General features: G+C 63.5%; 105 protein-coding genes, 2 tRNA genes and 3 rRNA genes (2 of these 110 only partly in view). 49 read left to right on the top strand and 61 right to left on the bottom strand.

The genetic code is table 11. From position 1 onward, the window contains the following. The 5 genes from hpnK to C2L66_RS07435 all read right to left on the bottom strand — a co-directional run. Positions 1-40, bottom strand: the start of a protein-coding gene (gene hpnK / locus C2L66_RS07455) for a hopanoid biosynthesis-associated protein HpnK (protein WP_060601004.1). The gene continues 824 nt to the left of window position 1, outside the view; only the first 40 of its 864 coding nucleotides appear in the window; its start codon is at positions 38-40; its stop codon lies beyond the left edge, outside the window. Beyond that, the gene (gene hpnJ, locus C2L66_RS07450; RefSeq protein WP_060601007.1) at positions 37-1461 is read right to left on the bottom strand and encodes a hopanoid biosynthesis associated radical SAM protein HpnJ; all 1425 of its coding nucleotides are present in this window, start codon (positions 1459-1461) and stop codon (positions 37-39) included. Before hpnJ ends, hpnK begins: the two co-directional genes overlap by 4 nt. A gap of 46 nt (positions 1462-1507) precedes the next feature. Continuing rightward, positions 1508-2752, bottom strand: a complete 1245-nt coding sequence (gene hpnI / locus C2L66_RS07445) for a bacteriohopanetetrol glucosamine biosynthesis glycosyltransferase HpnI (RefSeq protein ID WP_060601010.1) — start codon at positions 2750-2752, stop codon at positions 1508-1510. Positions 2753-2830: 78 nt separating this feature from the next. Continuing rightward, a complete protein-coding gene (locus C2L66_RS07440; RefSeq protein WP_054930545.1) occupies positions 2831-3190 on the bottom strand; it encodes a hypothetical protein in 360 nt (119 codons plus the stop codon). A 202-nt stretch (positions 3191-3392) separates the two neighbouring features. Then, positions 3393-3932, bottom strand: a complete 540-nt coding sequence (locus C2L66_RS07435) for a cytochrome b (protein WP_054930546.1) — start codon at positions 3930-3932, stop codon at positions 3393-3395. A 179-nt stretch (positions 3933-4111) separates the two neighbouring features. Between C2L66_RS07435 and C2L66_RS07430 the strand changes: the two genes are divergently transcribed. Both C2L66_RS07430 and C2L66_RS07425 read left to right on the top strand, forming a co-directional pair. Continuing rightward, on the top strand, positions 4112-4771 hold the full coding sequence (locus C2L66_RS07430) for a response regulator (RefSeq protein WP_054930547.1): 660 nt from the start codon (positions 4112-4114) through the stop codon (positions 4769-4771). Beyond that, positions 4768-6216, top strand: a complete 1449-nt coding sequence (locus tag C2L66_RS07425; RefSeq protein ID WP_060601012.1) for an ATP-binding protein — start codon at positions 4768-4770, stop codon at positions 6214-6216. The genes C2L66_RS07430 and C2L66_RS07425 overlap by 4 nt, the downstream gene beginning before the upstream one ends. 199 nt (positions 6217-6415) lie before the next feature. Here C2L66_RS07425 and C2L66_RS07420 read toward each other — a convergent pair whose 3' ends face one another. The 3 genes from C2L66_RS07420 to C2L66_RS07410 all read right to left on the bottom strand — a co-directional run bounded on the left by C2L66_RS07420 (position 6416) and on the right by C2L66_RS07410 (position 8277). Beyond that, the gene (locus C2L66_RS07420) at positions 6416-6667 is read right to left on the bottom strand and encodes a hypothetical protein (RefSeq protein WP_060601016.1); all 252 of its coding nucleotides are present in this window, start codon (positions 6665-6667) and stop codon (positions 6416-6418) included. Positions 6668-6772: 105 nt separating this feature from the next. Further along, positions 6773-7225 carry an SET domain-containing protein gene (locus C2L66_RS07415; protein WP_054930550.1) on the bottom strand — a complete coding sequence of 151 codons (453 nt, stop codon included), beginning with the start codon at positions 7223-7225 and terminating at the stop codon, positions 6773-6775. 134 nt (positions 7226-7359) lie between these two features. Further along, positions 7360-8277: a nitrilase-related carbon-nitrogen hydrolase gene (locus C2L66_RS07410; RefSeq protein ID WP_060601019.1), complete on the bottom strand. Its 918-nt coding sequence runs from the start codon at positions 8275-8277 to the stop codon at positions 7360-7362. Between the two features lie 96 nt (positions 8278-8373). Here C2L66_RS07410 and C2L66_RS07405 point away from each other — a divergent pair, with 96 nt between their 5' ends. Then, positions 8374-9270: a LysR family transcriptional regulator gene (locus tag C2L66_RS07405; protein ID WP_060601022.1), complete on the top strand. Its 897-nt coding sequence runs from the start codon at positions 8374-8376 to the stop codon at positions 9268-9270. Here the strand turns inward: C2L66_RS07405 and C2L66_RS07400 are convergent. The 5 genes from C2L66_RS07400 to C2L66_RS07380 all read right to left on the bottom strand — a co-directional run bounded on the left by C2L66_RS07400 (position 9260) and on the right by C2L66_RS07380 (position 14863). Next, the gene (locus C2L66_RS07400; RefSeq protein ID WP_060601025.1) at positions 9260-10591 is read right to left on the bottom strand and encodes a sensor histidine kinase; all 1332 of its coding nucleotides are present in this window, start codon (positions 10589-10591) and stop codon (positions 9260-9262) included. The two genes, C2L66_RS07405 and C2L66_RS07400, sit on opposite strands and share 11 nt — an antisense overlap. After that, entirely contained in the window at positions 10588-11334 is a 747-nt protein-coding gene (locus C2L66_RS07395) for a response regulator (RefSeq protein ID WP_036005530.1), read from the bottom strand. Before C2L66_RS07395 ends, C2L66_RS07400 begins: the two co-directional genes overlap by 4 nt. A 56-nt stretch (positions 11335-11390) precedes the next feature. Next, positions 11391-11762 (bottom strand): GFA family protein, encoded by a 372-nt coding sequence (locus tag C2L66_RS07390; RefSeq protein ID WP_054930554.1) that lies wholly within the window; start codon positions 11760-11762, stop codon positions 11391-11393. A gap of 309 nt (positions 11763-12071) precedes the next feature. Further along, complete coding sequence (locus C2L66_RS07385) at positions 12072-13430, bottom strand: TldD/PmbA family protein (protein ID WP_176056934.1); 1359 nt, start codon at positions 13428-13430, stop codon at positions 12072-12074. Further along, entirely contained in the window at positions 13427-14863 is a 1437-nt protein-coding gene (locus C2L66_RS07380; RefSeq protein WP_060601029.1) for a TldD/PmbA family protein, read from the bottom strand. The genes C2L66_RS07385 and C2L66_RS07380 overlap by 4 nt, the downstream gene beginning before the upstream one ends. A 359-nt stretch (positions 14864-15222) precedes the next feature. Between C2L66_RS07380 and C2L66_RS07375 the strand changes: the two genes are divergently transcribed. Then, entirely contained in the window at positions 15223-15435 is a 213-nt protein-coding gene (locus C2L66_RS07375) for a hypothetical protein (RefSeq protein ID WP_233444935.1), read from the top strand. 45 nt (positions 15436-15480) lie between these two features. Here the strand turns inward: C2L66_RS07375 and C2L66_RS07370 are convergent, their stop codons facing one another. Next, the gene (locus tag C2L66_RS07370) at positions 15481-16347 is read right to left on the bottom strand and encodes an EAL domain-containing protein (RefSeq protein WP_060601032.1); all 867 of its coding nucleotides are present in this window, start codon (positions 16345-16347) and stop codon (positions 15481-15483) included. A 392-nt stretch (positions 16348-16739) separates the two neighbouring features. Here C2L66_RS07370 and C2L66_RS07365 point away from each other — a divergent pair, with 392 nt between their 5' ends. Beyond that, positions 16740-17063, top strand: a complete 324-nt coding sequence (locus C2L66_RS07365) for a DUF1330 domain-containing protein (protein ID WP_036005809.1) — start codon at positions 16740-16742, stop codon at positions 17061-17063. A 78-nt stretch (positions 17064-17141) separates the two neighbouring features. Here C2L66_RS07365 and C2L66_RS07360 read toward each other — a convergent pair whose 3' ends face one another. Then, positions 17142-17483 (bottom strand): DUF4148 domain-containing protein, encoded by a 342-nt coding sequence (locus tag C2L66_RS07360; RefSeq protein WP_060601034.1) that lies wholly within the window; start codon positions 17481-17483, stop codon positions 17142-17144. 219 nt (positions 17484-17702) lie between these two features. On the opposite strand from C2L66_RS07360, the gene C2L66_RS07355 reads away from it, so the two are divergent. The 3 genes from C2L66_RS07355 to C2L66_RS07345 are packed head-to-tail and all read left to right on the top strand — an operon-like array spanning position 17703 to position 19952. Then, the gene (locus tag C2L66_RS07355) at positions 17703-18773 is read left to right on the top strand and encodes a catalase family peroxidase (RefSeq protein WP_060601037.1); all 1071 of its coding nucleotides are present in this window, start codon (positions 17703-17705) and stop codon (positions 18771-18773) included. A 12-nt stretch (positions 18774-18785) separates the two neighbouring features. Beyond that, positions 18786-19346: a cytochrome b gene (locus C2L66_RS07350; RefSeq protein ID WP_060601040.1), complete on the top strand. Its 561-nt coding sequence runs from the start codon at positions 18786-18788 to the stop codon at positions 19344-19346. A 30-nt stretch (positions 19347-19376) separates the two neighbouring features. Further along, entirely contained in the window at positions 19377-19952 is a 576-nt protein-coding gene (locus C2L66_RS07345; RefSeq protein ID WP_060601043.1) for a DUF1349 domain-containing protein, read from the top strand. Between the two features lie 76 nt (positions 19953-20028). On the opposite strand, the gene xylB is transcribed toward C2L66_RS07345, so the two are convergent. Beyond that, positions 20029-21495, bottom strand: a complete 1467-nt coding sequence (xylB, locus tag C2L66_RS07340; RefSeq protein WP_060601050.1) for a xylulokinase — start codon at positions 21493-21495, stop codon at positions 20029-20031. 351 nt (positions 21496-21846) lie between these two features. On the opposite strand from xylB, the gene C2L66_RS07335 reads away from it, so the two are divergent. Further along, positions 21847-23166, top strand: coding sequence for an MFS transporter (locus C2L66_RS07335; RefSeq protein WP_060601053.1), 1320 nt, complete (start codon positions 21847-21849; stop codon positions 23164-23166). Between the two features lie 779 nt (positions 23167-23945). On the opposite strand, the gene rrf is transcribed toward C2L66_RS07335, so the two are convergent. The 7 genes from rrf to C2L66_RS40560 form a co-directional block, all read right to left on the bottom strand. Continuing rightward, positions 23946-24059: ribosomal RNA gene (gene rrf / locus C2L66_RS07330) — 5S ribosomal RNA — on the bottom strand. Positions 24060-24202: 143 nt separating this feature from the next. Continuing rightward, positions 24203-27084, bottom strand: a 23S ribosomal RNA gene (locus tag C2L66_RS07325). A gap of 322 nt (positions 27085-27406) precedes the next feature. Then, positions 27407-27482 (bottom strand) — tRNA-Ala (locus C2L66_RS07320). Between the two features lie 51 nt (positions 27483-27533). Beyond that, a tRNA-Ile gene (locus C2L66_RS07315) sits at positions 27534-27610 on the bottom strand. Between the two features lie 67 nt (positions 27611-27677). Next, positions 27678-29208 (bottom strand): 16S ribosomal RNA (locus C2L66_RS07310). The 16S, 23S and 5S rRNA genes sit together here with 2 tRNA genes alongside, the layout of an rRNA operon. Before the next feature lie 551 nt (positions 29209-29759). Next, entirely contained in the window at positions 29760-31679 is a 1920-nt protein-coding gene (locus C2L66_RS07305; protein ID WP_060601056.1) for a hypothetical protein, read from the bottom strand. Between the two features lie 596 nt (positions 31680-32275). After that, positions 32276-32467, bottom strand: a complete 192-nt coding sequence (locus tag C2L66_RS40560) for a hypothetical protein (protein WP_146174481.1) — start codon at positions 32465-32467, stop codon at positions 32276-32278. A 124-nt stretch (positions 32468-32591) separates the two neighbouring features. Between C2L66_RS40560 and C2L66_RS07300 the strand changes: the two genes are divergently transcribed. The 5 genes from C2L66_RS07300 to C2L66_RS07280 all read left to right on the top strand — a co-directional run bounded on the left by C2L66_RS07300 (position 32592) and on the right by C2L66_RS07280 (position 38690). Further along, positions 32592-33641 carry a flagellar biosynthesis protein FlhF gene (locus C2L66_RS07300; RefSeq protein ID WP_054934597.1) on the top strand — a complete coding sequence of 350 codons (1050 nt, stop codon included), beginning with the start codon at positions 32592-32594 and terminating at the stop codon, positions 33639-33641. 187 nt (positions 33642-33828) lie between these two features. Beyond that, positions 33829-35574 (top strand): hypothetical protein, encoded by a 1746-nt coding sequence (locus C2L66_RS07295; protein ID WP_060601059.1) that lies wholly within the window; start codon positions 33829-33831, stop codon positions 35572-35574. Between the two features lie 224 nt (positions 35575-35798). Then, entirely contained in the window at positions 35799-36383 is a 585-nt protein-coding gene (locus C2L66_RS07290; protein ID WP_060601061.1) for a hypothetical protein, read from the top strand. A 232-nt stretch (positions 36384-36615) separates the two neighbouring features. Further along, the gene (gene acuI, locus C2L66_RS07285) at positions 36616-37596 is read left to right on the top strand and encodes an acrylyl-CoA reductase (NADPH) (RefSeq protein WP_054934594.1); all 981 of its coding nucleotides are present in this window, start codon (positions 36616-36618) and stop codon (positions 37594-37596) included. Positions 37597-37718: 122 nt separating this feature from the next. Next, on the top strand, positions 37719-38690 hold the full coding sequence (locus tag C2L66_RS07280; protein WP_060601064.1) for a PDR/VanB family oxidoreductase: 972 nt from the start codon (positions 37719-37721) through the stop codon (positions 38688-38690). Positions 38691-38692: 2 nt separating this feature from the next. Here the strand turns inward: C2L66_RS07280 and C2L66_RS07275 are convergent, their stop codons facing one another. Then, entirely contained in the window at positions 38693-39613 is a 921-nt protein-coding gene (locus C2L66_RS07275) for a LysR family transcriptional regulator (RefSeq protein WP_054934592.1), read from the bottom strand. Between the two features lie 179 nt (positions 39614-39792). On the opposite strand from C2L66_RS07275, the gene C2L66_RS07270 reads away from it, so the two are divergent. From C2L66_RS07270 to C2L66_RS07260, 3 genes are read left to right on the top strand one after another with little or no spacing between them, the layout of a single operon-like run. Beyond that, positions 39793-41076 carry an aromatic ring-hydroxylating oxygenase subunit alpha gene (locus C2L66_RS07270; protein ID WP_054934591.1) on the top strand — a complete coding sequence of 428 codons (1284 nt, stop codon included), beginning with the start codon at positions 39793-39795 and terminating at the stop codon, positions 41074-41076. Then, positions 41073-41573: an aromatic-ring-hydroxylating dioxygenase subunit beta gene (locus C2L66_RS07265; RefSeq protein WP_060601068.1), complete on the top strand. Its 501-nt coding sequence runs from the start codon at positions 41073-41075 to the stop codon at positions 41571-41573. Before C2L66_RS07270 ends, C2L66_RS07265 begins: the two co-directional genes overlap by 4 nt. A gap of 56 nt (positions 41574-41629) precedes the next feature. After that, positions 41630-42016 (top strand): tautomerase family protein, encoded by a 387-nt coding sequence (locus C2L66_RS07260; protein ID WP_054934589.1) that lies wholly within the window; start codon positions 41630-41632, stop codon positions 42014-42016. A gap of 7 nt (positions 42017-42023) precedes the next feature. Here C2L66_RS07260 and C2L66_RS07255 read toward each other — a convergent pair whose 3' ends face one another. Then, positions 42024-43514, bottom strand: coding sequence for a PAS domain-containing sensor histidine kinase (locus tag C2L66_RS07255; protein ID WP_060601071.1), 1491 nt, complete (start codon positions 43512-43514; stop codon positions 42024-42026). Between the two features lie 195 nt (positions 43515-43709). Here C2L66_RS07255 and C2L66_RS07250 point away from each other — a divergent pair, with 195 nt between their 5' ends. From C2L66_RS07250 to C2L66_RS07230, 5 genes are read left to right on the top strand one after another with little or no spacing between them, the layout of a single operon-like run. Continuing rightward, the gene (locus C2L66_RS07250) at positions 43710-44894 is read left to right on the top strand and encodes an acyl-CoA dehydrogenase family protein (RefSeq protein WP_060601074.1); all 1185 of its coding nucleotides are present in this window, start codon (positions 43710-43712) and stop codon (positions 44892-44894) included. Positions 44895-44945: 51 nt separating this feature from the next. Further along, entirely contained in the window at positions 44946-45323 is a 378-nt protein-coding gene (locus C2L66_RS07245) for a hypothetical protein (RefSeq protein ID WP_060601077.1), read from the top strand. 3 nt (positions 45324-45326) lie between these two features. Next, the gene (locus C2L66_RS07240) at positions 45327-45854 is read left to right on the top strand and encodes a nuclear transport factor 2 family protein (RefSeq protein WP_060601080.1); all 528 of its coding nucleotides are present in this window, start codon (positions 45327-45329) and stop codon (positions 45852-45854) included. Then, on the top strand, positions 45851-46990 hold the full coding sequence (locus tag C2L66_RS07235) for an amidase (RefSeq protein ID WP_060601081.1): 1140 nt from the start codon (positions 45851-45853) through the stop codon (positions 46988-46990). Before C2L66_RS07240 ends, C2L66_RS07235 begins: the two co-directional genes overlap by 4 nt. A 51-nt stretch (positions 46991-47041) precedes the next feature. Then, complete coding sequence (locus C2L66_RS07230) at positions 47042-47785, top strand: SDR family NAD(P)-dependent oxidoreductase (protein WP_060601083.1); 744 nt, start codon at positions 47042-47044, stop codon at positions 47783-47785. 50 nt (positions 47786-47835) lie between these two features. Here the strand turns inward: C2L66_RS07230 and C2L66_RS07225 are convergent, their stop codons facing one another. Then, the gene (locus C2L66_RS07225; RefSeq protein ID WP_176056909.1) at positions 47836-48468 is read right to left on the bottom strand and encodes a response regulator transcription factor; all 633 of its coding nucleotides are present in this window, start codon (positions 48466-48468) and stop codon (positions 47836-47838) included. A 375-nt stretch (positions 48469-48843) separates the two neighbouring features. Here C2L66_RS07225 and hpaC point away from each other — a divergent pair, with 375 nt between their 5' ends. Both hpaC and C2L66_RS07215 read left to right on the top strand, forming a co-directional pair. After that, the gene (gene hpaC, locus C2L66_RS07220; protein WP_060602690.1) at positions 48844-49377 is read left to right on the top strand and encodes a 4-hydroxyphenylacetate 3-monooxygenase, reductase component; all 534 of its coding nucleotides are present in this window, start codon (positions 48844-48846) and stop codon (positions 49375-49377) included. 121 nt (positions 49378-49498) lie between these two features. Next, complete coding sequence (locus C2L66_RS07215) at positions 49499-49804, top strand: hypothetical protein (RefSeq protein WP_060601088.1); 306 nt, start codon at positions 49499-49501, stop codon at positions 49802-49804. Positions 49805-49910: 106 nt separating this feature from the next. Here the strand turns inward: C2L66_RS07215 and C2L66_RS07210 are convergent, their stop codons facing one another. Together C2L66_RS07210 and C2L66_RS07205 are read right to left on the bottom strand one after the other, a co-directional pair. After that, positions 49911-50447 (bottom strand): hypothetical protein, encoded by a 537-nt coding sequence (locus C2L66_RS07210; protein ID WP_060601090.1) that lies wholly within the window; start codon positions 50445-50447, stop codon positions 49911-49913. A gap of 73 nt (positions 50448-50520) precedes the next feature. Beyond that, positions 50521-51183, bottom strand: coding sequence for a J domain-containing protein (locus C2L66_RS07205; protein WP_060601094.1), 663 nt, complete (start codon positions 51181-51183; stop codon positions 50521-50523). 180 nt (positions 51184-51363) lie between these two features. Between C2L66_RS07205 and C2L66_RS07200 the strand changes: the two genes are divergently transcribed. The 5 genes from C2L66_RS07200 (at position 51364) to C2L66_RS07180 (ending at position 56537) form a co-directional block, all read left to right on the top strand. Then, a complete protein-coding gene (locus C2L66_RS07200) occupies positions 51364-52272 on the top strand; it encodes a formate/nitrite transporter family protein (RefSeq protein ID WP_060601096.1) in 909 nt (302 codons plus the stop codon). A gap of 263 nt (positions 52273-52535) precedes the next feature. Further along, positions 52536-54053: an esterase-like activity of phytase family protein gene (locus C2L66_RS07195; protein WP_063803357.1), complete on the top strand. Its 1518-nt coding sequence runs from the start codon at positions 52536-52538 to the stop codon at positions 54051-54053. A gap of 209 nt (positions 54054-54262) precedes the next feature. Beyond that, positions 54263-55042, top strand: a complete 780-nt coding sequence (locus C2L66_RS07190) for a Pr6Pr family membrane protein (protein ID WP_060601099.1) — start codon at positions 54263-54265, stop codon at positions 55040-55042. Then, positions 55023-55340 (top strand): high-potential iron-sulfur protein, encoded by a 318-nt coding sequence (locus C2L66_RS07185; protein ID WP_054934572.1) that lies wholly within the window; start codon positions 55023-55025, stop codon positions 55338-55340. Before C2L66_RS07190 ends, C2L66_RS07185 begins: the two co-directional genes overlap by 20 nt. 105 nt (positions 55341-55445) lie before the next feature. Next, on the top strand, positions 55446-56537 hold the full coding sequence (locus C2L66_RS07180) for a porin (RefSeq protein ID WP_167352346.1): 1092 nt from the start codon (positions 55446-55448) through the stop codon (positions 56535-56537). 417 nt (positions 56538-56954) lie between these two features. Here the strand turns inward: C2L66_RS07180 and cls are convergent, their stop codons facing one another. The 4 genes from cls to C2L66_RS07155 all read right to left on the bottom strand — a co-directional run bounded on the left by cls (position 56955) and on the right by C2L66_RS07155 (position 60212). Then, positions 56955-58217: a cardiolipin synthase gene (cls, locus tag C2L66_RS07170; protein ID WP_060601106.1), complete on the bottom strand. Its 1263-nt coding sequence runs from the start codon at positions 58215-58217 to the stop codon at positions 56955-56957. A gap of 63 nt (positions 58218-58280) precedes the next feature. Next, entirely contained in the window at positions 58281-58544 is a 264-nt protein-coding gene (locus C2L66_RS07165) for a hypothetical protein (protein WP_035991044.1), read from the bottom strand. 304 nt (positions 58545-58848) lie between these two features. Then, complete coding sequence (locus tag C2L66_RS07160) at positions 58849-59061, bottom strand: hypothetical protein (protein ID WP_035991042.1); 213 nt, start codon at positions 59059-59061, stop codon at positions 58849-58851. Between the two features lie 281 nt (positions 59062-59342). Then, positions 59343-60212 carry a mechanosensitive ion channel family protein gene (locus C2L66_RS07155; protein WP_060601108.1) on the bottom strand — a complete coding sequence of 290 codons (870 nt, stop codon included), beginning with the start codon at positions 60210-60212 and terminating at the stop codon, positions 59343-59345. A gap of 267 nt (positions 60213-60479) precedes the next feature. Here C2L66_RS07155 and C2L66_RS07150 point away from each other — a divergent pair, with 267 nt between their 5' ends. Beyond that, entirely contained in the window at positions 60480-61811 is a 1332-nt protein-coding gene (locus C2L66_RS07150; protein WP_233444933.1) for an MFS transporter, read from the top strand. A gap of 143 nt (positions 61812-61954) precedes the next feature. Continuing rightward, a complete protein-coding gene (locus tag C2L66_RS07145; RefSeq protein WP_060602696.1) occupies positions 61955-62419 on the top strand; it encodes a hypothetical protein in 465 nt (154 codons plus the stop codon). Positions 62420-62450: 31 nt separating this feature from the next. Here C2L66_RS07145 and C2L66_RS07140 read toward each other — a convergent pair whose 3' ends face one another. Continuing rightward, the gene (locus tag C2L66_RS07140; RefSeq protein WP_035991036.1) at positions 62451-62681 is read right to left on the bottom strand and encodes a hypothetical protein; all 231 of its coding nucleotides are present in this window, start codon (positions 62679-62681) and stop codon (positions 62451-62453) included. A gap of 115 nt (positions 62682-62796) precedes the next feature. Here C2L66_RS07140 and C2L66_RS07135 point away from each other — a divergent pair, with 115 nt between their 5' ends. Beyond that, a complete protein-coding gene (locus C2L66_RS07135) occupies positions 62797-62985 on the top strand; it encodes a hypothetical protein (RefSeq protein WP_054934568.1) in 189 nt (62 codons plus the stop codon). 269 nt (positions 62986-63254) lie between these two features. Next, positions 63255-64235, top strand: a complete 981-nt coding sequence (locus tag C2L66_RS07130) for a glycosyltransferase family 2 protein (protein WP_060601110.1) — start codon at positions 63255-63257, stop codon at positions 64233-64235. Between the two features lie 94 nt (positions 64236-64329). Here C2L66_RS07130 and C2L66_RS07125 read toward each other — a convergent pair whose 3' ends face one another. From C2L66_RS07125 to C2L66_RS07065, 11 genes are all read right to left on the bottom strand, one after another. Next, positions 64330-65625: an MFS family transporter gene (locus C2L66_RS07125; RefSeq protein WP_054934566.1), complete on the bottom strand. Its 1296-nt coding sequence runs from the start codon at positions 65623-65625 to the stop codon at positions 64330-64332. Between the two features lie 966 nt (positions 65626-66591). Then, positions 66592-68328, bottom strand: a complete 1737-nt coding sequence (locus tag C2L66_RS07120; RefSeq protein WP_060601115.1) for a SpoVR family protein — start codon at positions 68326-68328, stop codon at positions 66592-66594. Next, positions 68325-69596 (bottom strand): YeaH/YhbH family protein, encoded by a 1272-nt coding sequence (locus C2L66_RS07115; RefSeq protein ID WP_054934564.1) that lies wholly within the window; start codon positions 69594-69596, stop codon positions 68325-68327. The genes C2L66_RS07120 and C2L66_RS07115 overlap by 4 nt, the downstream gene beginning before the upstream one ends. Positions 69597-69737: 141 nt before the next feature. Then, entirely contained in the window at positions 69738-71660 is a 1923-nt protein-coding gene (locus C2L66_RS07110) for a PrkA family serine protein kinase (protein ID WP_054934563.1), read from the bottom strand. A 926-nt stretch (positions 71661-72586) separates the two neighbouring features. Further along, positions 72587-73348: a 2-keto-4-pentenoate hydratase gene (locus C2L66_RS07095; RefSeq protein WP_054934562.1), complete on the bottom strand. Its 762-nt coding sequence runs from the start codon at positions 73346-73348 to the stop codon at positions 72587-72589. A 376-nt stretch (positions 73349-73724) separates the two neighbouring features. Beyond that, positions 73725-75479, bottom strand: a complete 1755-nt coding sequence (locus tag C2L66_RS07090) for a methyl-accepting chemotaxis protein (RefSeq protein WP_060601120.1) — start codon at positions 75477-75479, stop codon at positions 73725-73727. Between the two features lie 226 nt (positions 75480-75705). Then, entirely contained in the window at positions 75706-76635 is a 930-nt protein-coding gene (gene rbsK / locus C2L66_RS07085) for a ribokinase (protein WP_060601123.1), read from the bottom strand. Positions 76636-76710: 75 nt separating this feature from the next. Further along, positions 76711-77754, bottom strand: coding sequence for a LacI family DNA-binding transcriptional regulator (locus tag C2L66_RS07080; RefSeq protein WP_060601126.1), 1044 nt, complete (start codon positions 77752-77754; stop codon positions 76711-76713). A gap of 117 nt (positions 77755-77871) precedes the next feature. Then, a complete protein-coding gene (locus C2L66_RS07075; RefSeq protein WP_060601129.1) occupies positions 77872-78897 on the bottom strand; it encodes an ABC transporter permease in 1026 nt (341 codons plus the stop codon). After that, positions 78894-80480, bottom strand: coding sequence for a sugar ABC transporter ATP-binding protein (locus C2L66_RS07070; protein ID WP_060601132.1), 1587 nt, complete (start codon positions 80478-80480; stop codon positions 78894-78896). Before C2L66_RS07070 ends, C2L66_RS07075 begins: the two co-directional genes overlap by 4 nt. 329 nt (positions 80481-80809) lie before the next feature. Next, entirely contained in the window at positions 80810-81766 is a 957-nt protein-coding gene (locus C2L66_RS07065; protein WP_054934558.1) for a sugar ABC transporter substrate-binding protein, read from the bottom strand. 550 nt (positions 81767-82316) lie between these two features. Here C2L66_RS07065 and C2L66_RS07060 point away from each other — a divergent pair. Continuing rightward, positions 82317-82955 carry a LysE family translocator gene (locus C2L66_RS07060; RefSeq protein WP_054934557.1) on the top strand — a complete coding sequence of 213 codons (639 nt, stop codon included), beginning with the start codon at positions 82317-82319 and terminating at the stop codon, positions 82953-82955. A 42-nt stretch (positions 82956-82997) separates the two neighbouring features. Here C2L66_RS07060 and corA read toward each other — a convergent pair whose 3' ends face one another. From corA to C2L66_RS07040, 4 genes are all read right to left on the bottom strand, one after another. Then, the gene (corA, locus tag C2L66_RS07055; protein WP_054934556.1) at positions 82998-83975 is read right to left on the bottom strand and encodes a magnesium/cobalt transporter CorA; all 978 of its coding nucleotides are present in this window, start codon (positions 83973-83975) and stop codon (positions 82998-83000) included. A gap of 204 nt (positions 83976-84179) precedes the next feature. Then, positions 84180-84653, bottom strand: coding sequence for a hypothetical protein (locus tag C2L66_RS07050; RefSeq protein ID WP_060601133.1), 474 nt, complete (start codon positions 84651-84653; stop codon positions 84180-84182). A gap of 88 nt (positions 84654-84741) precedes the next feature. Next, positions 84742-85170, bottom strand: coding sequence for a type II toxin-antitoxin system VapC family toxin (locus C2L66_RS07045; RefSeq protein ID WP_082434037.1), 429 nt, complete (start codon positions 85168-85170; stop codon positions 84742-84744). Beyond that, a complete protein-coding gene (locus tag C2L66_RS07040; RefSeq protein WP_060602697.1) occupies positions 85157-85402 on the bottom strand; it encodes a FitA-like ribbon-helix-helix domain-containing protein in 246 nt (81 codons plus the stop codon). Before C2L66_RS07040 ends, C2L66_RS07045 begins: the two co-directional genes overlap by 14 nt. A 169-nt stretch (positions 85403-85571) precedes the next feature. Between C2L66_RS07040 and C2L66_RS07035 the strand changes: the two genes are divergently transcribed. Beyond that, the gene (locus C2L66_RS07035) at positions 85572-86192 is read left to right on the top strand and encodes an AAA family ATPase (protein WP_060601137.1); all 621 of its coding nucleotides are present in this window, start codon (positions 85572-85574) and stop codon (positions 86190-86192) included. Between the two features lie 161 nt (positions 86193-86353). Here C2L66_RS07035 and C2L66_RS07030 read toward each other — a convergent pair whose 3' ends face one another. From C2L66_RS07030 to C2L66_RS07020, 3 genes are all read right to left on the bottom strand, one after another. Next, positions 86354-87451, bottom strand: a complete 1098-nt coding sequence (locus C2L66_RS07030; protein ID WP_035990998.1) for a saccharopine dehydrogenase family protein — start codon at positions 87449-87451, stop codon at positions 86354-86356. A gap of 207 nt (positions 87452-87658) precedes the next feature. Next, the gene (locus tag C2L66_RS07025; RefSeq protein ID WP_035990996.1) at positions 87659-88123 is read right to left on the bottom strand and encodes an Lrp/AsnC family transcriptional regulator; all 465 of its coding nucleotides are present in this window, start codon (positions 88121-88123) and stop codon (positions 87659-87661) included. Between the two features lie 136 nt (positions 88124-88259). Then, positions 88260-89144, bottom strand: a complete 885-nt coding sequence (locus C2L66_RS07020; protein WP_054934550.1) for a LysR family transcriptional regulator — start codon at positions 89142-89144, stop codon at positions 88260-88262. A 152-nt stretch (positions 89145-89296) separates the two neighbouring features. Between C2L66_RS07020 and C2L66_RS07015 the strand changes: the two genes are divergently transcribed. Both C2L66_RS07015 and C2L66_RS07010 read left to right on the top strand, forming a co-directional pair. After that, positions 89297-89809 carry a Spy/CpxP family protein refolding chaperone gene (locus C2L66_RS07015; RefSeq protein WP_060601139.1) on the top strand — a complete coding sequence of 171 codons (513 nt, stop codon included), beginning with the start codon at positions 89297-89299 and terminating at the stop codon, positions 89807-89809. 190 nt (positions 89810-89999) lie between these two features. Further along, complete coding sequence (locus C2L66_RS07010; protein ID WP_054934549.1) at positions 90000-90437, top strand: PGDYG domain-containing protein; 438 nt, start codon at positions 90000-90002, stop codon at positions 90435-90437. Positions 90438-90460: 23 nt separating this feature from the next. Here the strand turns inward: C2L66_RS07010 and C2L66_RS07005 are convergent, their stop codons facing one another. From C2L66_RS07005 to C2L66_RS06970, 8 genes are all read right to left on the bottom strand, one after another. Continuing rightward, complete coding sequence (locus C2L66_RS07005; protein ID WP_035990988.1) at positions 90461-90826, bottom strand: DUF3022 domain-containing protein; 366 nt, start codon at positions 90824-90826, stop codon at positions 90461-90463. Between the two features lie 51 nt (positions 90827-90877). Beyond that, positions 90878-91693: a YhfC family intramembrane metalloprotease gene (locus C2L66_RS07000; RefSeq protein WP_060601141.1), complete on the bottom strand. Its 816-nt coding sequence runs from the start codon at positions 91691-91693 to the stop codon at positions 90878-90880. A gap of 101 nt (positions 91694-91794) precedes the next feature. Further along, positions 91795-92853: a LacI family DNA-binding transcriptional regulator gene (locus C2L66_RS06995; protein ID WP_054934547.1), complete on the bottom strand. Its 1059-nt coding sequence runs from the start codon at positions 92851-92853 to the stop codon at positions 91795-91797. Beyond that, on the bottom strand, positions 92850-93818 hold the full coding sequence (locus C2L66_RS06990; protein ID WP_060601146.1) for a 2-hydroxyacid dehydrogenase: 969 nt from the start codon (positions 93816-93818) through the stop codon (positions 92850-92852). The genes C2L66_RS06995 and C2L66_RS06990 overlap by 4 nt, the downstream gene beginning before the upstream one ends. A gap of 4 nt (positions 93819-93822) precedes the next feature. Then, positions 93823-95103: an MFS transporter gene (locus C2L66_RS06985; protein WP_054934552.1), complete on the bottom strand. Its 1281-nt coding sequence runs from the start codon at positions 95101-95103 to the stop codon at positions 93823-93825. Positions 95104-95225: 122 nt separating this feature from the next. Then, positions 95226-96188, bottom strand: coding sequence for a sugar kinase (locus C2L66_RS06980; protein ID WP_060601149.1), 963 nt, complete (start codon positions 96186-96188; stop codon positions 95226-95228). A 37-nt stretch (positions 96189-96225) separates the two neighbouring features. Next, positions 96226-96990, bottom strand: a complete 765-nt coding sequence (locus C2L66_RS06975) for a sugar phosphate isomerase/epimerase family protein (RefSeq protein ID WP_060602698.1) — start codon at positions 96988-96990, stop codon at positions 96226-96228. 131 nt (positions 96991-97121) lie between these two features. Further along, on the bottom strand, positions 97122-98036 hold the full coding sequence (locus tag C2L66_RS06970) for a LysR family transcriptional regulator (protein WP_060601151.1): 915 nt from the start codon (positions 98034-98036) through the stop codon (positions 97122-97124). 121 nt (positions 98037-98157) lie between these two features. Here C2L66_RS06970 and C2L66_RS06965 point away from each other — a divergent pair, with 121 nt between their 5' ends. From C2L66_RS06965 to C2L66_RS06930, 8 genes are all read left to right on the top strand, one after another. Then, complete coding sequence (locus C2L66_RS06965) at positions 98158-99237, top strand: YeiH family protein (protein ID WP_060601155.1); 1080 nt, start codon at positions 98158-98160, stop codon at positions 99235-99237. 205 nt (positions 99238-99442) lie between these two features. Further along, complete coding sequence (locus C2L66_RS06960; protein ID WP_060601158.1) at positions 99443-100180, top strand: glutathione S-transferase; 738 nt, start codon at positions 99443-99445, stop codon at positions 100178-100180. Positions 100181-100321: 141 nt separating this feature from the next. Then, the gene (locus C2L66_RS06955) at positions 100322-102052 is read left to right on the top strand and encodes a ClcB-like voltage-gated chloride channel protein (protein ID WP_060601161.1); all 1731 of its coding nucleotides are present in this window, start codon (positions 100322-100324) and stop codon (positions 102050-102052) included. Between the two features lie 154 nt (positions 102053-102206). Next, positions 102207-103544, top strand: coding sequence for a C45 family autoproteolytic acyltransferase/hydolase (locus tag C2L66_RS06950; RefSeq protein ID WP_054934540.1), 1338 nt, complete (start codon positions 102207-102209; stop codon positions 103542-103544). 321 nt (positions 103545-103865) lie between these two features. Continuing rightward, complete coding sequence (locus C2L66_RS06945) at positions 103866-104117, top strand: hypothetical protein (protein ID WP_054934539.1); 252 nt, start codon at positions 103866-103868, stop codon at positions 104115-104117. Between the two features lie 88 nt (positions 104118-104205). After that, positions 104206-104436 carry a DUF2795 domain-containing protein gene (locus C2L66_RS06940; protein ID WP_060601164.1) on the top strand — a complete coding sequence of 77 codons (231 nt, stop codon included), beginning with the start codon at positions 104206-104208 and terminating at the stop codon, positions 104434-104436. A gap of 10 nt (positions 104437-104446) precedes the next feature. Then, positions 104447-105310 carry an AraC family transcriptional regulator gene (locus C2L66_RS06935; RefSeq protein ID WP_060601168.1) on the top strand — a complete coding sequence of 288 codons (864 nt, stop codon included), beginning with the start codon at positions 104447-104449 and terminating at the stop codon, positions 105308-105310. Between the two features lie 90 nt (positions 105311-105400). Further along, positions 105401-105772, top strand: a complete 372-nt coding sequence (locus tag C2L66_RS06930; protein ID WP_054934536.1) for a cupin domain-containing protein — start codon at positions 105401-105403, stop codon at positions 105770-105772. A 12-nt stretch (positions 105773-105784) separates the two neighbouring features. On the opposite strand, the gene C2L66_RS06925 is transcribed toward C2L66_RS06930, so the two are convergent. After that, on the bottom strand, positions 105785-106405 hold the full coding sequence (locus C2L66_RS06925) for a TetR/AcrR family transcriptional regulator (protein WP_054934535.1): 621 nt from the start codon (positions 106403-106405) through the stop codon (positions 105785-105787). 256 nt (positions 106406-106661) lie between these two features. On the opposite strand from C2L66_RS06925, the gene C2L66_RS06920 reads away from it, so the two are divergent. The 4 genes from C2L66_RS06920 to C2L66_RS40555 all read left to right on the top strand — a co-directional run bounded on the left by C2L66_RS06920 (position 106662) and on the right by C2L66_RS40555 (position 112605). Beyond that, entirely contained in the window at positions 106662-107771 is a 1110-nt protein-coding gene (locus tag C2L66_RS06920; protein ID WP_176056910.1) for an efflux RND transporter periplasmic adaptor subunit, read from the top strand. Then, positions 107768-110890: an efflux RND transporter permease subunit gene (locus tag C2L66_RS06915; protein WP_060601171.1), complete on the top strand. Its 3123-nt coding sequence runs from the start codon at positions 107768-107770 to the stop codon at positions 110888-110890. The genes C2L66_RS06920 and C2L66_RS06915 overlap by 4 nt, the downstream gene beginning before the upstream one ends. Position 110891: 1 nt before the next feature. Continuing rightward, positions 110892-112361 (top strand): efflux transporter outer membrane subunit, encoded by a 1470-nt coding sequence (locus C2L66_RS06910; protein WP_060601174.1) that lies wholly within the window; start codon positions 110892-110894, stop codon positions 112359-112361. A gap of 70 nt (positions 112362-112431) precedes the next feature. Further along, positions 112432-112605, top strand: coding sequence for a hypothetical protein (locus tag C2L66_RS40555; RefSeq protein ID WP_158512158.1), 174 nt, complete (start codon positions 112432-112434; stop codon positions 112603-112605). Positions 112606-113302: 697 nt separating this feature from the next. Here the strand turns inward: C2L66_RS40555 and C2L66_RS06900 are convergent. After that, a protein-coding gene (locus tag C2L66_RS06900) for a penicillin-binding protein 1A (protein ID WP_060601178.1) crosses the window boundary here: on the bottom strand, positions 113303-114324 show its 3' portion. Its footprint extends 1528 nt past the window's final position; 1022 of the gene's 2550 nt are visible here — the last part of the coding sequence; the start codon falls outside the window, past its right edge; its stop codon occupies positions 113303-113305.

Raw genomic sequence — 114324 nt, 5'->3', positions numbered from 1 at the left:
GCGGTGCGTTTATCGAATGCTGCGTCGACTGTCGCGTCATGCCTCGTGCGCCCGGAGGAAACGGAAGAACTCGACGCCTTCACGCAGGCGCCGCTTCATCATTTCCCAGCTTAGCAGCATCTCGCGCACGATCTCCCAGATCTTCGACGGACGGAAATAGAACTGCCGGTAGAACTGTTCGAGATGGTGATAGATCTCTTCGCGCGACAGATGCGGATAACCGATCGCCGCCAGTTGCACGCCCTCCGCGCTCACGAGATTGATCACCTTGTTCTCTTCGAGCCAGCCGTTTTCGACGGCCTGCTTGTAGAGCGTGGTGCCGGGATACGGCGCGGCGAGCGACACCTGAATGGTGTGCGGATTGATTTCCTTCGCGTACTCGATGGTCTTGTGGATCGTCTCTTTGGTTTCGCCGGGCAAGCCGAGTATGAAGGTGCCGTGAATCTTGATGCCCAGCTTGCGGCAGTCTTCAGAGAAGCGTCGCGCGATGTCGGTGCGCAGGCCCTTCTTGATGTTCAGCAGAATCTGGTCGTCGCCCGATTCGTAGCCGACCAGCAGCAGACGCAGGCCGTTCTCTTTCATGATCTTCAGCGTCGCGTACGGCACGTTCGCCTTCGCATTGCACGACCACGTGACGCCGAGCTTGCCGAGACCGCGCGCGATCTCCTCGACGCGCGGCTTGAAGTCGGTGAACGTGTCGTCGTCGAACATGATCTCCTTCACTTCGGGCATGTTGTCGCGAATCCACTTCACTTCTTCGAGCACGTTCTCGACGGAGCGCGTGCGGTAGCGATGCCCGCCCACCGTCTGCGGCCACAGGCAGAACGTGCAGCGCGAGCGGCAGCCGCGCCCGGTGTAGATCGACACATACGGATGCTTCAGATAGCCGATGAAGTAGTTCTCGATCTTCAGATCGCGCTGATAAACAGGCGCGACGAAGGGCAACTCGTCCATGTTCTCGAGGATCGGGCGCGCTTCGTTGTGCTCGACGGAGCCATCCGCGGCGCGGTAGCTCAGGCCCTTGATCTGCGACAACGGCAGGCCTTCGGCGATCTCCTTGCAGGTGAAATCGAACTCTTCGCGGCAGACGAAATCGATGGCCTCGCTCGCCGTCAGCGAGTTATGCGGATCGACGGCGACCTTGGCGCCGACCATGCCGATCAACACGTTCGGCGCGCGTTCTTTCAGCTGCCCGGCGAATAGCGCGTCGGTCGGAAACGACGGCGTGCTCGTGTGGATGACGACAAGTTCGTATTCCTGCGCGATCGCGAGCGACGCTTCGACGGAAAGACCGTCGGCGGGCGCGTCGAGCACGCGGCTGCCCGGCACGAGCGCGGCCGGCTGCGCGAGCCACGTCGGATACCAGAACGAGCGGATCTCGCGCTTTGCCTGATAACGCGACCCCGCGCCGCCATCGAAACCGTCATACGACGGCGCCTGCAAAAATAACGTCTTCTTCATATTCGCTTTCCACGAGTTGTAGTTGAGCCGGGCGTTCGCGAAACGCTCAGCGTCCGTCGGATACTTCGAGCGCGCTGGCCGGTTCGGTCCGAAAAACTGTCGTTGCGTTGTCAGTGGCGTTGTCCGTGGCTTCGACGGGCACGCGCACGCCGCGCCACACCACCGTCGAGCCGAACGCCCCTGTCATCCATTGCGCCAACAGCAATGCGTCGCGCACGGGCATCAGCGCGAGATCGCGCACGAACAGGCGTCGCTCGCCGCCCATCATCGCATGCAGGATGACGCGCGCCGACACGCCCGTCACGGCCGCGACGACGAGCGCGATCGACATGGCGGGATGCACGCTCGCGCGATGCAACGCGAACGCGAGCCACGCGCCGCAGACCATCCACGGCAGCGTGAAGGTCACGAACAGCAATGCGAAGCCCGCGCGGTTCACCGAGCGGATCGTGCGCAGCCAGCGCGTCTCGCGATCCCACAGCGCGGCGAGCGTGCGTTCCGTCACATCCGTCTCGACGACCACGGGCGACAACACCGTTCGCAGATTCGACTCGCGCACATGACCGGCCAGCCAGTAGTCGTCGGCAAGCGTGTTGCGCAGCCGCTCGAAACCGCCAATGCCCGCCAGCGTCGAGCGCCGCAGTGCGAGCGTCGCGCCGAAGCCGAAGCGCGTCGAGCCGAACGCGTGCGCGATCCGCACCGACGGCACGAACCATTCGTTGATGAATTGCGCGCCCACGCGCGACCAGAATCCGGCAATGCCTTTCGCGCGATACAGGCACGTCACGACGCCGACCAGCGGATCGGCGAGCGGCGCGCAGACGCGCTCCAGATAATCCGCTTCGACGGCGATATCGCTGTCGGCGATCACGAACACGTCATGGGCCGCCCATTGCGCGAGGTTGATCAGGTTGCTCACCTTCAGATTCGTGCCGTGCACGCGCGGATCGACGACGAGCGAAATCCGGCAATGCGGATACGCAGCCTGCAGGCGATGGACGATCGCGATGGCGGAATCGTCCGCGCGCGATACGCCGCAGACCAACTCGAAGCACGGATGCGTCTGCTCACAGAAGGTTGCGAGGTTGTCGAAGAGGCGTGGCTCCGCGCCGCACAGCGGCTTGAGAACGCTGACGGGAACCGGCGCACGCGCGGGGAACGAACGCCGTTCGCGCGCGGCGGCGCGCGACACCGACACGAGCGAGGCCAGCACCGCCGCGACGGCATACAGCGCTGCGCCATACACGAGCATCATCGCCAACCAGTCAATACGTAACAGCGTGCCCTGCATGGTATCGATCGCTCCTGCTGAAATGAATGCGGGCTGGCCGTCGTGTCGACGCGCGCAGCCACGTGGACGCAAACGGCCTCACCATCCCGTCGCCTGAAGCGGAACGTAAGGCATGCCTGTGAAATGCAGATGAAGGATGACGAGTCCACGCGCGGGACAGATTGCCGAAACGCAAACGGCATCGCGCCGTGGTCCGACGAAACGCGCATGACGTCTTTTCACGGCCGCGCGAAATGCCCGGCGCGCCACATGACGTGTAATCAGAACGGCAGCCAGCAACAAGCCGAACGTCAGTTCGCGGAACGCCGCCGTCTCGAAGAGCGTCTGAGGAAACCTGCAGAAGAAAAGCAGGCTCACGACACAGACGTCGATAGCCGTCGCGGCAACCGATGCCGTGACGAGGTGGGCGCGGATCATCTGAACAGTAGTGTGCTTCATGGCGAGCCAGCCCTACGTGGCGCGCACCGGCCCGCTGCTGCTACTTCGCTGATGTGAAGCCTGCGTGACGGTGCGACAGATTCGAGCGCGCCCAGCCATGCTGGACACGTCGCACCGATGGTAGCGAGCGGAGTCTGAAGGGAATATTAAGCACTTGAACCCGGCGCGCGTTTCACGCAGCTTTCATCACATTGCTTGCAGCTTACGGAAGCATCCGCTGCAACACGTTGTCTTTCAGCACGATGCGATGAAACAACGCACCGCCGACATGCAACACGATCAGCGCCAGCAGGACCCATGCGAGCCAGCCATGCACGTCGCCGAGTGCGTGGCCCGTCGGCGAACCGGACGAAGTCAGATCAGGATAGCGAACCATGCCGAACAGCTTCACCGCCCAGCCGCGCGACGACGCGTTGGCCCATCCCGCCAGCGGCACGGCGGCCAGCAGCCCGTATAGCAGCGCATGCGTCGTGGATGAAATCACGCTGAGTGCACGCGACAATTCCGCGGCCTGCGGCATATGGGTCGCGCGCCACGCGATGCGGCACGCCACCGCAGCGACGATCGCCGCGCCCACGCCGAGATGCCACGCGATCAAGCCGTTGGGCAAGGTATCGCGATGCACGTCGGGCATCGTCCAGCCAATCACGAACTGCGCGGCGACGAGCAGCGCGACCAGCCAGTGCAACAGGCGTGCAACGCCGTCATAGGCGGGGCGTTGGGCAAAAGCATTGAGATTCATTGTCGGTCTCTTATGAAGTAGCGCGACGCATGCGTCACGCGGCGATGCTACCGGCGCGAACCTGAAGAAATGCTTAACACCTTCAACCGACGGCAAGCGCACGTATACATGCCGCATCCGCGCTAGACTCGCAGGCAATACGACATGCCCGACACCCGGCCCCGCCGGACAACGACACCATGCGCATTCTTCTCGTGGAAGACGACGACCTGATCGGCAGCGGGCTCGAAGTCGCGCTGCGCAACGCGGCCTTCACCGTCGACTGGGCCCGCGACGGCCAGCATGCGCAGCTCGCGCTCGCGACCACGCCTTATCTGCTCGTGATTCTCGATCTCGGCTTGCCGAAACTTTCCGGCATGGAACTGCTGAAGTCGCTGCGCGCACGCGGCAACCACATCCCCGTGCTCGTGCTCACCGCGAAGGACACCGCCGCCGACAAGGTGCGCGGCCTCGACGCCGGCGCCGACGACTATCTCGGCAAGCCGTTCGATCTCGCGGAGCTCGTCTCGCGCTGCCGCGCGCTGATCCGCCGCTCGCAAGGCCGCGGCAGCGAGGTGATCGCGTGGCGCGACCTGAGCGTCGATCCCGTCGCGCAGACGGTATCGAGAAACGGCGTGCGCGTGCAGCTCACCGCGCGCGAATGGGCCGTGCTGATCCACCTGCTCACCCACTCTGGCGTGCCGCAGCCGCGCGCCCGGATCGAGGAAAGCCTGTATGGCTGGCAGGAGGAAGTCGAAAGCAATGCGATCGAAGTGCACGTGTCGAACCTGCGCAAGAAGCTCGGCGGCGATGTGATCCGCACGGTGCGCGGCTTCGGCTATATCGTGGACAAGACATGACGCGGCTGCGCTCGACATCGATCCGCCGCCGCCTGATGTGGCTGATTCTCGTCAGCGTCGGCGCGGTGTGGACGGTCATGTTCGCCTGGAGCTTCAACAACGCGACGCGCGAAGTCGACGAATGGGACAGGGCGCGCCTGGTCCAGCTCGCGCATCTGCTGGCGCAACTCGACGACCTGAACCTCGCGCGGCTCGCCGTTGCGGGTATCGATGTGCGCAACGAGTACTCGCGCGCGTCGCCCTCTCTCGACGACGACACCGACGCGCGCCCCCGCTATGCGCTTTTCGAGGTGCGGGATGCGGCGGGCCGCGTGATCGTCGCGAGCCCCGGCCTTGCCCCGCTGCATCGCGCCGCCGAGCCCGGGGAAGCCGCGCAAAGCGTGCACGCGATGACCGTCGACGGCCGGCTGTGGCTCGCCTACGCGTTGCAAGACAGCGCAACGGGCCGCACGGTACGGGTGTTCGAACCAGCCAACGTGCGCAGCGACCTGACGTCGGGCGTGGCGAGCCGCATCGCGCGGCCGATGGCGTTTGCGCTGCCCGTGCTCGCGCTGCTCGTCTGGTTCAGCGTGGGCCATAGCTTCAGACCGCTGTCGGCGATCTCGAAGGCCGTGCGCATGCGCGACAGCCGCAATCTCGAGCCGATCTACGTCAATCCGTCGCCCGCCGAAGTCCGGCCGCTCGTCGACGCGATCAACCAGTTACTCGCACGATTACAGCAGTCCATCCTGCGCGAGCGCGCGTTCACGGCCGACGCCGCGCATGAACTGAAGACGCCGCTGGCCGCGATCAAGGTCCAGGCACAGGTGGCGCTCGCCGCGCACGACAGCGCGCAACAACAGCAGGCAATGCGGCGCGTGGTCCAGGGCGTCGACCGCAGCGCGCATCTTGCCGAGCAACTGCTGCTGCTCGCGCGGCTCGACGAGCGCGACACGGTGGTGACGGCGCCCGTCCGTCTGCATGACGTGGCCGGCGAGGCAATCGCGTTCCGCACGCCGCAGGCCGAAGACAAGTCGATGGCCGTGGTGCTGTCGGGCGAGCGCGACGCCGAAGTCCATGCGGACCGCGCGCTGGCCCGCACGCTGATCGACAATCTGCTCGACAACGCCATCAAGTACGGCGAGCCGGGGGGCCGCGTGCACATCACCGTGCTGGCCGACGTGCAGACGGTCTCGCTGACGGTCTCCGACAACGGCCCCGGCGTCTCCGACGAGGAACGCCTGCGTCTCACCGACCGCTTCTTTCGCGGCGCGTCTGCGTCCGCGAGCGGCAACGGCAGCGGGCTCGGCTTGTCGATCGTCGCGCGCATTGCCGCGCATTTCAATGCGCAGATTCATATCGGCTCGGGCATCGGACGGCGCGGGCTGGCCGTGCAGATCGCGTTTCCGCGCGTGCCGGCTTCGCCAGGCTTGCCGGGCGGGCGTGGCGCAACGGGAACGTCCTGACAGCATCCGCGCCCGATGCGCCCGATGCGCCCGATGCGCTCACGTAGCCGGTGCATTTCCAACGCTGGTATCGACGATGACGGCCGTGCACGCGACGAGGCGCGCCTGCGCGTCCCGCTCTGCTCGAACGCCGGTAAGGAAAAGAAAAGAGAGAGGGCGCTACCCGCTCGCCGCGTTGCGGGCGAGATTCACGCGTGCATCAGGGAAAGAGCGGCAACGACATCGGCGTATCGACGCTCGCCGCTTTCACGCGGGCGGGCCGTGCCGCGCGCGGCTTGCGCTGGCGCATCGGCGCGCCGGCGCGGTCGAGGCATCGGCAGACGCGCGCGAGCGCGCTCGACAACGACGCCGGCTGCATCATCAGCGAAGGCAGCGATGCCTCCAGTTCCATCAGCAACATCGGCAAGGTCGGTGCCGGGGAATACAGGGTCTTCCGGGGTCGGTTTGTCATGGACGCCTCTCTGGAACGCTGCGGGCACTGTATCACAGCGCGACGGCAGCCCTCCCCTGACCCGCTGCCCGGCGCGCCGGCGTCCAGAACCGGCGATATCACGTGTCACGCCAGTGCGTCTTCTTCCGTCGCGAGCATCGTGCCGCGGCACGCAGGCGATCCGCACCGGCACACGTACTGGCTGCGGGTTTCCTCGTCGTGCGGATCGTCGACGGCCAGTCCGTACGAGATGAACAGTTCTTCGCCGCGCTGGATATCGACGGCGGCTTCGATGAACACGCGGCCGTCGATCTCGACCGCCTCGCAATTGGCCCGGCACGCGTGGTTCAGCCAGCGCGCGCTGTTACCGCCGACGCTGCCGTCGATCACGCGTCCATCCGACAGACCGAACACGAACGTATGCCCGTAGTCGCCGTTGCGTTCGATGCGTCGCGCGGCACGCCGCCATGACGTCACTTCGCCCTTGTATTCGATGATGCGTTCGCCTGCCGCGAGCATGCAAAGCGCGAACACACCCTTGCCGTGAATCGGCGACCGCCTGACTGATAAACGACGCATGGCCCGCTTTCGAAGAGGATGGATCGCTTCAGTATAGAGCGCGAAAAAAATGCGCTGTTATCGATGTGCGTATGTTCGTCCTCTCACAGGCATCGAAATCGAGACGCAGCGCTCAAGCGCCCATGCGCGAACCGTCAGAAACGCGCTCGCGCCCGCTTCACGACCGCGACGCTCACCGCCACGGCGCCGCGCGCGTTCGCGCTGCGCGGCTCGAAAAGCTGCGCGCCTGAATACGGTTCACGGGCGAGCCGCGCGTACAGGTCCGGGCGCCGCGCTTCGAGCCAGCGGTGCGCGGGACTCGCGCCGATCGACGCGGGATCGAGATCCGCGGCGATCATCTCGTCGCCGGATGCGCGTTGGGCGACGACCCGGCCACAGGGATCGACGATCGCGCCGTCGGCCGCATCGCTGTAGACGACGAACATGCCGTTGTCGAGTGCGCGCGCTGGCAAGGCGCGGCGCATCCATGCGCCCGTCTGCCCGGCTGCGTCCGTCTGCGCATGCGGCGCAACCAGCAGCGCCGCGCCGAGCAGCGCGGCCATGCGCGCGTTCTCCACCAGATAGTTGTCGCCGCCGACCAGCACGGCAAGCCGCCATCCCGCTTGCGCATCGAACACCGTGAAGCAGTCGCCGCGCGCGATGTGCGGCTGACCCTCGCATTGCAGCTTGCGATGCACATGCCGCTTGCCGCCCGGCAGACAGACGACGTAACTGCCATACAGGTCGCCGTTCGCCGCGCGTTCGATCAGTCCGACGCCCGCCGCCACGCCCGTTCGTTCGACGGCATCGGCGACGGCCTGCACGCCCGCGCCATCGACGCTCGCCGCCAGCGCGGCGATCTCCGCGCGACGCATTCTGCGCGCATCCGCCGGCGCGGGCGCTGCCATGCCGCCCGTCAGGCATGCCTCGGGAAACACCGCGAGACCGACTCGTAGGTGCGCCGCCCGCTCGATCCGCGCGACGACTTGCGCAACGTTATGGTCGATCTCGCCGCGCCGCGCGGCGAACGGAATCGACGCGACGCGCAGCGTCGCGGTGGGCAAGGCAGACATGGCGGACCTGGAAAAGATGAACGGGATGCCGTCATTGGACCGCTTGCCATTCAATACGTAAAATGAATAATCCGATCGCTACGATAACTTCAGAGAATGGAAATCCGCCTGCTCCGCGCCTTCCTCACGGTCACGAACCTGCGGCATTTCGGCCGCGCCGCTGAAGCGTTGCATCTGAGCCAGCCCGCACTGAGCAAGCAGATCGTCGCGCTCGAAGCGAGTCTGGGCGGGCGGCTCTTCGAGCGCGGCCGTCACGGCGCGGGGCTGACGGCATTCGGCGAGACGTTCCTGCCCGATGCCGAAGCGCTCGTGCGCGATGCCGACGACGTGCTCGCCCGCGCCCGCGAGGCGAGCAGCGGACAGCGCGGCCACCTGCGCATCGGCCTGTGCCTGTCCACGCTCACGCTCGCGCCGCCGCTGATCGCCGCATACCGCGCGCAGCATCCGCAGATCGGCGTCACGTTGAACGACTTGTCGTCGGCGGAGCAGACGCGGCGCATGTTCGCCGGCAAGCTCGACGTCGGCTTCGTGCGCCTGCCTGCCGCCGCGGGTCTGTCCGCGTTCGCGGTGATCGACGAATCGCTGGCGCTCGCGGTGCCCCGGCACGCGAAGTGGAAACGCCTGCCGGCAAAGCTGGACGAATTCAACGAGTTGGGGTTCATCGCGCTGGCGCGCAGCAAGGGGCCAGGGACGGCGGCCATGATCGACGCGTGGTGCGCCGGGCGCGGCTTCGTGCCGCGCGTCATCCAGCAGGCGGACGATTTCCAGTCGGTGCTCGCCGCCGTCGCCGCGGGTGTCGGCGTCGCCTTCGTGCCGTCGCGCGCGGAACATCTGCTGCGCGACGCCAAGGTGCTGCGCCTGAAGGACGCCTCCGCGCAATGGCGCGTCGGGCTCGCGTGGCAGACGGAACGCGACGATCCCGTCGTGGCGCGCTTCGTCGACTACGTGCGCGCCGCGACGAAGCACGGCGCGGCGGCGCCCGTCACAGCGTGAGGCGCGCTTCCAGCCCGCCGCCTTCGCGGTTGCGCAAGGTGAGCGTCGCGCTCATCGACTGCGCCAGTTGCTTCGCGATGGCGAGCCCGAGTCCCGTGCCGCCCGTCTCGCGGTTGCGCGAGCTTTCGACGCGATAGAACGGCTGGAACACGGCATCGAGCAGTTCTTGCGGAATGCCGGGGCCGCGATCGAGCACGGCGACGGACACTTGCCGTCCGCGCGATGCATCGACGCTCACCTCCACCGTCACCGCTTCGTGTCCCGAGTACTTCAGCGCGTTGTCGATCAGGTTGCCGAGAATGCGGCGCAGCGCTTGCGGGCGGGTCGTCACCGGCTGGCCGATGTGCCCCGTCAGCGAGACGGGATCGCCCGCATCCGTATAGTCGCTGACCATGCTTTCGATCAGCGCATCGGGATCGACGCGACGCGGCGCTTCGTCGGCGCCGTGCAGCGTGCGCGCATAGGCGACGCCTTCGCGCACCAGCACTTCCATTTCCTTCAGATCTTTTTGCAGGCGCGCGCGCTCGGCTTCGTCGTCGAGCAGATCGGCGCGTATCCGCATACGCGTGATGGGCGTTTGCAGATCGTGCGATATCGCTGCGAGGATTTGCAGCCGCTCGCGCATATAAATGCCGATGCGCGCCTGCATCGCGTTGAAGGCTTTCGACGCGCGCGCCACCTCTTCCGGGCCGTCTTCGGGCAGCGCGGCGGGGGCGAGATCGGGGCCGAGCGTGTCGGCGGCGCGCGCGAGACGCTCAAGCGGCCGGGTGGCGAGGCGCACGGCGAGCCATGCGCAGCCCGCGAGCAGCGCCAGTTGCGCGACCAGCACGAGCGGCAGCCACGGCGACAGCGGGATGCCGTGCATCGGATGCATGTCGATGGTGAGCGGCGTGCCGTCGCTCAAGGTCAGATGGACTTCGAGATGCTCTCTCTCGCCGGGGATGGCGTTGGCCGTCACCTTGTAGCGCGAGCCGATGTCCTGGGCAATCGACGCGCCGATTTCCTGCGACAGCTTCGCGTCCGGCGGCATGCCGCTCGAGCCCGGACCGAGCACGAAACGATAGCTGCGCCGCGCCAGCTTCGGCAGCCATTCCGCGCGCTCGGCGGGCGTCAGACGGTCCAGCAGCGCGACGGAACTGGTCACCTCCTGGCCGATGTAGCCCACCATCACATGCATGGTGGCCTCGTTGCGCTCGGTCATCGTCAGCCAGAACGACAGCGTCTGCGCGGCCAGCAGCCCGGCCACGAAAATCAGCGACAGCCGCACGAACAGCGTGCGCGGCGGCCACAGGCCGCGCAGTCGGGGGAGTGCCGCGTTCATCCGCCGTTGTCCTCTGCCGTCACGAGCGACGAGAACACATAACCTTCGTTGCGCAGCGTCTTGATGTAGCGCGGCTCGCGCGCGTCGTCGCCCAGACGCTGGCGCACGCGGCTCACCAGCAGATCGATCGAGCGGTCGAACGGCTCCGTCTGCCGGCCTTGCGTGAGCGTCAGCAACTGGTCGCGCGTCAGCACGCGCTGCGGATGGTCGACGAACACGCGCAGCAGCCGGTATTCGGCGCCGCTCAACGCGACCATCGTGCCGTCGCTGTCGATCAGATTGCGGCCGATCGTATCGAGCCGCCAGTCGCCGAAGCGCAGGAAGTGCGCGGCGTTCGCCGGCTCCTCGCTGCCGCCGGGCGGCATCATGCGGGCGCGCCGCAGGATCGCGCGGATGCGGGCCAGCAGTTCGCGCACCGCGAAAGGTTTCGCCAGATAGTCGTCAGCGCCCATTTCGAGGCCGACCACGCGGTCGGTCTCCTCGCTCAGCGCCGTCAGCATCAGGATCGGGATGGTCTGAAATTCACCCGCGCGCAGTTCGCGGCACAGGTCGAGGCCGCTTTCGCCGGGCAGCATCAGATCGAGCACGATCAGGTCGGGCCGCTCGTCGGCGAGCGCCGCGCGCATTTGCCGGCCACCCGACGCGAGCGTCACGCGCACGCCATTCCTGGTGAGATACGTGCCGACCAGCTCGCGAATGTCGCGGTCGTCATCAACGATCAGAACGTGATCCGTTTTGTCCACACAAGGCTCCTTCGCCTGCCAGAGTTCGCTTATCTTACGCGGCCTTCAGACAGCCTTCAGGCATCTTCCACCACGGACAGGCTCTTGCCGTCCGATACCGACGACTCCAGCGCATACGGATCGACGTCGTCCAGACAGCCGATGTTCACGCGCCACAGGTTCGGGTCCTTGCGTGTCTGATGAAACGGATAGATGCCGCACCGCTTGCAGAAATAGTGCTTCGCGACCTGCGTGTTGAACTGGTACAGCGTCAGGCTGTCCTCGCCGGACTCGATCTTGAGCGCGCTCGCCGCGAAGAACGGCGACATCAGCGCGCCCTTGCGCCGGCACAGGCTGCAGTTGCAGCGGACGGCGGGCGTGACGGGCGTTTCGACGGTGAACTTGACGGCGCCGCAATGGCATGAGCCGTGGTGAGTGTGGGTAGTCATGGCGTGCTCCTCGATGCGATGACGGTTTTATACCCTGGCCCATTCCCGGCTTTGTGTCCCAATGTATCTGGCCGGTGCAGCGATACAAAAAACCTCGAACGACACCGTCACGCAGCCCGTATCGTTCTGCGCGACGCACACGTGCTCCCGCGCCACGACGTGTGGAATTCGTCTGAGGCGAGCGGCGCGCGAAAGATTGCGCGGCCTCGCGCAGCTCGCGTTGGCGATGATGGTTCTTCCTGCCGCTCGGGACGCGGGCGCTGCGCGTGTGCGCAGACGCCGCCTCCCTTCAAGCCGCGGCGCGCGGCGTCATAAGGTCAGATCGAAGGAACGGACGAGCAGACCCGGGAGTTTCATGCCGCCCGTCGCGCGTTCGCCCCATGTCCAGTCGTTCAGGAGCAGTTCCGGCTGTGCACCGATGCGCTCCAGTTCGCTGCCGAGGAGCCGGTACAGGCTGTCGTCGAAGCGCATCGCATCGACAGGTGCGACGATGCGGCCCTGCTCGACCCAGAAGGTCGCGAAGCGCGTCATGCCTGTCATCCGGCAGTTCATCCGGTCGGAGAAGTTCACGTACCAGAGATTGCCGATATAAAGACCCGTGTCGAGCGCGCGAAGCTCATCGGCTTGCGCTAGATCGCCACCTTGCATCGACAGCGCGGACGGTGCTTCACCCGCCGTCGCGCCGTTCGGCACCAGGCCGTATTCGCGGGCCGTGCGGGCGTTAGTCAACTGGGCAACGGCGCGGCCCGCTTCGATGAGCGGCACGCTTTGCCGCTCATAGCCGTCGTCGTTGAAGCGTGGTGTGATGTCGAGAGCGAGGTCTTCCGTCAGCGTGACGCGCGGATCGAGCGCAACCTCGCCGACGTTCAGACGATAGAACTCGTTGCGCGCCGTCGCTTGTGTGCGCGCGGAAAAGGCGCTGAGCGAGGCCGCTTCGACCAGCTCGCGCAACGCAGCAGGTGCGAAGTAGGTGCGGTAGCGGCCCGGCGTCAGCATGCGCGGCGCGCGAGACAACACGGGCAAACGCGCGGCGGCTTCTTCCACCTTGCCGGCGAATACGGCATCGCTCCAGGTGTCGCCGGCATAGTGGCTTCTGATCGCGCGGCCGCTCGCGTCGTACAGCGACCAGCTGATATTGAAGTTCTCGACCTCATACCAGCCACGGCTGCCGAGCGACGAAGCAAAACCACGCGCCATCGTGCCGCCCGCATAGAAGCCGACGAAGTCCAGTCCGAGTGCGCAGCGCGCGACGAGCAGCGGCAACGTATCGGGCGAAGGCAACGTGCCTGCGCGTTGCGTCGTTTCGGACCAGACCGTTGTGTCGAACAGCAGATGCGGATCGTCGGGTGCGTCGCGCAGGCCGTCGCGCAAGGCCGTCAGCGCCTGCGCGATCGTGTCCGTGTCTGCCGCCATGTCGCCGCATAGCGTGAAGGTCGAATAGGCCTGACGTTGTCCATCGATCAGTCGCAGCGTGACGCTGGCTTGCGACACATGGCCCGACTGGCGCACCCTGCCTTCGTTGAAGCGGATGAAGTCGGACTGCTCGGCGGAAAACGACGTCAGCGCGATTTCATTCGCGGTTAGCCGCTGTTCGATCTCGTTGGCGAGCGTCATGAAATACGGGCGAGACACGGATGGAGACACGGATGAACGGTTGTCACGCATCATGCGCCTCCGAATACGTCGACGTTGCTGAACACGCATGCGGGCGACGCATGGCCGACGCGAATGATCTGCATCGGCTCGCCCTTGCCGCACATCGACGTGCCGTACACGCCGCGCGTCGCTTCATTGCCGACGGCCACGAGGCTGCGCCAGAAGCTCGCCGAGATACCGCGGTAGTTCGGTTGACGCACGACCCGCGTGAGCTTGCCGTTCTCGATCAGCTGGCCGTATTCGCAGCCGAACTGAAACTTGTTGCGATGATCGTCGATCGACCATGACGTGTTGGTGCGCATCAGGATGCCGTTTTCGATGTTGCCGATCATGTCTTCCAGCGTGCTGCTTCCCGGTTCGATGTTGAGATTCGCCATGCGGTCGATGGGCGGCCGGTTCCAGCTCGACGCACGCGAATTCGCAACGCCCGCAAGCCGCGCGCGCTGTTGCGACAACGCTCCGCCGAGCGGCCGCATCAGCACGCCGTCGCGGATCAGGTATTCGCGTTTCGCGCGGGTGCCGTCGTCATCGAACGCATAGCTTGCGGCTTCTTCGCGCAGGTCGGGATCGAACGTGACGTTCAGCAGCTCAGAGCCATAGCGATACGAGCCGAAGTGCTCGCGCCTGACGAAGCTCCAGCCCGCGAAGTTGCGCTCGTCGCCGAGAATGCGGTCGAGTTCGAGCGGATGTCCGATCGACTCGTGAATCTGCAACATCATCTGATCGGGCATTAGCAGCAGATCGCGCGGACCAGACGGACAGTTCGGCGCGGCCACCAGTTGCAGTGCCTCGCCCGCGATGCGCGCGCCCCCGCCGTCGAAGCCGAAATGCGCGAGCACGTCCACACCACCTTGCGCGAGCGTGCCGTAGTCGCCGCCGAGCGTGCGCACCTGCGTCACGCCGTTTGCGTGCGCTGTCACGGAAATCTGCGGCAGCATGTAGCGGAAGTGTTGATCGATGCGTATGCCGTCGCTCGTCAAATACGCTTGCTCGCTGTGCGTGATCTGTACGGCGGCAGTGCGCTCGACTATGCGGCCGTCGAGGTTCGCTGCGGCGCATTCGTGCTGCAGACGCTCCAGCCATTCACGCCGGCCCGCCAACGTTTGTGCGATGGCGGGCGATTCGTAGGTGCCGCTTTCGACGGGCCGCGTGATCTGCGTGTGATCGATCAGCGAGACGGACGCGCATGCCCTGGCGCGTTGCGTCGCGATATCGAGCGCGGCTTGCAGGCCGCGCTCCGACAGATCAGCCGTTGCGGCGTAGCCCGCGCCCCTTCCGCACCACGCGACCAGCATCGCACCGCGATCGCTCGCGATACGCAGGGGTTGCGCGACGTCGTTGCGTACGGCGTGATCGTCGGTCCGTTCGTTCACGACGCGCACAGACCAGAAGTCCGCCTCGCTGCGCAACACGCGCGGCAAGCGGTTCAACAAGGATTCCACCATCGGGTTGCCTCACGAATGTCATGCGCCCATGCGAGGATCGACGCACCGCCAGGGCGCATCGGTTCACACGCGAATGTCATATCGTACGCGATGCGCGTCGCGCGAGTGCCCGACGTGCTGCGCCGTGTTGTCTTCATCCTCGTCTGGCATTGTGTCCCGGCGCACACTCATCCCGTTCGATTGTCTGCCACTGCACATTCATGAGCGCCGCCGCATGCAAGCGCAAGCCTGCTGTTCGCGTGCAGCGCGTGCCGTTCACATACATTCTGCTCTCGAGCCCGCGCGCAAAATGATGCATTTATGAACGCGACGAGCGACGCAGGGAACGCGAGATACGCGTGAATGGCCGAGCGGGCGCGATGTTCTTTGACAAACATCAAGGCGCGTCGTCGGCCGGATCAACAGGCGGCGACAACATTCAGGATGCGGCTATCGAGCAGTTCAAGGCGCTGATCGAGCCGTTGCAGGAGAAGCTGTCGGCGGTGCAACAGCAGATGGCCCGCGCGCAGCAGCAGGCGAATACGGATAGCACAAGTGCGGGCGCCGCGATGGTCGCTGCGTTGAGTGCCTAGGCGATGTCGATTTCAGCGGCATCGTCAGCACACAGGCGCGACGCGCTACAGCGCGACATACCGCTCCTGAATGGGCACGTCGGCATAGTCGAAAGTCGGGCGCGCATAGAAAAAGCCCTGCGCGAGCACCTTGGGCCATTGCGCGAGCCAGCGCGCAAGCGCCCTCGTTTCGACGCCCTCCACCACGACCGCGACATTCAGCCTTTCGAGCATCGACAGCACGCCCGATGCGACGGCTGACGCGCGCGGATTGTCCGGCACGCCATCGAGCATTTCGCGTGCGACCTTGACCGTATCGACATCGATCGCGCTCAGAAGCGCGAGCGACGAATAGCCGGTGCCGAAGTCGTCAATGGCGAGACGCATGCCCGCTTCGCGCAACGGCTTCGTCAGAGGCGGCGCAGCCAGCAGGCGAGTCGAGTCTTCCGTCTCGACGAGTTCGAGTTCGAGCAGATCGGGTTCGACGCCATGCAGACGCGCGATCTGCATCACGGTGGCAGGAAAGTGTTCGTCCGCGACGACGCGCGGCGGAACATTGACAGCGATCGGACATACCCGTTGCCCCTGGCGCTGCGCGTGGGCCAGCGCCCGGCATGCGCCGTCGATCACGTGATAGGTCAGTTGCAACGCCACGAGGGGATGATCGAGCGCGACGAGAAACGCATCGGGCAACAGCATGCCGTAGTCCGGATGCATCCAGCGGATCAGCGCCTCGACGCGTGCGAGCTTGCCTGTTTGCACGTCGTAGATGCCCTGGAACGCGAGCCGGAACTCACCGGCGAGAAGGCCCTCGCTCACGCGCTGCTCGAGCTGGTTCATCAGGCGCTGCATGTGCATCGTGTTCTTGTTGCGTGCCGCCGCATGGGCATCATCATCCCCGAGATTGGCAGCGGTAGCGTGGCGAGCATCCATCGTATGGGGAGACCGTATTTATTGATGTGTAGATGGGATTGGCTTTCCCCGATCGATGCACGTTTCATACCATGGCTTCGCCCTTTGCAGACAACCACGCCGGAACCCGCATGGCGCCTCATTCTACGGACGATCGCACGAATTCGCGTTGCGGAAAGGAAGCGTAACAACGTTTCGTGCGCGAAACATCTGTGCCGGGTGTGCCCGGAATACGGCGCGCGGCCGGGCTCGCGCTACAGCGGCTTGCTCGGCGCCGGACCGCGCAGAATGCCGACTGTCAAAAGTGCTTCATGTGCGAATCGCTTTCAGGCGCGACATTACCTCTGACGTAATCGATTCGCTTTGCGACGGCCGATATGCTGATGTCAATCGTCAACGAACGGGAGAGCAGCATGTCAACGTTTGCGGTCGCGCATCTGCATGAAGTGAAGATGGGTGTCGAGATCGTCGAGTACCTGAAGCGCATCGACGCAACGCTTGCGCCCTATTGCGGCCATTTCGTGCTGCATGGCGGCCGTTGCGAACGGCTCGAAGGTGACTGGCGCGGCGATCTGGTTGCCATTGAGTTTCCGAATCGCGACCTCGCGCGCGCATGGTATCGATCGGCTGCCTATCAGGCGATTCTGCCGCTGCGCACGGACAATTCGATTGGCGATGTGATTCTGATCGACGCGGTGCCGGCCTCGCATGTCGCGACGGATGTGTTGTGCGGATGAGCGTATGTGGGCAAGCGCACGTAGGTAAGCGGGGGCGCTTCGCTGTGCGGAAACGCCACCCCTCACCCGGCATGGCGATCAACTGCCGAAGTACACCGAACAATAGCTGACGGGACCGACGCATGTCGACATGCCTGCGTTCGCGCCCGTGACAGGCATCCGCATTCCCGCCGCATGCGTGCCCGCCATGCCGGCGCCTTCGCTTTCCTGCGCAGCCTGCTGGCGAGCGACCTGTTGCTGATAGAGGGGGGCGACATCGGGATACGATGTGTCGGTCACGAACTGCGAGCCGTTTTGCTCGGCCTGGATCAATTCCTGACGGACTTCCGCGCGCGTCTTCTCTTGCGCGAATGCGCTCGATGCGAATGCCGTCGAAGCGAGTGCGGCGATCGAAACAGTCAACAGTGCAAGCTTTTTCATTTCCAGCTCCTTCAGTGTAGGGGTGATGTCGATTCGTCACAGGATGTGTGGCGCTTCACTGTGATGAACAAAGCGATGTCGACATCTATTCCCAACTTTTTTTGCTTTCTCACATCGACCGCTGCAGATAAAAATTCTCGCGTGTGACGGGAATAAACACCGCTCCTCTGTGTTGACGGCCTAAGCGCGTCACCATCAGAAACGAAAGGAGCATTCGTGATGAACTCAAAGTCCCGAGCGTCCACGCTCCGCTGCATGCCATGCCGATTTGCCGCGATTGGCGCAGCGGTATGCGCGCTCGCCGGTACCTTTGCGTATGCAGCCGGCTGGCTCACGCCCTCACGCCTCACGACCTATCGCATCATCGACCAGTTCCAGGCGGACAATGGCCCGCACCCGGGCTTTCGCCGCAATCACGCAAAAGGGCTTTGCGTAGAGGGGTATTTCGACAGCAACGGCAATGCGGCGTCGATATCGCGCGCGCAGGTTTTCGCGCCGGGCCGTACGCCCGTCATCGGCCGCTTTGCGATTCCCGGCGGTAATCCATCAGCGCCCGACGCCAGCGTGCCGGTGCGCAGCTTCGCACTACTCTTCACCCAACGCGATGGCGAGCAGTGGCGCACGGCCATGAATTCGACGCCCGTGTTCGCGGTGCATACGCCCGAACAGTTCTATCAGCAACTCGTCGCCGCACAGCCGGATTCAAAGACGGGCAAACCCGATCCCGCGAAGCTGAAGGCGTTTTATGCGACGCACCCCGAAACGCAGCCGTTTCAGCAATGGGTGAAGACACATCCGGCATCGTCCCGTCTTGGGAATGCCGCGTACTACAGCATCAACGCATTTCGCTTTACCGACACGAGCGGACAGACGCATGCGGTGCGCTGGTCCGTGGAGCCAGAAGCGCCCTATGCGCCTGTCGATGCGCAACAGAAGAGCGATCCCGACTTTCTCTCGCAGCAGTTCAGCGAACAACTGAAGCACGGCAACGTGCGCTGGCATCTGATCGTGACCGTTGCGAACGCTGGCGACCCCACCAGCGACGCGACGCTGCAATGGCCTGCCGGCCGGCAGCGCATCGACGCGGGCACCGTCGTTATCGAACGTAGCGCGCCGCAAGCCGATGGCGTGTGCCGCGATGTCAACTTCGATCCGACCGTCTTGCCGGACGGCATCAAGCCTTCGGACGATCCACTGCTCGCGGCGCGCTCGGCTGCCTATGCCGTGTCGTATCAGCGGCGCACCCGGGAAGAAGCGCTGCATCGCGCACCCGCCACTTCGCAACCCTGAACGGAACGCATCATGACGAACACCTCTCGCCATTTTTCTCCGCTCGCGCGTCTGTTGCACTGGATCATGGCGGTGCTGATTCTCGCGATGCTATTCGTCGGCGTCGCAATGGTCGCGACCGTCTCGCATGCGCATGCGACGCTGATCGCGCTGCATCGGCCGCTTGGCGTTGCGTTGCTCGTGCTCGCCTTGATCCGCGTCGCCGTGCGATTGAAGAACGGCAGCCCCGCACTGCCTGACGATATGCCCGCATTGCAGCGTTTCGCCGCCAGGGCATCGCATCTCGTGCTGTATGGACTATTCATCGCGATGCCGTTGATCGGTTGGGCGATGCTCTCGGCAGGCGGCTATCCCGTCACATTGTTCGGCGCCTGGCATCTGCCCGCGATCGTGCCGCAAAACGTGGATCTGTTCGCGCTGTTGCGCGCGATGCATACGTGGCTCGCATTCGCGCTGTTCGCGACTGTGCTCGCGCATATCGCGGCGGCCCTCTTTCATGGACTCATCCGGCGCGACGGCGTATTCTCCAGCATGGCTCGCGGCGGACGCCAGACCTTCCGTGCGTCGCGCTGACCGCGTTTGCGATACCCTGGGAGGCCTTGCGTGTTCGAACAATGCGAATGGTTCAATGAGCCGTCGACGTGGTCGCTCGAGGGCGATACGCTCAAGGTGACGACCAATCCGAAAACCGACTTCTGGCGCAACACGCACTACGGCTTCACGCGCGATTCCGGTCACTGCTTCGGCATACGCACGCAAGGCGATTTCACCGCGCAGGTGCGTGTGCGTGGACAGTTTCATGCGCTATACGATCAGGCCGGCTTGATGGTGCGCGTCGACGAGTCGACATGGCTGAAGGCGGGTGCCGAATTCACAGATGACGTATTGATGATGAGCAGCGTGTTGACGGTCGGCCAGTCGGACTGGGCCATCGGTGCGCAGGTTGCGGCGCCCGACGGCTTCTGGATGCGTGCAACCGTCGCGCGAAGCGTGTTGCGCGTGCAGTATTCAATCGACGGAACGACGTGGCCTCTGTTGCGGCTTGCGCCTTTTCCTTCGGCAGCGCACTACTTCGTCGGACCGGTGTGCTGCACGCCCGAACGCGGCGGATTGAATGTCGAGTTCTCCCGCTTCATCGTGGGCGAGCCGTTGCAGAAGAACCTGCACGATCTGAGTTGAGCCTCATGTTCGTTTGCGCAGCACGCCTGACGCATGCCGCGGCGTCAGCCTCACGGCGCGCCGCGTTGTGCATGCATTACGCCTGTTCCGCGAAACTCGCCTTGAGCGCCTGATAAATGCTGCGATAACGCGCCAGCCTGTGCGCAAGCAATGGCGCCTGCGCACGATCCGGCTCGCAGGACTCGAGGGTAGGCGGCGCAAGACAGACCTGGCTGATCGACTCGCCCGTCACCGCGAGCCGCGCAAGGCGCGCCGCACCGAGCGCCGCGCCCACGTCGCTGCCTTCGTGACGATGCATCGTGATGCCCGTTGCCGTCGCGCACAGATTGGCCCAGAACGGGCTGCGCGAGCCGCCGCCGATGAATGACGCGCTCTGCAGTGTCGTGCCCGCGCTTTGCAGCGCGGCATAACCGTCGGCCATCGCGAACGCCACGCCTTCCATCACGCTGTACGCGAGATCGCCCGTTGTGTGCGCGCCCGTCAAGCCCCAAAACACGCCGCGGGCGTTCGCATCGTTATGAGGCGTGCGCTCGCCGCTCAGATAGGGCAGAAAGATCGGCGCAGCGGCAGGGTTAGCCGTGCTCGCGAGCTCGGGCAAACTGCCGACTTCGCGGTTCACGACTTTCGATAGCCACCCAAGGCTCGATGCCGCCGACAGAATCACACTCATCTGATGCCAGCGGTCTGGCAAGCAATGACAGAACGCATGCACGCCTTGCGCCGGATTCGGTGCGAATCGATCGGTGCCGGCGAACAGCACGCCCGAAGTGCCGAGCGACAGAAATGCACTGCCCGCTTCCGCCACACCCATGCCGATTGCGCTTGCCGCGTTGTCGCCAGCGCCGCCGCATAGGACGACGGGACCGGCAATGCCCCACTCTCGCCGCAATGCGTCGCTCAACTGCGCGGCGCTCGCGCTGCCTTCGACGAGGCGCGGCATGTGTTCACGCGTCAATCCCGTCGCCGCGAGCATGCGGTCCGACCAGTCGCGCTTTGCGACATCCAGCCATAGCGTGCCCGAAGCGTCTGACATGTCGGACACGAAATCGCCCGTGAGCCGCCACGCGAGATAGTCTTTCGGCAAGAGCACTTTTGCAGCGGCGCGAAATACATCGGGTTCGTGCTTTGCGAGCCAAAGCAATTTGGGCGCGGTGAAACCGGGCATCGCGAGATTGCCTGTGATCTCGCGCGATTCAGGCACGAGCGCTTCCAGTTCCGCGCATTCGGCGAACGCGCGCGTGTCGTTCCAGAGTATTGCGGGCCTGAGTACTTCGCCTTTTGCGTCGAGCAGCGTTGCGCCGTGCATCTGTCCCGAGAGCCCGATGCCGCGCAGCGCCGCGAACGCTGCGGGATTCGCGCCACGCACGGCGGCCACGGCATCGAGCGTGGCCTGCCACCACGCATGGGGATTCTGCTCCGACCAGTGCGGATGCGGTTGCGCTACATCCAGACGCGCGCCGCTTGTTGCGAGGGTCGTGGACGCGTCATCGGTCAGAATTACTTTTACCTCGGAGGTGCCGAGGTCGATTCCAAGGAAAGTCACTGCACGTCCTCACTATTTGGCATGAGTGGACGCCGCATGCTGAACATCGACGACGTGGCAGCGCGGCTACGTGTTCACCGAGCAAGCGCTGGAGCAGCAGGCACGGCGCGCGCGAGCGCGACTCTCCGTGGGAAAGCCTGTCTTCTCCATTGTCCGCCGGCTTGCGACTGCCGGCGCTCGTTCGACTCGTTGAAATGAGACGTTACCACGGTGCCCTGAACGGGACGACTGCGAACGATTCGTCCCACATTTGCGTGGCTGATGGCGGCTCCCTTTTTCGATGAATTTGACCGATTGAAATGCTCGGCCGACACTCAGCGGCAATTCCCCACTACATCTATGCGATCTATCATGGCTTCCATCGAAACCACGCACGCAACCGGCCGCGTCGACGCTGTCCGGCCGCTCGAAGACAGGACGTTGCGCAAGATCGTCATAGCGTCCGTCGCAGGCAACGCGATGGAATGGTACGACTTCTTCGTCTACGGCACGGCGGCCGCGCTCGTGTTCGGACAATTGTTCTTTCCTGCGGGCGCCGATCCGCTGATCGGCACGCTCGGCGCATTCGCTGCGTTCGCCATGGGCTTCGTCGCGCGACCGTTGGGCGGCGTCGTCTTCGGCCATATCGGCGACCGCTACGGGCGCAAGGCTTCGCTCGTCTGGACATTGCTCATCATGGGGATCGCGACATTCGCGATCGGGTTGCTGCCGACGTATGCGCAGATCGGCATCTGGTCGCCCGTCGCGCTCGTCGTATTGCGGCTGTTGCAAGGCGTGGCATCAGGCGGTGAATGGGGCGGCGGCGTATTGATGATCAGCGAAAGCGCACCGCCGGAAAAGCGCGGCTATTACGCGGCGTGGAGCCAGTTGGGCGTGGGCGGCGGATTCGTGTTGTCGTCAGCTGCGTTTCTCGCGGCGCAGTCGCTGCCGCACGATGCGTTCATCAACTGGGGCTGGCGACTGCCCTTTCTCGCGAGCATCGCGATCTTTGCTATTGGCGTTTATATCAGGCACAGCCTGCCTGAAAGCCGGGATTTCGAGCAGACCGAAAAGCGTGGGGAGAAAACCCATATGCCCGTGGTCGAGGTCATCAAGCGGCATCCGAAAGAAATCTTGATGGCGATGGGGCTACGCGTGGCGGAAAACGGCGGCGCTTATATCTTTCTCGCGTTTTCGCTCGTGTATGGAAAGTTTGTGGGTATCGCCAGTTCGGTGATGCTGACGGGCGTCATGCTGGCGATGGTAGTCGAAATGGGCGCGATGCTGGCATGGGGACGTTTGTCGGATCGCATCGGAAGGAAGCCTGTGTACATGATCGGCGCGGCGGGATTGATCGTGATGGCATTTCCGTTCTTCTGGATGCTCGATACGCACCAGGCGCCGTGGATCTATCTTGCGCTTGTTCTCGGCACGGCCGTTTGTCATGGTGCGATGATCGGCACGTTGCCCGCACTGGTTGGCGAACTGTTCAGCACGGAAGTGCGATATTCAGGCGTGGCGCTTGGGCATGAAGTGGCGTCGATCTTTGCCGGGGGACTATCCCCGCTTATCGCTACCGCGTTGCTTGCGAGCTATCACGCTTATTGGCCGGTTTCGGTGTTTCTGATGGTTCTTGGGGCGATTACCGTTGTGACGCTCAGGTTTACGCGTGAAACGCGGGTGGTTGGGTAGCGGTTAAGTTTGTTTTGTCTTTGCGCTGGCATCCGCGATTTGTTATCTAGCTTCACGCGTCGCCCCTGTGCGGGGCGGCACCTACTTTTCTTTGCCGCCGCAAAGAAAAGTAGGCAAAAGAAAGCGGCTCACACCGCCAATTCTTGACGTTTACCCACGGGCCACCAACGTCCCCATCCTTCACACACCAGCGCCTTGCTTGGTGCCCGTTGCCAACGCTTCGAACAAACGCCTCACCCGCTTCAGTTACCCGTACCCGGGCCAGCGGCAGCGAATGGTATGGGCCGCCCAGGTGGCAAACTGTGTGTAGGTGGTCGCGGCGTGTAGGGTAGCGCTCTTACCGTGTGGGACGCGTGCGCTATCGGTCCGGAGTGAAGCGTGCGGGGCACTACGGCCTACACACAGTTTGCCACCTGGGCGGCCGTGGACTATTTGGCGCGGCTTGGTGCGACGCGGGAGCATGAAGCGGGTGAGGCGCACCGCAAGAGCGCTGGCAACGAACGTGGGTCACGTGGTTGCCGTGTGAAGCGTAAGAACCTTTGGGGGCCCTCAGGCAAGAACATGGGCTGGCGGTGTGAGCCGCTTTCTTTTGCCTACTTTTCTTTGCGGCGGCAAAGAAAAGTAGGTGCCGCCCCGCACAGGGGCGACGCTTGAAGCGAGCTAACGTAACGCGGATGCCAGCACAGAGGCAAGCGGCGGACGCCACTCGAAGGCGCAAATTGCGCGCCCCAAACGCCAAGACCCCGCTTTTGAGGGCGGGGTCTTGTCTTGGGTAAGGAGCCTGACGATTACCTACTTTCACACGGGCAATCCGCACTATCATCGGCGTGGAGTCGTTTCACGGTCCTGTTCGGGATGGGAAGGGGTGGTACCGACTCGCTATGGTCATCAGGCATGACGGGTTGCTGCGTCGCGCTGGAGGTTGGGTAACCTGATCGCGCCACAGCCAATCGGGAAGAAGCGTAAAGAGGGTGTGGGTTGTGTTGTTTCTGGCACAACACCGATCTCAACCTGATGCGTAAAACACACCGGTTATAGGATCAAGCCTTACGGGCAATTAGTATCAGTTAGCTTAACGCATTACTGCGCTTCCACACCTGACCTATCAACGTCCTGGTCTTGAACGACCCTTCAAGGGGCTCGAAGCCCCGGGGATATCTCATCTCAAGGCGAGTTTCCCGCTTAGATGCTTTCAGCGGTTATCTCTTCCGAACATAGCTACCCGGCGATGCCACTGGCGTGACAACCGGTACACCAGAGGTTCGTCCACTCCGGTCCTCTCGTACTAGGAGCAGCCCCCTTCAAATATCCAGCGCCCACGGCAGATAGGGACCAAACTGTCTCACGACGTTTTAAACCCAGCTCACGTACCTCTTTAAATGGCGAACAGCCATACCCTTGGGACCGGCTACAGCCCCAGGATGAGATGAGCCGACATCGAGGTGCCAAACACCGCCGTCGATATGAACTCTTGGGCGGTATCAGCCTGTTATCCCCAGAGTACCTTTTATCCGTTGAGCGATGGCCCTTCCATACAGAACCACCGGATCACTATGACCTGCTTTCGCACCTGCTCGACTTGTCGGTCTCGCAGTTAAGCACGCTTATGCCATTGCACTATCAGCACGATTTCCGACCGTACCTAGCGTACCTTCGTACTCCTCCGTTACACTTTGGGAGGAGACCGCCCCAGTCAAACTGCCCACCATGCACTGTCCCCGACCCGGATCACGGGCCAAGGTTAGAACCTCAAACAAACCAGGGTGGTATTTCAAGGACGGCTCCACTGAAACTAGCGTTCCAGCTTCATAGCCTCCCACCTATCCTACACAGATCGGTTCAAAGTCCAATGCAAAGCTACAGTAAAGGTTCATGGGGTCTTTCCGTCTAGCCGCGGGGAGATTGCATCATCACAAACACTTCAACTTCGCTGAGTCTCGGGAGGAGACAGTGTGGCCATCGTTACGCCATTCGTGCAGGTCGGAACTTACCCGACAAGGAATTTCGCTACCTTAGGACCGTTATAGTTACGGCCGCCGTTTACCGGGACTTCAATCAAGAGCTTGCACCCCATCATTTAATCTTCCGGCACCGGGCAGGCGTCACACCCTATACGTCCACTTTCGTGTTTGCAGAGTGCTGTGTTTTTATTAAACAGTCGCAGCCACCAGTTTATTGCAACCCCTTCACCCTTCGCCCGCAGGGGCGTCAAGCTACAGGGGCGTACCTTATCCCGAAGTTACGGTACCAATTTGCCGAGTTCCTTCTCCCGAGTTCTCTCAAGCGCCTTAGAATACTCATCTCGCCCACCTGTGTCGGTTTGCGGTACGGTCAATGTGAAACTGAAGCTTAGAGGCTTTTCCTGGAACCCCTTCCGATTGCTTCGCTTCCGAAGAAGCTCGCGCCACGCCCTTGAATTCCGTGCCCGGATTTGCCAGAGCACCTTCTCCAACGCAGCGACCGGGACTTCCAACACCCGGACAACCTTCCGCGATCCGTCCCCCCATCGCATTTCACACTGGTGCAGGAATATTGACCTGCTTCCCATCAGCTACGCATTTCTGCCTCGCCTTAGGGGCCGACTCACCCTACGCCGATGAACGTTGCGTAGGAAACCTTGGGCTTACGGCGAGGGGGCCTTTCACCCCCTTTATCGCTACTCATGTCAGCATTCGCACTTCCGATACCTCCAGCACGCTTTTCAACGCACCTTCGCAGGCTTACGGAACGCTCTCCTACCATGCGTGCAATGCACGCATCCGCAGCTTCGGTATATGACTTAGCCCCGTTACATCTTCCGCGCAGGACGACTCGATCAGTGAGCTATTACGCTTTCTTTAAAGGGTGGCTGCTTCTAAGCCAACCTCCTGACTGTTTTAGCCTTCCCACTTCGTTTCCCACTTAGTCATATTTGGGGACCTTAGCTGGCGGTCTGGGTTGTTTCCCTCTTGACACCGGACGTTAGCACCCGATGTCTGTCTCCCGTGATTGCACTCTTCGGTATTCGGAGTTTGCTATGGCGAAGTAATCCGCAATGGACCCTTCAACCATGACAGTGCTCTACCCCCGAAGGTGATACACGAGGCACTACCTAAATAGTTTTCGGAGAGAACCAGCTATTTCCAGGTTTGTTTAGCCTTTCACCCCTATCCACAGCTCATCCCCTAACTTTTCAACGTTAGTGGGTTCGGACCTCCAGTACGTGTTACCGCACCTTCATCCTGGCCATGGATAGATCACCTGGTTTCGGGTCTACACCCAGCGACTGAATCGCCCTGTTCGGACTCGCTTTCGCTACGCCTGCCCTAATCGGTTAAGCTCGCCACTGAATGTAAGTCGCTGACCCATTATACAAAAGGTACGCCGTCACCCCTTGCGAGGCTCCGACTGTTTGTATGCATGCGGTTTCAGGATCTGTTTCACTCCCCTCCCGGGGTTCTTTTCGCCTTTCCCTCACGGTACTGGTTCACTATCGGTCGATCACGAGTATTTAGCCTTGGAGGATGGTCCCCCCATCTTCAGACAGGATTTCACGTGTCCCGCCCTACTTGTCGTACACCTAGTTCTTCCTCGCTGTTTTCGCCTACGGGGCTATCACCCACTATGGCCGCACTTTCCAGAGCGTTTGGCTAACAACAAAGATAAAGAGTACAGGCTGGTCCCATTTCGCTCGCCACTACTTTGGGAATCTCGGTTGATTTCTGTTCCTGCGGTTACTTAGATGTTTCAGTTCACCGCGTTCGCTTCACATGGCCTATGTATTCAGCCATGGATACTCCATAAGGAGTGGGTTTCCCCATTCGGATATCGGTGGATCAAAGCTCGTTTGCCAGCTCCCCACCGCTTTTCGCAGGCTACCGCGTCCTTCATCGCCTGTGATCGCCAAGGCATCCACCACATGCACTTGTTCGCTTGACCCTATAACGGGTGTGTCTCGTCGTGTTGCCACGCCAGACTCACTCGCTACAGGTTGAGTATTCGCGTTGTGCCGTATTCCAGGTTCGTCTTTCGATGAACTCAAAAAATACATTGATACAATCACAACCCTGATTCACCTACTCGCGCGCCCATCTCTAAGCACGCTTTCGTGAATCTCTTTACTACTTCTTCCTGATTGTTAAAGAACGACAGCCGATATCTAACTGCAATACCGCATCTGACTGGCTCAATTGCCAATGTTTGTCACACTGAACCGCCAGCATCTTTCGACGCTCGCGCCAATGAAACCAACATTGGGAATTGGTGGAGGATGACGGGATCGAACCGACGACCCCCTGCTTGCAAAGCAGGTGCTCTCCCAGCTGAGCTAATCCCCCAGTCATACAGTACACAGGGGGTTTCGCGATCAGCCACCGCAGACAAGACGCTGGTGGGTCTGGATGGATTCGAACCATCGACCCCCGCCTTATCAAGACGGTGCTCTAACCGACTGAGCTACAGACCCCTGAGCCTGTCTTCAATTAACAGCCGACAAGTGTGAGCGCTCAACTTGTGAAACGCGAAAGCTCTGGAAAGGAGGTGATCCAGCCGCACCTTCCGATACGGCTACCTTGTTACGACTTCACCCCAGTCATGAATCCTACCGTGGTGACCGTCCTCCTTGCGGTTAGACTAGCCACTTCTGGTAAAACCCACTCCCATGGTGTGACGGGCGGTGTGTACAAGACCCGGGAACGTATTCACCGCGGCATGCTGATCCGCGATTACTAGCGATTCCAGCTTCACGCAGTCGAGTTGCAGACTGCGATCCGGACTACGATCGGTTTTCTGGGATTGGCTCCACCTCGCGGCTTGGCAACCCTCTGTTCCGACCATTGTATGACGTGTGAAGCCCTACCCATAAGGGCCATGAGGACTTGACGTCATCCCCACCTTCCTCCGGTTTGTCACCGGCAGTCTCCCTAGAGTGCTCTTGCGTAGCAACTAGGGACAAGGGTTGCGCTCGTTGCGGGACTTAACCCAACATCTCACGACACGAGCTGACGACAGCCATGCAGCACCTGTGTTACGGCTCCCTTTCGGGCACCCTCACCTCTCAGCAAGGTTCCGTACATGTCAAGGGTAGGTAAGGTTTTTCGCGTTGCATCGAATTAATCCACATCATCCACCGCTTGTGCGGGTCCCCGTCAATTCCTTTGAGTTTTAATCTTGCGACCGTACTCCCCAGGCGGTCAACTTCACGCGTTAGCTTCGTTACCAAGTCAATGAAGACCCGACAACTAGTTGACATCGTTTAGGGCGTGGACTACCAGGGTATCTAATCCTGTTTGCTCCCCACGCTTTCGTGCATGAGCGTCAGTATTGGCCCAGGGGGCTGCCTTCGCCATCGGTATTCCTCCACATCTCTACGCATTTCACTGCTACACGTGGAATTCTACCCCCCTCTGCCATACTCTAGCCCGCCAGTCACCAATGCAGTTCCCAGGTTAAGCCCGGGGATTTCACATCGGTCTTAGCGAACCGCCTGCGCACGCTTTACGCCCAGTAATTCCGATTAACGCTTGCACCCTACGTATTACCGCGGCTGCTGGCACGTAGTTAGCCGGTGCTTATTCTTCCGGTACCGTCATCCCGCCTCTGTATTAGAGAAGCGGTTTTCTTTCCGGACAAAAGTGCTTTACAACCCGAAGGCCTTCTTCACACACGCGGCATTGCTGGATCAGGGTTGCCCCCATTGTCCAAAATTCCCCACTGCTGCCTCCCGTAGGAGTCTGGGCCGTGTCTCAGTCCCAGTGTGGCTGGTCGTCCTCTCAGACCAGCTACAGATCGTCGCCTTGGTAGGCCTTTACCCCACCAACTAGCTAATCTGCCATCGGCCGCCCCTTGAGCGCGAGGTCCGAAGATCCCCCGCTTTCCTCCACAGAGCGTATGCGGTATTAATCCGGCTTTCGCCGGGCTATCCCCCACTCCAGGACACGTTCCGATGTATTACTCACCCGTTCGCCACTCGCCGCCAGGGTTGCCCCCGCGCTGCCGTCCGACTTGCATGTGTAAGGCATGCCGCCAGCGTTCAATCTGAGCCAGGATCAAACTCTTCAGTTCAAACCTGTTACTGTTTTTCGGTTCATCTAAGAACCGGTCGCTCACTCAAAATCACTGACGAAAGATCTGCGCTGGGCCTTTCAACCCAGTCAAACCTTCCTCAATTTCTTCCGTGTGAGACTCGATTACTTTCGCTATCAGTGACCCGAAGATCACCGCGCGCTTCGTCATCGAGCGCCCACACTTATCGGCTGTTGATTGTTAAAGAACATTCGCTAAAAAGCCGCTGTTTTCTGCTGCTTTCTTGCGTCTCCGTCGTTTGGAGAGGCCGAATTATGCGGAACCCCCTGGGGGCTGTCAAGCACTTATTTCGAACGATCGACGAAAATCTTTCGATGCCACTTTATTAGGCACACGCACCCACTCGCAATTGCAATGTACTCACCCAATCAATCAAAGGCTTAGCGCACATTGCAGAGAAGATCTCTGCGTCGGACACAATGCAAATCGCACACACGAAAAAAGCGCGCGGATCGTCCGCGCGCTTTTTTACAAGTAACGACCCGCTCAGCGGGCAGCGTCAACTCCACCACCCGCATGCGTCACTTCGCTTAAGAACCGACGTAACCCGGCGGCGGGTTTACATTGCTCTTCGCGACGCTCGCATTCTTCGACACTACATAAACAGGCGCCTCCGTCAGATTCAGCTTCAGCGTGCCGTCCGTGTAGTTCAGCGTCATCGGGTTGCCCATCATGTCGAGCACCTTGACCGTGCCGCTCGTACCTGGCGCATCGACCACAAGACTGTAGGCCGCGCTATAAGTCGAACTGAAGCCCGTGCTTGCACTCCACGCATTGTTGTTGTGCGTCCACAAGGCGGTGATCACCGATCCATTGTTGACCTGCTGGAACGAATAAGCATAGACACCCGACGGCGTGTTCTTCACTGGGCCAAGCGTATTCGTGCCATCCAGAATGCGCGACATCGCGCTCACGACCATGGCAGCCGGTTTCGGGCTGATGTTGGTCGCACCGAACGAGCCTTGCGCGTTCGACAGATCGAAGAACGTGCCGTAACCCACTTCACCCGGATAGTCCGCACCGTAGAACACGTACGAAACGTCCGCGCCTTCGCCGAGCAGAATGATGTGCGTGCGCGCGACGACGGCGCCCTGCGCGAACAGGACATTACCCGTCGGATAGTTAGGGCCGTACTGCGAACCCAGGTCATAGCTGATGCCCACTTCCGTCTGATACAGCTTCATGCCCGAGCGGTACTGGTTCAGCATCGTCGTGCGCAGCGTGCGCATCGAGTTGTTCAGCGCATTCGCGGCATTCGCGGCAACGGGGTCGGTTGCGAGACGCTCAGGCGGATGCGAAGGCGACGTGCCCGCATCGTAGTAGCCGTGCGTCGCCACGCCATCGATGTACTTGCCATAACCCAGCGAAGCAATGCGTTGCAGACGGTTGTTCGTGAGGCTCGGAAATGCGTCCGCCGGACCCATCACGACAGCGCCCGGATCGGTCGAGTGAATGCCCTGATAGACCGACTGGTACAGCGACACGAAATTGGCATCGGTGTCCGTCCAGAACTGATTCGGCTCCCACGTCACCTGATAGTAGTTCGCCGACTGCGTCGGGAAGTACTTGAGGCGGATCCCGTTCGACTCGGTGCCGACGCGGCTCATATAGTTCTGCAGGTACGACATGTCCTTCGGCAAGGTCGTGAAGTCCTCGACGCCACCCGACTTCGACGCCCATCCCGGGGTGCCATCCAGACGGATCAGGCGCATCACGTTGCCCGACGTATAGAACGAGTCGAGATTGTTCGCCGACGGATTGAAGGTGTTCGCGCCATTCGGCTCCATCACCGACATCTGGCGATCGTCGATCGTCTGCGTGATGCCGAGACCGGCGAGCACCGCAGCGCGGTCGTTTTCACCCTGCATGCCGAAGCGGTGCTGTTCCTGCTTCGAGTACGTCACGGCGGGCACGATGCCGCTCAGGTTCGGAATCACGCCGAACGTGGCGATGCCCGTGGGACGCGTGCCGGCCTGAGGCAACGCGCCGCCGCCCGCCTTAAGGCTGCCCGCCACCGCGAAGTAGCCCGCGAGTGTCGAATTGCAGGTCAGGGTCGTCGTCGCTGCGCCGCCCGGCACCGCGAAGCTGCCGCTGGCCGCGACGCGGCCCGTCGTATCGTTGATCGACCAGTTCAGCGTGTCGGCATTGCTCGTGTTCGTCTTGAACACCAGCGGGAAACTCGCGCCCGACGCGAACATGCGCGTGCCGTCGCTGCTCGTCGTATCGGCGGAAATCAGCGGGCCACCTGCCGACGCGCTCGCCGTCGAAGGCGATATGCAACTGATGTTGCCCGTGGTGTTGCCGTTGGCCGTCGCATTGGCGGCGGACATCGCAGACGTTTGAGAACCGGTATTGGCCGATGCGCCGGCCGGGTCGCTACCGCCGCCACCGCCGCAGCCCGCGAGAAGGACCGCTATCGATGACGAAACAAGAAGTAAATTGGCTTTCATGGAAGTACGAATGGGCAATCGAAATCCGTCCGAATACGCCTGGCAAAAACGCCCGAACGCGTACGCTGGATTTCTGGGTTGGCTGTCTTGCACGCGGAGTCGTTCCTACTGCGTCGACTGCCGGTGCGCCGGGGGTGCCGGTAATTTGGAGCAGCGCGTTTCCTGCATACCCGCGACGTTGTTCAGTGCGAGTGAGGCCGTGCTCAACCGATTGCAACCAGATGTAACTGAAAAATAGATCGGGATAACGTCTGATAAATAGCGCGATATACGCGAGCATTAACGACTTTCAACCCGGGAGTACCGTGCGACGGCCTTCCCAGCCCTCACACAAAAACATCCCTATATCCAGACTATATTTGCAAGGGCGAATCGTACCGAACGGGAATACTTACGTCTGCTGAAACGGGGTAACACTTTGTAACGTATGAGGATTATCCAGGTGCATTTTATGCCGATATGCCCGCGCGATGAAATGTATCGTCTCCAACTTGCACGCGACGCACATTTAACAGGTCAAAATTTCCCAATCTTTCAGAAACCTATATATAGGGAAACATGAATGGCGCAAAACGGCTAGATGGATTTTTTTCGATTTATTTTCCATTTTCTAAAGGCGCCTGACGCGCGATCAATTCTTTTCCGTCGATTTTCCCAATCACTAGAATCAGCCGCGATTGACGATTCGCCTCGCCAATTGGGAAATTGTCGCGCTTCACATACACGCGAAGCGGCTTTTTCGAACCGAATAGCCGAGTTTTATTGACCTCTCGCAAAAGCTGACTCATATTGCATAACGACCATTGCGATTACGTGCGACGCATTGCGTCATAAAGGCATGTCCAGCGCACGATGGTTGCCAACGAGAAGAATGTGCGATGCCGTCACGCGTGCCGGCATGGGAGTCTGTCCATGGACACGATTCGCAAGCGTCCAGTGCCGCCGCACGAGCAATGCGACACGACGCAGGAGACGAAACTTGTGGCGCAGCAAGACCATCCTGCGCAGCCGCTCGATCTGCTTTTTCCTCTCGACGCTTCCATGCCTCATGTGAGCGCGAACAGGGCGGCAGAAGATGCGCCCGACCCGTTGCCGACTTATCCGCCACTTTTCAGGCGCATCAGGCCAAGGCCGCGCCGTATCGCTGCGCCTGCATCGGTGGGTACGCCCGACTGGAAGCTGAGCACGGGCGCCGCTGTCGTGCTGCTGAGCTTCGCGATTGCATTCGGCACCTACATCACGCTGACGCAACGCGATGCGATGCAAGGCCGCTTGCGCCGCATCGTCACCCAGAACGAACTGCGCGCGATGCCGCGTCACGACCGCCCGACCATCGCCGATCGCACGCAGGAACTCACGCGTGCCCTGCGCGAGCAGATCGAAGCGCTGCGCAGCCGCGATGCTACGGATACGGCCGTCATGGCGGGCGCCGCCGCTCATCAGCCTGCAAACGCACACAGCAGCGCGCTCGCGAGCAGCACGCCGGGCTTGCCGGTAGCGACGGCGCCCGCGTCGCCTCCCGCGTCGCCAGTCAAGACGCAAAGCAAGACACCAGCGAAACAGACGAAACAGCTTGCGGCGAAGCCCGTTGCGCCTCCGCTGCCTCAGCCCGCGCCCCGTACGCATCAGCTCGCCAGCGTGACGCCCACGCGCACTCACAGCACGACGGCGGCACAACAGGAACGTCGAACCAGCACGAAGCCCGCGAATGCCGCTTGCGGCCCGCGCTCGCCTTGCATGCAAGCCAACGCGCAAGGTACGCGCAAGCCCGTGAAGGTCGCGAGCAACACGCCGCCAGCAAAGGCCGCCGCGACCACCGTCGCGGCACGACGCACGCCCGCCCGAACTGCCACAAAGCCCGTGCAGCACGCGCCGCCTCCCACCGTTCAGGCCTGGTCTCCACCCGAAAGCCCCGCCACATTGCCCGCGAGCGACGACTCGCAAGTCTATCGGCAGCATTAGCTGTCCCGCGCGCCGTCATTCGGCCATCGCGCGAACAGCAACTGTCTGGCGGAAAGAGCCGAAGCGATGTCGCGTGGCCTTGCGCCGACATTCTTAACATGGAGAGATTGGCAAGCGCCGCATGGAACAGCGATAACGCGCCTGCCGCCATGCGAGGACGCTCATCGGGGCGTGGGGAGACAAGCACATGCAACGACAGCTGTCAGCGTCCCAGGTCTCTTCGGCGAGCGATACGGATCGCACGCTCTCGCGCGTCAGCAAGACTGCCGTCGCACTGACGCTCGCGCTCTTTTGCACGGCATGCGGCAACGGCTCGTCGGACAATGCGAGCGCCAGTAGCGCTGGGACGAGTGGCACGAGCGGTGCGGGATCGGGCTCGGGCAGCGGCACATCGGGTACGGGCGGCAACGCAGCACCGGCAGCGTCGATCGCCACCGACGTGCTGATGCATCACAACGATCTCGCACGCACCGGTCAAATGCTCGCCGAGACGACGCTCACGCCGTCCAACGTCAATTCGGCGTCGTTCGGCAAGGTCGCGTTTCTGCCCGCCGACGGCAAGGTGGACGGCCAGCCGCTGTCAGTCACGAGCCTGTCGATCAATGGCACGACGCACAACGTGATCTATGTCGTGACCGAGCACAACAGCGTCTACGCGTACGACGCCGACAACTACGCGCAATTGTGGAAAGTCTCGCTGACGGGCGCGAACGAAACACCCAGCGACAATCGCGGCTGCAATGACATCACCCCGGAGATCGGCATTACGTCGACGCCCGTGATCGACCGCAGCCGCGGCTCGAATGGCGTGCTGTATGCGGTCGCGATGACGAAGGATGCAAGCGGCGGCCTTCATCATCGCCTGCATGCGCTCGATCTCGCGAACGGCGCAGAACGCTTCGGCGGCCCGAGCGAAATCGCGGCGACCGCTCAAGGTACGGGCGGCAACAGCGTGAACGGCGTGCTGACGTTCGATCCCTCGCTGCACACGGAGCGCGTCGCGTTGACGCTCGTGAACGGCAACATCTTCATGGGCTGGACGGCGCATTGCATGGCGGGCGCCTACACGGGCTGGATCATGAGCTATAGCGCCGACACGCTGCAGCAGACAGGCGTGGTCAACGTCGCGCCGAACGGCCATCAGGGATCGGTGTGGATGGCGGGCTCGGGCATGGCATCGGACGGCACGTCCATCTATGTGGTGGACGGCAACGGCACCTTCGGCACGACGCTCGATACCAACGGCTTCCCTGTCGATAGCGATTACGGCAACTCGTTCATGAAGCTTTCGGCGAGCCCGCTCAAGGTAACCGACTACTTCGCGCCGCTCGACGTCGTCGCGCTCGCGAACGCAGACGGCGACTTCGGTTCCGGCGGTGCGATGCTGTTGCCCGATCAGAAGACCGCCGACGGCACCATCAAGCATCTCGCGGTGGCGGCGGGCAAGGACAACAAGATCTATGTCGTCGATCGCGACGCGATGGGCAAATTCAATGCGGGCGCGAACAATATCTGGCAGGTGCTGACGGGCACGCTGGCGGGCGGCATCTGGGGCTCGCCCGCTTATTTCAACGGCACCGTCTACTACGGCGCATTGAACGACAACATCAAGGCGCTGCCCGTCACTCATGCGTTGGTTGCGAGCACGGCTGCATCGAAGAGCCCGACGACCTTCCCCTATCCGGGCGCCGTGCCCGCGATATCGGCGAACGGGACCTCGAACGCGATACTGTGGGCCGCCGAAAACGGCACGACGGGCGCGCTGCACGCGTACGACGCGACCAATCTCGCAAGCGAACTCTACAACAGCAATCAGGCGGGAACCCGCGACCAGTGGGGCGCGGGCAACAAGTTCATCACGCCGATGATCTCGCGCGGCAAGGTCTATGTCGGTGCGACCAACGGTGTCGCCGTGTTCGGCCTGCTGCACTGATCGTGCTGTGAGCCATATCGCGTTGCAACACGGAAAATGGCGACGAATGGCGTGCTTCTGGCGTGCTGCGCGGCTGTGAGGCGATATGCTGGAATTGCTATCCTTCGGCCTGCGATGGCCTGACTGGCCGCAACGGCCATGTTGCACGTCATGACTTCATGCGTACCTCGCGACGCGCATCCGCGCCGACAAGACCAAGACTTCGCCAGGGAGTCCGCTCGCTTATGACACGCTTCGCCCATGCTGCAATCGCGCTTTTCGTTGTCAGCGGCGCATCCGTTGCGCAGCAGCCGTTGACCTATCCGGGACGCAGCCAGAGCCCGGGACAACAGGCCGTCGACACGGCCGCGTGCTACGCGGACGCCAACAAAACGACGAAAGTGAACATGGCGCACGAGTCGCAGCGTCCGCCGCCACCCGGCAAAGCGGCCGCCGCCGCGCCGCGGCCTATCGTTGCACCCTCGCCCGTCAATCCGCCCTTGCCTTCCGCGATGGGCGCATCGGGTGCATCGGGCGCGCTGGCGGCTTCCGCGCCAGCGGGCGCAAGCGGGACAGCGACTGCAGCAGCCGCGAGCGGTGCGAGCGGGGTCGCGGCTCCGACTGCTGCAGCGGCGTCGGGTGCGTCGGGCACGCTCGCGGCTTCGGACGCGATGGCTGCATCGGGCGCGCTCGCGGCCTCGGGGGCCAGCATGCCGTCAGCGGCTTCGCTTGCGGCCATGCCGCCACCGCCTCCGCCCGAACCGCCGATGGTCCGTTACTGGACCGCCTACGCGAAGTGCATGCAGCAGCGCGGCTACTACACACGCTAACGCGTACCTCTATTCATGCGACGAAAGACGAACGGCACCCCACCGTTCGTTCACATTGGTTCAATTGCGCCACACGCTGCGCCAACGCACTTCGAAGGCGCCGCCATTCGCGCGTCGCAAGCAAAGATGCGCAGCATCATTGAATGCTCCAGGCCGGGTCGAATGGCCCGCGCTCGTCCGGACTCGCCTAGACTAATACGCACCACGCAACGCGAACTCAACGGACGGGACCATGAAAGGTATCTTGATCGAGAAGCAGGACAACGGCAGCCGCGCGGCCATCGCCGACATCGACGAAGCGAATCTGCCCGCAGGCGACGTGACGGTGCGTGTCGAATGGTCGACGCTCAACTACAAGGACGCCCTCGCAATTACGGGGCGATCGCCCGTCGTGCGCAGCTTTCCGCTGGTGCCGGGCATCGACTTCGCGGGCGTCGTCGAGGCGAGCCAGCATGCGCAATGGCAGCCCGGCGACCACGTGATCCTGAACGGCTACGGCGTCGGCGAAAAGCATTGGGGCGGACTCGCGCAACGCGCGCGCGTGAGCGGCGACTGGCTCGTGCGCACGCCTGCCCCGCTCACGTCACGCGACGCGATGGCCGTTGGCACAGCCGGCTACACGGCCATGCTGTGCGTGCTCGCGCTGGAACGTCACGGCGTCACGCCCGCGCACGGCAAGGTGCTCGTGACGGGCGCGGCGGGCGGCGTCGGCAGCGTCGCGATCATGCTGCTCGCGAAGCGCGGCTATCACGTGATCGCGTCGACGGGTCGTCCCGCCGAGTCGGACTATCTGCGCGAACTGGGCGCGCAGGAGATCATCGATCGCGCGGAACTGTCCGGGCCGGGCAAGCCGCTCGCGAAGGAACGCTGGGTCGCGGCCATCGATGCCGTGGGGAGTCACACGCTGGCGAACGCGTGTGCGGGCACCGCGTATGGCGGGATCGTCGCCGCGTGCGGACTCGCACAAGGAATGGACTTCCCCGCCACCGTTGCGCCCTTCATTTTGCGCGGCGTGACGCTCGCGGGTATCGACAGTGTGATGGCGCCGCACGAGCGCCGCGTCGAGGCATGGCAGCGCATCGCGCAGGACCTGAGCACCGCGCAATTGGCGTCGATGGTCAAGGAGATCAGCCTCGCCGAAGCGCTCGCGGCCGCGCCGGACGTGCTCGACGGCAAGGTCCGCGGGCGGCTCGTGGTGGACGTCAACCGGTGACACACGCGCGAGTGTTATCGAACAGATTGATGCAGCTGACTATTTTTAATCGATTTGCCTGATCCAGACGCGAACCTTAAGCTGAATGCGAATCCGCCCACTGCAACAGACTGGATCGCACCATGCAAGCTCAATCGTTCAAGGTTCGCGTCGACGCCGTGCGCGACGAAGCACACGGCGTCCGCTCATTCGTCATTTCGCGCCTGGATGGCGCGCCATTCGATGCGTACGAACCCGGCGCGCACATCGACGTCACGAGTCCCGCGGGTATCACGCGCCAATATTCGCTATGCGGCGACCCCGACTGCCGCGACACGCACCTGTTCGCCGTCAAGAAAGAAACGCAATCGCGCGGCGGCTCGCGTTCGCTGCATGACGACGTGCAGATCGGCACCGAACTGTCCGTCGGCGCGCCGCGCAATCTGTTCCGTCTTGCTGAAGGCGCCAGCCGGCATGTGTTGATCGGCGCGGGCATCGGCATCACACCGCTGCTTTCAATGGCATACCGGCTGCAGAAGACGAACGTGCCTTTCGAACTGCACTACTTCGCGCGCAGCGTCGAACATGCGGCGTTTCTGCCGCTGCTCTCGCGCGCTCCGTTCGATGCCTACGCGAAGCTGCATTTCGGCATCGAGCCGGACGCGCTCGATGCCGAACTTACCGCGTGTCTTGCCGATGTGCCGCAAGACACGCACGTCTACACCTGCGGCCCGGTGCCGTTCATGGATCGCGTAGTCGCGGCGGGCGAAGCGCGCCTGCCCGCCGATGCGATTCATCTCGAACGTTTTGCGGCCGAACCTCGAGCGCACGGCAGCGACGCCGGGCTCGACAGCTTCGACGTGCAACTGGCCAGCAGCGGGCAGATCGTGCGCGTGGACAGCAAGACTTCGATCGTCGAGGCACTCGCTGCGATCGGCGTCGAAGTGGACACGTCGTGCGGCGAAGGCGTGTGCGGCACCTGCATGATCGACGTGGTGAGCGGCGAGCCCGAACACCGCGACCATTGCCTGAGCAAGGCGGAACGCGCGAGCAACAGCGTGATCTGCTGCTGTGTGTCGCGCTCCCGCTCGCCCGTGCTCGTGCTCGACCTCTGACGTTACCTCTTGTCGAAGCGCTTCACCATTTCGGCCATCAGATCGCGCATCCACGCAATGCCTTCGTCTTCGTGGAAGTGCTCGTGCCAGTGCATCGTCACCGTGGCCTGTGGAATCGGCACAGGCAACGTATAGATGCGAAACGCGTCGTTGCCGTTGAGGATGCCGGCAAGCCTTTGCGGCAACGTCGCGAACAGATCGGTGACGGCCAGCACGCCGGGCAGCGCTACGAAATGCGGCAACTGCAGCACGATGTTGCGGCCCACGCCTTGTGCGCGCAACGCATCGTCGAGGGCGTGGTGACTGTGCTCGACGGAGCGCACCTGCACATGCGAAGCCTGCAGGAAATGTTCGAGACTCAATGCCGAACCTGGCGGCAAGCCGCGCCGCTTGCGCGTCATGCACACATACGTCTCTTCGAATAGCAGTTGATGGCGCGTGCGCGCCATCAGCATCGGCAGATTGCCGATTGCGAAATCGAGCCTGCTGGAACGCAGCGCATCTTCTATCGCTTCCACGGGCAGCGGCTCGACCGACAGCTTCACGCGCGGCGCACGCTCGTGCAACGCCTCGCAGATCGCCGGCAAATAAGCCATTTCCCCCGCATCCGACAGCGACAGCCGGAACGTGCGCGTGCTCGTCGCGGGGTCGAAGCTCTCCGCGTAACGCAGTGCCTCGCGCACCGTATCGAGCGCACGGCCCACGATGCTTGCGAGTTCGAGCGCAATCGGCGTGGGCTGCATGCCCGAGCGCGTGCGGATGAACAACGGGTCGTCGAACAACGTACGCAGACGCGCCAGCGAATAGCTGATGGCGGGTTGCGACAGCGCAAGCCGTTCGCCGGCTTTGGTGAGGCTGCGCTCATCGACGATCGCCTGAAACACGCGCAGCAGATTGAGGTCGACGTGATCGAGTGAGGTCATGGTGGGCTTCCGACGGGGTCATCATTATATTTGCCGCACTTATTGGCCGGCTCATTTTTAATCGATTTGACGCATGATCGGTGCAAAGCGAGACTGATGTCAACGCGAAAGAAACACGACATGTCCCCCGCTTTCGCCCGAATTCACTTCCGACCATCACGTCCCGACACATCACAACGATGAGCGACACTACCTGGCAAACCATCGACACCAGCACGCTGCGCGAGCGCGTTCACGCCGATCGCATCGCGCCCTCGCTGTACTACGATCCGAACCTGTTCGAAGCGGAACTCGAACGCATCTTCTACAAGACGTGGGTCTGGGTCGCGCATGAAAGCGAGCTGCCCAACCCGGGCGACTTCCGCACCACTACGATCGGCCGGCAACCCGTGATCGTCGTGCGCGACAAGACAGGTGCCGTGAACGTGTTGCAGAACCGCTGCCGCCATCGCGGCGCGACCGTGTGCGAAGAACACAAGGGCAATGCGAAAGGCTTCACGTGCCCGTATCACAGCTGGTCGTATGCGCTCGACGGCACGCTGCGCGCGCTGCCCTATGGCGACGGCTATGAAGGCGTATGCGAGAAAGGCGACCTGCCGCTCGCGAAGCTGCGCGTAGGCATCTATCAAGGGCTGATCTTCGCGAGCTTCGACGAGAACATCGAGCCGCTCGAAGACTTTCTCGGCGGCGCGAAGCCGTGGATCGACCTGTTCATGAAGCAAGGCGCGGGCTTTCCGATCAAGGCCAATGGCGAGCACAAGTTCAAGTTCAAGGGCAACTGGAAAATCCAGCTCGAGAACACGACGGACCTGTATCACTTCCCCGTCGTGCACAAGTCGTGGATGAAATCGATCGACGACGAAACGGCGGCTGCCATCACCAGCTTCATGACGAGCGATGACGCATTTTGCCGCTCGCTCGGCAATGGCCATAGCCTCGCCGTGCTGGTGCCCGAACTCGTCGATCTCGACAAGGACGACGGCGCACCGCTGCCCGAGCGCTTCAACGAACTGGCCACGCAACTCGCGGAACGTCACACGCCGGAAGAAGTGCGACGCATCGTGCGTTCGTTGATGGGCGTCGGCTTCAACCTGAATCTGTTCCCAAACCTCGCGCTGTCGATGGCGTTCTTCCGCGTGCTGCGCCCCATTTCCGCAGAAGAGACGGAAATCCGCCACGTCGCGCTTGCCATGGACGGCGGCCCCGACGAAGCGAACCGTGTGCGCCTGCGTATTCACGAACACTTCCAGGGCCCGTTCGGTTTCGGCAGCCCCGACGACGCCGAAGCATGGGAACGCGTGCAGCGCGGCTCCTATGCGGGACCCGACGTGCCGATTCTCGTCAACCGCGGATTGAACCGCGAAACGACAGCCGCAAACGGCGAAAAGACCGCACACGCAACGGATGAAACGGGCATGCGCGAAGCGTATCGCCAGTGGCGCGCAATGATGGAGCAGGCATGATGGACGATCGCAACGCACTCTTCTCGCAACAGACTTTCGCGCGCGCCATCGAATTCATCTGGCGCGAAGCCGAGATGCTCGACCGCCGCGACTATCGCGCGTGGCTCGACCTGTGGGACCCGTCGGGCTTCTACGTCGTGCCCATCGATCCCCAGGCGACCGACTTCGCCGCGACGCTGAACTACGCGTACGACGACCAGCACATGCGCGAACTGCGCGTGCAACGCATGGTGTCCGGCTATTCGGCCTCGGCCTCCGATGCGGCGCGCACCGTACGCACGGTATCGCGCTTCACGTTGACGAGCGATGCCGCCGATGTCGTCGAAGTGAAGTCCGCGCAGGTGATCGTCGCATACAAACGCGGTGCATCGACGATCTTCGCCGCCGATCTCACGCACAAGATCAGCTTCGCGACGGGCGAACCGCGCCTCGTCGACAAGGTGATTCGCCTGATCGATTCGACGGAAGCGCTGAGCGCGATCGGCTTTCTGCTGTGAGCCTTTGATGTGTGCAGCGGCTGCGCAAGCCCGCTGCACGCGAGGAGCGAACCTCTATGCCTACACTCGAAGTCTATCTGCCGCATGGGCACGACGAAGCGCGCAAAGCGTCGCTGATCCAGGGCCTCACGCAGGCGACGGTCGCCGCGATCGGCGCGCCTGCCGAGGCCGTGCGCATTCTGCTGAGCGAGATGCCCGACACGCATTTCGGATTGGGCGGCAAGACGGCGTCTCGTGGCGCTCCGCCTTCGCTGCCCGTGATCGTCGCGATCCTCATTGCGGGCCGCACCGATGCGCAAAAAGAAGCGCTGATCGCCGCGTTATCCGAAACGGCCGCCGCCGTGCTCGATGCGCCGCTTCAGGCGACGCGCGTGATGATCAAGGACATCCCCAACACCGACTTCGGCATTGGCGGTCAGACGGCCCGCTCGCTTGGACGCTGAGACGAAGCTAGACGCCTGCATCAGGCGCGAGCGCGGGTTCGAGCGGCAAGGCGACGCGGCATTCGAGTCCGCCGCCCGCTGCCGCTCGCGCCCAGATGCGTCCGCCATGCCGCGTGACGATGTTCTTGCACAGCGACAGGCCGATGCCGTTGCCACCCGCCTTCGAAGAAGAAAAGCCGTCGAAGAGACGTTCATGCGCATCGGCAGGCACGCCGGGGCCGTTATCGATCACGCGCAGTTCGGCACGCCCATCCGCCATGGCCGTCGCGAGCGTCACGACACCCGTCGCGCCCCTGGTTTCCGTCAACGCTTCGAGCGCGTTGAACGCGAGATTCAACATCACCTGGCCGATCAGCACGCGTTCGCACAGCACGGGCAATGCCTGGTTCGCCTGTTCGATCCGCACGCGCACGCCGGCTTCTTTCGCGCGCAGCTCGATGAAGTAGGCGACGTCGTTCAGTATGTCGCGCAGATCGGCATGCGTTTCAGTCGGCTCGCGCTTGACGATGTACTCGCGCACGCTCTGGATGATGAGCGCCGCATGCTCGGCCTGACGATCCGCACTGCGCAGTCCCCAGATCGCGGAGTCGACGCTGCCCTGACCCAGCCGCTGGATTGCGCCTTCGATGAAATTACGCACGGCGGCAAGCGGCTGGCTCAACTCGTGCGCAATGGCCGTCGCCATCTCGCCCATTGCGTTATAGCGGCCCGCGTATTCGAGCATGCGCGCTTCCGTGCGGCGGGCTTCCTCCGTCGCGACCTCGTCGCTGATGTCGCGGAAGTGAATCAGCAAGCCATTCAGCTCGTTTTCGATCGCGACCCGCCGGCAGGTGATGCGCAGCCAGCGCGTCGCACCGTCGCGCCGCGTGATCCGGTAGCGCTGCGCGTGCGTAGGCTGCTCGCTGGTCGCGTGCCGCAACTGCGTGACGAGCCGGTTGCGATCGGCGGGCGTGCAATAGTCGGGCACGCCGCCGATTGGCTCACCCGGTCCCACGCCCAGCACGCGCCGCCCCGACTCGCTGATGTATTCGAGCTTGCCGCGCGGCGTCAGCACCGCCACGCCCTCGCCGAGATCCTGCATGAATTCGCGCAGGCGCGTTTCATAGCGGCGCAGCTTGCGCCGCGTCGCCTCTTCTTCGCTGATGTCGCGGAACTGCACCATCACGACGGCACGCTCGCGCAACGGCACATAGGTCGCAACCGCTTCCGACAACATGTCGATACCCGCCCGCGAGCGGTAACACCATTCGTACACCTGCGGCCCTTGTGTGATCGCGCGATCCATCGCGGCCACGCCGATCTCGCGCCGGTACTTCGGCTCGGGACGCGTCATGTCGGGCGCCTTGAGCGGCAGCAGTTCTTCGAGCGAAAAACCCAGCGCGACACAGGCCGCGCGATTGGCCCACACGATCGCTTTCGTTTGCGCGTCATGCAACAGCACGCAGAGCGTCAATGCGTCGAGCAGACGGTGAAAATCTTCTTCGGCGGGAAAGATCATGATGCGCGAGCGACAAGGCGGGAGTGCAGGCGTAACCATAACATCGGCTTTCTCCGTCGCGCGTCTAAAGATTTCTTTAGGCACGCGGGCGTCGATGCCAGGAAACGCGGACGGGCGCCCCAATTGATGGTGTCTTTTTGCGTTTCTAGACTGACCTGAACGTCAATAACGTCAAACGCATTCAGGAGAATCGACATGTCCGCCGCCACTGCCCTCGCCACAAGCCACGTCCATACGTTGCAACAGGAATCCGCCGATGCACTGCCCCTCGACGTCGTGATCGAAGAAATCGCCGCGCGTCGCGACGAGTTCGATCGGCTGTCGCATGTGCCGCGCGATGTGATCGCGAAGCTCAAGCGCGCCGGCATCTATCGCGCAGGCACACCACGGCGCTTCGGCGGCGATGCGCGCGCACCGGGCGAATTCCTCGCGATGATCGAACGCATTGCGGTCGCGGACGGCTCGGCTGCATGGGTCGCGAGCTTCGGCAGCGCGAACGTGTATCTCGCCGCGCTGCCGCTTGCCACGCAGCAAGCGATTTACGCGGCAGGTCCCGATCAGGTCTTCGCGGGCGGCCTCTTCCCTGTGCAGGCCGCGCAGCCTGCGCCCGGCGGCTGGCGCGTGAACGGCACGTGGAAATTCGCGAGCGGCTGCAAGGGCGCGGACTGGCTGGGGGTCGGCATCGGCGTCGGCGGCAAGGACGGCGGCGCACCCGGCAAACCGCGCACTGCCGTGTTTCGTCCCGCGCAGGTCGAGATCGTCGACAACTGGGACGTGGTCGGCATGCAAGGCACGGGCAGCCATGATCTGCGCGTCACCGAACAGTTCGTCGCCGATGACTGGACCTTCGTGCGCGGCGGAGCGCCGACCGTCGATGAGCCGCTGTATCGCTATCCGACCATTGCGTACGCAGCGCAGGTGCTCGCCGTCGTGAACCTCGGGCTCGCGCGCGCGGCGCTCGACGTCGCCAATCAGATGGCAGGCGGCCGCAAGACGACGACGGGCGCACCGCAACTCGCCGACCGTGCGTATTACCGCATCGAACTCGCGAAGGCAGAAGCGCAGCTGCGCTCGGCGCGTGCGTTCTTCTATGAATCGACGGATGAAGTATGGCAGTCGATCCTCACCGGCAACGACGTGAGCGCCGATCAGGTCAGCCTGCTGCGCCTCGCAGCCACGCAGATCGCGCGCGAAGGCGCGGACGTGGTGGGCCGCGCGTACCGGCTGGGCGGCACGATGGCAATTTACCGCTCGCATCCGCTGCAACGTCTGATGCGCGACGCGATGGTCGTCACGCAGCACGCGTTCCTCGGCGAGGGCAACTACGACGGCGCGGGCGCCGTGTTCGTCGGCGTACCGCCGATCCCCGGTTATCTGTAACTGCGCTGGATACCTTTCATTTCAGGCCCGTTTTCAAGGGAGTTTCGCTTCATGACTGACAATCGTTCGCTGCCGTTGCGTGTGCTGTTCTGCTGCGGCGTCACGCAGAATTTCTTCGACTTGCCGCGCGAGCAGATCGGCCAGGTATGGCAGGCTTACGCCAGCATGCTGGCCGCCGTCGAAGCGATGGAGAACGTGCGCGTGCTCGGCGTAATGGATGACGACCGGCTCGTCGTGGGCCAGTCGGATGGCGCGCCATGGACGTTCTACATCATGGCCGACGTCGCCGATTTCGACACGGCCGTCGCCGTCTGCAATCTGTACCGCACGACGCCCGTCGGGGAATACAACCTGTGGCGCTACGGCAAGATCGAAGCGCGTGTGGGACGCGCGTTGACGGTGCCGCCCGTTGTGCAGAACGCGTCCTGAACCATGAGCGATATCACGTTGCCATCCAGCACGCTCCAGGCCTTGCAGGCGCGCATCGTCGCGCTCGAAGCCGAGAACGCGGTGCGCAAGACCATTGCGCGCTATATGGCCTTGTGCGATGTGCCCTCGGGAACGCTCGACGGCGAGACGCTTGCCGCGCTGTTCGCGCACGACGCGATCTGGGAAGGCATCGGCCCGCAGTACGCGCAGAAGTTCGGGCATCTGCGCGGACATGACGCTATCGTTGCCATGCTGCAGCGTTATCTGCCACCCGTTCCGCACTTCGCGACGAACGTACATTTTTTGACGTCGGAGACGATCGAAGTCGACGGCGCAAGGGCGAAAGGCCGCTGGATCATGCTGCAGGCGTCAGGTTACGTCGATGCGTGCGCCGAACTCATCGCCGCGCGGCTCGACATCGACTTCGTGCCCGCACAGGACGGCCGCAACTGGCTGATCCAGCACTTTCGCACCGAGCGCCTGTTCGATGCGCCCTGGCAAGTCAACGCTCGCAAGGACACTACATCATGACTGCATTCATCAGCGAATTCACACTGAGCGCGGCCCCCGGCGCGCCAGGCCCGACCATCGCGATCAAGGACTCGATCGACGTCGCAGGCTACGCGACTACGGGTGCAAGCCGCGCGCTTGCCGATACGCCGCCCGCCGCCGCGCATGCCGAAGTCGTCCAGCGTCTGCTCGATGCGGGCTGGCGTATCACCGGCAAGACCAACATGCACGAGCTCGCGTTCGGCATGACGGGCATCAACGACTACACGGGCACGCCCGTCAATCCGCAAGACGCTGCGCGCATTCCCGGCGGTTCGTCGAGCGGATCGGCGTCGGCGGTCGGGTTGAAGCTCGTCGATGCCGCGCTCGGCACCGACACGGGCGGCTCGATTCGCGGACCGGCTGCGTGCTGCGGCGTGATCGGACTCAAGCCGACGTTCGGGCGCGTGTCACGCAAAGGCGCCGTGCCGCGTGAATCCACGCTGGATTGCGTGGGTCCGTTCACGCGCGATATCGCCACGCTGGTCGATGCAATGGCGGCCATCGCACCCGCGTTCGACACGAACGCCGCCAAACGCGTGAACGCACGCGCAAACGTCGCGATCGTTTCCGTCGACGCAGATGCGGCCATCCGCCAGGGCGTGGAGCGTGCGGTGCAGATCGCGGCTGTCGCGTCGCGCGTGATCGAACTGGACCACCTGAAAGAAGCCTTCGAAGCGGGCCTCGCCGTCATCAACATAGAAACGGCGCGTGCATTCGCACCTCTCGTCGAATCAGGCAAGCTCGGTGCGGATGTCGACGCACGCTTGCGCGCCGCGGTGCAAACCACCCAGGCGCAGCTCGACACGGCCGAGCGCGCGCGGCGCGCATTCACGGCCGCCGTCGATCGCGCACTCGAGAACGCCGACGTATTGGTGCTACCGACCTTGCCCGCCCTGCCGATCACGATCGAAGCCGCGCGCAACGGCACGCCCGTGCTCACGATGTCGTCGCTGATCCGTCCGTTCAATCTGAGCGGCCATCCTGCGCTGAGCTTGCCGATCCCGATTGAAGGCTCGCCGTTGAAGGCGGGCCTGCAAATTGTCGGGCGAAAAGGCGCGGACGAACAGGTGTGCGCCATCGCCGCGCACTTCGAAGCGGCGCTTGCAGCCTCTTGAGATGAACAGCGTGCGCTCACGTGAACGCACGCAGCGAAGGAATCGTTACTCATGTCGAACAGAGTCGTCATCGTGACGGGCGCGGCGCGCGGGTTGGGCGCCGTCGTCGCGAAGCATTTTCACAGCGCGGGTTACAAGGTCGCGCTAGCCGATATCGCATTCGATGCCGCGAACGCGCTTGCCGCTGAACTGAGCGCGCATCACGAAACCGCGTGCGCGATCGCACTCGACGTCACGCGCAAGCAGGACTTCGAAGCCGCACGCGATGCGTTGATCGCGCGTTGGGGACGTGTCGACGTGCTCGTGAACAACGCGGGTGCGTCGAAGGTCGTGCCGGTGATGGAGATCAGCGCAGAGCAGTTCGATCAGGTGATCGACATCAATCTGCGCAGCGTGCTGTTCGGCTGCCAGGTGTTCGGCCAGTACTTCGCCGATCGCGGGGCCGGGCGCATCGTCAATATCGCATCGCTCGCGGGACAGAATGGCGGCTCCGCGACGGGCGCGCATTATGCGGCGGCGAAAGGCGGCGCGATCACGTTGACCAAGGTGTTCGCGCGCGATCTCGCCGCACATGGCGTGACCGTCAACGCCATCTCGCCGGGACCGCTCGATCTGCCCATCGTTCACGAAAGCGTGTCTGCCGACAAGCTCGACAAGGTCATCGCCAGCATCCCCGGCGGCCGTCTCGGTTCGGCGGATTACGTCGCACAGGTTGCCGTGCTGCTCGCATCGGGCGATGCGTACTTCGCGAACGGCGCGTGCTGGGATGTGAACGGCGGGCTATACATGCGATAACACACCAGGAAAACAGCACGGCGCTTGCCTCGCACGCCGTGCCGTGCGGATCATTCGCGCCCGCCCTCGCCCGGACTCCATACGGCCATCACATCGCGCACCAGCGTCGCGATCGACGACGCGCCGAGCTTGTCCTTGATGCTCGCGCGATGCACGTCGACCGTTTTCACGCTGATCGACAGATCCGACGCAATGCGCTTGCTGCCCTTCCCATCCAGCACGCCGCGCAGCACTTCCTTTTCACGCGCTGTCAGCGATTCGATCCGCTGACGCAGACCGCGCAGCTTCTGATCCGCCGCATGCCGTTGCGCCGCGAGCTTCATCGCGCGCTGGATGCGCTCGAGCATCTGCTGCGAGTTGTACGGCTTTTCGACGAAATCGATCGCGCCGTTTTGCAACGCGCGCACGGACATCGGAATATCGCCGTGGCCGCTGACGAAAATGATCGGCAAGGTCGCGCCGCGCGCGTTGAGTTCGGCTTGTACGTCGAAGCCGCTCGTCTCCGGCATCCGCACGTCGAGCACGAGACACGCCGGCAGCTTCGCGTCGAAGGCCTGCAGGAAATCGGCCGCGTTCGCAAACCCTTCCGACTTCACGCCGACCGACTCCAGCAGCCACGCCAACGATGTGCGCATGCCATTGTCGTCATCGACGATATACACGATGGGCGCGGGCGAATGGATGGGCGGGATGGTGCTGGCTGGACTCATGTCTTGAACCTGTCTGCAACGCGCGCCGGAACTTGTCCGGCTGTCTCCACGCGTTCGCTGTCTAATTTTTGAGAAGGCTCATCATAACCAGCGCAAATTCGCGTGCAAAGCCTTTATTGCAGGCCCGATTGCGTGACAGCAGCGGCTAACGCACGATGCGCGGATGCATAGCGAACGCAACCTGGTAAAACCTTTAGACGGGTCGGGAAGCGCGCCAACCCGTGTGTCGCTCACGCGGATTTTTTTCATGCGAGGCATGCCGTACGCTTGATGCATGGGATCGTCGCGCACGCAATCATCGCGGGCGAGCGGTCGATTCGCAGCGACCACCGTGCAGGAGCCACACACATGTCCGATATGCAACGTCCGCCCATGCTCGACTCCGACGACGCGCGCAAGCAGTTTCGCCAGGCGATGGCGCATCTGGGCGCGGCCGTCAACATCATCACGACCTTCGGCGAGTCCGGGCGCTGCGGCATCACGGCGAGCGCGGTCTGCTCGGTGACGGACGCACCGCCCACGCTGCTCGTCTGCATGAACCGTTCAAGCGCGATGCACGCCGTGTTCGAACGCAATCGCAACGTCTGCATCAATGTGCTGCCTGCTCATCACGAACTGCTCGCGCGACACTTCGCCGGGCTCACGCAACTGCCGATGGAAGCGCGCTTCAGCCTGCCCGTCTGGGACGAAGGCCCGCATGGCGTGCCCGTACTGCGCGACGCGCTCGCGAGCCTGCAAGGAAGGATCGTCGATCTGAAGGAAGTGGGCTCGCACTCGGTGATGTTCGTCGAGGCCACGCAGATTCGCGTGTGCGCCGACGGCGACAGTCTGATCTACTTCGACCGCCAGTTTCATCGCGTGCCGAGACCGTGCGCAGCCTGAGTCCGCCTGAGCGTTGTTACTCCGGGTTACTTTTCTCGCACGGCTGTAGCACCTGTGTCCGGCACGCGCTCCTAGACTGAAGCCGAATTCAGTGACGCGCATCCATGCGCAGGGAGCAAACATGAAGAAGATGATGCTTGGTGCAGCTATTGGCGTGGCGATGCTGGCGGCTTCAGCGGCGGCTTCTGCGCATGTCGACGTCGCCGTCGGTCTCGGCGTGCCCGGTGTGATCGTGCCCGCCCAGCCTGTGTACGCTGCGCCCGCCCCCGTGGCCGTCGGCTATGGCTATGGCTATGGCTACGACGACGACTGGCGCGAGCGCCGCGCGTGGCGTGAGCGCGAGTGGCGTGAACGCGAGTGGCGCCGTCACGAAGCCTGGCGTGAGCATGCGTGGCACGAGCGTCAACGCGAACGCTGGGGTTACTGATCCTCGTGCCGGTTCGCGCGTTGTGTGGATGAACGCGTGATCGTCGATCGCCTCGCTATGGCCGCCACCGAGCCGGCTGTCGCGAGGCGATGTCGTTCCTGCTGCATCACACGCCTGGCTTCCACGGCCATGCAGGATACAAACCGTTGCTCTCGACACTGTCACGCTGCGGATCGCGGCCCTCGCCGGCACGCTCGACATCGGCATCGTTTGCGCGCGTGTCGGTTTCGTCGGATTGCGGCGCCATTGCGGCCGCCTGTACAGGTTCCTCCGCGAAAGGCAGCGCATCGCCGAACCATTCGACTTCGCGCTTCATCGCGTCGACGTAGGTACGCCAGCCCGCGCGATCGTCCGCGAACAGATGGTCGTGAACGGCAAGCGCGAGCCGCGTGTAATCAACCTGCTCCTCTAGCAACAGAGCAGGCCATATCGCAAACGATGCACTCGCGCGTTTCGCGAACTCCGCCGCCTTCATCTTCGGCGAGACGGCAGCAAGCCATGCATGCGCGGCCAGTTCCGGATGGGCGTTCAGCAGATGATGCACGGTGTGATGTTTTGCATCGGCGGCAAGCGCCATGGAGAGGGTTTGCAGCGCGTCGCCGAGATGCAGCAGCAACGCGCGTCGTTCGAAAGCGTCTTTCATCGAAGCATGTCCGTGCGTAAGTCCAGCGTGCCATATTGGAAGGCACGCGGCGAGATGCGAAAATCGCGGCGTGCTATGAGCGTACGCCGAAAAAGCCTTGCCACAGCGAATCGAACAGACCTGCGGCGCGTGGCTCATGCACAGGCTTGTCGTGTTTCGCTGCTGCGGGCTGAGGTGGCGAAGGCGCGTCTTCCACAATGGGTTCGTGTGATGACGTCGCCGTGGCGACGGGGTCCGCGCAACCGGCATCAGGCATAGCGGCGCTTTCATTGGCCTGCGCCGCGCGCCGCGACTGCTGCAAGGCCCACACGCTATCGGCGATGCGTTGCGCCACGTCGGTGTCGCAATCGCGTCCGAGCAGCACGCCGAACAGCACGTCGCGGTTATGGCCTTCGTCGGCATAACGCATGGCCACGCCGACCATCTGTGTGTACTTCGCCTCGGCCTCGGCCTTGGCCTTGCGCGCCTGCGCCGCCTCCACTTCGCGCCGACGCCTTTCGAGCGCCTCATATTGGCGCATCTCCTGCGCGTAGACGGCGTCGTAGACCTTGCGCTGGTTGTAGTCGGAGAGGATCGCGTACGCGTCCTTGATGTCCTGGAAGGCCGCGCGTGCGACTTCTTCCTGTCCAGCGTTGCGGTCCGGATGCCACTTCATCGCGGCCTTCCGGTATGCCCGTTTGATCTCTTCCGAGGTGGCGTCTTGAGACACGCCAAGCTTCGCGTAAAGGGTTGCCATGTCGCGTTGGGTCTCGCTTGCAGACGGTTGCAGATGACGGTCGCGTTCATCGTAGCACGGCGCTCCGCATCGCTCGAATCGAGGCTGGTCCGACAAAAAGGGCGGACATGTCCGTGTTTTTCGGGCACCTTTTTTGCAACCGCCACAGGATGCGCGCACCGAGCGCACGAGTGAGCGGCCATGACGAAAGACACTATCCAGCACGAACGACATCCCGACACGACCGATCGCGCCACGCCGCCCGATCACCCGGAAAAAGCCGGTGCGGAATCACCGCATCTCAATGCGGACGAGCAGGATCAGGCCGCGCAACACACGGCCCCGCACGCGCTGATGCTGCACGAGATCGTGCGCGAAGAAGGCGAAGCCGCGCTGGAGCGCACGGTCATGGCGCTCGTATGGTCGTCGCTGGCGGCCGGACTTTCAATGGGATTTTCGTTTCTCACGACAGCCGTTCTCCAGGCCGGCCTGCCCGATACGCCGTGGCGGCATCTCGTATCGAGCTTCGGCTACACGACGGGCTTCGTGCTCGTCATCATGGGGCGTCAGCAGCTCTTTAGCGAAAGCACGCTGACTGTCGTGCTGCCCGTGCTGACGCGGCGCGATCTCGACTGCCTGCTAAAGGCGCTGCGCCTGTGGATCGTCGTGCTGTTCTGCAATCTGCTCAGTTCGTGGGCTTTTGCAGCGATGCTGCGCTTGCCGGGCGTGTTCGAAGCCGAAATTGTCGCTGCGCTCGATGAGACCGCACGTTCCGCGATCGGTCCCGCCGAAACCTTTCCGACCTTCGTACGCGCCGTGCTGGGCGGATGGCTGATCGCGCTGATGGTATGGCTGCTGCCGAGCGCGCGCTCGGCGCGCCTGCTGACCGTGGTGCTGATCACGTGGGTGGTCGCGGTGGCGAAGCTGTCGCACATCATCGCGGGATCGACGGAAGTCGCGTATGCGGTGCTGGCGGGCGACGCATCGTTCGCCGACTACTGCGGCCGCTTCCTGCTGCCGACGCTCGCGGGCAACGTGGTGGGCGGCATGTCGCTGGTCGCGTTACTGAATCATGCGGCCATCGCGCCGGAAATCAGCGAGCGGCGCTGAGCGCGGCTCACGCCGCCACGTGAGCGTTCATGCGGCAAAGGTCTGAGTGCGACTTCGTCGATGAGGCCGCGCATGCGAATGTGCGTCTGCGCACACAGCGTGCACCGCGTGGGCGCGCCGTCACAATTCGGACATAGATGTCCCGCAGTATCGGTCCCCGGAAATAAAAAGTAAGAAACCTTGCGCCCGGTCGCCCGTCCGCCTCGTTTGCCGTACGCGCCCGGCGCCGCTTTCATCGCATTGATCCTCCAAGGGACATTCCTGTGCTGCGCTCATCGCTCTTCACCCGCACCATGATCGGTGCCATCGCCTCGCTGGCGGCGCTCGCCGCTGCACCCGCCGCTCGCGCTTCCGTCGATCTGATCGCCATCGGCAAGCTCGACGGCAATCTGCTCGACAAATCGAAAGAGACCTCGGGCAAGCTCGAAAACGGTGCGCCCGGCAATCTGCTCGGCGGTCTCGGCTCCGGCATCGGCTACGCGGGTTGCCATACGTTCCTGGCCGTGCCCGATCGCGGCCCGAACGCGATCTCGTACAACAAGGCGATCGACGACACCGCGTCGTACATCAACCGCTTCCAGACGCTGCGCCTGCACCTGGAGGACGCGCCGGAGGGTGCGTCGCTGCCGTTCACGCTGACGCCGAAGCTCGTCGACACGACCCTGCTGCATACGTCCGATCGCCTCGTGTACGGCACGGGCGCCGCGTATGGCGTGCCGAACGGCGCGCCGAAGCTCAACCGCGACAACCACACGAACTACTTCACCGGCCGCTCGGACAACTTCGATCCGACGCATCTGTCGACGTATCCGCTCGACGGCCGCTTCGATCCCGAAAGCATCCGCATCGCCAACGACGGCGACAGCGTGTTCATCTCCGACGAATACGGACCTTACGTCTATCGCTTCGACCGCAAGAGCGGCCGCCGCATCGCCACGTACAAGCTGCCCGACACGTTCGCCGTGTCGACGCTTTCGCCCGTCGGCGACAACGAAATCAGCATCAATACGTCGGGCCGCGTCGCGAACAAGGGCATGGAAGGTCTCGCGATCTCGCCCGACGGCACCACGCTGTTCGGCGCGATGCAAAGCCCGCTCATCCAGGACGGCGGCACCAGCGGCCCGTACACGCGCATTGTGAAGATCGACATCCGCACGGGCCGCACGACGCAGTACGCGTATCAGCTGACGAACATCGGCACGGCGGCCAAGCCCAAATACCCGACCATCAGCGACGTGCTCGCGATCAACGACCACGAACTGCTCGTCGACGAGCGCGACGGCAAGGGTCTCGGCGACAACTCGACGGCTGTGTTCAAGCAGCTCAACCGCATCGACCTGACGGGCGCGCAGGACGTGAGCCAGGCAAGCGGCGCAAACGGACTTGCGCCGTTTGCGGTGAAGAAGACGCTGTTCCTCGATATCGTCGCGGCGCTGACGGCCCACGGCTACAACGCGAACGACATTCCCGCGAAGATCGAAGGCATCGCGTTCGGCCCGGACGTGACAGTGCGCGGCGTGAAGAAGCACACGCTCTACGTCGCGAACGACAACGACTTCATCGCGACCGTCACCGACACGAACCATCCGTCGGGTATCGCGAACCCAAACCAGTTCTTCGTGTTCGCGATCGACACGTCGGATCTGCCCGACTATGTCGCGCAGCGCCTGCCGGGCGTATCGAAGAACGGCCGCGATCACGATCATGACAACGTGTGCGGCCGCGATGACGACGATCACGATCATGGTCACGACGATGACCATGACGGGCATGGTCACTGATATCGTGCATTGAGTTCCTGCGTCCCTGACGGACCGTGATGGGACGATGTGACGGGCCGGCCGCGGCAATCTGCGGACCGGCTCTTTTTTTGGCCGATCCGGATGATCCGGATGATCCGGATGATCCGGCTGATTCCGGCTGATTGCCCGGCTGCGCTTCGACCCGCGCAGTGCCTGCACGCGCCGCTTCACGCGTATAGAATCGACGCATGAAGAAGCCTGTCTCCACCGCTGAGCGCCGAGATACGCCACCCACCGGCATCATCGAGCCGGAGCTGCCGCTGCACGCGCCGAGTATTGCGTCCGTCGCGCTGGCCATGGCGATCGCGCTGATTTCGTGGATCGCCTTCGCCGCGCAGATGGACATCACCGTGCATCGCATGTTGTCGCGCGGCCTGGGCGTGATCGACGGCATCGAACGGCTCACCAGCTATCTGACCAACCTCACCATCTTCATCTGCGCGCTGTGCTTCACGTGCGTCGCGTGCTTCACGCGCCGAGGCCCGCCGCTCGTGCGCTTTTTCCGGCAACCCACGGTCGTGACGGCCGTGACCTGCTATATCGTGTTCGTCGGCGTCGCCTACAACCTGCTGCTGCGCCATCTGTGGACGCCGTCGGGCTGGCGCATGGTGCTCAACGAAAGCCTGCACACCGTCGTGCCGATGCTCGCCGCACTCTACTGGCTGCTGTTCGTGCCGCGCTTTCATCTGACGCTGCGCCATCTGCTGGCGTGGCTGGTGTTCCCGCTCGGCTATCTCGCGCTGACCCTGTTGCGCGGCGCGCTATCGGACTTCTACCCTTATCCGTTCATCGACGTCAGCGAACTCGGCTACGAACGCGCGCTGCTCAACGCGAGCCTGCTCGTACTCGCATTCGTGCTGCTGATGGCCGTGTTCGCCGCGATCAACCAGCGGCGGCCGATGCCGTCGTTCACCTCCACCGCACCGCCTCGCCCACCGGAGACCGATCATGACAACCACCCGGCGTGAGTTCATCGTCGCGGGCCTCGGCTCCGCCGCCGGCCTGTGCGCAGCGCTCGCCGCGAGCCGCGAAGCGCGCGCCGACGACAAGCTGAGCGAAAGCGATCCCGCGGCGCAAGCAGTCGGCTACGTAAGCGCAGCCACGAAAGTCGACAAGACGCGCTTTCCAGCCTACCAGGCCGGGCAGACCTGCAACAACTGCTCGCTGTTCCAGGGCAATCCGACGGATGCATGGGGCGGCTGCACGCTGTTCGGGACGAAGCAGGTGGCGGGCGGCGGCTGGTGTAGCTCTTACACGAACATGTAAGGCGACTCGCGCTGATGATGTTCGGTTAGTATTCGCTGGTATCTGCATGCGGCAGTGTCGTCGATAGCGTCGCGCCCTCGCGACGCCATAACAATCGCCCGAAAGATGCCAACGTCCGTCACGTCCCGCCGGCTGCCGCGTCCCGATCCTCTCCCGCCTTCCCGGCGACGCCCCGTCGCGCTCGCTGCCGTGTGCCGCCTGCTTGCCCTCGCCTGTCTGTTCGTCATTGCGTCGCCATCCCGTGCGCAAGGCTCCGTCACGCTCTACGGGCTGATCGACACCAGCATCGAAGTAACCAATCCCGGCAGCGGCTATGTCGCGCGCATGGACTCGGGGGCATATCGCGGCACGCGCTTCGGCCTGCACGGCAGCGAGCCGCTCGGCGATGGCAACAGCCTCGTCTTTACACTGGAGAACGGTTTCGATTCGGCAAGCGGCGCGTTCTCGGTGCCGGGCAGCCTCTTCAACCGGCAGGCGTGGATCGGCGCGCACGGCGCGTGGGGCGAGTTGCGCGCCGGCCGGCAGTATTCGCCCCTCTACATTCCGTTCAAGGGGCAGCTCGATGCGTTCGGGGCGGGCACGATCGCATCCGGGCTGAACAACCTGTCGAAGATCACGCCCTATACCGACAACGCGTTCGCCTATCTGTCGCCGGTCATTGGCGGCTTCAGCGCGACGGGCATGATCGCGCTGCGCGATCCGGGCGACGACGGCAACGGCATTGGCGGCTACTACGTAACGGCCGAGTGGGTGCTCGGCGGCATGAAGCTGCTCTACGCGCACCAGCAGACACACGGTGACGGCGCCTTGCGCGCGAACTTCGCAGGCGCATCGTACCAATGGGGCACGCTTACTGGCTTCGTCGCGTACTTCAACGGCGATGGCGGGACGCCGCGCTATCACGACGACGGGCTCTCCATCTCAGCCCTATGGCAGATCACGCCGCAGGCGAGTGCCTCCGTCGGCTACGCGCACGCGCGCGACCGCAGCGGGGGCGACAACGACGCCGACCAGTTCAGCATCGCCTTCGACTATCAGTTGTCGAAGGCGCTGTTGCTCTATCTCAGTGCCGCCGACCTCGAAAACCGCGGACAGGCCACGTTCACGCTGCGCGGCGTGAACGTAACGGGCATCCCCGTCGCGTATCCGGGGGCGCCCGTTCGGGGCGTACAGATCGGGATGATCGAGCGGTTCTAGCACGATGCACTATCGTGCGCGTTGAACTATCTTGCAGGACGCCTGCTCCTGACATTCATTGCGACGCTAGACATGGATGGCACATGCATTGCGGAACTACGTCGGTGTATCGAACTGCATCCGAGAGATCCACACGATGAACCCGACCGCGTTTCCAGTGTTTTCCATTTCATCGACTCGCATCCGCAACCGACTGCATACGCCCATGCCACCCGAGGTCGAACCCGATCCGGCGCCGCCACCCGACGACGATCCCGATCCGGACCCGGGTTCGCCACCCATTCCGGGGCGTGAACCGGACCGCGCGCCGCCCAGCCAGGAGCCGCCCGCAGGCGATCCGCCCGAGCGCGCGCCGCCGATGCATGCGGGCGCCGTCACGCGTGGATCGCGCGGGCGTCATGCGCCCAGGCTTGCACGTCAAAGTTGGGAATCGAGCAGCGCGACCGCGCGATCGACGAGTTTCCTCGTCCATGGCCGGCTGTTCCAGTCGTCGAGCGTCACGCATCTGGAGTTGGCGAGATCGTCGGCGAAGATCTGCGTCTGACGGCACGCGAACGCCGTGTCATAGATGTTGAGGTTGGCTTCGTCGTTCAGCTTGAACGAGCGTGAATCGAAATTGGTCGAGCCGACCGACACGAGGTATTCGTCGACGACCAGCAGCTTGACGTGGAACATCGTCGGTTGATACTCGAACATCTGCACGCCTGCTTCGAGCAACGGTCCCCAGCATGCACGCGACGCCTCGCGCACGGTATGCGTGTCGATGTGCCTGCCGGGCGTGAGTATGCGCACGTCGACGCCTCGCTTCGCGGCCTCGACGATTGCGTTGATCGTCAACCGGTCAGGCACGAAATAGGCGCTCGCAAGATGGATCGAATGCGTCGCCGCCGTGATCGCCATCAGATACATCAGCTGCATGTCGTCGCTGCCGCCGGACGGTGAACTGCTGAACATGTGCGCAAGGCCATCGCCGGCTTCATCCGCTTCAGGAAAATAGTCGGGTCCATGCAGTACGTTGCCGGTCGCCTTGATCCAGTTGTCCATGAAGACGGCCTGCATGTGGCCGACCACAGGACCCATCACGCGAAAATGCGAATCGCGCCAGTGCATGTCGTCCTGTGCATGTCCTGTCCATTCCTGCGCGATGCCGACGCCGCCCGTGAAGCCGATGCGTCCGTCGATCACCAGCAGCTTGCGGTGGGTGCGGTCGTTCATACGGCCAAGCCCGGTCCAGTGCGGCTTGTGGTACTGGATCACTTCAGCGCCGGCATCTTTGAGCATCTGCAGATAGTGCCGGTCCATCTTCTGCGATCCAACCCAGTCGAGCAGCACATGCACTGCAACGCCCGCGCGCGCCTTCTCCGACAACGCGCGGGCGATCTGCTCGCCGATCGCGCCGGACCAGTAGATGAACGTTTCGAAGGTGATAGTTTTCTGCGCGCTGGCAATACCTTCGAGCATCGACGGGAAAATCTCGTCGCCGTTGACGAGCACCTCGAAGCGGTTGCCGGATGTGACGGGCGGCCCCAGCAGCAGGCCCATCGAGCGGATGAACTGGGGATCGTCGCTGCCGTACCGGCGCTCGATCTTGTGCTCGATCTTCTTTTCGCCCGTCGACAGATTGGCGATCGCGAGCACGACGACGAGCGTGACGACGGCCGTGAGCAGGATCGTCAGCATGCGCCGCGTTTAGCGGTGGAGGAGCCGGAGCGTGGCGCGTTGGCGCGCGCCTCAACGGTGGCTTTACCAGTCGGGATTGTTGACTTCCTGACGGTAGCCATAGGCCGTATTGACGAGCCGATGCGGGCGACCGCCTGCCTGCATCACCTCGCGCCAGCCGCTCAGCGTGGCGAGCGAATCCGTGTGCAGCACCGCATAGGGCTTGCCCGCGATGTCACCGCTTGCCGACGTGCCGGGAATGAATTCGATTGCAGTGTCGTCGACGGCGATCAGCATGCGCATGTCCGTTTGCAGGATCTGCATTTCATAGCGGGTGGCGGGCGTCATGGCGCGGCTCCTGAATGCATCGGAATTGTTCTGGACCGTGCAGTCCGGAGCGAGATGCGCGACGGGCTGCGACGACGGTTGTCGATGGCGCGGGCCGCGTGTCGTGGCGACAGACGAAGCCCAGCCGCTTATAGAAAGCAAGCGGCATTCCCGATGCAGTTTCGAGGCGGGACGCAGCTCACGCCGGAAGGCGGGCTGGTGCGTTGAAAAAAAGTCGGACGGAAGGAGTGAAAATTACGCGACGCTGCTCGCTGGCCTGCGTCGAGAGACGCGCCAGCTTAGTATGCCGTTCGGCGTCGAGGAGTCAGTCGACGGGCAGCTGGTCGCAGGCGTTAGTCGCCGTCGATGCGCAGATGAACGAGTAGTCGCCGCTCCAGCGTACGGCCGCAGCACTCGCATGCACTGCGTCCTGGAAACCTGGCGAGGTTTCCCACGCGATATAGCCGGAGCACAGCACGGCGGACATCACGACCAGCGAAAAGGCAATTTTTTCAAAGATCTGAAAACGGGGCGACATGACAATCTCTTCCTGTAAGCCGCCATTTTATCTCAATACTAGGGTTTGTACCTAGGCCAAATTGCGGCTTTGCAACATGCCAGCGCGGAAATGCACGCTCGCGTGCACACCGTGTGGCTTCGGAAAATGGCAAAGTCGCGGGGGAAGGCTCAGAAAACGGGCAGATCTCGCGATGAAAAGGTGCGTGCCGCACGCCAATTGGCGCAGGCCGAGGTATGTGGATGATAAGGCGCGTCTTCGGCCCGACCCCGGTCAAACGGCGCGGGCCGGGCGGCTGGCTATCAAGCGAAAGGCGTCTCAGACTGGCGCGCACGCATCGTCTGCGCACGCTGCCCGCGGGCAGCGTCGGCTGTCTTGCAGCCCGCCTCTTCCAGCACGGTCCGCGCACGATCGCGCATATCGTCGGCAGCGAGTTGAGCGTCCGCGCCACTGACCCAGACAGCGACCCGCACCGCCGCACCGCCCTCGCGCTGGTAATCGGCTGCCGTCACGACGGGCGCGAGCGTCGTGCCGCCGAGCACGCGCGGATCGCTCGCGATCATCTTCTTCAGCGCCTCGATCGCGCAGGCAACGTCCTTGCGCTGCGCAATGTCCACCTTCACTTCGACGCGCTGCGTGCCGCCGCTGCTGTAATTGATCACGGGATTGCTCCAGATCTGGCTGTTCGGCACGAAAACGGCATTACCGTCGCTGCGCTCGATACGCGTCGTGAATAGCCCCACTTCCCGCACGATACCCGCCGTCGCACCGGTGCCTTCGATCACGTCGCCGGCACGAAATGGCCGCAGCATCAGCAACATAATTCCGGCTGCAATATTCTGCAGTGTGCCTTGGAGCGCGAGGCCGATAGCCAGACCGGCCGCGCCGAGCACGGCCAGCACGCTCGCCGTCGCGACGCCGACTTCGCTGAGCGCCGCGAACAGCACTAGCACGCGCACGGTCCATGTGCCGATCGCGTTGATCATCGGCGCGAGCGTCGGGTCCGCGTGCGTGCGCGACATGGCCCTCGACAGCAGCACGCCGAGCCGGTTGGACAGCCACCAGCCGGCAATCAGGATCAGAATCGCCACGCCCGCATGCATCAGGTCATGCGTCAGGGATACGAGCAGCGATGGTTGCAGATGAAACATACGGGCGAGCAGATCATCCATGGTCAAGCGTTCATATAGGTCGTTTGAAAGGTGCAGCGCAACGTCACCGTAATACCGCGTAACGGGTCATGCCGGACGCCTGCGGGCGCGACGCGGCAAGCGGGGCTGACTTGCTCTACACTTGGCGGCCCGAACGAAGCGTCGACAGAACACGCCAGTTCCGTTGCTCTATTTCCACCAATGCGCGTGCAAATGCGGTGCCTGAGCGCAGGCGCGCATGCACGACGGAAATCGTGCCCGTCATATGGGACGACGATCCATCTAACGATGAAAACACCACCCGCCGACACCAGCGAACAGGTCGCCCCGAACACCTCCCCCACCGCCCCCGACGCGTTCGGCAAGCTCGTCGAAGAGGCGGGCCATGAACCCGAAATCAGCCTGCCCCGACAGACGGCATTCCAGCGCTTCTGGTGTACGCGCGTACTGTCGTCGCTGTCGTTCCAGATGCTCGCCGTCGCGATGGGCTGGCACATCTACGCCCTCACCCACAGCGCATTCGCGCTCGGTCTGGTCGGCCTCGCGCAGTTCCTGCCGATGTTCGTGCTGACGCTCGTCGTCGGCCAGGTCGCGGACCGCTACGACCGGCGGCGCATCGCGTCGATCTGCCAGGGGCTCGAATGCGTGGCTGCCGCCCTGTTCGCGTGGGGCACGTTCGGCGGCTGGATCAGCGCACCCGTGATCTACGTGCTCGCCGCCTGTGTCGGCGCGGCGCGCGCGTTCGAGTCGCCCGCTGTGGCGTCGCTGTTGCCCGGGGTCGTGCCGCGCGCGCAACTCTCGCAGGCGACCGCGTGGGCCACCTCCGCGAACCAGGCCGCGCAGATCGGCGGGCCGGCGCTTGGCGGCCTCCTCTACGGCATCGGGCCGGGCGCGGCGTATCTCGCGTGCACGCTGTCGTTCGCGCTGGCGTCCGCTGCCGTCAGCACGATCCCGCTGCGCACGAAGCCCGTCCCGCGCGCGCCCGTGACGCTCGAATCGGTGTTTTCAGGCGTGCGTTTCATCCGCAGCCAGCCGGTGATTCTCGGCGCGCTGTCGCTCGATCTGTTCGCGGTGCTGTTCGGCGGCGCGACCGCGTTGCTGCCGATCTTCGCGCGCGACGTGCTGCACGCCGGGCCGCTCGGCCTCGGCCTGCTGCGATCCGCATCAGCTGTCGGCGCGCTCGGCGGCACGATCTGGCTCGCGCATTTCCCGTTGCGCAAGCGGCCCGGCGCGGCGATGTTCGGTGGCGTGATCGCGTTCGGCATCGCAACGCTCGTATTCGGACTGTCGCATTCGTTCATCGTGTCGCTGCTTGCGCTGATGGCGCTCGGCGCATCGGATGTGATCAGCGTGGTCGTGCGGCTGTCGCTCGTGCAATTGCGCACGCCCGACGACATGCTCGGCCGGGTCAGCGCCGTCAATTCGCTGTTCATCGGCACGTCGAATCAGCTTGGCGAGTTCGAGTCGGGGGTGACGGCGGGCTGGTGGGGCGCGCAAACGGCCGTGCTCGTCGGCGGATGCGCGACGATCGCGATCGCGCTGCTGTGGATGAAGCTGTTTCCGGAATTGCGCCGAACACGCTCGCTGGAACGCGAAGAACATCACGAAGCGACGGCCTGACGTCGTGCTTCTGCTGTGCGCGGCATGTCGCGCCTGCCAGGTGCTTGCGGCGCGCCAGAGCGATCAGGCGCGTTCATTGCACAGTGCTGGGCAGATCGGCTGCGAACGCACGCTCCGCGGCCATCCATGCCAAGGAGACGCACATGCACCCGAGCCGACGCGCCCGTCGCATCCATCCCCTCCACGGGATGCTCATCATCACCGCGCTCGCATGCGCGACGTCGGTGCCGCTATCGGCGCACGCCGACGACGCCCCCAACCCCTGCACGGCGCTCAAGCGCATCGTCGCGGCGGCGCCGGCGGGCTTTTCCCAACTGACGCCGGAGGACGGCAAAGGCGTCGCGCAGCCCTACGGCGCGGACGCGCAATGCGGCGCGGCCAAAGGCAGCTACGAATGCTCATGGACGCCGAGCGGCGGCGCAGGATCGGGCACGGCGGCGTTGCAGGCTGTTGCGGCGGATATCGCCTCGTGCCTGCCCGACGCCACGCATGACGTGAATTCGCCTGCTCGCCAGCACTTCTATATCGGTCCGCGCGAAACGCGCACGCAGATCACCGCCATGCCTGCGGGCGCGAACAAGGTGAAGCTGGTGGTCTCGGGCAAGTAGCGCGATTGTTCACGCGGCGCGCCCCGCAACGCTATTCGACCCGATACCAGACGCGGATACCCGAATACCAGTGGCTCACGCTCGTATCGTCGCCAGAACCGAACGTCGACAGGCTTTCGACGTTGATGACATCGACGTTGTGCTCGGCGAGCCACGCGTTCGCGCGGTCGACGAGCGCCGCGGCATTCTCGTATACGTGTCCGCGGATCATGTGGCGTTGCAAGACCTGGCGTTCGAAATCCTGAAACGCGATTTTGCTCATAGTTTGTCTCCGTCAGGCTGTTTTTAATGATTGGCGCCTGCGGTGAGTCTATCAATGGCGAGACGGGAGCGGCAATTGCTCGATCATCGACAGGCATTGTCAGAGGGAGCGTCTCATGAGTAGCGAAAAGCAGCAAAAAGCAGCCACGACCAGCCCGGGCGGCGACATCGAACATCCCAAGCCCCCGGTTCACAGCGACAACGAAAACAGCAAGATGCCCGAACGTCACGACGATGACCGCAAGCGGTCGCCCGCCGATCGGCCCGGCAAGAAGCCCGGCGAGGGCGAGCCTTCCGTCGGCTGATTTGGCCGGTATTGCTCTGGTACCAGATCGCGCGCGAGCGCGGTCATTTGCGGCAAGAAATGCGGTGGCCTGCACATTTTGCAGAGCCGCCGCATGTTTTTCGATGCGGTCTACGCATTGTGTGCCGTTCGACTGGACGCGCCCCGCATTTTTTACTGAATTATTTCTGGTTATTTTTTCTCCCCCTTCATCTACCTTTCCGCTTGCAGCGAAAGATTTCGTAATGTGAAGCGTTCGCTGCATCCGTTTAATGGAGCGAGCGGAAAACAATGACGACATCCTGCAAGGTTTCCATTTGCGTCCCGACCTGCAATCGGCCTGAACTGATCGTCGAATGTCTGGACTCGTGTCTGGCTCAGACCCATGCCAACATCGAAATCCTGATCGGCGACGATTCGAGCGACCATCGTACCCAAGCGCTGATCGAAGCGCGCTATGCGCAGGACGCACGCATTCGCTACGTGAAGAACGAGCCGTCCCTCGGTCAGGCGCGTAACGTCGCGAGTCTTTTCGCACGCGCGAGCGGCGACAAGATCGCCTTGATTCACGACGACGACTACTTCGCCAGCGACGGCATCGCGAGTCTGCTGGAACTGTGGCAACAGCATCCGCAACTCGAAGTCGCATTCGCGGATCAATACGAAGTGGATGCGCAAGGCAACGTCGATACGTCGAAAAGCGCGGCGCTGAATGCCGACTTTCATCGCACGGCGCGCGCGCAGGGCTTGCAAAAACAGCCGGGGCGCACGGGTCTCGTGCAGATGTTTCCGAACAACGGCTGGATGGCGAATGCGGACCTCGTGAAGCGCATCAGCTATCGCGACGACGTGGGCACGTGCTGCGATTACGTGTTCGGCTCGGAATTGTGCCTTGCCGCTTCGCAGGTGTATTACCTCCATCGCTATGTGTCGTACTACCGGAAAACCGATGTATCGATCTCGCACAGCACGCGCGGTTCGGCCTTCGCCGCTTCGCGGACGGCCTTCGAGTTCGTGACGGCACTCAGGCTCGATGCGTCGCTCGAACCTGCCCGCCGGCTCGCGTTGAGGAGGCTCGCGCCCATCGTCGTATCGCTGTACGCGAAGAACGATGCGCCGCTTGCGGCGCTGCGCGTGGCGTTCGAGCATGCGTATGCGTATGCATATGGCTTCGACGCGCGGTTCTACTATCACCTGTCGTTGATCGCGCGCGCGTTCGTTGCAATGAGGTGGCGCGGCGGATTGCCGCCTTCGGCGCCGCGCTTTCGCTGAGCGTCTTTCGCGCAGCGGTGGAAAGCACCATAAAAAAAGCGGCTCTCTGTAAGAGCCGCTTTTTGCATTTCAGCTTCGCTTCAGACCGGACGCATTACGGCTCGTTGCGCAGATACCCTACCTTCGACGGATCGCGCATGCGGAACGACACGAGGCCGGCAATCGCGCACAGCGCGGTCACGTACCAGTAGAACATCGACTCGCTGCCCGCCTGCTTGAGCCACAGCGCGACGTATTCCGCCGAACCGCCGAAGATCGCGTTGGCAACGGCATATGACAGGCCGACGCCGAGCGCGCGCACCTCGGGCGGGAACATCTCGGCCTTGATGAGGCCGCTGATCGACGTATAGAAACTCACGATGGCCAGCGCAATCACGACCAGCACGAACGCCATGACAGGGTTCGTCACGTCTTTCAGCGCGTGCAGCAGCGGCACCGTGCCGATCGTCGCAAAGAAGCCGAACAGCAGCATCGACTGACGGCGGCCGATGCGATCCGACAGCGCGCCGAACGCGGGTTGCATGATCATGTACACGAAGAGTGCGCCCGTCATCACGTTGCTGGCCGTCTTTGCATGCATGCCCGCCGTGTTGACGAGGTACTTTTGCATGTAGGTCGTGAACGTGTAGAAAATCAGCGAGCCGCCTGCCGTGAAGCCGAGCACCGTGAAGAACGCGCCCTTGTGCTGCCACATGCCGCGCAGCGTGCCCGCTTCCTTGCGCTGACGGGTCTCGGCCGTGGTCGTTTCGTCGAGCGACCGGCGCAGGTACAGCGCGACCAGTGCGGCAAGCGCGCCGACTACGAACGGCACGCGCCAGCCCCAGGCCTTGAGTTCTTCCGTGGTCAGCAGTTGCTGCAGGATCACGAGCACGAGCAGCGCAAACAGTTGACCGCCGATCAGCGTCACGTACTGGAACGACGCGAAGAAACCACGACGTCCCTTCAATGCGACTTCACTCATGTAGGTTGCGCTGGTGCCGTATTCGCCGCCCACCGACAAACCCTGGAACAGGCGCGCAACCAGCAGCAACGCGGGCGCGAGCGCGCCGATTTGCGCATAGGTCGGCAGCATGGCGATGACGAGCGAGCCGCCGCACATCATGAACACCGACACCATCATCGCGAAGCGGCGGCCGCGCTTGTCCGCGAGACGTCCGAAGAACCAGCCGCCGATCGGGCGCATCAGGAAGCCCGCAGCGAACACGCCCGCTGTATTCAGCAGTTGAGCCGTGGTGTCGCCTTTCGGAAAGAATGCCGGCGCGAAGTACAACGCGCAAAACGAGTAGACGTAGAAATCGAACCACTCGACGAGATTGCCCGACGAAGCGCCGACGATCGCGAAGATGCGGCGCCGGGTGTCGGAGGGGGAAAAGATGGTCGTGTCGGTCATGCTGGGTCGGTCCCTTCTTAAGGTTTTAGCGGTCGGACGCCGCCTTGTTTTTGCGCTTCAACCTGGGTTGCATTCAGGTTTCGGTGTTGTTGCAACTGCGTTGCGGTGCGCGGTGAGATCGTATAGATGTGTAAGGTTTTGCGCGGTCGTATCTTAACGGATATCCGGGGATAGCGGTGCGGGGGGCGCCGGGTTTGGGTTTGGGTTTGGGTTTGGGTTTGCTCGTGATTTCGCGGGCATCCGCGATTCGTTAGCGTGCCTCACGCGTCGCCCCTGTGCGGGGCGGCACCTACTTTTCTTTGCCGCCGCAAAGAAAAGTAGGCAAAAGAAAGCGGCTCACACCGCCAGTGCTTGACGGTTATCCACGGGCCCCCAACGTCCCCACGCTTCACTCGGCAACGCCCTGGCTGGTGCCCGTTGCCAACGCTTCAAACAGGCGCCTCACCCGCTTCAAATACCCGTACCCGGGCAAGCGGCAGCGAATCGCATGTGCCGCCCAGGTGGCAAACTGTGTGTAGGTTGTCGCGTCGTATAGGGTAGCGCTCTTACAGGGTGGAACACGTGTGCTATCGGTCCGGAGTGAGGCGTGCCAGGCACTACGGCCTACACACAGTTTGCCACCTGGGCGGCGGAGGACTGGCTGGCGCGGCATGCCGAAACGCACGTGCTTGAAGCGGGTGAGGCGCTCATTCAGAGCGTTGGCAACGGGAGCGAATGACGTGGTTGCCGTGTGAAGCGTAAGAACCTTTGGGGACCCTCAGGCAAGAACATGGGCTGGCGGTGTGAGCCGCTTTCTTTTGCCTACTTTTCTTTGCGGCGGCAAAGAAAAGTAGGTGCCGCCCCGCACAGGGGCGACGCCTGAAGCTAGATAACGTAACGCGGATGCCCGCGAAAAGGCAATTCACGGATGCCAGCGAAAAGACAGAAACAGAAAAACAGAAGCAAAAAACAGGAACAAAAACCCAGTCAGACCCGCACGGCAGGCGCGGTATACCGACACTCATACCGTTTCCTCACTGTCCCGTTTTCGTCAACGCTTTCCAGATAAACATCAAACTGCCACAACCGCGCCATGTGCTTGAGCACTTCATCACTATCGCCCGACAGGTGCCGGTTATCGCTCATGAAATGCCGCAACGTCAGACTGCGGTCCCCCCGCGTATTGACCGAATACACCTGAATATTCGGCTCACGATGATGCATATCGTACTGCCGCGACAACGCCTGACGCACATACCGATACCCGCTGTCGTCGTGAATCGCGGAAACTTCAAGCGCATCGCGCATATCATCATCGAGCACCGAAAAGAGCCGCATTTCACGGATCAGATGCGGCGACAGATACTGCGCGACAAAACTCTCGTCCTTGAAATTACGCATGGCGTAATGCAGCGCCTGCAACCACGGACTGCCCGCCAGGTCCGGAAACCACTTGCGGTCCTCTTCCGTCGGGTTCTCGCAGATACGCCGTATGTCGCTCATCATCGAAAAGCCGAGCGCATACGGATTGATGCCACTGTAATACGGCTTTGTCACGGGCGGCTGATAGACGACATTGCTGTGCGAATGGAGGAACTCCATCATGAAGCCGTCTTCGAGCTTGCCCTCGTTGTACATCGTGTTCAGCAGCGTGTAGTGCCAGAACGTCGCCCAGCCCTCGTTCATCACCTGTGTCTGCCGCTGCGGATAGAAGTACTGCCCGATCTTGCGCACGATGCGGATGACTTCGCGCTCCCACGGTTCGAGCAACGGCGCATTCTTCTCCGCGAAATACAGCAGGTTCTCCTGAGGCTCCGGCGGATAGCGCTCCTCCACCTCTTCCGGCAAAGGCGTGTGACGATTCGGCAGTGTGCGCCACAGTTCATTCACCTGCGACTGCAGATACGCTTCGCGCTCGCGGCGCGCCGCGAACTCCTTCTGCAGCGACAGTTTCTGCGGACGCTTGTAGCGGTCCACGCCATAGTTCATCAACGCGTGGCACGAGTCGAGCAGTTCCTCGACGCGGTCGAGGCCGAACCGCTCTTCGCACTCCGCGATGTAGTTCTTCGCGTAGACGAGGTAGTCGATGATCGCGTGCGCATCCGTCCACAGGCGGAACAGGTAGTTCCCTTTGAAGAACGAGTTGTGCCCATACGCCGCGTGCGCGATGACGAGCGCCTGCATCGTCATCGTGTTCTCTTCCATCAGATACGCGATGCAGGGGTTGGAGTTGATGACGATCTCATACGCAAGGCCCATTTGCCCGCGTCTGTAGCTTTTTTCAGTGGCGAGAAAATGCTTGCCGAACGACCAGTGCCGGTAATTGACCGGCATGCCGACGGACGCGTACGCGTCCATCATCTGTTCAGCGCTGATGAGCTCCAGCTGGATGGGATAGACATCAAGTTCATATTGCTCTGCAACATGCGCAATATGTGTGTCGTACTCTTCGATCAGCTCGAAGGTCCAGTCGGACGGACACGGCAACGGCCTTCTGTCGGCAACGTTCATACGGACTTCCCTTTGCCCTTTGGTGGGCGCCCCGGTGGGTCCCCGTGCTGCAGCTGCGTCAGGCGCTACGCCTGCTCCGGCATCGGGCGCACGCGCATCCTGCGCGTGTGCCGTGTTCGCCTCGGCATGCCCGGCCTCACTCTGCTTCGGCACGCCTTTCTTACGCTCGGGCTCGTACCCTCGCGCCTCGTTGTGCAGGTGGCGAGTCGTCATGCGGCTTCCACCTGCTTTTCGAACAGCTCGCGGAACACGGGATAGATATCCGCAGCCGTTTCGACCTTCTTCATCGCCATATGCGGCTGCGACAGCGCGAGTTGCGCATATTCGAGCCACAGGTTCTGCTCTTCAGGCGTCACCTGAATGTACGCAAAATACCGCACCTTCTCCAGAATGTCATCTGCGAGTATCTTGCGGCACTTCGGCGAGTCGTCGGTCCAGTTGTCGCCGTCCGAAGCCTGCGCACCGTAAATATTCCATTCAGTCGGCGAGTAGCGTTCGTCGAGAATCTTCTGCATCAGTTCCAGCGCGCTCGACACGACCGTGCCACCGCTCTCTGTCGAATGGAAGAACGTGTCTTCGTCGACCTCCTCGGCGCGCGTATGGTGGCGAATGAACACCACCTCGATCTTCTCGTAGTTACGCTTGAGGAACAGATACAGCAGGATAAAGAAGCGCTTGGCGAGATCCTTGCGCTGCTCGTCCATCGACCCCGACACATCCATCAGACAAAACATCACGGCCTGGCTCGACGGCTGCGGCTGCTTCACGCGGTTCACGTAACGCAGATCGAACGGGTCGATAAATGGAATGCGCCAGATGCGGCCGCGCAGATGGTGGATCTCATCTTCCAGCACCTTGATCTCGTCGCGGCGGTCGGCGGGGTCCGCCTTCATCTCTTCGAGTTGCTTTTCGAGTTCGTGGAGTTCGTTGACGAGCGGCGCGCCGAGCGCGATACGCCGGCCCAATGCGCTGCGCAGCGAGCGCACCACGTCGATGTTGTTCGGCGTGCCCTCCGCCGCCCAGCCCGCGCGGATGCTCTTCCACGTCGGCACGGCGAGCAGATGGGTCTTCACGAGACGCGGCAGTTCGAGATCGTCGAAGAAGTACTGCATGAATTCTTCGCGGCTGAGTTCGAAGACGAAATCGTCTTGCCCTTCGCCTTCGTTGCTGGCGCTGCCACCGCCACCGCTGCCGCCGCCTCCTTGCGGACGCGGGATCTTGTCGCCGCGGATATAGTCCGCGTTGCCCGGGTGCACCATTTCGCGCTTGCCGCCGGGACCATGCCTGAAGGACGGTTCGGCAATGTCCTTGCGCGGAATCGTGATGCTCTGGGTGTTCTGGATATCCTTGATGCTACGGTCGCGCACCGCTTCCGAAACAGCGCGCCGAATATATCCCTTTACGCGACGCAGAAAGCGTTCGCGATTTGCAATGCTCTTGTTCTTGCCTGCCAGCCTGCGGTCGATGATTTGATGAAGCACATCCGGTCTCCCGCTCCGATTTGGAATACGCGGGGCGCAAGTTGCGCATGCAATCTTATGTCCATGCGGCTCGCGCCTCGCAGGAGGCTCGCGCAAAACGGGTGAAGCGAACCCGTGTGCGCGAGCTTTGCGCTACGCATTTCATGACGACTTGCGCACCCGCAGATACCAGTCGCACAAGAGCCGCACCTGCTTCGGCGTATAGCCCTTGGTGACCATGCGGTTGACGAAATCCTCGTGCTTGCGCTGTTCCTCCGCCGACCCTTTCGCATTGAACGAGATGACGGGCAGAAGTTCTTCCGTATTCGAGAACATCTTCTTTTCGATCACGACACGCAGCTTTTCATAGCTGATCCACGCGGGATTCTTGCCCCCGTTCGCGGCACGCGCGCGCAACACGAAATTGACGATCTCGTTGCGGAAGTCCTTCGGGTTGCTGATGCCGGCAGGCTTCTCGATCTTCTCCAGTTCGGCATTGAGGGCCGCGCGGTCGAAGCTCTCGCCCGTGTCGTGGTCGCGGAACTCCTGGTCCTGAATCCAGAAGTCGGCGTACGTCACATAGCGATCGAAAATATTCTGCCCATACTCGGAATACGACTCCAGATACGCGGTCTGAATCTCCTTGCCGATGAATTCCGCATAACGCGACGCCAGCACGTCCTTGATGAACGACAGATACTTCTGCTCGGTTTCCGGCGGAAACTGCTCGCGTTCGATCTGCTGTTCGAGCACGTACATCAGGTGCACCGGATTGGCCGCGACTTCCGTCGTGTCGAAGTTGAACACGCGCGAGAGTATCTTGAACGCAAAGCGCGTGGACACGCCCGTCATGCCTTCGTCGACGCCCGCGAAATCGCGATACTCCTGATACGACTTCGCCTTCGGATCGGTGTCTTTCAGGTTCTCGCCGTCGTACACCTGCATCTTCGAAAAGAGGCTCGAATTCTCGGGTTCCTGCAGGCGCGTGAGCACCGACATCTGCGACATCATCTTCAACGTGCCTGGCGCACAGACCGCGTTGGCGAGCGACGAATTGCGCAACAGCTTCTCGTAGATCTTCATCTCTTCCGAGTAGCGCAGGCAGTACGGCACCTTCACGACGAAAATACGATCGAGCAGTGCTTCGTTGTTGCGGTTGTTACGGAACGCCTTCCATTCGGACTCGTTCGAGTGTGCGAGGATGACGCCGTCGAACGGAATCGCGCCGAATCCTTCCGTGCCCTTGAAGTTGCCTTCCTGGGTTGCCGTGAGCAGCGGATGCAGCACCTTGATCGGCGCCTTGAACATTTCGACGAACTCGAGCAGGCCCTGGTTCGCGAGGCACAGCCCGCCGGAATAGCTGTATGCGTCGGCATCGTCCTGCGCATATTGCTCGAGCTTGCGGATGTCGACCTTACCGACGAGCGAAGAAATATCCTGATTGTTTTCGTCGCCAGGCTCGGTCTTCGCAATGCCGATCTGCCGCAGGATGGACGGATAGCGGCGCACCACGCGGAACTTGCGGATATCGCCGTTGTATTCGTGCAGACGCTTGACCGCCCACGGGCTGAGGATGCTCTTCAGGTAGCGGCGCGGTATGCCGTACTGCTCTTCGAGGATGGGACCGTCCTCGTCGTAATCGAACAGCCCAAGGGGCGATTCGTTGACGGGCGAGCCCTTGATCGCATAGAACGGCACGCGTTCCATGAGTTGCTTGAGCCGTTCGGCGATCGACGACTTGCCGCCGCCCACCGGGCCCAACAGATACAGAATCTGCTTCTTTTCTTCGAGCCCCTGGGCAGCATGCCTGAAGTAGGCGACCACCTGCTCGATCACGTCTTCCATTCCGTAGAACTCACGGAACGCGGGGTATACCTTGATGACCTTGTTCGCGAAGATGCGCGAAAGACGCGGATCGTTACGAGTGTCGATCTGTTCCGGTTCCCCGATTGCCGTCAACATGCGTTCGCCGGCTGTGGCGTACGCGGCGGGATTGTCTTTGCAGAGCGCGAGATACTCCTCGAGCGAAAGTTCCTCCTCTCGTGTTTTCTCGAAGCGGGTCGCGAAACTGCTGTAGATATCCATGCTACCTCCTCGCCGAAGTCTGGGACGATGTCGTGCGCGGCGCGCTATCAGGAAACGACATCGCTCGAATTCATCCTAAACCCTTTTAAATTTTTTTTCACGAACTACGTTGTGAAAATCGCGCCACAGCTAGCACTGTCCTACCCCTGCTTGATGACGCAAATTCGGTCACCTACAATCCTTGCCCACACCACGAGAAACATGAAGGGCAGTGCTGCATTGCATTCCGCGTTCCTTCCCCGCACTTCATCTGTCGCATGACATACGAACCACGTGGCATCGCGCAGTTCCCTGCCGCAGTTCCCTGCACTGCCCGCTGCACTACCGGCTGCACTACCGCTACCTGCACTTTTACGCACATTCGCAAAAGACCCGCATAACAGGCTGTGTGCCTGACCACATTCCGTCCACACATTACTTCGTCTTGCATGTACGTGCAGTGCATGTGACCCGCTTCCAGCGACGCGATGCTTCATGCTTCGACAGCGTCGCTGACGTCCCTTCCGCCATAACGCGCGCATCGGTGCTTGCGACGACAGCGCGCACGCTGTGTTACATGTTTCGCATGTGCGCCAACGCGCACTTCCTGCTGTTCGTCCGTGCGTATGTCAATTCGTTCAACACAAACCTGCACACGCACGACTGCAGCCAGCGAACGTCGCAAACGTTGCGCACCGTCAAAATCCATGACGTCGGCAGGGTCGGCATGTACGCGCGTTCATGTCTGTATGACGGCGCGTGCAGCGCGTATCTGAATAGGTGGATGTAACCAGGTGTTCGCCCGTCGCCCGCAGTTCATGACAGATAGTGCCGGTGCAGGCGGGCGTGGGGCATGCGCACGCAGCGGCACGTCATCGACGTCGCGCCGCTGCCGCTTGGGGTGGGATGGAGAGATGGCGCGAGACGCGCGGTAGGACGTTAGTGGTTTACGTCAACTCGACTTCGACTTCACCCAGTCCGTCGATATGGCCATAGACGCGCCCCGGCCCATCGACGCGATGCGCGCCCACATAAGAGCCCGTCGTAATGGTCCAATCCGGCTCGATCGTGATACCCATGGCCGCGCAATGGTTGACGAACCACACCAGCAGCTCGCGCGGGTCGCCGGCCGGATTGCCCGGCGATTCGGGCACGAGCGACGTGCCGTCGAACGTCAGTTCGAGCTCGGGAGAAACGAAATCGAACGAACGCGCGATCGACGCATAAGACACGGGATGCCCCGTCACCAGTGCGCCGTTGTTCTGTGCGTCGGCGAGTTGCGCGAGCGGCGCGATGTTCGGCCATTCCGCAAAACGGCTGTCGACGATCTCGATGGTGGGCAGCACCGACCCGACGCGCGCGAGCACTTCGTCGCGCGCATAGGCCTGGCCTTGCGGCTCGATCGGCTCGGCAAAGCGGAACGCGACCTCCAGCTCCAGCAGCACGCGGAAAAACGCACCATGTTCGAGCCGCGCAGGCGACGCGACCGTCAGCGCGGCCGGAATCGGCGCACCCGAGGTCGGGCCGCCCGGGGCTTTGGCACCGATTTTCCACGCACCCGTCTCGCCGCCCAGGCCCGCGATCACCGCCTGCTGGATCGCGTAGGCTGTGGCGGCGTCGGGCGGAAGGGTGTCGAGCGGCAGCGTGCCGATGGCGCGGTGCTGGCGGCGCGCATGCACGATGCGTTGCGCGAGGTCATGATCCGTCATGTCGTTTCCCTGTTGGCTGTGTTGGGGCGTGGCGTGGCATGGCGAGGCAGATGCAACGGTGCATGGCGTCGCGGCACCGCAAAGGCCGCAACGAGGCTCGCCGCTCGGCCCTCACGTCATACGGTCTGCATGTTGTCATACGGCGTGGGACGATGCATGACGACACCGGGCGGCCGGTTCGCCACCGCGTTCGTCAATGTACCGGAACAATTACGCGCCGGGTCGGGTTCGGCGTGCGCCAGAAAGAAAAAGACGACTGCCCTGGCATGGTCAGTCGTCCCGGTTCTGCATCACTGCGCATCCCTCCGCGCCAGCGGACGAAGCGCTCGCTCACGCGTGGCGGCGCATGCCGCGTCGCGAGCCCAGTTTTGGTGCGTCAGAAAGTTTCCCAATCCGCATCCGATGTCACCGCCGCTTTTTGCGGCGCCGCTGCCGCACGAGCGGGCGCGGCTGCGGGCGCAGCGGCCGGCGCGGCGGGCGCCGGGTTCACCGCGGGCATCGACGGCGCGACCCTGCGCGGCGCGCTGCCGGGCGCGGCGTGACGCGTCGCGCGCCTGGCGGGCGTGGCGGCAAATGCCCCGCCCCCGCCCGATTCGTCGACCTGGAACACGGAAACGGTCGTGCGCAGCTTGGCCGCCTGCTCTTCCAGCGAGGAAGCCGCCGCCGCCGCTTCCTCGACGAGCGCCGCGTTCTGCTGCGTCACTTCGTCCATCTGCGTGACGGCACGGGCGACCTGGTCGATGCCGCTGCTCTGCTCCTCGGATGCCGCCGCGATTTCGCCCATGATGTCGGTCACGCGCTGCACCGCGCCGATGATCTCCGTCATCGTGCGGCCTGCTTCGTCGACGAGTGCCGAGCCCACCTGGACCCGCTCGACCGACGTGTCGATCAGTTCCTTGATCTCCTTCGCCGCCGCCGACGAGCGCTGCGCAAGGCTGCGCACTTCGCCCGCGACCACCGCGAAGCCGCGGCCTTCCTCGCCCGCGCGGGCCGCCTCGACGGCCGCGTTCAACGCGAGAATGTTGGTCTGGAACGCAATGCCTTCGATGATCGAGATGATGTCAGCGATCTTCGCCGAGCTCTGGTTGATGTCGCCCATCGTGCCGACCACCTGGCCGACCACCGAGCTGCCCCGGTTGGCGATTTCCGACGCATTCGCCGCGAGCGCGCTCGCCTGGCGGGCATTGTCGGCGTTCTGCTTCACGGTGCCCGTGAGCTCCTCCATGCTCGACGCCGTTTCCTGCAGCGCCGAGGCCTGCTCTTCCGTGCGCGACGACAGGTCGATATTGCCCGCCGCGATCTGGCGCGTGGCCGTGGCGATCGACTCGCTGCCCGAACGCACGGAACGCACGGTCTCCGTCAGGCTGCGCTGCATCTTGCCGATGCCTTCGATCAGCTGCCCCATTTCGTCACGCGAGGTCGGGACGATCGGACGGCGCAGATCGCCGGCGGCGATCGCGTCGAAGTGCCCGAGCGCTTCCGACAGCGGCCGCGCAATCGCGCCGCGCAGCGTGAAGTACGAGAACAGTGCGGCGAGCACGCCCGCGACGAGGCCGCTGATGCTGACCACGCGGAACGTCGAGAAGCTCGATTGCGCGCTGTCGAAGCCGTCTTTCGCCTGTTCGAACTGATATTTGCGCAGCGTGTCGTCGGCCGTGGAGAGCTCGTTGTAGGCGGCTTGCAGGCGCTTTGCGCCGTCGAGGATCTTCGGTTGATCGTTTGCGCTAACGATTGCGTAGAAGGACTCCATGACCTGATGCAGCGCGTCCCGCTTGCCCGAAGCTTCCTGCGCGAGGCGATCTTCTTCGCTGCCGCGCGGCAGCGACAGATAGCGTTTCCACCATTCATCCGACAGCGTGCGCATCGAGCGGGCACGATCCAGCGTCGCGGCCGCTTCCGGCGTGCCGATCATGAACGCCGCGCGATCCAGCGCGAGACGCTCGCGCGCCGCGAAGATCTCGGCGTTGCCGATATCGACGGCGCTCGGCATCTGGTTCGTGTACATGTCGCGCATCGATTCGTTCGAGCGGCTCAGGCCGAACAGCCCGAGAAGTCCGATCGCGACCAGCAGCGCGGCGAGAAAAGCCATCGTCAGGCCGATTCGCGCCTTGATGGTGATGCCCTTGTTCATGCTTCTTCCTGTGAGATGTCGATGAGAGGCGCTTGGTAACGCATTGCGTATGCGGTGGTTTTGCGCGGCGCCGTTTGATATGGATCAAGACGCTCTGACTGCGTTTACGGCATCCCGACGGAAGACTTGAAGCTTCTATATGGTCTGAGGAAATACCCTGGGGGACCTGGTAAGTATTACAATGCGCGGCGGGTGACGACCCGCCAGCTCTCGAGGACCACGAGCGTCAGATGTCGCCGACTTCGGCGCGGGTCGGAATGGACGGCTGCGCGCCGGCGCGCGTCACCGAAATCGACGCGGCGCGCTGCGCGAAGCGGATCGCGTCGGCGACATCCGCGCCGCGCGCCAGTTGCGCGGCAAAACCGCCGATGAAGGTGTCGCCCGCTGCCGTGGTATCGACGGCCTTGACGCGCGGCGCATCGAAATGCTGGGGCGCCGCTTCGCCGAGCGCGGCCACGACGCCTTGCGCGCCCAGGGTGATGATCACGTTGCGGGCACCCGCGCGGCGCAATGCGTCGGCGGCGGCGTTCGCGTCGGCGGGAGTCGCCACGGGCAAGCCCGTCAGCGTCGCCGCTTCGAGTTCGTTCGGAATCAGATAGTCGACGAGTGGCAGCCAGTCTGCGGGCAGCGGGCCCGTAGCGGGCGCGGGGTTGAGAATGACGGTCTTGCCGATCCGTCGCGCGGCGGACAGCGCTGCATGCACGGCGGCGGGCGGCGTCTCCAGCTGGCAGATCACGACCTGCGCAGCCGCCAGCACGGTCTCGTGCCGCGCGAGCGTCGCGGGCGTCACCTCGCCGTTGCTACCCGCGATGATGACGATCGCGTTCTGGCTGCCGTCGTCGACGATGATCAGCGCCACGCCCGTCGGTGCCGTCGCGCTGGTTTCCAGCGCGGTGCAGTCGATGCCCTCCGCCTCGAGGCCCGCGCGCAGTTGCGCGCCGTTCGCATCCGCGCCGACACAGCCGATCATCGCCACCTGCGCGCCCAGACGCGCCGCGGCGACGGCCTGATTGCCGCCCTTGCCGCCCGCCACCTGCGCGAACGTGTGGCCCGCCAGCGTTTCGCCCGGCTGCGGCAGGCGCGGCGCACGCGCGACGAGATCCATATTCAGACTGCCGACCACGGTTACGTGCCCGCGCGCTTCATTCGTTGCCACGGTTGCCTCCTGTGGTTGCCAACCGGGCGTCTGCCCGTTGCGCCCGCATTCGTCATGCGTGCGCCGCAGCCGCGCTCAGGCCGCCCTGACCCCGCGACGCGCGCCCGCAAAAGCCGCCGTCGATTCGCGCAGGATCAGGCGCGGCGCGATCACGCGGCGCCGGAACGCGGCGCCCGTGGGCGTGCCCGCCGGCGTGCCGCTGATTCGCTCGATCAGCGTTTGCGCCGCCATTTCGCCGAGCGCGCGCACCGACTGGCCGACCGTCGACAGCGCCGGGTACGTGAAGCGCCCCAGTTCGATGTCGTCGAAACCGATCACCGAGCAGTCCTGCGGCACGCGCAGACCGCGTTCGGCCGCCGCGCGCAGCGCGCCGATGCCCATCATGTCGTTGCCCGCGAAGATCGCCGTCGGCTGGACGGTGTCGAACAGCTGTCCCGCCGCGCGGTAGCCGCCGCTGCCCGAGAAATCGCTTTCGACGATGCCGTTCGGCGCGATCTCGATGCCGCGCTCGGCCATCGCGCGGATGAAACCGTGCACGCGCATCGCGCTGACGGCCGTCTCGACGGGACCCGTGATGCAGCCGATCTTCGAATGCCCGAGTTGCAGCAGATGGCGCGTCGCGAGATAGGCGCCCTTTTCGTGGTCGATCTGCACGAGATCGGCGGATACGCCTTCGATGTTGCGGTCGACGATCACCAGCGGCTCGCGCGAATCGGCCAGGGTTTTGGCAAGCGTCGCGTCGTCGCCCGCCGACGCGACGATCAGTCCGTCGATGCGTTTTTCCTGCAGCACCCGCAAATAATTGCGCTGCTTGGCCGGATCGTCGTCCGAGTTGCAGAAGAACAGGCAATAGCCATTGCGCGCGCAACCATCCTCGATCCCGCGCGCCATTTCCGCGAAATACGGGTTCGTGCTGTTCGGCACGACGAGCCCGATCGTCGCCGTCGAGCGCGCCTTCAGCGACCGCGCGACGGCGGACGGCACGTAGTTGAGCTGGCGGATCGCCAGTTCGACCTTCGAGCGCACATCCGCCGACACCGGCCGCGTATTGTTCACGACATGCGACACCGTCGTGAACGACACGCCGGCAATGGCCGCCACATCCTTGATCGTCGCCATAAGCTGAAACTCCCCTGCCTGTTCTTATTGCTGGCCAATGCAGCTCATGCTGCATCCGCGGTGCTCTCGTTAGTTCTTGCTGGGTGTCCGCCGTCCCGCGCCACGGCGGCCCCTGTTTCAACTGCGTTTGCGCCTGCTGCGATACGTGTCCAGCACGACCGCGACCACGATCACGGCGCCCGTGATGATCCGCTTGGTCGGCTCGTTCGCGCCGATCTGCGCGAGTCCCGCCGCCAGCACCGAAATGATCAAGACGCCAAAAAACGTGCTGATCACCGATCCGCGCCCGCCCATCAGGCTCGTGCCGCCGATCACGACTGCCGCGATCACCTGCAGCTCGAGTCCCACGCCCGCGTTCGGGTCGGCGGCTTCCAGACGCGAAATCTGAAACAGCGCCGCGAGCCCGGACAGCGCGCCCATCAATGCAAATACGATCACCTTGTACGGCTTCGGGTTCACGCCCGCGAGCCGCACCGCTTCCTCGTTCGTGCCGATGCCGACCAGATAGCGGCCGAACACCGTGCGCGTGAGCACCAGCTGCGCGACGATCATCACGGCCACCGCGATCAGGAATGCCGGCGATATGCCGAGCGCGATCGGGTTGGACAGAAAGTCGAAAGCGTCGCCGATATAGGCGGTGCGCGAGTTCGTCATCTGGTAAGCCAGCCCGCGCGCCGCTTCCAGCACGCCGAGCGACACGATGAACGACGGAATCCGCCAGCCCACCGTCACCGCGCCCGTCACCGTGCCCGTCAGCGCCGCCGCCGCGAGACCCAGCACCGCCGCCACGAACGGCCCGAGCTGCCACTTCAGCGCCGCGACGCTCACGACCGACGCGCCCAGCGCCAGCACCGAGCCCACCGACAGGTCGATGCCCGCGATGATCAGCACGAAGGTCATCCCTACCGACATGACAACGAGATCGGGAATCTGGTTCGCGATCGTGACGAACGTGTCGTACGTCAGGAAGTGCGAACTGAGCACCGAAAACAGCGCGATCATCGCGATCAGCGCCCCCGCAAGGCCAAGATAGTTCGAAAAGCCCAAACGCGTGCCCGCCGGCTTGCCGCTTGCGAGCGGCGCCGACGGATCGGCGACGGCGCTTCCCGTCGCGTCCTTATCCGTGACCCGTTGGTCGTTCATGACTGAGTCTCTCCCTCGCCGGTGTCGTGCGTGTGCAGCAGCGCCTCGCGACTGCGATAGCCCGCGAAGGCCGCCGCGAGCAATGTGTCCTGGGTCCACTCGTCCCGTTTGAACACACCCGTCATGCGTCCCGCCGACATCACGCCGATCCGGTCGCAGATCAGCATCAACTCGCGCAGGTCGCTCGACACGACCACGAGCGCGCGCCCGTCGCGAGCCAGCGCGCCCATCAATCCATAAATATCGAACTTCGCGCCGACATCGATGCCGCGCGTCGGTTCGTCGAATAGCAATACCCTGCAATCGCGCGCGAGCCAACGGCCAATCACCACTTTCTGCTGGTTACCGCCCGACAGCTCGCCGACCGGCTGCGCCGGCCCCGAGGTGCGGATGCGCATCGCGTCGATCTGTTTCTTCGCGAGCGCGTTCTCGCGCTTCGCGTCGACGATGCCATGCCGCGCCACGCTGCGCAGATTGCCCAGCGACACGTTGGCCGCGATCGGCTGCGGCAGCAGCAGGCCTTCGCCCTTGCGATCTTCCGTGATCAGCGCGATGCCATGCTTCACGGCGTCGGCAGGCGTGTCGATCTGCACCGGAGCGGGCGCGGCACCCGGCGCAGCTGCCAGCGATACCGTGCCGGCATCCTTCTGGTCCGCGCCGTAGATCAGCCGCATCAGCTCCGTGCGCCCCGCGCCGATCAGTCCGCTGACCCCGAAAATCTCGCCCGCCTTCACTTCGAACGACACGTCGCGCACCACGGGCGCGCGGCTCATCCGTTCGACTTTCAGCAGCGTCGCGCCGATGTTGCGCACGCCCAGGTCGATCCGCTCGCCAAGCTCGCGCCCCACCATCAACGTGACGATCTGGTCGCTCGTCAGGTTCGCCATGGCGTCGACGCGCACCAGCTTGCCGTCGCGCAGCACGGCGATCCGCTCGGCCACGCGCGCCAGTTCCTCGAGCCGGTGCGAGATGTAGACGAGCGCCACGCCGCGCGCCTTCAGCGCGTCGATCTGCTCGAACAGCAGGTCGACCTCGCGAGCCGTCAGCATGGCCGTCGGCTCATCCAGAATCAGCACGCGGCAATCGCCGATCAGATTGCGCGCGATCTCCACCATTTGCTGATGGCCGATGCCCAACTCGCCGACCAGCGTGTCGGGGTCGATCGCCTCCAGCCCCACTTGCGCCATCGCCCCGCGCGCGTCCTCGCGCAGCTTCGCGCGATCGATCCAGCCAAAACCGTTGCGCGGGAGACGGTTCAGAAACAGGTTCTCCGCGACCGACAAGGTTGGCAGCAGATTCAGTTCCTGCATCACCATCCGGATGCCGAGCGCTTCCGCTTCGGTGCGGCTCGCGGGCGCATACGGCCTGCCTTCGAGCTGCATCGTGCCCGAAGTCGGATCGACCAGCCCGCCGACGATCTTCGACAGCGTGCTCTTGCCCGCACCGTTCTCCCCCGTCAGCGCGAGCGCCTCCCCGGCGTGCAACGCCAGCGAGACGTCGGCCAGCACAGGCTCGACGTAGGTCTTGCCTATGCCCTTCACGGACAGCACAGCAGGCAATGCTTCTTGGTCGGTTGATGCCATCGTGATCCAGATCTCGTAGCCGCCGCGCGGCGCCTGCGCGGACCGGGCAAGTCCGGCATCGCCTCAGGCAGCGCTGGCCGGCGGCCGCGCAAGTCATGCGGCAGCGGGCACAAACAACGCACAAGCCGGGCACTAAACCCTGCGCAAATCCGATGGGGAACGCTTCGGATTGCGCGCTTGCCGTCCTCATCCTCGCGCGAGTCGCCTGCCGCCATGACGCTTACCTCTGGCATAACGGCGGCGCGGCGAATTTCTTGAGCGTTTGGTTAACATTCGCGCGGGCCGGCGCGCCCCACCGGCAGCGGGCCGCCCGGCACCCGCGCGGGCCATTACTTCGTGACGAGATCGACAGGCGTTTCGACCACGCCCGACAGGTCCGACTGCTTCTTGTGCTCTGCGATCGCCTTGAGCGCGACGTCGATGCCGAACACGGCCTGCTTGGCCGCGTACTGGTCAGCCGTGGCGAGCACGCGGCCATCTTTCAGCATCGGCTTGATCGCGTTGATATTGTCGTAGCCGACCACGTAGACCTTGCCTTGCTTGCCAGCCGCGCGCACGGCCGACACCGCGCCGATCGCCATGTTGTCGTTACCGCACAGCAGCGCCTTGATGTTCGGATATGCATTGAGCATCGACGACGCGATTGCATTGCCCTTGTCGATTTCCCACTCGCCCGATTGCACCGAGTCGATCTTCGCGCCGACCTTCTGCATCGCCGTCTTGAAGCCGGCCGTGCGTTGCTGCGCGTTGGTCGTGGTCGACACGCCTTCGATAATGCCGACCTCGTCGCCCGATTTCAGCTTCTTCGCCAGATAGTCGCCGACCTTCTCGGCGCCCTTCGCGTTGTCCGGGCCGACGAACGGCACGTTCAGATCCTTCGACTTCAGCACGTCGGAATCGAGCTTGTTGTCGATGTTCACGACGATGATGCCGGCGTCCACCGCCTTCTTGACCACGGGCACGAGCGCCTTCGAATCGGCAGGCGCGAGCACGATCGCATCGACCTTGGAGACGATCATCTGCTCGACGATGCGGATCTGGTTCGCCGTGTCGGTCTCATCCTTGATGCCGTTGGTGATCAGGTCGAACTGGCTGGCGTTGTGCTTCTGGTAGTCCTTCGCGCCCGTCTCCATGGTGAGGAAGAACTCGTTGGCGAGCGACTTCATGACGAGCGCGACTTTGGGTTTCTTCGCGGCCTGGGCCCAGGCCGACGAGAACGGCATCGCGGCGGCTGCCGTGAGCACGACGGCGGTGGTCAAAACGCGGCGGCGAATGCGTTGGTTCATGCAGAATCTCCAGTTGTTGGACTCATGCGAGCCCGTTTTTTGATTGTGCGCAAACGTTTGCGAGCGATATTCTCGGCGGCGCCTGTTCGCAGTGTCAACGACTGACAGTGTTGCGCTGCACAGCACGCCGCAGCGCGCAGCGCGCGGCTGGACGCACGGGTTGCCGTGAAGCGTCGGCGGGACGGCGAAGATCGTCGTTGCAAGAATGGCTCGCTTGTTCTGCGTTGGTCGGCCTGTGCGAACGACGCAGCCTGTGCGAAGGCTCGCGTCCTGTTCGCAGCGGCGTTCGTCGATGCCCGGCGCTGCAACACACCGGTATTGCCTTACTGCTGCTTTCCCATCTTCCCGCAAGCCGCAAGTTATGTGGCAAGCAGGTCGCATATGCTGGCGCTTAATTGCGCCTGCTGCAAGTTAAATAGCGTCAGACGTCGCGATCGGCGCAACAGAGGGGACGGGGTATCATGGGCCGGATGGCCTGGTCATCGGTTGCAGTTGCTCGCGGCATCGAGGCGGGCCGTGTATTCATCTGCAGAGTTGTCACGAGGTTGCCATGTTAGGTATCAGCCAGTTCCCGCTGTTTCTCGTCGCCGTCACCGTGCTCAATCTGACGCCCGGGCCGGACATCGCGTATGTCGCTGGCCAGAGCATCGCGCAGGGACGGCGCGCGGGCCTGCTTTCTGCGCTCGGTGTCGCGTTCGGCGGCTGCATGCATACCGTCGCCTGCGCGCTCGGCATCACCGCGCTGCTGGCGGCGTCGCCGGGCGCATTCAACGCGATCAAGTGGATCGGCGCTGCATATCTGATGTATCTCGGCCTGCGGATGCTATGGCCCACGGCGTCCGCCGTGGTCAAGGGCGAAGCGGCACCCGTCGCGCCCCGTTTGTCGCGCGGCACGCTGCTGTTTCGCGGCTTCGTGACCAACGCGTCGAACCCGAAGGTGCTGCTGTTCTATGTCGCGTTCTTCCCGCAATTCGTCAGCGCCGACAGCCCGCACAAGACGCTCGCGTTTCTCGTGCTGGGCGCCGTGTTCGTGACGCTCGGGCTGTTCAACGACTGCGTGATCGCGTGGCTCGCCGCCACGGCCGCGCGTGCCGTGAAGTCGCGGCCCTCCGTGCGGCGCTGGATCGACCGGGTGATCGGCGCGGGCTTTATCGGCCTGGGTGTGCGGCTCGCGTTGACGAAGCGCTGAGCGAATCGCCGCTGAGGTATTCCGCAACGCACCCCGCGCGCGTCAAAGCCAGTTTGCCTTCTTGAAGCCGCGGTACAGCGCGAAGTCGATCAGCAGCATCACCAGCAGGCAGATGGGATAACCGTACTTGAAATGCAGTTCGGGAATCTCCTGGAAGTTCATCCCGTAGATGCCGGCAATCATGGTCGGCACGGCGAACAGCGCGGCGAACGAGCCGAGCCGCTTGGTCACCTCGTTCTCCGCCAGCGAGATCATGCCGAGGTTGACCTGGATGGCCGTGACGATCATTTCGCGGCGGCCTTCGATGGTCCGCACGCTGCGGTCCAGATGATCGTACACATCGCGGAAGTACGCCTGCATGCCGACGCAGATGGCGGGAATACGCCCGCCCGTCAGCTTGCTGATGCCTTCGAGCAACGGCGCGATGTGATGCTGGAGCATCACGAGGCGGCGCTTCAACGAGTACAGGTCTTCGATGATCGCCCGGGACGAGGCCAGGTCGTGCTTGTCGAAGATACGGTCTTCGATTTCCTCGATCTCGGTGCCGATTGCTTCGAGAATCGGGAAATAGCGGTCGACGACATTGTCGGCAAGCGCGTACAGCACGAACGCCGCCCCTTCCTTCAACAGTTGCGGCTCGCGCTCGCAACGCGCGCGGACCTCCTGGAAGCCGTGACGCGTGCCGCGCCGTACCGACAGCACATAGTTCGCCCCGACGAATACATCGACTTCGCCGATCACGAATTCGCCGTCGTCGTCGGTTTCGATGGTGTGCATGACGGCGAACAGCGAGTCGCCGTACTCCTCGATCTTCGGACGCTGATGGCCGTGGCGTACGTCCTCGACGGCCAGTTCGTGCAGTCCGAATTCGTGCTTCATTACTTCGAGTTCGCCGGGGCCGGGATCTTTCAGCGCGACCCAGACGAAGCATTCGGGTTTGGCGACGTAGACGCTGATGTCGTCGATTTCGATGTCGGCCAGTTTGCGGCCGTCCTGGTACGCGGCGCAGTTGATCAGCATGATTGAATACCTTGAATACGAATCGGCTTTGCGGATTACAAATTGTTAGTCGCGAAGGGCGAGCCGATGTCTCCGTCGGGTCGCAGTCCAATGCAAAGCCGCGCGGCGCGCGGTGTCAAGCTGCGATGTTACGTGGAGTTGAACCGCGACGCTGTGTCGAATTGTCAACGCGCGGCCGAACCCGCCTCGTTCACGGACCTTCGATCAGTTGGCGACGCGCCGCAGCATGATCCTGCGATCGTCGTTGAACGAAACGCTGGCGCGATTCGAGTAGCGCCTGTCGGGCGTGACGATGAAATCGATCTCGACGACGGGATCGAACTGCGTCGACACGCCGATGCGATGCGTGCCGCGCGTGAGCCAGAGGACGATGTGCTCGCCGTTCATGATGTCCGCGATCCGCTCGCCGTCGACATACACGAGCGCGTCGCGAAACCGCACGATCACGTTATCGCTGCGCTCGCGACGTAGATCGACGGCGACCTTGTCGGCGCCTGGCTGCGTGTAGCCCTGCTTGACGACCCGCTCGGCGGGGACGTCCTTGAACGGCACCTTGTCGGCTGGCGTGGCCGCGCAGCCGCCGACAAACGCGGCAATGACGGCCGCGACGGCAGCGCCTGAAGCCGCCGCCATGAACTTGACCGCTGCCTGCGTCGCGCGACCCTGTGTGCGTGTCATCGTTCGTCTCCCCGTTGCATGGTTCCGCTTCCCTGCTGGTCGACTGGTTTTGCAGTCGTACGCTTTGCCCGTCGCTACGCAGAGCAGGTCATGCGTCGAGAAGCTGGAACGGATTGAGCACCCGTGCGCCCGTGCCATCGAAGTCTGCCACGTTGCGCGTCACGACAGTCAGGTTGTAGATCAGGGCCGTGGCCGCGATCAGTTTGTCCAGCGAATGCCCGGGGTCGGGCACGCGCAGATGGCCCCACGTCTGCGCAACGTCGGTGCCGACATTCAAGATGTGGCTGCTGAACGAATTCATGATCGTGTCGAGCCAGCCTTCCAGGCGCAATGCCTGGAACTTGTCGCCCCGATGCCGGATCAGGTCGACGCCGCGCCGCAACTCGCCAACCGTCACCACAGACAGATACAGGCGATGCCCGCCTTCCTTCGCCGTTTCGAAAAAAGCCTGTACGCCCGGATTGGCGCGGCTGCTCTTGCGCATTTCGCTGATTACATTGGTATCAATCAAATACACCCGGTCCCCCGCTATCGTCAGTTGCGTCATTGCGGCGCTCGAAGTCGGCGTCGTCGCCGACGTCGGGCATGCTCATCAGCAATTCCGCAAAGCTGAGCTTCTTGGGCTGAAAGAGCGCCTGCGCCAGGATTTCCCGATGCTCTGCTTCGACGCTGCGCCCGTGAGCCGCGGCCTGCTCACGCAGGTTCTGCACCAACGCATCGTCCAGATTTCGGACCAAAAGATTTGCCATTTCCATTCCCCGCTACACGTGTGATAGCAATGATATCAAAAGGTGTGGCACAGTCAATTCGGCCGAATGGCATAGGGCTTGCGGCATGCCGCCATCCCCTTCAACATCGGTTGCGGCGGCTTGCGCACAGCGCTATCGGCCCTCACCTTCACCACCGGGATTTATCGACGTGACGCATCTGGTTTTTATCTGTGGCCATGCCGGGACTGGCAAGACGACGCTCGCCAAACGGCTGATCGGCCCATTGATGAGAGCAACCGGCGAGGCCTTCTGCCTGCTCGACAAGGACACCCTATACGGCGCCTATAGCGCGGCCGCGATCGGCGCGCTGACGGGTGATCCGAACGACCGCGACAGCCCGCTCTTCCTGCAGCACTTTCGCGACCCGGAATACCGCGGCTTGTTCGATACGGCCGCCGAGAACCTTCGGCTCGGCATCGGCGTCGTTGCCGTCGCTCCGCTGTCGCGCGAAGTGCGCGAGCGCAAGCTGTTCGATCACGCGTGGCTCGGCGTGCCGGACGGGGTGGACATCAGCGTCGTGTGGGTGTCGACGGCGGAAGACACGTCCCGCGAGCGGATCGCTGCGCGCGGCAATCCGAATGACGCCTACAAGCTCGCGCATTGGGACGAATACCGGCAGCGCCGCTTCGTGCCGACGGGCGACGCGCGCGACGGCCTGCTGATGTTCGACACCACGGCACCCGCCCCCACCGACTACGACGCCCTGCTCGCGCGGATCGTGCAGACGCCGCAGCCGCCCGGCATGATGTTGCCGCCGATGCCGGTATGACCCAGCCCCCGCATCCGGAGCACGCGCCGCGGTAAACGGCAAAGCGGGCGTCACCCGTCGAGGATGAACGCCCGCTATGTTATTGCCTGATACACAAAACGGCTCTCTCTGAAGCCTCACTCTCAAACTGGCCCTCGGTCCGGCTGGTGCTCTTCCTGACGTCAGACAGTCGCCATTGCGTCGAGTGCGCGGCCTTCGTACAGCTGGCCAAAACGATTCGCGAGGAAATCGCGCAGCGCCACCTGCTCCTGACGCACGAAGCCGCTTTGCGGCAGCTTCTTCTCACGGAACAGATCGAGCACCGCGCACATCGCGCCCGCCGTGGTGATCTGGATCGCGCTCATCGGCACGCCGCAGACCGTCTTCGCGAAAATCTTGCGCGTGAACACTTCCTGCACCAGTTGTCCGTCGCGCACACCCGTCACGGTGATGAACACGAGCACCACGTCCTGAGCCGTTGCCGGCACCGAGCGGCGCATGATCGTCTTCAGCGTGTCGCGATCCGTGGCCATACGCAGGTCTTCGAGCAGGAACTGCATCAGGTCGCGATGACCCGGATAGCGCACCGACTTGTAATCGAGCGTCTCGACACGGCCCGACAGCGTCTCGCACAGCGTGCCCAGCCCGCCCGACGTGTTGAACGCCTCGTACTCGATGCCGTCGAGCGAAAAGTGCTCAAGTCCTTCGAGCGGCTGCACCCATTGCGTGCGGCTGTCGCGGATTGCTTCGCAGGGCTGGCAGTATTCGTTGATGAGACCGTCGACGCTCCAGGTCAGGTTGTACTTCAGCGCGTTGGTCGGAAACTCGGGCAGCGCGCCCACGCGCATCTTCACGTCGCGGATTTCGGTGAAGCGGTTGGCCAGTTCATGCGCGGCAATGCCGATGAAGCCCGGCGCCAGACCGCATTGCGGCATGAAGGCATGGTCGGCGCCGTCGGCGATCGCGCGGATGGCGTGCGTCGCGCGCACGTCTTCCGTCAGATCGAAGTAATGCACGCCCGCACCCTTCGCCGCCGACGCCACGCTCACCGCGAGGTAGTAAGGCAGCGCATTGACGAGCGCGTCGAAGCCCTGGATTTCGGCGCGCAGCGCGGCGGCGTCGGCGGAATCGACGCGGCGCGTCGGGATGCCTTGCGCGGCCAGTTTGTCGAGCGCGTGTTGATCGCGGTCCAGCGCGAGCACTTCGTAGTCGCCCGTCTCACGCAGCATGTGCGCAATGGTATGACCGATCAGACCTGCGCCAACGATGGCAACTTTCATGCGCTTCTCCTTTGTTATCTCTGGTTGATGTCGGCGCGCCGCAGCGAACCTCTACCCAAGAGTTTATGGAGAAGGCGAGTCGGTTTATAGGCGCAAAGTGCTGCGCAATGACCATGATTTTCGACGAAATGACGAAGCGTTTCGTCGAATCGTCGAAAACATATCAAAACCGCGTAAACGTGAACCGCAATACAGACGCCGGCACGCTCACGGACTGCTCATGCCGCGATCGATCTTGCGCGACAGGATAATCGAGGTCGTCGTGCGTTCGACACCCGCCAGACCGCCGATCTGATCGAGCAGATCGTTCAGGCGCTCGGGCGAATCGGCGCGCAGCCACGCGACGTAATCGAACTCGCCGCTCACCGCGCACAGCAGCTGCACCTCCGGCATGCGGTTCAGTTTCTTCAGCACGTCCGCACCGTACTTCGGCGCGATGATGATGCCGACATACGCATGCATGCTCGCGTCGAGCACATCCTGTCCGAGCCGCACGCTATAGCCGGCGATCACATTGGTCTTTTCGAGCCGCGCAATCCGCGCAATCACTGTCGTGCGCGCAACACCCAGTTGTCGCGCGAGATTCGCGACGCTTTCGCGCGCATTGGCTTGCAGCAGCGCGACGAGGTTACGGTCGAGTTCGTCGAGCTGATCGAGGCGCGGTGGTCTCATCGATTCAAGGTCAAGGTTGAGAGAGGACGCTCGCCGCGCACGGCGAGCCGATGACGCGGATTATGCGCCTTGCGCACGCTTGCGCGAATACATGCGCGCTGCACATATCGCGCAAGCGGCGCGCGTGTCAAGGACATCACGCGCCGAAGCGTTCGATCACGAAGTCGATGAAGCTGGTCAGCTTGGGTGTAGGTTGCCGGTCGCGCGGATAGATCAGATGCACGGGCGCGCCATCGGGCAGATAGTCTTCGAGCACCGATACGAGCGTGCCCTGGCCGATCTCGTTCGCGAGCAGCGCTTCGGGCTGCAAGACCAGACCGAAGCCGCGCAGCGCCGCCATCTTCAGCGCCTGACCGTTGTTCGCGCGAAACCGCCCCGGGCGCAACTGGTAGTCGCTTTCGGCATCGCCGTCGAGGCGCCATAAACCTTCGCGGCCCCAATGCAGAAAGCCGAGGCATTCGTGATGCAGAAGATCGGCCGGCGTCTTCGGCGTGCCCATGCGCTGCAGATAGGCGGGCGACGCACACGCGCGCATCCGGTAAGGTTTCAGCGGCCTTGCGACGAGACTCGAATCGGGCAGACGGCCAATCCGCACGGCGGCATCGAAACCCTCTTCGACCAGATCGAAGACACGGTTCGACAGGTCGAGTTCGAGACTGACCTCGGGGTACTGATTGAGGTAGTCGGTCATCGCAGGCGAAAACACTTCGACGCCGTAAGTCAGCGGCACCGTCACCTTCAGTGTGCCGCGCGGCGCGGAAGTCATCGCTTCGGCGAGCGACTCCGCGGCCTTCACGTCGGCGAGAATGCGCCGGCACTGCTCGTAATACTGGCGGCCGATCTCGGTGAGGCTTTGACGGCGCGTCGTGCGCGTCAGAAGTCGCGTCGAGAGCTGCGTTTCGAGCGAGCGGATATGCTTGCCGACCATCGCCGACGACAGATCGAAGCGCTCGGCGGCGGCTGTGAGGCTGCCCGCTTCGACGACGGCAACGAAGACTTCCATGCTGACGAATTTATCCACCGGCTATTTCCGATCGTTTCGGTTGTAAGCAGTTGTCGCAATCGAGACGCAATGCTGCGATATCGTGATACTAATAACGCACGGCATGATAGATGTCGACGTCGACACATCGTCCAGCTTTGGTCTCATACCAATAGACAACAGGAGTCTCAATGAAAAAAACTCTCGCCATTCTCGCTTCCGCGCTCACCATGAGCGCTGCCTTCGCGCAAACAGCAGCGCCCGCTGGCGCGTCCGCGCCGGCCATGTCGGCCGCTTCGCAGGGCGCGGGCAAGGCTGGCCACGAGCAGCGTGTCGAAGAGCGCATCAAGTATCTGCACACGCAACTGAAGATCACGTCGGCGCAGGAAGCGCAGTGGAACACATTCGCCGACGTCATGCGCAGCAATGGCGAAGCGATGGGCAAGCTGTTCGAGGCACGCCGCGCAAATGCAAACGTGTCGGCGCTCGACGACATGAAGCAATACGCCGAAATCACGCAGGCACATGCCGACGGCACGAAGAAGCTCGTCGACGCGTTCGAGCCGCTGTACAACAGCTTCTCGCCGGAGCAGAAGAAACTGGCCGACACGACCTTCCGCCGCCAGTCGCCCGAAGGCCGCCCGCATCACAACCGGTCGCGCAAGCCGGCCGCGCCGGCTTCGGACGCGACCGTCAAGCCGTAAGCGGTACCGCATTGGTTAGCACAGCGCCTGCCCTCTGCGGCAGGCGTTTTTTTATTACGTGCCGCCGGAATCTGGCATCATGCGCGCCTGCGCCGCGTTTTCGATGCCGTTTGCATGCCGCCTGTCAGGGTCAGGCTTTCTTGCTGGGCTCCGTTACGCGGCCCTGTCAATCTCTGCGTTATCTCGCCTCATGATCGAACTCAAGAACATCGACCTGCTTACCGACCCCGCCGCGCAACGCGTCGTCAAGGACGAAACCGTTGCCGTGCAATTCGCCGCGGGCGACGGCGAACTGATGAGCCTCGAAGGACCGAACCGCTACGCGCCCGGCGACGCGCTGATCACGGGCTCGACGGGCGACCGCTGGGTCGTGTCGCGCGAACGCTTCGACGCGAAGTACCTGCCCGCCGACGCCGCGCTCGCACATGGCGAACCGGGCGCGTACCGCAACCGCCCCGCCGTCGTGCTCGCGAAGCGGATGGACGAGGCGTTCTCGCTCGCGCGCTCGGCGCAAGGCGGCGACGTCCTCAAGGGCACGGCAGGCGACTGGATCATGCAATACGCACCCGGCGATTACGGCGTGGTGCAGGCTGCGCGCTTCGCCAAGGTCTACCGGCTCGCCGACTGAGCCTGCCGTACGCGGCTTACGGCTTACGCAAACTCGTCGCCGAGATCGACGGTCACTTCGCGCGGTATGGTCTTGCCTTCCGCGTACTCTTCTTCGAGCGAGCCCAGCGTCGCTTCCACATAGGCGCGCAGTATGGCGAAGCTGCGGCCCCGCGCACGCGGCGGCATCGCGCGATAACGCGCCAGTGCAGCGGGTGCGATGGCAACCGTCAGCTCCATGCGCTTCGCTGTCGAGCCGAAACGCATCGCGACCCAATGCACGACGATCTGCGGCACGCCGTTCTCGCCGGCACGCTCGATGAACTGCGTCTGCTCGGGAAAGAGATCGCTGATCACGCGCGCGAGCTCTTCGATCTCCGCGTTCGCGCATTCGTACTGATAGGCTTCCATGTCGATTGGCCTCTGGCCCTTTACTGTTGATCTGTGGATCTGCGCGGACGATCAGGCCGCGCGCGATGCGTGCCGGTGCAAGCGGATCAGCGCGGCGGCCACTGCGACCGCCGCGACGGCATAAATTGCATCGACGGTCACGAGCGACAGCAGCCCCGCCTGCGACATCGCAGCCGGCACGTCGATCAACGCATGCGCGACGATCGCGACGGGCAGTATGGCACGCCAGCCGGCGCGCACGCCGCGCCACATCAGCACCGACAGCCCGATCTGGAACACCAGCGCCGCCACGCGTTCGAGCACGAACACGCCCGCCATGGCGGGCGATAGGCTCGCGAGCAGCAGATGGATGCGCATCAGCGGTCCCGCCGGCATATTGCCGAGATAGGTATCGAGTTGGCCGCGATTTTCGAGCACGCCGAACGCAATCCATTGCGCCTGCACCATCACGCCGATGAGCCATGCTTCCGCGCCGCCATGGCCGAGACCGTAGGCAAGCGCGGTGCCGTCGTTCGCTGCGCCGTGCGTCGCGCCGCCCGTCTGGCGCCGCGCGAGCCAGCGCATCGCGATGAAACGCCCCACCTCCTCGCAGATGCCTGCGGCCAGCGCGCCATAGACGACGAACGCGAGCGGGTCCGACAGCCACTCACTCGTCGCCGGGTTGTCGCGCAGCAGATAGTCGTTGAGCGCGCGCTCGATCACCATCGCGAACAGCGCGAACACGGCGATGCCCGCAATCGCGTCGCGCCGGTTCAACGCGAACGGCGCGCGCCAGCGGCGGTACAGATAGATGGGAAGCAGCGCGACGAGGATCGTCGCGACGGCGAGCACGGCGAGCGTAACGGGAGAAACGGGCAAATCGGACATGGGCGTGGGACGGGCGCACTACAGGCGCAAAGTACGGAGCTCGCCGCGCATTGTAAGCGCGATGCCCAAATGCCGGCGGATTGGCCGGGATTGCGCGGGGATCAGCGGGCCGTCGACGCGCGCTCGATCAGTTCGCCCGGCAGCAGACAATCGCGCGCGCTGGACTGCTCGCCGTCGATGCGCTGATGCAGAAACTCGACGGCGCGATAGCCGATATCGTAGGTCGGCTGGCGAATCGTCGTGATGCCGGCAAGCTCGGCCCATTCGGGGTCGTCGATGGACAGCAGCGCGACGCGCTTCTGCCAGTCCGGACCATGCCGCTGGTTCAGATGCCGCGCGAGGGCCAGCGCGACCGGCCCGTTCGCCGCAAACAGCGCGACGCCCGCCCGCGCATGGTCTTCGTGCGCGGCGATCGCCGCATCCAGTTCGGCATCGAGCGCGCTCAAGGTCTGCGCGAGTTCGTCGGCGTCGCCGAGTTCGAGCACGACGGTGCGACCGCTCGCCTGCGGGTATTGTTCGAGTGCCTGGTGAAACGCCGCTTCGCGCTGACGCCGCGAGCTGATGTGTTCGAACGGTTGCACGACGAACCACAGCCGGTCGAAACCGCGTTCGACGAGATGCCGCGTCGCGAGCGCCGTTGCGCCCTGGTTGTCGAGGCCGACCATGTCGGTCACGAGCCCGTCGACCGACCGGTCCACCAGCACAGCCGGAATCCCGCCTTCGCCGACGGGCCGCAGCGTCTCTTCGCTGACGCCGAGCGCATTGACGATCACGCCTTCCACGCGATACGTGGTCAGCAGTTGCAGAAAGCGCCGTTCCATGTCGACTTCGTTCGCCGCGTGGCAGATCAGCGGCATGTAGCCGAGCGCGTGGCACGCAGCCTCGACGCCTTGTAGCACTTCGACGGAATAGGGGTTCGTCAGGTCCGCGACCAGCATGCCGATCAGGCGATTGCGCCCGCGCTTGAGGCCGCGCGCCATCTGGTTCGGCTGGTAGTCGAGCCGTTCGATGGCGGCTTCGATGCGCGCGCGCAGTTGCGGCGACAGCACGCTCAATTCGCCGTTCAGATAGCGCGAGATGCTGGTCTTGCCCGTGCCCGCCTCGCGGGCGACGTCGCTGATCGTGGCGCGGCGCGGTGCGCCTGACGGCGGCGTGTTCATTGCGCCAGCACGTCGCGGTTGACGATGTTGATCTTCAGCGTGCCGTCGAGCGCGCCGACCAGGTTTTCCGCCGCGCAGCGCGCCATGGCGTGACGCGTCTCGTGCGTCGCCGAGCCGATGTGCGGCAGCGCAACCACGTTCTTCATGGTCAGCAGGGGCGAGTTGGGATCGACGGGTTCGCGGTCGAATACGTCCAGGCCCGCGCCGTGGATCGTGCCCGCCTTCAAGGCTTCGATCAGCGCATTTTCGTCGACTGTCTGGCCGCGCGACGCGTTGATCAGGATCGCGCTGCGCTTCATCTTGCGCAGTTCGTTCGCGCCGATCAGGTGACGCGTTTCCGGCGTCAATGGAACTTGCAGGCAGACGAAGTCGGACGCCGCGAGCAGTTCGTCGAGTTCGACGCGACGCGCGCCGTAGCGCTGTTCGGCTTCCGTATTCGCGCTGCGGTTCGTGTACAGCACCTTCATGTTGAAGCCGAGCGCCGCCCGCCGCGCCACCGCGCCGCCGATCCGCCCAAGACCGACGATACCGAGCGTCTTGCCCTGCACGTCGACGCCGTACAGTGCGGGGCCGATGCTCGCCTTCCACTCGCCCGCCTTCACCCAGTCGGCCAGTTCGACGACGCGCCGCGCGCTCGCGAGGATCAGCGAGAACACCGTGTCCGCCGTCGACTCCGTCAGCACGTCAGGCGTGTGCGCGAGCACGATGCCGCGCTTCGTCAGGTCGGGGACGTCGAAGTTGTCGTAGCCGACGGAGATCGTCGACAGCGCCTTGAGCTTCGCGGCGCCGTCGAGCATCGCCGGCGTGATCTTCACGCTCGCACCGATCGCGCCGTCGGCGTCCTTCAGCGCGGCGACGAACGCGTCGTGCTGCGCGGCGTCCGCCTGCACGACATCGGCATGCTGCCGGAGATAGGACAGCACATCGTCCGGCAGCGGCTTGTAGGCGACGATCCTTCGCTTCATCGGATTACTTTCCTTGCAACGGGGTGGCGAGTTTCGGAGTCTGCATCGGCTGCGGCTTGACGGCAAGCGTCAATATCACGGCGGCGATCAGCGCGACGCTCATGAACACGTACGACGCCGAGGGCGAGCCCGTCGCGCCGTTCAGGTAGCCGACCACATACGAGCCGACGAACGAGCCGAGCGCGCCCATGCTGTTGATCAGCGCCATCGCGCCGCCTGCGACGTTCTTCGGCAGCAGTTCCGGCACGATCGCGAAGAACGGGCCGTACGGCGCGTACATCGCGGCGCCCGCGATCACCAGCAGCGCATACGACATCCAGAAGTGCGTCGAGCCGAGCGCATAGGAACCCGCGAAGGCCGCCGCGCCGATCAGCAGGAACGGCCACACGAACGCGCGCCGGTTGTTGAGTTTATCCGACGCCCACGACGCCGCGAGCATCGCGATCGTCGCGGCCAGATACGGCAGCGCCGAGAGCCAGCCCGTCTCGACCATGCCGAGCGACGAACTGTTTTTCAGAATGGACGGCAGCCACAGCACGAAGCCGTACACGCCGATGCTCCAGCAGAAGTACTGCGCGCACAGCTTGATGACGGCGGGCGAGCGGAATGCTTCGCCGTAGTTGCGCATCGGCTTGATCGCGGCCTGCTCGGCGCGCAGCGTATCGGCGAGCTGTTTCTTGTCCGCATCCGACAGCCATTTCACCTGCTCGGGCTTGTCCTTCACGATGAACCACCAGCAGACCGCCCAGAGGATCGCCGGCACGCCTTCCGCGATGAACATATGGCGCCAGCCGAACGAATGCACCAGATAGCCCGACACGACCGACATCCACAGCACCGTCACCGGGTTGCCGAGAATCAGGAACGTGTTGGCACGCGAACGCTCGCGCTTCGTGAACCAGTTGCTGATGAAGATCAGCATGGCAGGCATCACGGCTGCCTCGACGACGCCAAGCACGAAGCGGATCACCATCAGCGACGGAATGTTGCTGACCACGCCCGTCAGCGCCGCGCAGCCGCCCCACAACACCAGGCTCCAGAACACGAGCTTCTTGACGCTTCTGCGCTCCGCGTAGATCGCACCGGGAATCTGGAAGAAAAAGTAGCCGAGGAAGAACAGCGCGCCGATCAGCGACGACAGCCCCTTGCTGATGCCCAGATCCTGATTGATGCCGGCGGCGGCGGCGAAACCGTAGTTCGCGCGGTCGAGATAAGCGAGGCTATAGGTGATGAAAACGATCGGCATGATCGTCCACCAACGTCGAATCGCGAGTGATGATGACATGAATGTCTCCTGTGTCTTGCTGAGGCGGTCGGTTGGCGTGCCGTTGAGCCGCGGTTTGCTCGTCGGAGCGTGCGCGCGGCTGGGCATCTTGTTGTCGTGTCGTGCTGCTGGATCGTGAAACGTTATGCGGCGAGCGTGTCGGCGCTTTCGAGTGCATCGAGTTCGAGGCGTGTCGGCAGGCCTTCCGAATCGCCGATCACCTGGATCGCGAGCGCGCCGATGCGATTGCCGCGCGCCACTGCCTGCGGCAGCGTGCGGCCTTCGAGCAATGCGCTCACCACGCCGACGGCGAAGCCATCGCCCGCGCCGACGGTATCGACCACTTTCTCGACGCGCTGCGCCTCGACGACGCCCGAACCGGCCGCTGTCCGGTAATACGCGCCCTGCGCGCCGAGCTTGACGACGACGCCTTTCGCGCCGCGGTCCAGGTAAAACTGCGCGATGTCTTCCGCTTTCGTATAGCCCGTCAGAATCTCGCCCTCACCGATGCCGGGCAGCACCCAGTCGGCGAAGGTCGCGAGTTCGTTCAGCGCGGCCGCCATCGCTTCGCGCGACGGCCACAGCGTCGGGCGCAGATTCGGGTCGAACGAGATCGTCTTGCCCGCCTGCCGCATTTCGCGCGCCAGATGGAACGCGAGTTCACGCGAACTCGCCGAGATTGCGGGCGCCACGCCCGTCAGATGCAGATGGCGCGCGGGCAGCACGTAGCCGGGCACGTAGTCGTCGAGAGACAGGTGGCTGGCCGCCGAGCCCTTGCGGAAATACTCGACAGCGGGATCGCTGCCGTCGTCGTTCTTCGATTTCAGCTGGAAGCCGGTCGGATAGCGCGCGTCGGTCGTCACGCGGCTCGCGTCGATGCCTTCCTTCGTGAGCGTGTCCCGCACGTACTGGCCGAACGAATCGGCACCGACTCGGCTCAGGTAGCCCACCTTGAAGCCGAGCCGCGACAGGCCGATCGCCACGTTGAGATCGGCGCCCGCGATGCGCTTCGTGAACTGGCCGACGCCCGCGAGCGCGCCCGTTTCGGCCGCGACGAACATCGCCATCGCTTCGCCGTAGGTAATGACATCGAGTGTCGGATGCATGGCTTCTCCTGATGATTCGCTGCGCGTTCGTGCCGTCTTACATGGACGCGAGCTGCGCGACGTGGTGCGACGCGTCCTCGGCGATGCGCGTCGCGTCGAACGGGAATTCGATGCCGCGCGGCACGTTGCGCGGCAGAAGCGGCAGCACGGCGGCGAAAACGGGATCGCCGGCGGCAGGCGCGACGGCGAAACGGCGCGCGCCTTCACCCGCGACCGCCTTGCAGTGGATGTACTCCACGTGGTCCGCGAGCTTGCGCGCGGCCTCGACGGGATCGACACCCGGCCACTGCCAGTTGCCGATGTCGAAGGTCATGCCGATGCGCTTGTGGTGGCCTTCCTTCGCCAGCGCGTTAAAGAGCCCGTCGAACTGCGCGAGCGAGCCGCCGCGCTCCAGTTGCCCGTTCTCGACCACCAGCCGCGCCGCGACACCCTTCGTGCAGGTGGCGATCGCATCGCCGTGCGCGCGTCCCGCGAAACCGCCCAGCTGCAGCTTGACGAAGCGCGCACCGAGCGCCGTCGCTTCGATCAGCGCCTCGCGCAGCGTGGCTTCGTCGAGCGCGCCATCGTGTGCGTAGAGCTCGGCGGGCGTCGAGTACACCGACCACAGGCCTTTCGCCGCAATCGACTTGCCGAGCGCCGACAGCGCCTCCACCGACGCTTCCGCCTCCAGCGCAAACAGCTCGCGCCGCACTTCGAAACCGGCTGCGCCGGCTTGCGCCGCCGTCTTCAGCCACGCGTGATGACCGTCCTTGCGGATCGCATCGGCCCCAAACGCACTCGCGACGATCACTACTTCCGGCATGCCTTCCACCTTGCTTTATTGCTGAAAAACGATCTTTGGAATCGGTTCCAAAGACAGGTATCAAAAAAGCGCCCTGGCGCTTGCTGCGAATACTGCCGCGCGTCGGCGCCTCACGCCATAGTGGTTATCCCCTAAGGGCCGGACGCGCTGGTGGCTGGCCGCGTGTCACCGCTCAGGCACAGGTCGAGAAAGCGTCCGACGAGGCGCGACGGCGCGCTCGCGTGCGGCACGACGATCGAAAACCGCCGCGTCAGCGGCTCGGGGCCGAGCGGCAGGCGGCACAACGCCTCGTTCTCGTGACGCATCGACATCGCCGACACGAAGCCGACGCCCATCCCGGCGCGCACCGCCTCCTTCACCCCTTCGACGCCTGCGATGGCGAGTGCGACGCGCATCGGCACGCCCGAGCGCGCGAAAGCGCGCTCGATCAGCTGCCGCACGCCGGAGCCTTCTTCCCGCAGCACGAGCGCGTGCTCGCTCAGTTCCACGAGCGTGACGGCGGACACGCCCGCCGCCGCGAGCGGATGCGAGCGCGGCATGATTGCGACGATCTCGTCCTCGTGCCACGGATGCACGGCGGTATCCGGCGGCAAATCCCCGCCGACCTGCCCTTCGACCAGCGCGATATCGAACGACGCCAGCGCACCGACGATATCGGCCGTGTTGCCGTCGTCCGTATGCACGGTGACGTCGGGATGGCGGCGCTGGAAGGCGGCGATCAGATACGGCAGCAGATAGCTGGCGGGCGTGGTGCTCGCGCCGATACGCAGCGTGCCCTGCTCCATGCCGCGCAGCGCGTCGCGATACGCATACGCCTGGCGGAACGTGTCGCGCAGCCGCGCGGCATAGCTGGCCAGTTGCTCGCCGGCGGGCGTTAGGCGCACGCCGCGGCCTTCGCGTAAATACAGCGGCTCGCCGAACTCGTCCTGCAATTGCCGCAACTGGCCGGACACGGCGGGTTGCGACAGATGCAATGCGAGCGCGGCACGGCTGATATTGCGGTGCTCGGCGACGGCGGCGAACGTTATAAGCTGATCTGGGGTCATGGAAGTAAAGTATCAGATCCGCCGATATATTTCATCCCAAATCACGATTTCTCATATCGATATATCTAAATTAGGATTAGGCCATCGAGTCAACCAACCTTCGGCAAAGAGGTTGTAGCCCATGTCCACTGCTCCCACCGCTCACACACATGCCGTTTCCACCGCGTCATCGACGCGCGGCCAGATCAACGGCATTCTGTTCGTCGCGCTGTTCGCCGCCGCCGTCACCCGCATCGCCGCCATTCCGTCGATAGCCAATCTGGGCATCAGCCCGCTGATCGTCGGCATCGTCGGCGGGATGATCTACGGCAACGCGCTGAAGGACGGCATGCCCGAAAGCTGGGCCGCCGGCGTCAATTTCTCGGCCCGCAAGCTGCTGCGCATCGCCGTCGCGTTCTTCGGGCTGCGCGTGAGCATTCAGGAAATCGCGCAAGTCGGCCTGCCGGGTCTCGCCGAATCCCTGCTGATCGTGGTCAGCACGCTCGTGATCGGCACCTGGGCGGGCATGAAGCTGATGAAGCTCGACCGCGACAGCGCGCTGCTCACGGCAGCGGGCAGCGCGATCTGCGGCGCGGCCGCCGTGCTCGCCTTCGAATCCACCTTGCAGTCGAAGCCGCACAAGAGCGCGATGGCCGTCGGCAGCGTGGTGCTGTTCGGCACGCTGTCGATGTTCCTGTACCCCGCGCTGCTGCGCGCCGGCATCCTGCATCTGGACACCACGGGCGTGGGCCTGTTCTTCGGCGGCACGATTCATGAGGTCGCGCAGGTGGTGGGCGCCGCCAGCAACGTGAGCCCGGAAGCGACGCATATCGCGACCATCGTCAAGATGACCCGCGTGATGCTGCTGGTGCCCGTGTTGCTGATCGTCGGCATGTGGGTGAACCGCTCGGCGCGCGGCGCCGCCGCGAAGGATGGCGCGCATGCGCCGCGCAAGCTCGCCGTGCCTTGGTTCGCACTCGGCTTTCTCGCCTGTGTCGCCGTGAACTCGCTGCATATCCTGCCCGAAGCCGCCACCAGCACCATCAACATGCTCGACACCTTCGCGCTGACAATGGCCATGACGGCGCTCGGCATCGAAACACGCCTCTCGCAGATCCGCGACGCCGGTCCCCGTGCGCTGACGACAGGCCTGATCCTCTACGTATGGCTGTTCGCAGGCGGTCTCGGTATCACGTGGCTCGTCCAGCATCTGCTCGGCTAAGCGCCGGCATCCCGACCGAACAAGCCCCGCCGCGCGCGGGGCTTTTGTGCTTTCCGGGCTGCAACTTCGCGATCGGGCCCGGGCGCTTTCTTGCCTGGCGACAGGCACACCTGCGGCAAGCATCGCGCGGCATACTTCTAGCTCCCTTTCCGTGTGCAAACGTGGCGCGCTCCCGCGCCGCCGACAACCGAACAAGGACCGACCGATGACTTATCAGCTCTATTACTGGGATGGATTGCAGGGCCGCGGCGAATTCGTGCGGCTGGCGCTGGAAGAAGCGCGCGCGGACTATGTCGAGGTAGCGCGCGGCGACGAACAGGACGGGCTCGGCACGGGCGCGATGATCGACGTGATGGACAGCCGGTCGGAAGCGTACCTGCCCTATGCGCCGCCCTTTCTGCAGGACGGCGACCTGATCGTCTCGCAGACGGCGAACATCCTGTTCTACCTCGGGCCGAAGCTGAATCTCGCGCCGCAGGTCGAGAGCCTGCGCTACGTCGCGAACGGCCTGCAGCTGACCATCGCCGACATGGTCACGGAAGCGCACGATACGCACCACCCGCTCGCCTCGGGCATGTACTACGAGGAACAGAAAGAGGCCGCCAAAATCCGTGCGACGGATTTCATCGACAACCGGATTCCGAAGTTCATGGGCTATTTCGAGCGTGTGCTGAAGCAGAACCCCGCCGGCGACAAACACATGGTCGGCGACACGCTGACCTATGTCGATCTGTCGATGTTCCAGCTGATCGACGGGCTGCATTACGCCTTTCCACGCGGAATGAAGCATTTCGGCGAGCGTCACCCGCGTCTTGCGAGGCTGCACGACGCGGTGCTCAAGCGCCCGAACATCGCCGCCTATCTCGACTCGGAACGGCGTCTGCCTTACAACGAAACCTGCGTTTTCCGGCACTACCCGGAACTGGACAAGGACCCGCGTTGATACGCACTGACGGCATCTTTTCGCCACGTTGCGGCGCGCATGCCCGCTAGCGCGCCCCTCTCCACCCAGTCGTCGCGCAATGCCGATACCATGCGAAGGCTTGCGCGCCACCCATACCAACCCTAAACGCCCGCTCCTGCCGTGCTTTCATTCCTGCTGAGACTGCGCACCCGCGCCGCCCATCTCTTCCGCCTGTCCGACGCGCATACGATGCTGGTGTGGTCGGTGATCGTCGGCATCGTGGGCGCCTTCGCGACGATTGCCTTTCGCGAAGGCATTTCGCTGATGCAGCGCGCGTTCACTGGACAGGACGGCAGTCTCGTCGAAATGGCCCGGCGTCTGCCCATTGCGATGCGTATCGCGTTGCCCGCGTTGGGCGGACTCGCCGCGGGCGTGCTGCTCGTCATCGCGCAGCGTGGCGCCGACAGGAAACAGCATACGGATTACATGGAAGCCGTCGTGATCGGCGACGGCGTCGTGCCCGTGCGCCTCAGCCTGTGGCGCAGCGCGTCGTCGCTGTTCACGATTTCGAGCGGCGGCTCGATCGGCCGCGAAGGGCCGATGGTGCAGCTTGCCGCATTGTGTGCGTCGCTGATCGGGCGCGTCGTGCATTTCGACCCGCCGCGTCTGAAGCTGCTCGTGGCGTGCGGCGCGGCGGCGGGCATCACGTCGGCATACAACGCGCCCATCGCGGGCGCGTTCTTCGTCACCGAACTCGTGCTCGGCTCGATCGCGATGGAAAGTTTCGGGCCCGTCGTAGTGGCGTCGGTGGTTTCGAACATCGTCATGCGGGAGTTCGCCGGTTACAAGCCGCCTTACGAGATGCCCGTGTTCCCGCCCGTCGCGGGACTCGAAGTGCTGTTGTTCGTCGCGCTCGGCCTGCTGTGCGGCGCGGCCGCGCCGCAGTTCCTGCGCCTGATGGACACCGCCAAGGCCGGCTTTCGCCGCCTGCCCGTCCCGCTCCCCGTGCGGCTGGCGCTTGGCGGCCTGATCGTCGGCATTCTGTCGGTGTGGACGCCGGAGGTGTGGGGCAACGGCTATAGCGTCGTCAACGCGATCCTGCATTCGCCATGGACCTGGTCGGCGCTCGTCATCGTGCTGGTGTTCAAGCTGATCGCGACGGCGGCGACGGTCGGCTCGGGCGCCGTGGGCGGCATCTTCACGCCGACGCTCTTCTTCGGCGCGGTGCTCGGCTCGCTGTTCGGGCTCGGCATGAATACGCTGTGGCCGCACGCGACATCCGCGCCGTTCGCCTACGCGATGGTCGGCATGGGCGCGTTTCTCGCGGGCGCCACCCAGGCGCCGCTGATGGCGATCCTGATGATCTTCGAAATGACGTTGAGCTATCAGGTCGTGCTGCCGCTGATGGTGTCGTGCGTGGTCGCGTATTTCGCGGCGCGTGCGATCGGCAAGACGTCGATGTACGAGGTCACGCTGCACCGCAACCGCGAGGAACAGGAGCGCATGCGGCTGCGCGCGACGCAGATGCGCGAGCTGATCCGCCCGCCGCAAACCGTCGTGCAACCGGACGCGACCGTGCAGGACATGACGCGCGTGTTCCTCGAATACCCCGTCAAGTATCTGTACGTGACGGATCACACCGGCTGCTTTCTCGGCGTGGTCGCGCTGAAGGACATCACGTCCGATCTGCTCGACAAGCGCGACACGTCGGCGAAAACAGCGGCCGATTATCTGCAGCCGCATTTCGACGTGCTCACGCCCGACATGCCGATCGGCGTCGCGCTCCAGCACTTCATGGCGTTCCAGGGCGAACGGCTGCCCGTGGTCGAAAGCGCCGCACGGCCGACGCTCGCGGGCGTGGTCTACAAGACGTCGCTGCTCGATGCGTATTTCCGCATGAACCCGCGCTAGCCGTCATCGCTTGTGCGGCACGCGTCAGGCGCATGGCAAAGCGCGCCAGGTTCCCTACAATGGATTGACCATGAACGAGCCGCAAGCCGCATCCCGCGATGCACGGCGCTGAGCAACGCCGGCGGAGATGCCCGCACTGCGAGCGGGAGCGAGTATGAGCAAACCGTCCATCGATGCCGTGCGCCGCGACCACGCTGGCTGGATCTTCGTGCATATCGAAGGCGAGCCGTACGAGCGCGGCGAGCAGCACGGCACCTTGCTCGCCGCCGAAATCCAGAGCGCGATCCACACCGCCCGCTATCTCGCGAAATGGGACACGGGCGAGGAATTCGACACGTTCGTCAATGCTGCCGTCGAGCAGTTCGCGCCACGTATCGACAGCGAATCCGCCGACGAGATCCAGGGCATCGCCGACGGCGCCGGACTCACGTTCGCCGAAGTGCTCGCGTGGAACGGTTATATGGATTTGCTGCAAAGCTGGTGGCCGCAGCACGCCGCGCAGCAGAAGCCGCAACTCGGCCTGAAGCCGTGGCGGGGCCGCCGCGGGCATCACTGCAGCGCGTTCATCGCGACGGGCAGCGCGACGCGCGACGGCCGCATCGTGATGGCGCACAACTCGTGGGATCGCTACGCCGCGGGCGACGCGTTCAACGTCGTGTTCGACATCGTACCCGCCGCGGGCAACCGGATTCTGATGCAGGGGCTGCCTGGCTGCATTTCCAGCCTGACGGATTTCTGGGTGACGTCGGCGGGCCTGATGGTGACGGAAACCACGATTTCGAATTTCGCGGGCTACAACGCATCGGGCGCGCCCGAGTTCTACCGCTCGCGGCACGCAACGCAGTACGCGAACAGCATCGGCGAATGGTGCGAGATGTTCGCGCTTGCGAACAACGGCGGCTACGCGAACAGCTGGCTGCTCGGCGATGCGAAAACGGGCGAGATCGCGCGCTATGAACTCGGCCTGCATTACTCCGGCTTCGAAAGCACGAAGGACGGCTTCTACAGCGGCTACAACACGGCCACCGATCTGAAAATCCGCAATCAGGAATGCACGGGCGAAGGCGAGGACTACACCGACGTGCGGCGCAACGGCGCGCGGCGGCTGCGTTTCATGCAACTGGAGGAGACACATCACGGCAGGATCGACGTCGAGCTGGCCAAGCAGATGATCGCCGACCATCACGACGTCTATCTCGATCGCCCAGACAATCCCTGCTCGAGGACCATCTGCGGACACCTGGAGCTGGACGACCAGCGCTTCGGCAGCTCCGATCACGGCCCGTTCAATCCGTGGGGCGCGAACGACGGCAAGGTGGTCGACAGCGACATGGCGCGCGACATGGCGTTTTTCGCGCGCTGGGGCCATCCATGCGGCCGGCCGTTCGACGCGCAGGCGTTCATGAAGCGCCATCCGCAGTGGAACTGGCTGAACGGCTATATGCGCGACCGGCCTTCGTGGCCGTGGACGCGCTTCGACGTGTTGCGCTGACGGTTCGCACGCGGTTCGTGCCGGGTTAACGCCACCCGCTTTCTACATAGAGGATGCGCGGCGCATCGCGCGGACCCGCGCCGGCGCTGGCTCGGGCACGCCTGCCCGACACGAAACCGCCTCCAACCTCCATCAACCGAAGCCGATTTCCGTGCTTCCCGGCGCCTCACCAGCGCTTGTAAAAATAACTGGCGTAATATGAGGGGGACGCGCGGTGCTCGCAGACGGCGACCGCGTGGGGCGGGCGCCAGTACGTCGTTGTCGCAATGGCATACCGCTTGCATGCAGTTCCTGCGCTGCCAGGCATAAGGAGGTCGAGCGATGAAAACCTCGACGCTGTTGATCATGGTGACGTTGTCCGCTTCGTGTTTCGCCGCGCCGGTGCATACGGCGACGGACGGCACGATCGACACGGCCGCCGCCCGCGCCAACGCTGCCCCCGTCGCGCCCGCCGCGCCGGACGTCGCGGCCCAGACCGACATCCGGCCGGAGCGATGGGAGCACATCGCGCTGCCGAAGTCGAGGCATCTGGATCGAGGCTTCGTGGCACGGGATGAACATCTGCAGACATGACGGCGCGAAATACGTCGACCTCGACCATGATTCGATGGGCGGATCGTCCCGCTCGCGCCAGCCACTTTCAGAACAACGGAGCGCAAGCATGACGGGATCGACTATTCCGGGTGAATCGATTGACCTGCAGATCGCAGATATCCTGAGCGGCGTCACCTACCCGCTCAACAAGGACGCGCTCGTCGATGCCGCGCGCGATGCCGGCGCCAGCAACGAGGTGCTGTCGATGCTCGACGGCCTGCCCGAGCAGGATTACGCGGATATCGAATCGGTGACGAAACTGATCGGCAGCAATTTCGGGCCGGGCCTTGGCATCTGACGGCGAATCCATGCAGGACCTTGGCTCGACCGCCGTAGCGGCAACCGGAACGCCTTCGGACAGTGCGCGGCGCAACCACGACTGGATCCGGCGCGCGCCCGCGCGGGATGGCGTCGAGCGCATCGAGGCATTCTTCCAGCACAACGGCTACGCACTGCACCGGCACGATACTTACGCGATCGGTTGCACGCTCGCGGGCGTGCAGAGCTTTCACTACCGGCGCAGCGTGCGCAACAGTCTGCCCGGCGGCACCATGGTGCTGCACCCCGACGAGGCGCACGACGGTCAGGCCGGCACCGCCGAAGGCTTCCGCTACCGGATGATCTATGTCGAGCCCGCACTGTTCCAGGCGGCGCTCGGCGGCAAGCCGCTGCCGTTCATCGAAGGCGGTTTGTCGGACGATCCGCGTCTCGCTGCCGCGACGCAAGCGCTGCTGCAAGGCATCGACCGCGCCATGGACCCGCTCGAACAGGACGACGCGCTCTTCGATCTCGCGCATGCGCTCGACGCCGTGTCGGGCGCGCGGCCACTGCGCGCCTCGGCCGACTTCCGCGCCGCGCAACTGGCGCGAGACTACCTGCACACCGCGCTCGAACGCCCAGTGACGCTCGATGAACTGGCCGCCGCGAGCGGCCGCGACCGCTGGAGCCTGTCGCGCGATTTCCGGGCGTTCTTCGGCACCAGCCCGCATCGCTATCTGACAATGCGGCGTCTCGATGCCGCGCGTCAATCGATGCTCGGCGGCATGGCGCTGGTCGATGCCGCCGCGACTGCGGGTTTTGCGGATCAGAGCCACATGACGCGGCACTTCGTGTCCACTTATGGCGTGACGCCATCGCGCTGGGTGCGGATGATCAACGCGCAAACCCGCTGAGAACCGCGCGCGTTTGCACGAACGTTCAAGACGCGTGCACGGCCGCGTCTTTACACTCCACGGCATCGACTTTCAACACAAGGAAACGCGATGTCCTCCTCCTATTTCCCCATCAATTTCGCCAGCAAGCTGAGCCTGATCAACGATCAATGGCAAGCGCGCGTGGTCGCCGAGATGAACGACTACCAGTTCAAGCTGGTAAAGATAGAAGGCGATTTTATCTGGCACGACCACGCGGATACGGACGAAACATTCATCGTGCTCGACGGCGAGCTGCGCATCGACTTTCGCGACGGCGCGGTGAAGCTTTCAGCGGGCGACATGTTCGTCGTACCGAAGGGCAAGGAGCACAAGCCCTACGCGGAGAAAGAAGTGAAACTGTTGTTGATCGAGCCGCGCGGCGTGAAGAACACGGGCAGCGAAACCAGCGAACGCACCGCCGCCAACGACGTCTGGATCTGAGCGGCCCGCGCGCTATTCCATCGTCCTGCCGAACACGACGCGCGCGAAGAAACTGCCGAGCACTTCTTCCGCGCGCCCGGCCGAAAAACGTTGAGGATCGACGGTAAAGAAAAACTGCATGCCGTCGCACAAACCCATCAGCCCCAGCGCCAGCGTCTCGGCCGGCAACGGCAGCGGCGTGCCGACGCGCACCGAGAACTCCGTGATGTACGCCGTGAGTTGCTCGAGCTTCTCATGCATGAACGCATTGAAGCGCACGCGGAACCGCACGTCGCGCGCGGCCAGCAGCTTCGCCTCCACCCACAGCAGGAAGCACTTGTTCTCGCTCGGCATGCGGCTGTAATAGCGCAGCACGCTCGCTTCCATATCTTCCCGCGTCGCGTTCGCTTCGAAGATGTTCTGCAGATCCGCCTGCATCGACTCGTGATCGCGTCGCAACAACTCCAGAAACAGTTCGGGCTTGCTGCGGAAGTTCGAATAGAACGCGCCGCGCGTGTAACCCGCCGCCTCCGCGATGTCTTCGACGCTCGCGGCGACGAACCCCTTCTTCATGAAAATGGCCTGCGCAGCATCCAGCAGACGCAGGCGCGTCTGGTCTTTGCTCTGTTCGCGTGTGAGTCGTTTGCGTTTCATGTTTAACAGTCTAGCATCGTTCCCCGACACGATTCAGTTTTGCATTCAGATACAGGTGTGTATTAGAATGCAATTCACCATCTGAAGCAATGAGCCGCGTTGCGACGCGAAACGAAACGCTCGCGGCCCGCTTCGCTGCACGCCGTCGGTAGCCTCTGGCTTGCCGTATCCGTTTGCATCTCAGCCTGGGGGCATCTTGAATCGTTCCCGTCGTGGCGCGCCAGCCATCGCGCGCAAGCAGTCCACTTCGTCCGCGTTGCTTCCTCGCGCCCCGCTCGGCGCACTCGTGCTGGCGGCCGCACTCGCACTCGCCGCATGTCACAACCAGGAAGCCGCCGCGCCTGCGCCGCGGCCCGTCGTCGCCGTCGCCGTGCATGCCGACGGCCAGCCGCTCGCCGCATCGCTGCCTGGCGAGGTGCAGGCGCGCTATTCGACACCGCTGTCGTTCCGGATCGCCGGCAAGATCATCGAGCGGCGCGTGCGGCTGGGTGATGTCGTGCAGAACGGCCAGGTCGTCGCGCGGCTCGATCCCGCCGACGCGCAGAAGAACGCCGCGAGCGCCGCCGCGCAACTCGAGGCCGCCCAGCACCGGCTCGTGTATGCGAAGCAGCAGCTCGACCGCGACCGCGCGCAGGCGCGCGAGAACCTGATCGCGCAGACGCAGCTCGAACAGACGGAAGACGCGTACGCGTCGGCCGCGGCGCAACGGGATCAGGCGCAGCAACAGGCCGCGCTGGCGAAAGACCAGCTTCAATACGCAACCCTCACCGCCGATCACGCGGGCGTCATCACGGCCGAACAGGCGGATACGGGGCAGAACGTGTCGGCGGGACAAGCCGTCTACAACCTCGCGTGGTCAGGCGATGTGGACGTGGTCTGCGACGTGCCCGAAGGCGCGCTCGCGTCGCTGCGCGTCGGCCAGGTGGCGAGCGTCAGGCTCGGCGCGCTGCCGGGCCGCACATTCAATGCACGCGTGCGCGAACTGTCGCCCGCCGCCGATCCGCAAAGCCGCACGTATCGCGCGAAGCTCACGCTGGACCAACCCGGCCCCGACGTGCGCCTCGGCATGACGGCCGACATCGACTTCGCGCACGACAACGCCGCCGCGCATGCCAGCCTGTACACGCTGCCGGCCACAGCGCTGTTTCACGACGGCACGCAGCCCGCCGTCTGGATCGTGAAAAGCGGTAGCGATCAGCTCGAACTGCGCCGCGTGCAGGTCGCGCATTACGCCGAGCGGACCGTTGCGATCTCGCAGGGTTTGAATGAAGGCGAACGTGTCGTATGGCAAGGCGTGCATACGGTGACGGCGGGCGAGACAGTCCGCATCGTGCCGCCGTTGCATCCCGAGGATTTCGCGTCATGAGCGCAGTGCACGACGAAGAAGGACGTTTCAACCTGTCCGCATGGGCGCTGCGTCATCAGGCGCTGGTGGTGTTTCTGATCACGCTGGCGACGGCGTTCGGCATCCTCGCCTATACGAAGCTCGCGCAATCCGAAGATCCGCCGTTCACGTTCCGCGTGATGGTGATCCGCACCTTCTGGCCCGGCGCGACCGCGCGCCAGGTGCAGGAACAGCTCACCGATCGCATCGGCCGCAAGCTCCAGGAAACCCCCGCGATCGATTTTCTGCGCAGCTATTCGCGCCCCGGCGAATCGTTGATCTTCTTCACGATGAAGGACTCGGCACCCGTCAAGGATGTGCCGGAGACCTGGTATCAGGTGCGCAAGAAGGTCGGCGATATCGCGCAGACGCTGCCGCAAGGCATTCAGGGACCGTTCTTCAACGACGAGTTCGGCGACGTCTACACGAACATCTATACGCTCGAAGGCGACGGGTTTTCTTCAGCGCAGCTGCGCGACTACGCCGACGAATTGCGCACGGTGCTGCTGCGCGTGCCGGGTGTCGGCAAAGTCGACTATTTCGGCGATCCCGATCAGCACATCTATGTCGAGATCACGAATACGCAGTTGACGCGCCTCGGCATTTCGCCGAATCAACTCGCCCAGGCGATCAACTCGCAGAACAGCGTCTCGACGTCCGGTACGCTGACAACTTACGACGACCGCGTGTTCGTGCGCCCCACAGGACAATTCAAAGACCTGAATGCGCTCGCCGACACGTTGATCCGGATCAACGGACGCTCGTTCCGGCTCGGCGATATCGCGACCATCAAACGCGGCTACGACGATCCGCCCGTCACGCAAATGCGCTTCCAGGGCAAGCCCGTGCTAGGCATCGGCGTGACGATGCAGCCAGGCGGCGACGTGATCCGGCTCGGCAAGTCGCTCGACGAGAAGATGAAGGACTTGCAGGCGCATCTGCCCGCAGGCCTCAAACTGGTCGAAGTATCGAGCATGCCGCACGCCGTCGCGCGGTCCGTCGACGACTTTCTCGAAGCCGTCGCCGAAGCCGTGGCGATCGTGCTGGTCGTCAGTCTCGTGTCGCTGGGGTTACGCACGGGGATGGTGGTCGTCATCTCTATTCCCGTCGTGCTCGCCGTGACGGCGCTGTGTATGTATCTGTTCGATATCGGTTTGCACAAGGTGTCGCTGGGCACGCTGGTGCTCGCGCTCGGGCTGCTCGTCGACGATGCCATCATCGCCGTCGAAATGATGGCCGTGAAGCTCGAACAGGGCTGGAGCCGCACGCGTGCCGCGGCGTTCGCCTATACGAGCACCGCGTTTCCGATGCTGACGGGCACACTTGTCACCGTGTCCGGTTTCCTGCCCATCGCGCTCGCGAAGTCGAGCACGGGCGAATATACGCGCTCGATATTCGAAGTGTCGGCGATTGCGCTGATCGCTTCGTGGCTCGCGGCCGTCGTGCTGATTCCGATGCTCGGCTATCACCTGCTGCCCGAGCGCAAACGCCAGCCGCACGAACCCGAGGATCACGAGCACGACATCTACGAAACGCGGTTCTATCGACGCCTGACAGGTTGGATCACGTGGTGCATCGAGCGGCGTTTCGTCGTGCTCGCGATTACCGTGATTCTGTTCGTCGTGTCGCTTGCGGGCTTCGCGCTCGTGCCGCAGCAGTTCTTCCCGAGCTCCGACCGCCCCGAACTGCTCGTCGATGTGCGGCTGCCCGAAGGCGCTTCGTTCGAAGCGACATTGCGCCAGGCGCAGCGCATCGAAAAGGCGCTTGCGGGCCGGCCCGAAATCGATCATTCGGTGAATTTCGTCGGCTCGGGCGCACCGCGTTTCTATCTGCCGCTCGACCAGCAATTGCAGCAGCCGAACTTCGCGCAGTTCGTGATCACCGCGAAGTCGGTCGAGGAGCGCGAAAAACTCGCGCGCTGGCTCGAACCGAAACTGCGCAACGACTTCCCCGCGATCCGCACACGCCTGTCGCGCCTCGAAAACGGCCCGCCTGTCGGCTATCCCGTGCAGTTTCGCGTGAGCGGCGACGACATCGCGACGGTGCGCGGCATCGCCGAGAAAGTGGCCGCAACGATGCGCGCGAACCCGGGCACAGCCAACGTTCAGTTCGACTGGGACGAGCCCGCCGAGCGCTCGGTGCGATTCGAGGTCGACCAGAAGAAAGCGCGCGAGTTGGGCGTGACGTCGGCGGACGTATCGAGCTTTCTGGCGATGACGCTGTCGGGCTACACGGTCACGCAATACCGCGAGCGCGACAAGCTGATCAGCGTCGATCTGCGCGCGCCGAAGAACGAGCGCGTCGACCCGTCGCAACTGCTGACGCTCGCGATGCCCACGCCCAACGGCGCGGTGCCGCTCGGCGCGCTCGGCCGCATGCGCGACGACCTCGAATACGGCGTGATCTGGGAACGCGACCGTCAACCGACCATCACCGTGCAGTCCGACGTGCGCGGCAACGCGCAAGGCATCGACGTCACGCATGCCGTCGACAAACAGCTTGCGCAGATTCGTTCGACGCTGCCCGTGGGCTACCGCATCGAGATCGGCGGTTCGGTCGAGGAAAGCGCGAAGGGACAGACGTCGATCAATGCGCAGATGCCGATCATGATCATTGCCGTGCTGGTGTTGCTGATGATCCAGTTGCAGAGCTTCGCGCGCGTGCTGATGGTCGTGCTGACGGCGCCGCTCGGCCTGATCGGCGTGGTCGCGACCTTGCTGCTGTTCGGCAAGCCGTTCGGCTTTGTCGCGATGCTGGGCGTGATTGCGATGTTCGGCATCATCATGCGCAACTCGGTGATTCTCGTCGATCAGATCGAGCAGGACATCGCGCAGGGACACAAGCGCTTCGATGCGATCGTCGGCGCGACGGTGCGGCGCTTCCGGCCCATCACATTGACGGCCGCCGCCGCCGTGCTCGCGCTGATTCCGCTGTTGCGCTCGAACTTCTTCGGCCCGATGGCGACGGCGCTGATGGGCGGCATCACGAGCGCGACGGTGCTCACGCTGTTCTATCTGCCCGCGCTGTACGCCGCGTGGTTCCGGGTGCGCGGCGAAGAGCGCGATCCGCGCCCTGCGCCGTCCGACCATTCGGGGAACTGACATGAGCCTTGTTTCGCTGACCCGTAGGTCTGTTGCCGTAGCCGTTGCTTGCGTGTTCGCGGCGGCCTGTTCGTTCGGCCCGAACGGCAATCCGCCCGCGATGCCCGAACCCGCGCACTATGGCGCCGATCCGCAACCGGCGCAGACCGTGCCGGCGCAAGGGGTCGCGCAGCAGTTCGTGGTGGGCGCGAAGGCGGTGCCGCAATGGTGGCGCACGTTCGAATCCGATCAACTGAACGCGCTCGTCGACGAAGGCTTGCGCAACAGCCCGACGCTCGCCGCCGCCGACAAGAGTCTCACGGCTGCACGCGAGCAGTTGCGCGCACAGGTCGGCAGCAACATGTTGCCGACCATCGATGCGGGCGGCCAGGCGGCTCGCCAGCGCGCGCTGGCGATTCCCGAGATCGGGCCGAATACGTTTCTGTACAACACGTTTGTCGGGCAGTTGCAGGCGCAGTACACGTTCGATATTTTCGGCGCGTCGCGGCTCGCGAATGCGGCGCTGGCGTCGCGTGTGAACGTGCAGGCGTACCAGTTCGATGCGGCGCGGCGCGCGCTGGCTGCGAACATCGTGGCCGCGGCGATTTCGGCGGCGATGCTCGACGCGCAGGTGCAAACCACGGAGCGGCTCGTCGCGCTCGCCGACGATCAGGCGCGCGACACGCAGCGCCGCTACGCACTCGGCGCGGTATCGCATGGCGATCTGTTGAACGCGCAGCAGAGCGCTGCTTCGCTTGCCGCGAGTCTGCCGCCGGCACGCCAGCAGTTGCTGACGACGCGGCATGCGCTTGCGGTGCTGCTCGGACGTACGCCGGACGAGGCGCCGCCTGCGCTCGATCTTGCGTCGCTGCATGTGCCGGAGCAGGTGCCCGTCTCCGTGCCTTCCGATCTGCTCAAGGCACGCCCCGATATTCAGGCCGCCGATGCGACGCTCAAGGCTGCTGCCGCCGATGTCGGCGTCGCGACTGCGCAGATGTTTCCGAGCTTGACGCTGAGCGCGTCGATGGGACAAGGCGGATTCAGCTGGCCTGTTGCGCTGTCGGGCGCGGGGGCGATCTGGAGCATCGGCGCATCGATCACGCAGCCGATCTTTCATGGCGGTGCGCTGTTTGCACAGCGGCGCGCGGCGGTCGCTTCGTATGATGCTGCGACGTCGCAGTACAAGCAGACTGTGCTGGCGGCGTTTCAGAATGTCGCGGATACGCTCGCCGCGCTCGAGCATGATGCCCAATCGCTCGATGCCGCGAGTGTGGCTGCGCTTGCCGCGCAGAAGTCGTTTGAGGAGACGGCTGCGAGGTATCGGCTGGGGGCTGTGCCGGTTACCGCGGCGCGGGCGAGCGAGCAGCAGTATCGCAATGCGCGGCTTGATGAGATTCGGTTTACCGGTGCGAGACTGAACGATACGGCGGCGTTGTTTCAGGCGATGGGGGATCCTCCGGGCGAAGGATTGGCGTCGCCTGTTGTGCAGTGAATCTCGGGGTTGGTGTTATCAACGGTTTTTGTTCACCGGCTTGTTCTAGCGGGGGCGGTTTGGTTTTGGTTTGTTTGGTTTTGGTTTGTTTGGTTTTGGTTTGTTTGGTTTTGGTTTGTTTGGTTTTGGTTTGTTTGGTTTTGGTTTGTTTGGTTTTGGTTTGTTTGGTTTTGGTTTGTTTGCCTTTGCGCTGGCAGCCGCGTTTTGCGTTTTGCCCTTTGCGCTGGCATCCGCGATTCGTTAGCGTGCTTCACGCGTCGCCCCTGTGCGGGGCGGCACCTACTTTTCTTTGCCGCCGCAAAGAAAAGTAGGCAAAAGAAAGCGGCTCACACCGCCAGCACTTGTTCTTGCCTGAGGGCCCCCAAAGGTTCTTACGCTTCACACGGCAACCACGTGACCCACGTTCGTTGCCAGCGCTCTGAACAAGCGCCTCACCTGCTTCGGACACCCGTACTTGCGCAAGCGGCAGCGAATGGTACGCGCCGCCCAGGTGGCAAACTGTGTGTAGGTTGTCGCACCGCAGAGGTTGGCGCTCTTACCAGAGACACCAATCGTGCTACCGAGTCCGGAGTGATGCGTGTACGGTGCGAAAGCCGACACACAGTTTGCCACCTGGGCGGCGGCAGACTGTCTGGCACGACGTGAAGTGATGCGGGAGCGTGAAGCGGGTGAGGCGTACAGAGAGAGCGTTGGCAACGCACGCTAACCGGTGCGTTGCCGTGCGAAGTACGGGGCCGTTGGGGGCCCGTGGACAAACGTCAAGAATTGGCGGTGTGAGCCGCTTTCTTTTGCCTACTTTTCTTTGCGGCGGCAAAGAAAAGTAGGTGCCGCCCCGCACAGGGGCGACGCGTGAAGCGAGCTAACGTAACGCGGATGCCAGCGAAAGCAAAAGCAAAAGCAAAAGCAAACCCTAACCCAAACCGCCCGCACAACTCCACCCCTTACGGCTTATTCGACTCAAACAGATCCATAATCTGCTTCCTCTCAGTCGAAGTAACATTCGGCGGCGGCGCCGGCGGCGTCATTCCAGCCGGCCCAACCGCGCCGACAGCATCCCCACCACTCGCGAGCGGATTCGCCGAATCCATCCCAATACTCGCAACAAACCCGTTCCCAGGCGTCATATCCGCATAGAACAACTCACCATCGACGGAAGTCACGCCCTGAGGCATCTCAGGCTCAACCTGCGGCACCCCTCGCAGCGCACGCTGCATATACTCGACCCAGATCGGCAACGCCAGTTGCGCGCCAAACTCGCGGCTACCGAGCGACTTCGGCTGGTCATATCCCATCCACGCCACAGCCACCAGCGATTGCTGATACCCGGCGAACCAGCCGTCCTTCGCATCGTTCGTCGTACCCGTCTTGCCTTGCAGATCGTTACGATGCAGCACATTCGTGCCCGCGCCCGTGCCCGCCGTCGCCACCGAATGCAACAGGCTGTTCATGATGTACGCGTTGCGCGGCTCCAGCGTGCGCGGCGCATCCTTGCCCGCCGTCAGCGGCTGCGCGCGCGACAGCGGCTGGCCGTGCGCGTCGTCGACTTCGCCGATCAGATACGGATTGATCCGGTAACCGCCGTTCGCAAACACGCTATACGCACCCGCCGATTGCAGCGGCGTCACCAGACCGGCACCAAGCGCCATCGGCAGATACGGCGGCGTCTTGTCGGCGTCGAAGCCAAAGCGCTGCGTGACGAAATCCTGCGCGTACTTCGTGCCGATATACGACAGGATGCGGATCGACACGAGGTTTTTCGACTTCTGCAGCGCGAGACGCATCGGCATCGGACCATCCGGCTGATCGTCGTCCTTCGGCTCCCACGCGTCGCCGCCCGGCGCGCTCGGCGGGAAGTACAGCGGTGCATCGTTGATGATGGTCGCCGGTCCGAGGCCCTTGTCGAGCGCCGCCGAATAAATGAACGGCTTGAAACTCGAACCCGGCTGACGCCATGCCTGCGTCA

The organism is Paraburkholderia caribensis, assembly GCF_002902945.1.
GTDB classification, from domain to species: Bacteria; Pseudomonadota; Gammaproteobacteria; order Burkholderiales; family Burkholderiaceae; genus Paraburkholderia; species Paraburkholderia caribensis.
The sequence above is the reverse complement of the archived record's forward strand: the minus strand, read 5'-3'. Positions and strand labels throughout refer to the sequence as shown.

Bases quoted from the DNA above. Each gene is read 5' to 3' on its own strand.
- C2L66_RS07000 (WP_060601141.1), bottom strand. From the start codon at position 91,693: ATGTCCGATTTGCCCGTTTCTCCCGTTACGCTCGCCGTGCTCGCCGTC.
- C2L66_RS07415 (WP_054930550.1), bottom strand. From the start codon at position 7,225: ATGCGTCGTTTATCAGTCAGGCGGTCGCCGATTCACGGCAAGGGTGTG.
- C2L66_RS07430 (WP_054930547.1), top strand. From the start codon at position 4,112: ATGCGCATTCTTCTCGTGGAAGACGACGACCTGATCGGCAGCGGGCTC.
- C2L66_RS07135 (WP_054934568.1), top strand. From the start codon at position 62,797: ATGAGTAGCGAAAAGCAGCAAAAAGCAGCCACGACCAGCCCGGGCGGC.
- hpnI (WP_060601010.1), bottom strand. From the start codon at position 2,752: ATGCAGGGCACGCTGTTACGTATTGACTGGTTGGCGATGATGCTCGTG.
- C2L66_RS06950 (WP_054934540.1), top strand. From the start codon at position 102,207: ATGAGCAAACCGTCCATCGATGCCGTGCGCCGCGACCACGCTGGCTGG.
- C2L66_RS07350 (WP_060601040.1), top strand. From the start codon at position 18,786: ATGACGAACACCTCTCGCCATTTTTCTCCGCTCGCGCGTCTGTTGCAC.
- C2L66_RS07435 (WP_054930546.1), bottom strand. From the start codon at position 3,932: ATGAATCTCAATGCTTTTGCCCAACGCCCCGCCTATGACGGCGTTGCA.
- C2L66_RS07075 (WP_060601129.1), bottom strand. From the start codon at position 78,897: ATGAACGACCAACGGGTCACGGATAAGGACGCGACGGGAAGCGCCGTC.
- C2L66_RS07190 (WP_060601099.1), top strand. From the start codon at position 54,263: ATGAAGAAGCCTGTCTCCACCGCTGAGCGCCGAGATACGCCACCCACC.
- C2L66_RS07060 (WP_054934557.1), top strand. From the start codon at position 82,317: ATGTTAGGTATCAGCCAGTTCCCGCTGTTTCTCGTCGCCGTCACCGTG.
- C2L66_RS07080 (WP_060601126.1), bottom strand. From the start codon at position 77,754: ATGGCGACGATCAAGGATGTGGCGGCCATTGCCGGCGTGTCGTTCACG.
- C2L66_RS06925 (WP_054934535.1), bottom strand. From the start codon at position 106,405: ATGAAACGCAAACGACTCACACGCGAACAGAGCAAAGACCAGACGCGC.
- C2L66_RS07240 (WP_060601080.1), top strand. From the start codon at position 45,327: ATGAGCGATATCACGTTGCCATCCAGCACGCTCCAGGCCTTGCAGGCG.
- C2L66_RS07275 (WP_054934592.1), bottom strand. From the start codon at position 39,613: ATGACCTCACTCGATCACGTCGACCTCAATCTGCTGCGCGTGTTTCAG.
- C2L66_RS07405 (WP_060601022.1), top strand. From the start codon at position 8,374: ATGGAAATCCGCCTGCTCCGCGCCTTCCTCACGGTCACGAACCTGCGG.
- C2L66_RS07150 (WP_233444933.1), top strand. From the start codon at position 60,480: ATGAAAACACCACCCGCCGACACCAGCGAACAGGTCGCCCCGAACACC.
- C2L66_RS06980 (WP_060601149.1), bottom strand. From the start codon at position 96,188: ATGCATCCGACACTCGATGTCATTACCTACGGCGAAGCGATGGCGATG.
- C2L66_RS07400 (WP_060601025.1), bottom strand. From the start codon at position 10,591: ATGAACGCGGCACTCCCCCGACTGCGCGGCCTGTGGCCGCCGCGCACG.
- C2L66_RS07410 (WP_060601019.1), bottom strand. From the start codon at position 8,277: ATGTCTGCCTTGCCCACCGCGACGCTGCGCGTCGCGTCGATTCCGTTC.
- C2L66_RS07305 (WP_060601056.1), bottom strand. From the start codon at position 31,679: ATGAAAGCCAATTTACTTCTTGTTTCGTCATCGATAGCGGTCCTTCTC.
- C2L66_RS07355 (WP_060601037.1), top strand. From the start codon at position 17,703: ATGAACTCAAAGTCCCGAGCGTCCACGCTCCGCTGCATGCCATGCCGA.
- C2L66_RS06965 (WP_060601155.1), top strand. From the start codon at position 98,158: ATGTCCACTGCTCCCACCGCTCACACACATGCCGTTTCCACCGCGTCA.
- C2L66_RS07165 (WP_035991044.1), bottom strand. From the start codon at position 58,544: ATGACGCCCGCCACCCGCTATGAAATGCAGATCCTGCAAACGGACATG.
- C2L66_RS07145 (WP_060602696.1), top strand. From the start codon at position 61,955: ATGCACCCGAGCCGACGCGCCCGTCGCATCCATCCCCTCCACGGGATG.
- C2L66_RS07365 (WP_036005809.1), top strand. From the start codon at position 16,740: ATGTCAACGTTTGCGGTCGCGCATCTGCATGAAGTGAAGATGGGTGTC.
- C2L66_RS07335 (WP_060601053.1), top strand. From the start codon at position 21,847: ATGGCTTCCATCGAAACCACGCACGCAACCGGCCGCGTCGACGCTGTC.
- C2L66_RS07130 (WP_060601110.1), top strand. From the start codon at position 63,255: ATGACGACATCCTGCAAGGTTTCCATTTGCGTCCCGACCTGCAATCGG.
- C2L66_RS07010 (WP_054934549.1), top strand. From the start codon at position 90,000: ATGATCGAACTCAAGAACATCGACCTGCTTACCGACCCCGCCGCGCAA.
- C2L66_RS06930 (WP_054934536.1), top strand. From the start codon at position 105,401: ATGTCCTCCTCCTATTTCCCCATCAATTTCGCCAGCAAGCTGAGCCTG.
- C2L66_RS07300 (WP_054934597.1), top strand. From the start codon at position 32,592: ATGGACACGATTCGCAAGCGTCCAGTGCCGCCGCACGAGCAATGCGAC.
- C2L66_RS06945 (WP_054934539.1), top strand. From the start codon at position 103,866: ATGAAAACCTCGACGCTGTTGATCATGGTGACGTTGTCCGCTTCGTGT.
- C2L66_RS06915 (WP_060601171.1), top strand. From the start codon at position 107,768: ATGAGCGCAGTGCACGACGAAGAAGGACGTTTCAACCTGTCCGCATGG.
- C2L66_RS07250 (WP_060601074.1), top strand. From the start codon at position 43,710: ATGTCCGCCGCCACTGCCCTCGCCACAAGCCACGTCCATACGTTGCAA.
- C2L66_RS07180 (WP_167352346.1), top strand. From the start codon at position 55,446: ATGCCAACGTCCGTCACGTCCCGCCGGCTGCCGCGTCCCGATCCTCTC.
- C2L66_RS07205 (WP_060601094.1), bottom strand. From the start codon at position 51,183: ATGGCAACCCTTTACGCGAAGCTTGGCGTGTCTCAAGACGCCACCTCG.
- C2L66_RS06970 (WP_060601151.1), bottom strand. From the start codon at position 98,036: ATGACCCCAGATCAGCTTATAACGTTCGCCGCCGTCGCCGAGCACCGC.
- C2L66_RS07375 (WP_233444935.1), top strand. From the start codon at position 15,223: ATGTTCTTTGACAAACATCAAGGCGCGTCGTCGGCCGGATCAACAGGC.
- corA (WP_054934556.1), bottom strand. From the start codon at position 83,975: ATGCTGATCAACTGCGCCGCGTACCAGGACGGCCGCAAACTGGCCGAC.
- C2L66_RS07280 (WP_060601064.1), top strand. From the start codon at position 37,719: ATGCAAGCTCAATCGTTCAAGGTTCGCGTCGACGCCGTGCGCGACGAA.
- acuI (WP_054934594.1), top strand. From the start codon at position 36,616: ATGAAAGGTATCTTGATCGAGAAGCAGGACAACGGCAGCCGCGCGGCC.
- C2L66_RS07290 (WP_060601061.1), top strand. From the start codon at position 35,799: ATGACACGCTTCGCCCATGCTGCAATCGCGCTTTTCGTTGTCAGCGGC.
- C2L66_RS07090 (WP_060601120.1), bottom strand. From the start codon at position 75,479: ATGAACAAGGGCATCACCATCAAGGCGCGAATCGGCCTGACGATGGCT.
- C2L66_RS07125 (WP_054934566.1), bottom strand. From the start codon at position 65,625: ATGACCGACACGACCATCTTTTCCCCCTCCGACACCCGGCGCCGCATC.
- C2L66_RS07005 (WP_035990988.1), bottom strand. From the start codon at position 90,826: ATGGAAGCCTATCAGTACGAATGCGCGAACGCGGAGATCGAAGAGCTC.
- hpnJ (WP_060601007.1), bottom strand. From the start codon at position 1,461: ATGAAGAAGACGTTATTTTTGCAGGCGCCGTCGTATGACGGTTTCGAT.
- C2L66_RS07380 (WP_060601029.1), bottom strand. From the start codon at position 14,863: ATGGTGGAATCCTTGTTGAACCGCTTGCCGCGCGTGTTGCGCAGCGAG.
- C2L66_RS07040 (WP_060602697.1), bottom strand. From the start codon at position 85,402: ATGGCAAATCTTTTGGTCCGAAATCTGGACGATGCGTTGGTGCAGAAC.
- C2L66_RS07095 (WP_054934562.1), bottom strand. From the start codon at position 73,348: ATGACGGATCATGACCTCGCGCAACGCATCGTGCATGCGCGCCGCCAG.
- C2L66_RS07015 (WP_060601139.1), top strand. From the start codon at position 89,297: ATGAAAAAAACTCTCGCCATTCTCGCTTCCGCGCTCACCATGAGCGCT.
- C2L66_RS07210 (WP_060601090.1), bottom strand. From the start codon at position 50,447: ATGAAAGACGCTTTCGAACGACGCGCGTTGCTGCTGCATCTCGGCGAC.
- C2L66_RS07420 (WP_060601016.1), bottom strand. From the start codon at position 6,667: ATGACAAACCGACCCCGGAAGACCCTGTATTCCCCGGCACCGACCTTG.
- C2L66_RS07270 (WP_054934591.1), top strand. From the start codon at position 39,793: ATGAGCGACACTACCTGGCAAACCATCGACACCAGCACGCTGCGCGAG.
- C2L66_RS07265 (WP_060601068.1), top strand. From the start codon at position 41,073: ATGATGGACGATCGCAACGCACTCTTCTCGCAACAGACTTTCGCGCGC.
- C2L66_RS06910 (WP_060601174.1), top strand. From the start codon at position 110,892: ATGAGCCTTGTTTCGCTGACCCGTAGGTCTGTTGCCGTAGCCGTTGCT.
- C2L66_RS07110 (WP_054934563.1), bottom strand. From the start codon at position 71,660: ATGGATATCTACAGCAGTTTCGCGACCCGCTTCGAGAAAACACGAGAG.
- C2L66_RS07025 (WP_035990996.1), bottom strand. From the start codon at position 88,123: ATGAGACCACCGCGCCTCGATCAGCTCGACGAACTCGACCGTAACCTC.
- cls (WP_060601106.1), bottom strand. From the start codon at position 58,217: ATGCTGACGATCCTGCTCACGGCCGTCGTCACGCTCGTCGTCGTGCTC.
- C2L66_RS07390 (WP_054930554.1), bottom strand. From the start codon at position 11,762: ATGACTACCCACACTCACCACGGCTCATGCCATTGCGGCGCCGTCAAG.
- C2L66_RS06935 (WP_060601168.1), top strand. From the start codon at position 104,447: ATGCAGGACCTTGGCTCGACCGCCGTAGCGGCAACCGGAACGCCTTCG.
- C2L66_RS07260 (WP_054934589.1), top strand. From the start codon at position 41,630: ATGCCTACACTCGAAGTCTATCTGCCGCATGGGCACGACGAAGCGCGC.
- C2L66_RS06985 (WP_054934552.1), bottom strand. From the start codon at position 95,103: ATGTCATCATCACTCGCGATTCGACGTTGGTGGACGATCATGCCGATC.
- C2L66_RS07070 (WP_060601132.1), bottom strand. From the start codon at position 80,480: ATGGCATCAACCGACCAAGAAGCATTGCCTGCTGTGCTGTCCGTGAAG.
- C2L66_RS06975 (WP_060602698.1), bottom strand. From the start codon at position 96,990: ATGCCGGAAGTAGTGATCGTCGCGAGTGCGTTTGGGGCCGATGCGATC.
- C2L66_RS07360 (WP_060601034.1), bottom strand. From the start codon at position 17,483: ATGAAAAAGCTTGCACTGTTGACTGTTTCGATCGCCGCACTCGCTTCG.
- C2L66_RS07120 (WP_060601115.1), bottom strand. From the start codon at position 68,328: ATGACGACTCGCCACCTGCACAACGAGGCGCGAGGGTACGAGCCCGAG.
- C2L66_RS06960 (WP_060601158.1), top strand. From the start codon at position 99,443: ATGACTTATCAGCTCTATTACTGGGATGGATTGCAGGGCCGCGGCGAA.
- C2L66_RS07385 (WP_176056934.1), bottom strand. From the start codon at position 13,430: ATGATGCGTGACAACCGTTCATCCGTGTCTCCATCCGTGTCTCGCCCG.
- C2L66_RS07200 (WP_060601096.1), top strand. From the start codon at position 51,364: ATGACGAAAGACACTATCCAGCACGAACGACATCCCGACACGACCGAT.
- C2L66_RS07425 (WP_060601012.1), top strand. From the start codon at position 4,768: ATGACGCGGCTGCGCTCGACATCGATCCGCCGCCGCCTGATGTGGCTG.
- C2L66_RS07050 (WP_060601133.1), bottom strand. From the start codon at position 84,653: ATGACACGCACACAGGGTCGCGCGACGCAGGCAGCGGTCAAGTTCATG.
- C2L66_RS07160 (WP_035991042.1), bottom strand. From the start codon at position 59,061: ATGTCGCCCCGTTTTCAGATCTTTGAAAAAATTGCCTTTTCGCTGGTC.
- C2L66_RS07295 (WP_060601059.1), top strand. From the start codon at position 33,829: ATGCAACGACAGCTGTCAGCGTCCCAGGTCTCTTCGGCGAGCGATACG.
- C2L66_RS07235 (WP_060601081.1), top strand. From the start codon at position 45,851: ATGACTGCATTCATCAGCGAATTCACACTGAGCGCGGCCCCCGGCGCG.
- C2L66_RS07440 (WP_054930545.1), bottom strand. From the start codon at position 3,190: ATGAAGCACACTACTGTTCAGATGATCCGCGCCCACCTCGTCACGGCA.
- C2L66_RS07155 (WP_060601108.1), bottom strand. From the start codon at position 60,212: ATGGATGATCTGCTCGCCCGTATGTTTCATCTGCAACCATCGCTGCTC.
- C2L66_RS07185 (WP_054934572.1), top strand. From the start codon at position 55,023: ATGACAACCACCCGGCGTGAGTTCATCGTCGCGGGCCTCGGCTCCGCC.
- C2L66_RS07030 (WP_035990998.1), bottom strand. From the start codon at position 87,451: ATGAAAGTTGCCATCGTTGGCGCAGGTCTGATCGGTCATACCATTGCG.
- C2L66_RS07370 (WP_060601032.1), bottom strand. From the start codon at position 16,347: ATGGATGCTCGCCACGCTACCGCTGCCAATCTCGGGGATGATGATGCC.
- C2L66_RS07140 (WP_035991036.1), bottom strand. From the start codon at position 62,681: ATGAGCAAAATCGCGTTTCAGGATTTCGAACGCCAGGTCTTGCAACGC.
- C2L66_RS07215 (WP_060601088.1), top strand. From the start codon at position 49,499: ATGAAGAAGATGATGCTTGGTGCAGCTATTGGCGTGGCGATGCTGGCG.
- C2L66_RS07245 (WP_060601077.1), top strand. From the start codon at position 44,946: ATGACTGACAATCGTTCGCTGCCGTTGCGTGTGCTGTTCTGCTGCGGC.
- C2L66_RS06995 (WP_054934547.1), bottom strand. From the start codon at position 92,853: ATGAACACGCCGCCGTCAGGCGCACCGCGCCGCGCCACGATCAGCGAC.
- C2L66_RS40560 (WP_146174481.1), bottom strand. From the start codon at position 32,467: ATGAGTCAGCTTTTGCGAGAGGTCAATAAAACTCGGCTATTCGGTTCG.
- C2L66_RS07255 (WP_060601071.1), bottom strand. From the start codon at position 43,514: ATGATCTTTCCCGCCGAAGAAGATTTTCACCGTCTGCTCGACGCATTG.
- C2L66_RS06940 (WP_060601164.1), top strand. From the start codon at position 104,206: ATGACGGGATCGACTATTCCGGGTGAATCGATTGACCTGCAGATCGCA.
- hpaC (WP_060602690.1), top strand. From the start codon at position 48,844: ATGTCCGATATGCAACGTCCGCCCATGCTCGACTCCGACGACGCGCGC.
- C2L66_RS07065 (WP_054934558.1), bottom strand. From the start codon at position 81,766: ATGAACCAACGCATTCGCCGCCGCGTTTTGACCACCGCCGTCGTGCTC.
- C2L66_RS07230 (WP_060601083.1), top strand. From the start codon at position 47,042: ATGTCGAACAGAGTCGTCATCGTGACGGGCGCGGCGCGCGGGTTGGGC.
- C2L66_RS06990 (WP_060601146.1), bottom strand. From the start codon at position 93,818: ATGAAGCGAAGGATCGTCGCCTACAAGCCGCTGCCGGACGATGTGCTG.